Annotated in this window: 102 protein-coding genes, 1 tRNA gene and 2 pseudogenes (2 of these 105 only partly in view); 57 read left to right on the forward strand and 48 right to left on the reverse strand. The window is 63.0% G+C overall.

The window, feature by feature from the left end; all coding sequences use genetic code 11:
* Both AC1D2G_RS02700 and AC1D2G_RS02705 read left to right on the forward strand, forming a co-directional pair.
* On the forward strand, positions 1–388 hold the 3' portion of the coding sequence (locus AC1D2G_RS02700; protein WP_477305600.1) for an ABC transporter ATP-binding protein. Its footprint begins 533 nt before the window's first position; the window shows 388 of its 921 coding nt (coding positions 534–921); its start codon lies off the left edge, out of view; the stop codon is at positions 386–388.
* Positions 385–1521, forward strand: a complete 1137-nt coding sequence (locus AC1D2G_RS02705; RefSeq protein WP_477305602.1) for an ABC transporter permease — start codon at positions 385–387, stop codon at positions 1519–1521. The genes AC1D2G_RS02700 and AC1D2G_RS02705 overlap by 4 nt, the downstream gene beginning before the upstream one ends.
* Before the next feature lie 248 nt (positions 1522–1769).
* On the opposite strand, the gene AC1D2G_RS02710 is transcribed toward AC1D2G_RS02705, so the two are convergent.
* Positions 1770–2747, reverse strand: a complete 978-nt coding sequence (locus tag AC1D2G_RS02710; RefSeq protein ID WP_477411828.1) for a threonine/serine dehydratase — start codon at positions 2745–2747, stop codon at positions 1770–1772.
* Between the two features lie 128 nt (positions 2748–2875).
* Complete coding sequence (locus tag AC1D2G_RS02715; RefSeq protein ID WP_477411830.1) at positions 2876–3199, reverse strand: hypothetical protein; 324 nt, start codon at positions 3197–3199, stop codon at positions 2876–2878.
* 174 nt (positions 3200–3373) lie between these two features.
* Between AC1D2G_RS02715 and mbfA the strand changes: the two genes are divergently transcribed.
* Entirely contained in the window at positions 3374–4357 is a 984-nt protein-coding gene (gene mbfA, locus AC1D2G_RS02720) for an iron exporter MbfA (protein WP_477411832.1), read from the forward strand.
* A gap of 166 nt (positions 4358–4523) precedes the next feature.
* Here the strand turns inward: mbfA and AC1D2G_RS02725 are convergent, their stop codons facing one another.
* The 3 genes from AC1D2G_RS02725 to AC1D2G_RS02735 all read right to left on the reverse strand — a co-directional run bounded on the left by AC1D2G_RS02725 (position 4524) and on the right by AC1D2G_RS02735 (position 5504).
* Positions 4524–4868 (reverse strand): antibiotic biosynthesis monooxygenase family protein, encoded by a 345-nt coding sequence (locus AC1D2G_RS02725; protein ID WP_477411834.1) that lies wholly within the window; start codon positions 4866–4868, stop codon positions 4524–4526.
* Positions 4865–5197 (reverse strand): NIPSNAP family protein, encoded by a 333-nt coding sequence (locus AC1D2G_RS02730; RefSeq protein WP_095083814.1) that lies wholly within the window; start codon positions 5195–5197, stop codon positions 4865–4867. The genes AC1D2G_RS02725 and AC1D2G_RS02730 overlap by 4 nt, the downstream gene beginning before the upstream one ends.
* A 97-nt stretch (positions 5198–5294) precedes the next feature.
* Positions 5295–5504 carry a DUF1127 domain-containing protein gene (locus tag AC1D2G_RS02735; protein WP_477305610.1) on the reverse strand — a complete coding sequence of 70 codons (210 nt, stop codon included), beginning with the start codon at positions 5502–5504 and terminating at the stop codon, positions 5295–5297.
* Positions 5505–5572: 68 nt separating this feature from the next.
* On the opposite strand from AC1D2G_RS02735, the gene AC1D2G_RS02740 reads away from it, so the two are divergent.
* Positions 5573–6247 (forward strand): ArsR/SmtB family transcription factor, encoded by a 675-nt coding sequence (locus tag AC1D2G_RS02740; RefSeq protein WP_477411836.1) that lies wholly within the window; start codon positions 5573–5575, stop codon positions 6245–6247.
* 246 nt (positions 6248–6493) lie between these two features.
* On the opposite strand, the gene ligD is transcribed toward AC1D2G_RS02740, so the two are convergent.
* Both ligD and ku read right to left on the reverse strand, forming a co-directional pair.
* Complete coding sequence (ligD, locus tag AC1D2G_RS02745; RefSeq protein ID WP_477411838.1) at positions 6494–9043, reverse strand: DNA ligase D; 2550 nt, start codon at positions 9041–9043, stop codon at positions 6494–6496.
* Between the two features lie 13 nt (positions 9044–9056).
* Positions 9057–9929: a non-homologous end joining protein Ku gene (ku, locus tag AC1D2G_RS02750; protein WP_477411840.1), complete on the reverse strand. Its 873-nt coding sequence runs from the start codon at positions 9927–9929 to the stop codon at positions 9057–9059.
* A gap of 378 nt (positions 9930–10307) precedes the next feature.
* Between ku and AC1D2G_RS02755 the strand changes: the two genes are divergently transcribed.
* From AC1D2G_RS02755 to AC1D2G_RS02770, 4 genes are all read left to right on the forward strand, one after another.
* Positions 10308–10448, forward strand: coding sequence for a hypothetical protein (locus AC1D2G_RS02755; protein WP_095083793.1), 141 nt, complete (start codon positions 10308–10310; stop codon positions 10446–10448).
* A 179-nt stretch (positions 10449–10627) separates the two neighbouring features.
* Entirely contained in the window at positions 10628–11101 is a 474-nt protein-coding gene (locus AC1D2G_RS02760) for a thiol-disulfide oxidoreductase DCC family protein (protein WP_477411842.1), read from the forward strand.
* A gap of 207 nt (positions 11102–11308) precedes the next feature.
* Positions 11309–11683, forward strand: coding sequence for a YciI family protein (locus tag AC1D2G_RS02765; RefSeq protein WP_477224856.1), 375 nt, complete (start codon positions 11309–11311; stop codon positions 11681–11683).
* The gene (locus tag AC1D2G_RS02770; RefSeq protein WP_477411844.1) at positions 11680–12927 is read left to right on the forward strand and encodes an RNA polymerase sigma factor; all 1248 of its coding nucleotides are present in this window, start codon (positions 11680–11682) and stop codon (positions 12925–12927) included. The genes AC1D2G_RS02765 and AC1D2G_RS02770 overlap by 4 nt, the downstream gene beginning before the upstream one ends.
* A gap of 20 nt (positions 12928–12947) precedes the next feature.
* Here AC1D2G_RS02770 and AC1D2G_RS02775 read toward each other — a convergent pair whose 3' ends face one another.
* From AC1D2G_RS02775 to hrcA, 6 genes are all read right to left on the reverse strand, one after another.
* On the reverse strand, positions 12948–13574 hold the full coding sequence (locus AC1D2G_RS02775) for a glutathione S-transferase family protein (RefSeq protein WP_477411846.1): 627 nt from the start codon (positions 13572–13574) through the stop codon (positions 12948–12950).
* 420 nt (positions 13575–13994) lie between these two features.
* Positions 13995–14975 carry a cysteine synthase A gene (gene cysK, locus AC1D2G_RS02780; RefSeq protein WP_477411848.1) on the reverse strand — a complete coding sequence of 327 codons (981 nt, stop codon included), beginning with the start codon at positions 14973–14975 and terminating at the stop codon, positions 13995–13997.
* 196 nt (positions 14976–15171) lie between these two features.
* Positions 15172–15726: a LysE family translocator gene (locus AC1D2G_RS02785; RefSeq protein ID WP_477411850.1), complete on the reverse strand. Its 555-nt coding sequence runs from the start codon at positions 15724–15726 to the stop codon at positions 15172–15174.
* A gap of 173 nt (positions 15727–15899) precedes the next feature.
* Positions 15900–17270 (reverse strand): PQQ-dependent sugar dehydrogenase, encoded by a 1371-nt coding sequence (locus AC1D2G_RS02790; protein WP_477411852.1) that lies wholly within the window; start codon positions 17268–17270, stop codon positions 15900–15902.
* Positions 17271–17362: 92 nt separating this feature from the next.
* On the reverse strand, positions 17363–17560 hold the full coding sequence (locus AC1D2G_RS02795) for a hypothetical protein (protein WP_095084361.1): 198 nt from the start codon (positions 17558–17560) through the stop codon (positions 17363–17365).
* Between the two features lie 23 nt (positions 17561–17583).
* Positions 17584–18669 (reverse strand): heat-inducible transcriptional repressor HrcA, encoded by a 1086-nt coding sequence (gene hrcA / locus AC1D2G_RS02800; RefSeq protein WP_095083770.1) that lies wholly within the window; start codon positions 18667–18669, stop codon positions 17584–17586.
* 178 nt (positions 18670–18847) lie between these two features.
* On the opposite strand from hrcA, the gene rph reads away from it, so the two are divergent.
* From rph to AC1D2G_RS02830, 6 genes and pseudogenes are all read left to right on the forward strand, one after another.
* Positions 18848–19564 (forward strand): ribonuclease PH, encoded by a 717-nt coding sequence (gene rph, locus AC1D2G_RS02805; protein ID WP_095083768.1) that lies wholly within the window; start codon positions 18848–18850, stop codon positions 19562–19564.
* A 197-nt stretch (positions 19565–19761) separates the two neighbouring features.
* Positions 19762–20172, forward strand: a complete 411-nt coding sequence (locus tag AC1D2G_RS02810; RefSeq protein WP_477411854.1) for a VOC family protein — start codon at positions 19762–19764, stop codon at positions 20170–20172.
* Positions 20173–20186: 14 nt separating this feature from the next.
* Entirely contained in the window at positions 20187–20834 is a 648-nt protein-coding gene (rdgB, locus tag AC1D2G_RS02815; RefSeq protein ID WP_477412425.1) for an RdgB/HAM1 family non-canonical purine NTP pyrophosphatase, read from the forward strand.
* Entirely contained in the window at positions 20831–21994 is a 1164-nt protein-coding gene (gene hemW, locus AC1D2G_RS02820; RefSeq protein WP_477411856.1) for a radical SAM family heme chaperone HemW, read from the forward strand. The genes rdgB and hemW overlap by 4 nt, the downstream gene beginning before the upstream one ends.
* A 3-nt stretch (positions 21995–21997) precedes the next feature.
* A complete protein-coding gene (locus AC1D2G_RS02825) occupies positions 21998–22321 on the forward strand; it encodes a low molecular weight protein tyrosine phosphatase family protein (RefSeq protein WP_477411858.1) in 324 nt (107 codons plus the stop codon).
* Positions 22322–22443: 122 nt separating this feature from the next.
* Positions 22444–22566: pseudogene (locus AC1D2G_RS02830) on the forward strand (EamA family transporter); the annotation flags it as partial.
* Between the two features lie 73 nt (positions 22567–22639).
* On the opposite strand, the gene AC1D2G_RS02835 reads toward AC1D2G_RS02830, so the two are convergent.
* On the reverse strand, positions 22640–22825 hold the full coding sequence (locus AC1D2G_RS02835) for a hypothetical protein (RefSeq protein WP_477411860.1): 186 nt from the start codon (positions 22823–22825) through the stop codon (positions 22640–22642).
* A gap of 148 nt (positions 22826–22973) precedes the next feature.
* On the opposite strand from AC1D2G_RS02835, the gene rsmI reads away from it, so the two are divergent.
* A complete protein-coding gene (gene rsmI / locus AC1D2G_RS02840; RefSeq protein ID WP_477411862.1) occupies positions 22974–23885 on the forward strand; it encodes a 16S rRNA (cytidine(1402)-2'-O)-methyltransferase in 912 nt (303 codons plus the stop codon).
* Positions 23878–24255 (forward strand): YraN family protein, encoded by a 378-nt coding sequence (locus AC1D2G_RS02845; protein ID WP_477411864.1) that lies wholly within the window; start codon positions 23878–23880, stop codon positions 24253–24255. The genes rsmI and AC1D2G_RS02845 overlap by 8 nt, the downstream gene beginning before the upstream one ends.
* Before the next feature lie 90 nt (positions 24256–24345).
* Here AC1D2G_RS02845 and AC1D2G_RS02850 read toward each other — a convergent pair whose 3' ends face one another.
* Positions 24346–25152 (reverse strand): undecaprenyl-diphosphate phosphatase, encoded by an 807-nt coding sequence (locus tag AC1D2G_RS02850; RefSeq protein ID WP_477305639.1) that lies wholly within the window; start codon positions 25150–25152, stop codon positions 24346–24348.
* 160 nt (positions 25153–25312) lie between these two features.
* Here AC1D2G_RS02850 and AC1D2G_RS02855 point away from each other — a divergent pair, with 160 nt between their 5' ends.
* The 11 genes from AC1D2G_RS02855 to AC1D2G_RS02905 all read left to right on the forward strand — a co-directional run bounded on the left by AC1D2G_RS02855 (position 25313) and on the right by AC1D2G_RS02905 (position 36169).
* Complete coding sequence (locus AC1D2G_RS02855) at positions 25313–26005, forward strand: glutathione S-transferase family protein (protein WP_477411866.1); 693 nt, start codon at positions 25313–25315, stop codon at positions 26003–26005.
* Entirely contained in the window at positions 25986–27140 is a 1155-nt protein-coding gene (queG, locus tag AC1D2G_RS02860) for a tRNA epoxyqueuosine(34) reductase QueG (RefSeq protein WP_477411868.1), read from the forward strand. Before AC1D2G_RS02855 ends, queG begins: the two co-directional genes overlap by 20 nt.
* A complete protein-coding gene (locus tag AC1D2G_RS02865; RefSeq protein WP_477411870.1) occupies positions 27137–28039 on the forward strand; it encodes an SDR family oxidoreductase in 903 nt (300 codons plus the stop codon). Before queG ends, AC1D2G_RS02865 begins: the two co-directional genes overlap by 4 nt.
* A 64-nt stretch (positions 28040–28103) precedes the next feature.
* A complete protein-coding gene (gene mepA, locus AC1D2G_RS02870; protein ID WP_477411872.1) occupies positions 28104–29195 on the forward strand; it encodes a penicillin-insensitive murein endopeptidase in 1092 nt (363 codons plus the stop codon).
* Positions 29196–29383: 188 nt separating this feature from the next.
* A complete protein-coding gene (locus tag AC1D2G_RS02875; protein WP_477411874.1) occupies positions 29384–30430 on the forward strand; it encodes a glucokinase in 1047 nt (348 codons plus the stop codon).
* A gap of 81 nt (positions 30431–30511) precedes the next feature.
* The gene (locus AC1D2G_RS02880; RefSeq protein WP_477392748.1) at positions 30512–32371 is read left to right on the forward strand and encodes an ABC transporter ATP-binding protein; all 1860 of its coding nucleotides are present in this window, start codon (positions 30512–30514) and stop codon (positions 32369–32371) included.
* Entirely contained in the window at positions 32368–33180 is an 813-nt protein-coding gene (gene dapB, locus AC1D2G_RS02885) for a 4-hydroxy-tetrahydrodipicolinate reductase (RefSeq protein WP_477411876.1), read from the forward strand. The genes AC1D2G_RS02880 and dapB overlap by 4 nt, the downstream gene beginning before the upstream one ends.
* Positions 33181–33227: 47 nt before the next feature.
* On the forward strand, positions 33228–33848 hold the full coding sequence (locus AC1D2G_RS02890; protein WP_477411878.1) for a 2,3-bisphosphoglycerate-dependent phosphoglycerate mutase: 621 nt from the start codon (positions 33228–33230) through the stop codon (positions 33846–33848).
* 84 nt (positions 33849–33932) lie between these two features.
* Positions 33933–34017: transfer RNA gene (locus AC1D2G_RS02895), tRNA-Leu, on the forward strand.
* A gap of 149 nt (positions 34018–34166) precedes the next feature.
* The gene (locus AC1D2G_RS02900) at positions 34167–35861 is read left to right on the forward strand and encodes an FAD-dependent oxidoreductase (RefSeq protein ID WP_477411880.1); all 1695 of its coding nucleotides are present in this window, start codon (positions 34167–34169) and stop codon (positions 35859–35861) included.
* Positions 35861–36169, forward strand: a complete 309-nt coding sequence (locus AC1D2G_RS02905) for a UBP-type zinc finger domain-containing protein (protein ID WP_457150279.1) — start codon at positions 35861–35863, stop codon at positions 36167–36169. The genes AC1D2G_RS02900 and AC1D2G_RS02905 overlap by 1 nt, the downstream gene beginning before the upstream one ends.
* 93 nt (positions 36170–36262) lie before the next feature.
* Here the strand turns inward: AC1D2G_RS02905 and AC1D2G_RS02910 are convergent, their stop codons facing one another.
* The 3 genes from AC1D2G_RS02910 to AC1D2G_RS02920 form a co-directional block, all read right to left on the reverse strand.
* Positions 36263–36436, reverse strand: coding sequence for a hypothetical protein (locus AC1D2G_RS02910; RefSeq protein ID WP_477411882.1), 174 nt, complete (start codon positions 36434–36436; stop codon positions 36263–36265).
* A gap of 97 nt (positions 36437–36533) precedes the next feature.
* Entirely contained in the window at positions 36534–36713 is a 180-nt protein-coding gene (locus AC1D2G_RS02915; RefSeq protein WP_164548818.1) for a hypothetical protein, read from the reverse strand.
* 117 nt (positions 36714–36830) lie between these two features.
* Positions 36831–38855: a transcriptional regulator gene (locus AC1D2G_RS02920; RefSeq protein ID WP_477411884.1), complete on the reverse strand. Its 2025-nt coding sequence runs from the start codon at positions 38853–38855 to the stop codon at positions 36831–36833.
* A gap of 215 nt (positions 38856–39070) precedes the next feature.
* On the opposite strand from AC1D2G_RS02920, the gene AC1D2G_RS02925 reads away from it, so the two are divergent.
* The 7 genes from AC1D2G_RS02925 (at position 39071) to AC1D2G_RS02955 (ending at position 48054) form a co-directional block, all read left to right on the forward strand.
* On the forward strand, positions 39071–40159 hold the full coding sequence (locus AC1D2G_RS02925; RefSeq protein WP_477411886.1) for a PLP-dependent cysteine synthase family protein: 1089 nt from the start codon (positions 39071–39073) through the stop codon (positions 40157–40159).
* 12 nt (positions 40160–40171) lie between these two features.
* Positions 40172–41656, forward strand: coding sequence for a pyridoxal phosphate-dependent decarboxylase family protein (locus AC1D2G_RS02930; RefSeq protein ID WP_477411888.1), 1485 nt, complete (start codon positions 40172–40174; stop codon positions 41654–41656).
* 28 nt (positions 41657–41684) lie between these two features.
* Positions 41685–42062, forward strand: a complete 378-nt coding sequence (locus tag AC1D2G_RS02935) for a hypothetical protein (protein ID WP_457150284.1) — start codon at positions 41685–41687, stop codon at positions 42060–42062.
* 115 nt (positions 42063–42177) lie between these two features.
* Positions 42178–42549: a hypothetical protein gene (locus AC1D2G_RS02940; protein ID WP_095083724.1), complete on the forward strand. Its 372-nt coding sequence runs from the start codon at positions 42178–42180 to the stop codon at positions 42547–42549.
* A 169-nt stretch (positions 42550–42718) separates the two neighbouring features.
* Positions 42719–43345: a CDGSH iron-sulfur domain-containing protein gene (locus tag AC1D2G_RS02945; RefSeq protein ID WP_477411890.1), complete on the forward strand. Its 627-nt coding sequence runs from the start codon at positions 42719–42721 to the stop codon at positions 43343–43345.
* 264 nt (positions 43346–43609) lie between these two features.
* On the forward strand, positions 43610–45652 hold the full coding sequence (locus AC1D2G_RS02950) for a hydantoinase/oxoprolinase N-terminal domain-containing protein (RefSeq protein ID WP_477411892.1): 2043 nt from the start codon (positions 43610–43612) through the stop codon (positions 45650–45652).
* 230 nt (positions 45653–45882) lie between these two features.
* On the forward strand, positions 45883–48054 hold the full coding sequence (locus tag AC1D2G_RS02955; protein ID WP_477411894.1) for a malate synthase G: 2172 nt from the start codon (positions 45883–45885) through the stop codon (positions 48052–48054).
* Positions 48055–48119: 65 nt separating this feature from the next.
* Here the strand turns inward: AC1D2G_RS02955 and AC1D2G_RS02960 are convergent, their stop codons facing one another.
* Entirely contained in the window at positions 48120–49070 is a 951-nt protein-coding gene (locus tag AC1D2G_RS02960) for a YifB family Mg chelatase-like AAA ATPase (protein ID WP_477411896.1), read from the reverse strand.
* Here AC1D2G_RS02960 and AC1D2G_RS02965 point away from each other — a divergent pair.
* Positions 49064–50815, forward strand: coding sequence for a recombinase family protein (locus AC1D2G_RS02965; RefSeq protein ID WP_477411898.1), 1752 nt, complete (start codon positions 49064–49066; stop codon positions 50813–50815). The genes AC1D2G_RS02960 and AC1D2G_RS02965 overlap by 7 nt on opposite strands.
* Here the strand turns inward: AC1D2G_RS02965 and AC1D2G_RS02970 are convergent.
* Both AC1D2G_RS02970 and AC1D2G_RS02975 read right to left on the reverse strand, forming a co-directional pair.
* Positions 50812–51129, reverse strand: a complete 318-nt coding sequence (locus AC1D2G_RS02970) for a hypothetical protein (protein WP_477411900.1) — start codon at positions 51127–51129, stop codon at positions 50812–50814. The genes AC1D2G_RS02965 and AC1D2G_RS02970 overlap by 4 nt on opposite strands.
* A gap of 255 nt (positions 51130–51384) precedes the next feature.
* Positions 51385–51693 (reverse strand): hypothetical protein, encoded by a 309-nt coding sequence (locus AC1D2G_RS02975; RefSeq protein ID WP_477411902.1) that lies wholly within the window; start codon positions 51691–51693, stop codon positions 51385–51387.
* 405 nt (positions 51694–52098) lie between these two features.
* Here AC1D2G_RS02975 and AC1D2G_RS02980 point away from each other — a divergent pair, with 405 nt between their 5' ends.
* A complete protein-coding gene (locus AC1D2G_RS02980) occupies positions 52099–52794 on the forward strand; it encodes a hypothetical protein (protein WP_477411904.1) in 696 nt (231 codons plus the stop codon).
* Positions 52795–52903: 109 nt separating this feature from the next.
* The gene (locus AC1D2G_RS02985) at positions 52904–53719 is read left to right on the forward strand and encodes a hypothetical protein (protein ID WP_477411906.1); all 816 of its coding nucleotides are present in this window, start codon (positions 52904–52906) and stop codon (positions 53717–53719) included.
* Here AC1D2G_RS02985 and AC1D2G_RS02990 read toward each other — a convergent pair.
* A complete protein-coding gene (locus AC1D2G_RS02990) occupies positions 53708–54274 on the reverse strand; it encodes a recombinase family protein (RefSeq protein ID WP_477411908.1) in 567 nt (188 codons plus the stop codon). The two genes, AC1D2G_RS02985 and AC1D2G_RS02990, sit on opposite strands and share 12 nt — an antisense overlap.
* A gap of 397 nt (positions 54275–54671) precedes the next feature.
* On the opposite strand from AC1D2G_RS02990, the gene AC1D2G_RS02995 reads away from it, so the two are divergent.
* Positions 54672–55922: a restriction endonuclease gene (locus AC1D2G_RS02995; RefSeq protein WP_477412427.1), complete on the forward strand. Its 1251-nt coding sequence runs from the start codon at positions 54672–54674 to the stop codon at positions 55920–55922.
* Here AC1D2G_RS02995 and AC1D2G_RS03000 read toward each other — a convergent pair.
* From AC1D2G_RS03000 to AC1D2G_RS03035, 8 genes are all read right to left on the reverse strand, one after another.
* A complete protein-coding gene (locus tag AC1D2G_RS03000) occupies positions 55919–58000 on the reverse strand; it encodes an AIPR family protein (RefSeq protein ID WP_477411910.1) in 2082 nt (693 codons plus the stop codon). The two genes, AC1D2G_RS02995 and AC1D2G_RS03000, sit on opposite strands and share 4 nt — an antisense overlap.
* Positions 57997–58974 carry a PD-(D/E)XK motif protein gene (locus AC1D2G_RS03005; protein WP_477411912.1) on the reverse strand — a complete coding sequence of 326 codons (978 nt, stop codon included), beginning with the start codon at positions 58972–58974 and terminating at the stop codon, positions 57997–57999. Before AC1D2G_RS03005 ends, AC1D2G_RS03000 begins: the two co-directional genes overlap by 4 nt.
* Positions 58971–61745, reverse strand: coding sequence for a Z1 domain-containing protein (locus tag AC1D2G_RS03010; protein ID WP_477411914.1), 2775 nt, complete (start codon positions 61743–61745; stop codon positions 58971–58973). The genes AC1D2G_RS03005 and AC1D2G_RS03010 overlap by 4 nt, the downstream gene beginning before the upstream one ends.
* Positions 61738–63237 carry an ATP-binding protein gene (locus tag AC1D2G_RS03015; protein WP_477411916.1) on the reverse strand — a complete coding sequence of 500 codons (1500 nt, stop codon included), beginning with the start codon at positions 63235–63237 and terminating at the stop codon, positions 61738–61740. The genes AC1D2G_RS03010 and AC1D2G_RS03015 overlap by 8 nt, the downstream gene beginning before the upstream one ends.
* Position 63238: 1 nt before the next feature.
* Complete coding sequence (locus tag AC1D2G_RS03020) at positions 63239–64732, reverse strand: DNA cytosine methyltransferase (protein WP_477411918.1); 1494 nt, start codon at positions 64730–64732, stop codon at positions 63239–63241.
* Positions 64729–65103, reverse strand: a complete 375-nt coding sequence (locus tag AC1D2G_RS03025; protein ID WP_477411920.1) for a very short patch repair endonuclease — start codon at positions 65101–65103, stop codon at positions 64729–64731. Before AC1D2G_RS03025 ends, AC1D2G_RS03020 begins: the two co-directional genes overlap by 4 nt.
* A 124-nt stretch (positions 65104–65227) precedes the next feature.
* A complete protein-coding gene (locus AC1D2G_RS03030; RefSeq protein ID WP_477411922.1) occupies positions 65228–66625 on the reverse strand; it encodes a hypothetical protein in 1398 nt (465 codons plus the stop codon).
* 148 nt (positions 66626–66773) lie between these two features.
* Complete coding sequence (locus AC1D2G_RS03035; RefSeq protein ID WP_477411924.1) at positions 66774–67223, reverse strand: hypothetical protein; 450 nt, start codon at positions 67221–67223, stop codon at positions 66774–66776.
* Between the two features lie 229 nt (positions 67224–67452).
* Here AC1D2G_RS03035 and AC1D2G_RS03040 point away from each other — a divergent pair, with 229 nt between their 5' ends.
* On the forward strand, positions 67453–69558 hold the full coding sequence (locus tag AC1D2G_RS03040; protein WP_477411926.1) for a helix-turn-helix domain-containing protein: 2106 nt from the start codon (positions 67453–67455) through the stop codon (positions 69556–69558).
* Positions 69559–69980: 422 nt separating this feature from the next.
* On the opposite strand, the gene AC1D2G_RS03045 is transcribed toward AC1D2G_RS03040, so the two are convergent.
* Positions 69981–73241: a phosphoribosyltransferase-like protein gene (locus tag AC1D2G_RS03045; RefSeq protein ID WP_477411928.1), complete on the reverse strand. Its 3261-nt coding sequence runs from the start codon at positions 73239–73241 to the stop codon at positions 69981–69983.
* Between the two features lie 557 nt (positions 73242–73798).
* On the opposite strand from AC1D2G_RS03045, the gene AC1D2G_RS03050 reads away from it, so the two are divergent.
* Entirely contained in the window at positions 73799–74041 is a 243-nt protein-coding gene (locus AC1D2G_RS03050; RefSeq protein WP_477411930.1) for a hypothetical protein, read from the forward strand.
* 272 nt (positions 74042–74313) lie between these two features.
* Here the strand turns inward: AC1D2G_RS03050 and AC1D2G_RS03055 are convergent, their stop codons facing one another.
* Complete coding sequence (locus AC1D2G_RS03055; RefSeq protein ID WP_477411932.1) at positions 74314–74898, reverse strand: hypothetical protein; 585 nt, start codon at positions 74896–74898, stop codon at positions 74314–74316.
* 228 nt (positions 74899–75126) lie between these two features.
* Here AC1D2G_RS03055 and AC1D2G_RS03060 point away from each other — a divergent pair, with 228 nt between their 5' ends.
* Both AC1D2G_RS03060 and AC1D2G_RS03065 read left to right on the forward strand, forming a co-directional pair.
* Complete coding sequence (locus AC1D2G_RS03060; protein WP_477411934.1) at positions 75127–76386, forward strand: S8 family peptidase; 1260 nt, start codon at positions 75127–75129, stop codon at positions 76384–76386.
* Positions 76387–76544: 158 nt separating this feature from the next.
* Positions 76545–77480, forward strand: coding sequence for a DUF1501 domain-containing protein (locus AC1D2G_RS03065; RefSeq protein WP_477411936.1), 936 nt, complete (start codon positions 76545–76547; stop codon positions 77478–77480).
* Between the two features lie 404 nt (positions 77481–77884).
* On the opposite strand, the gene AC1D2G_RS03070 is transcribed toward AC1D2G_RS03065, so the two are convergent.
* A complete protein-coding gene (locus AC1D2G_RS03070) occupies positions 77885–79618 on the reverse strand; it encodes an adenylate/guanylate cyclase domain-containing protein (RefSeq protein WP_477411938.1) in 1734 nt (577 codons plus the stop codon).
* Positions 79619–79770: 152 nt separating this feature from the next.
* Here AC1D2G_RS03070 and AC1D2G_RS03075 point away from each other — a divergent pair, with 152 nt between their 5' ends.
* A complete protein-coding gene (locus tag AC1D2G_RS03075; RefSeq protein WP_477411940.1) occupies positions 79771–81006 on the forward strand; it encodes a YcaO-like family protein in 1236 nt (411 codons plus the stop codon).
* 174 nt (positions 81007–81180) lie between these two features.
* Here the strand turns inward: AC1D2G_RS03075 and AC1D2G_RS03080 are convergent.
* Positions 81181–81822 (reverse strand): annotated as a pseudogene (locus AC1D2G_RS03080) (magnesium chelatase domain-containing protein); the annotation flags it as partial.
* A 182-nt stretch (positions 81823–82004) separates the two neighbouring features.
* Positions 82005–82946 carry a glutathione synthase gene (gene gshB / locus AC1D2G_RS03085; RefSeq protein WP_457150892.1) on the reverse strand — a complete coding sequence of 314 codons (942 nt, stop codon included), beginning with the start codon at positions 82944–82946 and terminating at the stop codon, positions 82005–82007.
* Positions 82947–83182: 236 nt separating this feature from the next.
* On the opposite strand from gshB, the gene AC1D2G_RS03090 reads away from it, so the two are divergent.
* The 9 genes from AC1D2G_RS03090 to AC1D2G_RS03130 all read left to right on the forward strand — a co-directional run bounded on the left by AC1D2G_RS03090 (position 83183) and on the right by AC1D2G_RS03130 (position 92943).
* The gene (locus AC1D2G_RS03090) at positions 83183–84469 is read left to right on the forward strand and encodes a glycosyltransferase family 2 protein (protein ID WP_477411942.1); all 1287 of its coding nucleotides are present in this window, start codon (positions 83183–83185) and stop codon (positions 84467–84469) included.
* A complete protein-coding gene (locus AC1D2G_RS03095) occupies positions 84466–84864 on the forward strand; it encodes a GtrA family protein (protein ID WP_477411944.1) in 399 nt (132 codons plus the stop codon). The genes AC1D2G_RS03090 and AC1D2G_RS03095 overlap by 4 nt, the downstream gene beginning before the upstream one ends.
* A gap of 100 nt (positions 84865–84964) precedes the next feature.
* On the forward strand, positions 84965–86791 hold the full coding sequence (locus tag AC1D2G_RS03100) for a GtrA family protein (protein ID WP_477302883.1): 1827 nt from the start codon (positions 84965–84967) through the stop codon (positions 86789–86791).
* Positions 86792–86944: 153 nt separating this feature from the next.
* Positions 86945–88294 carry a putative bifunctional diguanylate cyclase/phosphodiesterase gene (locus tag AC1D2G_RS03105; RefSeq protein WP_477302881.1) on the forward strand — a complete coding sequence of 450 codons (1350 nt, stop codon included), beginning with the start codon at positions 86945–86947 and terminating at the stop codon, positions 88292–88294.
* Between the two features lie 216 nt (positions 88295–88510).
* A complete protein-coding gene (locus tag AC1D2G_RS03110) occupies positions 88511–89278 on the forward strand; it encodes an SDR family NAD(P)-dependent oxidoreductase (RefSeq protein WP_477302879.1) in 768 nt (255 codons plus the stop codon).
* The gene (locus AC1D2G_RS03115; RefSeq protein ID WP_477302877.1) at positions 89275–90234 is read left to right on the forward strand and encodes a 2-dehydro-3-deoxygalactonokinase; all 960 of its coding nucleotides are present in this window, start codon (positions 89275–89277) and stop codon (positions 90232–90234) included. The genes AC1D2G_RS03110 and AC1D2G_RS03115 overlap by 4 nt, the downstream gene beginning before the upstream one ends.
* Positions 90231–90869: a 2-dehydro-3-deoxy-6-phosphogalactonate aldolase gene (locus tag AC1D2G_RS03120; RefSeq protein ID WP_477302875.1), complete on the forward strand. Its 639-nt coding sequence runs from the start codon at positions 90231–90233 to the stop codon at positions 90867–90869. The genes AC1D2G_RS03115 and AC1D2G_RS03120 overlap by 4 nt, the downstream gene beginning before the upstream one ends.
* A complete protein-coding gene (locus AC1D2G_RS03125) occupies positions 90869–91750 on the forward strand; it encodes an SMP-30/gluconolactonase/LRE family protein (RefSeq protein WP_477411946.1) in 882 nt (293 codons plus the stop codon). The genes AC1D2G_RS03120 and AC1D2G_RS03125 overlap by 1 nt, the downstream gene beginning before the upstream one ends.
* 119 nt (positions 91751–91869) lie before the next feature.
* Complete coding sequence (locus AC1D2G_RS03130) at positions 91870–92943, forward strand: D-alanine--D-alanine ligase family protein (protein WP_477411948.1); 1074 nt, start codon at positions 91870–91872, stop codon at positions 92941–92943.
* Between the two features lie 100 nt (positions 92944–93043).
* On the opposite strand, the gene AC1D2G_RS03135 is transcribed toward AC1D2G_RS03130, so the two are convergent.
* The 9 genes from AC1D2G_RS03135 to dnaK all read right to left on the reverse strand — a co-directional run bounded on the left by AC1D2G_RS03135 (position 93044) and on the right by dnaK (position 100316).
* Positions 93044–93457 (reverse strand): GFA family protein, encoded by a 414-nt coding sequence (locus AC1D2G_RS03135; protein ID WP_095083692.1) that lies wholly within the window; start codon positions 93455–93457, stop codon positions 93044–93046.
* Positions 93458–93499: 42 nt separating this feature from the next.
* Complete coding sequence (locus AC1D2G_RS03140; protein WP_477411950.1) at positions 93500–93964, reverse strand: SRPBCC family protein; 465 nt, start codon at positions 93962–93964, stop codon at positions 93500–93502.
* Positions 93961–94281, reverse strand: a complete 321-nt coding sequence (locus AC1D2G_RS03145) for an ArsR/SmtB family transcription factor (protein ID WP_477411952.1) — start codon at positions 94279–94281, stop codon at positions 93961–93963. Before AC1D2G_RS03145 ends, AC1D2G_RS03140 begins: the two co-directional genes overlap by 4 nt.
* Before the next feature lie 298 nt (positions 94282–94579).
* Positions 94580–94867, reverse strand: coding sequence for a DUF1330 domain-containing protein (locus AC1D2G_RS03150; protein ID WP_457150881.1), 288 nt, complete (start codon positions 94865–94867; stop codon positions 94580–94582).
* Positions 94868–94885: 18 nt separating this feature from the next.
* Complete coding sequence (pyrF, locus tag AC1D2G_RS03155) at positions 94886–95599, reverse strand: orotidine-5'-phosphate decarboxylase (RefSeq protein WP_477412429.1); 714 nt, start codon at positions 95597–95599, stop codon at positions 94886–94888.
* 26 nt (positions 95600–95625) lie between these two features.
* Positions 95626–96222 carry an NADPH-dependent FMN reductase gene (locus AC1D2G_RS03160; RefSeq protein WP_477411954.1) on the reverse strand — a complete coding sequence of 199 codons (597 nt, stop codon included), beginning with the start codon at positions 96220–96222 and terminating at the stop codon, positions 95626–95628.
* A gap of 88 nt (positions 96223–96310) precedes the next feature.
* Positions 96311–96913: a phospholipid N-methyltransferase PmtA gene (gene pmtA / locus AC1D2G_RS03165; protein WP_477392807.1), complete on the reverse strand. Its 603-nt coding sequence runs from the start codon at positions 96911–96913 to the stop codon at positions 96311–96313.
* Between the two features lie 153 nt (positions 96914–97066).
* Complete coding sequence (gene dnaJ / locus AC1D2G_RS03170) at positions 97067–98197, reverse strand: molecular chaperone DnaJ (protein ID WP_477411956.1); 1131 nt, start codon at positions 98195–98197, stop codon at positions 97067–97069.
* A 202-nt stretch (positions 98198–98399) separates the two neighbouring features.
* The gene (gene dnaK, locus AC1D2G_RS03175) at positions 98400–100316 is read right to left on the reverse strand and encodes a molecular chaperone DnaK (RefSeq protein ID WP_095083681.1); all 1917 of its coding nucleotides are present in this window, start codon (positions 100314–100316) and stop codon (positions 98400–98402) included.
* Between the two features lie 489 nt (positions 100317–100805).
* On the opposite strand from dnaK, the gene AC1D2G_RS03180 reads away from it, so the two are divergent.
* The 5 genes from AC1D2G_RS03180 (at position 100806) to AC1D2G_RS03200 (ending at position 110304) form a co-directional block, all read left to right on the forward strand.
* Complete coding sequence (locus tag AC1D2G_RS03180) at positions 100806–102764, forward strand: hypothetical protein (RefSeq protein ID WP_477411958.1); 1959 nt, start codon at positions 100806–100808, stop codon at positions 102762–102764.
* Positions 102765–102774: 10 nt separating this feature from the next.
* Positions 102775–106626: a DUF7929 domain-containing protein gene (locus AC1D2G_RS03185; protein ID WP_477411960.1), complete on the forward strand. Its 3852-nt coding sequence runs from the start codon at positions 102775–102777 to the stop codon at positions 106624–106626.
* A 194-nt stretch (positions 106627–106820) separates the two neighbouring features.
* Entirely contained in the window at positions 106821–107498 is a 678-nt protein-coding gene (rpe, locus tag AC1D2G_RS03190) for a ribulose-phosphate 3-epimerase (protein ID WP_477302855.1), read from the forward strand.
* Positions 107499–107890: 392 nt separating this feature from the next.
* Positions 107891–108637 (forward strand): GntR family transcriptional regulator, encoded by a 747-nt coding sequence (locus AC1D2G_RS03195; RefSeq protein ID WP_477411962.1) that lies wholly within the window; start codon positions 107891–107893, stop codon positions 108635–108637.
* A 152-nt stretch (positions 108638–108789) separates the two neighbouring features.
* On the forward strand, positions 108790–110304 hold the full coding sequence (locus AC1D2G_RS03200; RefSeq protein WP_477411964.1) for a malonate--CoA ligase: 1515 nt from the start codon (positions 108790–108792) through the stop codon (positions 110302–110304).
* A 24-nt stretch (positions 110305–110328) separates the two neighbouring features.
* Here AC1D2G_RS03200 and AC1D2G_RS03205 read toward each other — a convergent pair whose 3' ends face one another.
* The 4 genes in view from AC1D2G_RS03205 to AC1D2G_RS03220 are tightly spaced (at most 9 nt apart) and all read right to left on the reverse strand, a layout consistent with a single transcriptional unit that may run on beyond the window.
* The gene (locus AC1D2G_RS03205; protein WP_477411966.1) at positions 110329–111441 is read right to left on the reverse strand and encodes an NAD(P)/FAD-dependent oxidoreductase; all 1113 of its coding nucleotides are present in this window, start codon (positions 111439–111441) and stop codon (positions 110329–110331) included.
* Between the two features lie 9 nt (positions 111442–111450).
* Positions 111451–112626, reverse strand: coding sequence for an N-acetylglucosamine-6-phosphate deacetylase (gene nagA, locus AC1D2G_RS03210; RefSeq protein ID WP_477411968.1), 1176 nt, complete (start codon positions 112624–112626; stop codon positions 111451–111453).
* The gene (locus tag AC1D2G_RS03215; RefSeq protein ID WP_477411970.1) at positions 112623–113684 is read right to left on the reverse strand and encodes an SIS domain-containing protein; all 1062 of its coding nucleotides are present in this window, start codon (positions 113682–113684) and stop codon (positions 112623–112625) included. The genes nagA and AC1D2G_RS03215 overlap by 4 nt, the downstream gene beginning before the upstream one ends.
* Positions 113681–113743, reverse strand: partial view of a GntR family transcriptional regulator gene (locus AC1D2G_RS03220; RefSeq protein ID WP_477411972.1) — the 3' end only. The gene runs 720 nt beyond the window's last position; only the last 63 of its 783 coding nucleotides appear in the window; its start codon lies off the right edge, out of view — the gene reads right to left on this strand; the stop codon is at positions 113681–113683. Before AC1D2G_RS03220 ends, AC1D2G_RS03215 begins: the two co-directional genes overlap by 4 nt.

Below are 113743 nucleotides of genomic sequence, written 5' to 3' on the forward strand. Positions count from 1 at the left end.
CGCCAGCGGCGGGCTCACTGTGCTGGTCTCCACCCACTATATGGACGAGGCCGAGCGCTGCCACCGCATCAGCTACATTTCCTACGGGAAGATGCTGGCCACCGGCACCGTCGCCGAGGTGGTGAAAAATGCCGGGCTGACCACTTTCGTCCTGCAGGGCCCGCGGCTCGACCAGGTGGCGGAAGCGCTTCAGGGCCGGCCCGGCGTCGACCAGGTGGCGCCGTTCGGTGCCACGCTGCATGTCGTCGGTTCCGACAGGAAGAAGCTGGAAGCCGCGCTCGCAGATGTAGAGAAGGAGCATAAGGGCGTGAAGGTGGCGCCGGGCGAAACCAGCCTCGAGGACGTCTTTATCCAGTTCATGTCCGGCTCGAGGGACAACATGGCATGAACAGTGTCTTTTCCTTCGCCCGCCTTGGCGCGCTGCTGATCAAGGAGTTCATCCAGATGCGGCGCGACCGCATCACCTTCGCCATGATGCTCGGCGTGCCACTGATGCAGCTCGTGTTGTTCGGCTATGCCATAAACAACGACCCGAAGAGCCTGCCGGCCGCGCTGGTTGCGACCAGCAGCGACCCCTACACCCGCGCCATGGTCTCGGCGCTTCAGACCACCGGCTACTATCGTTTCGACCATGTCTCGCAAAGTGCGGCCGACGCGGAATTCCTGATGTCGCGCGGCGATGTCGCCTTCGTCGTCACCATCCCCGCCGATTTTGCCCGGCGGGTCGAGCGCGGCGACAGCCCGCAGATCCTGATCGAGGCCGACGCCACCGATCCGGCCGTCGCCAGCGGCGCCATCTCGACGCTCGGCACGGTGGCCAGCCAGGCCCTGCTCAGGGCGCGCGGCATGCAGGAGGCGGCCGCCGAGGCAGCCCTTGGCCAGCTCGAAGTGGTGGTGCACCGGCGCTACAACCCGGAAGGCATTTCGCAATACAACATCGTGCCCGGCCTGCTCGGCGTCATCCTGCAGATGACGATGGTGATGATGACCTCGATCGCGCTGACCCGCGAGACCGAGCGCGGCACCATGGAGAACCTGCTGGCGATGCCGTCCAGCCCGCTCGAGATCATGATGGGCAAGGTGCTGCCCTATCTGGCGGTCGGCGGCGTGCAGGTGGTGGTGGTGCTGGCGGCGGCCAAGCTGTTGTTCGGCATCCCCTTCACCGGGTCGATGTCGCTGCTCCTGACTGCCGTGCTGATCTTCGTGCTGGCGCTAGTGCTGCTCGGCTACACGATCTCGACCATCGCGCGCACGCAGATGCAGGCGCTGCAGCTCACCTTCTTCTTCTTCCTGCCGTCGATCATGCTGTCCGGCTTCATGTTCCCCTATCGCGGCATGCCGACCTGGGCGCAGGCGTTCGGCGAGATCCTGCCGCTGACGCACTTCCTGCGCATCATCCGTGCGGTGATGCTGAAGGGTGCAGAACTGCCGGCGGTGGCGACGGAGATCGGCTGGCTGGTGGTGTTCGTGGCGTTGTTTGCCGGCGTCGCGCTGGTCCGGTTCAGGCGGACGCTGGATTAGGGTCAGGCCGCTACTGCCCGGAGACTTTTGAGGTCGGCGGGACAGCACCCCCCTCTGGCCTGCCGGCCATCTCCCCCGCAAGGGGGGACATTGGCAGTTTCAGCGCTGCGCTTGCTCCTGCGATGGCGGCGATTGGCGAAAGCAGAGATAACGCCCAATCTCCCCCCTTGTGGGGGAGATGCCCGGTAGGGCAGAGGGGGGTGGGAAGGATCGCTGCGGCTGTCACCCTGCGCGGCCGCGTTCTTCGCCTACGCCGCCGCCATGATCTCGGCATAAGTCCCGAAATCGACGTTGCCGCCGGACAGCACCACGGCGACGCATTTGCCGGAGAGCTCGATCTCGCCCGATGACAGTGCCGCCAGCGCGACGCAGCCGCCGGGTTCCACCACCAGCTTGAGGTAGGCCATGGCGTCGCGCATCGCCTGTGCCGTCGCCTTGTCGGAGACGGCGATGGCCCCGGCTAGGTTTCTGCGGTTGATCTCGAAGGTGATCACGCCGGGCTCGGCGGTCAGGATCGCATCGCAGATCGAATTGTGGCCCGGCTCGTTCGAAACCCTGGTGCCGGCGGCCAGCGAACGGCGGGTGTCGTCGAAATGCTCGGGCTCCACCGCCCAGACCGAAGTGCTGGGCGAGGCGTCCTTGACGGCGACGGAAATGCCGCTCGACAGGCCACCGCCGCCGCAAGGGATGACCACGGCGTCGAGGCTGACGCCAAGCGCTTTCGCCTGGCGCATCAATTCGAGGCCGATCGTGCCCTGGCCGGCGATGATGGCCGGGTCGTCGAAGGGCGGCACCAGCACCATGCCTTTCTCGACGTAAGGGCCCACCACGGTCATGCGGTCGTCGCGAAAGCGGTCGAACGGCACCACCTCCGCCCCCATCTTGCGGACATTGCCGACCTTCATCGCTGGCGCGTCGGCCGGCATGGCGACGACCGCCTTGACGCCGAACATCGCCGCCGATGCCGCGACGCCCTGCGCGTGGTTGCCCGACGAGAAGGCGACCACGCCACGGCTGCGCTCCTCTTCACTGAGTGAAGAGAGCTTGTTGTAGGCGCCGCGGAACTTGAACGAGCCGGTGCGCTGCAGCGTCTCCGGCTTGAACAGGATGCGGGCGCCGAAGCGCCGGTTCAGCTCCTGCGATTCGATCAACGGCGTTTCTACGATCAGGCCGGCAAGCCGGGCTGCGGCGCGGTGGATGTCTTCTATGCCGGGAGGGGTGGTCATGGCGGATCCTGCGAAAAGATGGTCCGACCATGGTGCACGGAAACGGCCGCGCGACACCAACGAAAAAATGTGACGGTTACAAGGTTGGGGAGTCTTGCCGGCGTTTGTGCCTTGCGACCAACCGCCACTTATCCTAACAACGCCCGTTGCCGCCTGGTGCCCCCCAGCTTGCGCCAGCTGTTGAAGCGGTGGGTGGCGGCGGCGAAGGAGATTTTCATCTGCTGGGCGACCGAATAGCGCGACTTGCCTTCGTCGAACATGCGGTAGCAGCACTCGACGCCCTCTTCGGTCAACTTGCCGTCCGGGGCCTTGTTGTGCGGGTTGGCGGGGTCGAATTTCTCGACCTGCTGCTCGACCAGGCCTTTCAGGCGCTGCAGATCGGCCTCGATGCTGGCGATGAGATCGAGAACGGGCCTGGGGTCATAGTGTTGCGGGGGCTGCTTTGCCGTCATCTGCGGAATCCTTTTCCTTGGCTTAGTGCCAAATATAGGTGGACATTCGCTGATAATGAAGGGGTGCGGCTCGCGTGCGGGCTTCAACAATTGTTGACCGCGACCCAGGCGCGCATTGACCTGGGACATATCAAACCATAGTTTAGAACCATTCTAAACTAGGGTGAATTCCTCATGCTTTCCCGTGTTTTCGGTTTCGGCCGCCGTCCCTTCGAATCGCTCTCCGAACAGGAGATCCTGGCACTGGCCATTTCGTCCGAAGAAGATGACGGGCGCATCTACCGGGCCTACGCCGACGGGCTGGCCGACAGCTTCCCGCAATCGGCAAAGGTGTTCGAGGAAATGGCCGAGGAAGAGGATGGCCATCGCGACTCGCTGATCGAGCTTTTCCGCAAGCGTTTCGGCGATCGCATTCCGCTGATCCGGCGCGAACATGTAAAAGGCTACTTCGAACGCAAGCCTGACTGGCTGGTGAGACCGCTCGGCATCGAGCATGTGCGCAGCCAGGCCGAGGCGATGGAGCGGCGCGCCTATCTGTTCTACGTCGAGGCGGCCAAGCGCACCACCGATGCTTCCACCCGGAAACTGCTCGACGATTTGGCGGTGGCCGAGCAGGGCCACGAAACGCTGGCGCAGCGTCTGGAACAGAAGCACGTGCCGGGCGAAGTCAAGGTCGAAGAGGCCGTTGCCGAACAGCGCCAGTTCATCCTCACCTATGTGCAGCCGGGGCTGGCCGGGCTGATGGACGGGTCGGTGTCGACGCTGGCGCCGATCTTCGCCGCGGCTTTCGCCACGCATGATACCTGGCAGACGCTCCTTGTCGGCCTCGCCGCCTCGATCGGCGCCGGCATTTCGATGGGCTTCACCGAGGTCGCATCTGACGATGGCAAGCTGTCGGGCCGCGGCTCGCCGATCAAGCGCGGCCTCACTGTCGGCATCATGACGACGCTCGGCGGGCTCGGCCACGCGCTGCCCTATCTCATCCCGCAATTCTGGACGGCGACGGCGGTCGCCGCGGTGGTGGTGTTCTTCGAATTGTGGGCGATCGCCTTCGTCCAGAACCGCTACATGCAGACGCCCTTCCTGCGTGCCGCCTTCCAGGTGGTGCTAGGCGGCGCGCTGGTGTTCGCGGCCGGCGTGCTGATCGGGAATGCTTAGTTTCTTCCCTTCCCCCCTTTGTGGGGAAGGTGGATCGGCGCGTAGCGCCGAGACGGATGAGGGGTGCTGGACGGAATGAGGCGTTGGTGTTCCCTGGAACACCCCTCATCCGTCATCTGCGGCGACACCTTCTCCCACAAGGGGAGAAGGAAGGACCGCTAAACCCTCATCCATTCACTGCGCGGCTATCCGCCGGCGCCTCTGCCCTTTCCGTCAGCCCGTAGTCACGCACGACATGAGCGATGCGCAGACGGTAGCCGGCAAAGATACCCCCACGGCCGGCCCTCTGTGCCTGCCGGTGCTCCTCGGTGTTGCGCCAGGCCTTGACCGCCTCCTCGTCGCGCCAGAACGATAAGGACAGGATTCGGTTCGGGTCGGAGAGACTCTGGAAGCGCTCGATCGAGACAAACCCGTCGATGCCGTCGAGCAGAGGGCGCAGGTCGGCAGCGATGCGGAGATAGGCATCGCGCCTGCCCGCCGCTGGTTCGACCTCGAAGATGACGGCGATCACGGCAGCACCAGTTTCGCGTGTGGGCCGGAAGCCAGTTTCAGGAACATGCGATCCTCCCTCTGGATGAACTTTTCACGGCGGGCGAACTCGTAGTTTGCCTTGCCGGCAGGGTCGGCGGCAAGCCGGGCGCGGTAGGCCTCGTAGGCCGCCAGGCTGTCGATGTTGTAGGCCGCGTAGGCCGTCGTCGCCGAGCCCTCATGTGGCGCGAAATAGCCGATCAGGTCGGCGCCGCAGCGCGGAATGACCTGGCCCCAGTTGCGGGCATATTCCTCGAAGGCCGCCTTGCCGAACGGGTCGATTTCATAGCGGATGAAGCAGGTGATGGTCATGGTGGTCTCCTTGGCGGGTTGATGTCTTCTTGCGGCGACATTTCGAGCGGGGTCGAAGCATCCCCTGGGTCGATGTGCTAGGCAATTCCCTTGCGGGTCATGCCTGCCAGAAGGATTTCGCGCATTCACGGCGCACGTCTTCCGGCGTCAGGCCGAGGTCGCGCAGCAAATGATCGTCGATCTCGGCGAGGTCGAGGCGCTGCACATGGCGGTCATGCCACCGGGCCAGCAGCCGCAAACGGAACCAGGTGACGAACGAGAACGATCGGCGGCTGGGGAGCGGTGCGGAAGTGGAAGCGGTTGTCATCGTCGTCTCCTTGATCTGGCCGGAGAATAATGCTTATCTGACAAGAATGCTTCGATGAGGAACGAACTATGCGTGAAGGACCTGACATCGCCCGCATCGCCAGCCTGGTCGGCGATCCGGCGCGGGCAAACATGCTCAACGCGCTGATGGGCGGCACGGCCTTGACGGCGAGCGAACTGGCGCTCGAGGCAGGCGTGTCGCTGCCGACGGCGAGCTCGCATCTGTCCAAGCTGATGGAGGGCGGGCTGCTGACGTTGGCGAGCCAGGGAAGGCACCGCTATTACGGCCTAGCCGGACCGCAGGTGGCGGGCATGATCGAGGCCATCACCGGTGTCGCCGAAGCCGTTGGCCCAAAGCGCGTGCGGCCGGGCCCGCGTGACGGCGCCATGCGCGTGGCACGCGTCTGTTACGACCACCTCGCCGGCGAGCAGGCGGTGGCGATGCTCGATCGTTTTGTCGAGAAGGAAATCCTGCTGCGCGACGACAAGGAGATCAGGCTCGGGCCGTCGGCGGCACCGCATTTCGCAGCCATCGGCATCGATGTTGATGCCAAGCCGCGCCGGCCGGTCTGCCGCGCCTGCCTCGACTGGAGCGTGCGCCGTTCGCACCTCGCCGGCACGTTGGGTGCCGCTATCCTCGACAAGATCCTCGTCGAAAAATGGGCGCGCCGCGAGAATGACAGCCGCGCGGTCATTTTCTCACCGCCGGGCAAGCAGGCTTTCGAGAGGGTGTTTTTGGGCTGAGATGCCGGGGCTGGTTTCCGGCCTCGATTCGCTGGCGCGAAGCACCCCCCTCTGTCCTGCCGGACATCTCCCCCGCAAGGAGGGAGATCAGCAGTTCCACGGCTATCGCCTTTCCTCGACGTTGGCGATTGGTGCTGGCGATTGGCGAAAACCGGCGTGACATCCAATCTCCCCCCTTGCGGGGAGATGTCCGGCAGGACAGAGGGGGGTGGGAAGGATCGCTACGCTTGCGCGTATCGGAAGAGACTACTCTCGCCTCAGCACCTTCCCCTGCCCGAAGAAATCCGCCCACGGATCGGCTTCGGCCAGCTGCTTCAGCGTCGTCTTGTCGCCGATCGGGAAAGCGTTCGGCGCCAGTCCCGCCTCGATCTCTGCCCAGGCCACCGGCATCGACACGGTGGCGCCCTTCTTGGCGCGTGACGAATAGGGCGCAACCGTCGTCGAGCCCCGGCCATTGCGCAGATAGTCGACGAAGATCTTTCCCGTGCGCGCCTTTTTCGACAGAGTCGCGGTGTAACGGTCGGGCGAGGCCTCTTCCAGCGCCTTGGCAAAATCATGGGCAAAGGTTTTCACCGCTTCCCAATCCGCAGATGGTTTCAGCGGCATCACGACATGGTAGCCCTTGCCGCCTGACGTCTTGACGAAATTCGGCAGCGACAGCTCTTCAAGCTTGCCTCTGATATCGAGTGCGGCCTCGCGCACGGCATTCACGTCGACGCCCTCATCGGGGTCAAGGTCGAAGATGATCTGGTCCGGCTGTTCCAGCGCATCGACGGTGCAGCCCCAGATGTGGATCTCGACCACGCCGTACTGGACGAGCGCTGCGACGCCGTCGAAATCGCGGATGAACAGGATCTCCTCGCCGTCGGTCGGGTCCTTCATCCGGGCGATCTTGTCGCTCATGCCGGCCGAGGCATGTTTCTGGAAGAAGCGCGGGCCGCCGACGCCGTCCGGCGCCCTGACCAGGCTGAGCGGTCGGTTGACGATGAACTGTTCCATGCGCGGCCACACCAACGCGTAGTGGTCGAGCAGGCCCTGCTTGGAAATCTTTTCCTCGGGCCACAGCAGCTTGTCGGGGTGGGAAAGCTTCACGCTGGTCGTCGTCGCTCCGGCAGGTTTACCAGCGCTGCCTGATACCAGCTTCGCCTTGGCCGGGCTCTTGCCTGCCTTCCCTGTCGAAACCTCCCCTGATGAAGACTTCCCTGCCGCAAACTTGGGCTTTTCCTGCACGACTTCCTCCGCCGGCTTGTCCTCGCGCAATCCCTGGAACGAGGCATGGCGTATTATACGGTCGGATGTCCAGCTGCGGAACTCCACTTCGCCGACCAGTTCGGGCTTCACCCAGACCAGGCCCTTGCCTTTCGGCACGGCCTTGTCGAAGGGCGAATGCTCCGCCTTCAGCGCATCGAGTCTTGTCTTGAGTTCGCTGGCCGTCTTGGCTGAGAAGCCGGTGCCGACGCGGCCGGCATAGTGCAGTCCGCCACCCTCGTGATAGCCGACCAGCAACGAGCGCAGCCCGCGTCCGGTCTTGTCCGACGGCAAATAGCCGCCGATGACGAATTCCTGCCGCGCCGTGCACTTCGACTTCACCCAGGAAGGTCCGCGCCCGCTTCGATAGGGCGCATCGGCGCGCTTGGAAACGACGCCTTCCAACCCCATGCGGCAGGCATGTTCCAGCATGATTTTGCCGGACTCGGCGAAATGGTCGCTGAAACGGACGGCCGAGTTCTCCGGCTGCTTGCCAAGCAGGTCCTGCAGGGCCTGCTTGCGCTCGACCAGCGGCTCGCCGCGCAAATCCTTGCCATCGAGCCGCATCAGGTCGAACACATAGTAGATGAAGCGATCTGTCCGTTTCGCGGACAGATCGGCCTGCAGCAGCGCGAAGGACGACACGCCGCTGTCGGCCAACACGACGATCTCGCCATCGATGATGGCGTCGTTGCATTTCAGTCCGGCGAGTTCCGCGGCAATCGCGCCGCCGAACTTTTCCGTCCAGTCGAGCCCGGTGCGGGTGAGCAGCCGCACCTCCGTACCGGCAATCTGCGCCTGCATGCGATAGCCGTCGAACTTGACCTCGTGCAGCCAGTCCTTGCCCGGCGGTGCGTCCCGCTCCAGCGTCGCGAGCTGCGGTTCGACGAAGTCCAGGCGCCTGCCGGTCTTTGCCTTTCCGGCGGCCGGCTTGTTGGAATGCAAGACATCAGGCTTCTCGCCCCTGGCGGCCTTGCCTTCGCCGATCTCCTCGATCGTCAGGCCCGACTTCACCGATTCCGGCGCCTCCTTCAGAATGTCCTCGCCAGGGCGCGCAGCGGCATCGTCTGATTTGATCAGCAGCCAGTTCTCGCGCTTTTCGCCCGCGCGCGGCTTCAGCCGCACCAGGTGCCACAGACCATGCAGCTTGTGGCCTTTCAGTTCGAAGCCGATATGGCCCTTCTTCATCGCCTTGGCCGGGTCGATTTCGGGAACCCAGGTGCCCTCGTCCCAGACGATGACCGAGCCGCCGCCATACTCGCCCTTGGGAATGGTGCCCTCGAACGGTGCATAGTCGATCGGATGGTCCTCGACATGCACGGCCAGCCGCTTCTCATGCGGGTCGAGGCTCGGGCCGCGCGTCACCGCCCAGCTCCACAGCACGCCGTCATGCTCCAGGCGAAGGTCGTAATGCAGCCGTGTCGCCGCATGCTTATGGATGACGAAAATGCCGCCCGCCTTGGCGTGCTCGCCGCGCGCGACCTTGCCGGCCGGCTCGGACGTCTTCTTGAAATCGCGCTTGGAATGATACTGTTCGAGGCTGGCCATCTGTCTCTGATCCTCAGGCCGATTTGCGCTTGGACGCGCCGGCTTTCGGCTTGGTGCGTTTGGCCGCCGGTTTTGCTTTTGCCGGCGTGGAAGCCTCCGATGCGCCGGCATCCGAAGACAGGCTCTTCTTCAGCGCGTCGAACAGATTGACAACGTTTGACGGCTTGGGCTCTGCCTTGGCCTTTGGCGCCTTCCTGCCGGCCTTCCTGGCGCGGATCAGCTCCAGCAGCGCGTTCTCATATTTGTCCTCGAACTGAGAGGGATCGAACTTCGACTTCTTCTTGTCGATGATCCGTTCGGCCAGATCGGTCATCTCCGGGTCGGTCTTCACATCCTTGATGTCGCCGAAGACGGAGTACGGTTCGCGCACCGTGTCGTCGTAGCGCAGCGTCGTCAGCACCATGCCCATGCCGCGCGGCTCGATCACCACCGGGCGTTCGCGGTTGTAGAGCACGATGCGCGCCAGCCCTGCCATCTTCTTGTCCGCCATCGCATCGCGGATGACGGCAAACGCCTCTTCCGACACCTTGTCGGCCGGCGTCACATAGTAGGGGGTGTCGAGATAGATCTGCTGGATCGAGGATTTGTCGACGAAACCGTCGAGCGCCATCGTGTGCGAGGACTCGATCTGAACCGCCTCGATCTCGTCTTCCTCGATGCGGACGAAGTCGCCGTCATCGACTTCATAGCCCTTGATCTCATCCCCCTCGCGCAACGGCTTGCCATTTTCTGCGTCGACATAGATGCGCTTCACGGTGTTGCCGGTCTTGCGGTTCAGCACCCGGAACGAGACCTTCTCGGCGTGGGTTACGACGTTGGTCAATTCGACAGCACAGGTGACGAGCGACAGCTTCAGATAACCCTTCCAGGCCGGACGCGGCGCCATGACAATTCCCTTCGCAACAGGTCTCGAAATCCAGAACGACTGGAGCCTGTTCCAGTTCCGTCACCGATCCCTGTCGGGATGCGAGGCCGGGATTTCCGGCACTGCGTCGCCCAGCATGAAAATTTCGCCAGCACGGCAAGATTTGAAACATAACCGCGCGCAGGCGACATTCAAACGAAACATATGTGATGCAAAAGTCACATTGGCCGAAATGTCGACGGACCACACGGAAAGACCCCGAATCAGCCGCATTCCGGCCACGAACCAAGGCCTTTTCGACCAGATATTAACATCGTGTTCACCGACTATTCACGCCTCGACGCTAAGATGCCCGCAATTCGGAAGGGACATCCGAAAATCGGGACAGGGACAGGTAAAATGAACTTCCTCACGCACCTCATCGGCTATGCCGCCGCCATCCGCGAATTCGTTGCGCCGACCTATCGGCCGGAGCGCTACTACATGCGCGGCCCCGGCCCGGCCAGCGCCCGTCGCGGCAATTCGTTGAGCGCGCGCTGACCATGACCTTCGAGAGCCGCCACGACAGCCGGATCTGCCGGCCGGCCGCCGAATCCCGCGCCACCACCTATCGCGCCGAGCGTCCCGCTCTCGCCGACAGGCGGCGTGCGACATCGCCTCGGCTTTGACACCGCCTCCGGCTGGCTTAGTGTCCTAGGGCACAAGCAGCCGAGGCCCACGTGACCGACCCTTCCTATCCAAGTCGGCCCCATTCAAGTCGACCCAAGTCCACCCGTCCCTCCGACCCCCTCGATCGCAGCCATCCGCTGATCGTCTTCGACGGCGTCTGCGTGCTGTGCTCCGGCTTCGTGCGCATGGTGGTCAGGCTCGACCGTCAAGCTCGCTTCCGCTTCGCCACCGCGCAGTCACCGTTCGGCGAAGCGCTGTTCAGGCAACACGGGCTGCGCACGGATTCCTACGAGACCAATCTCGTCCTGATCGACGGCATCGCCTTCACGCAGCTAGACAGCTTCGTTGCCGTCATGGCGGAGCTCGGCTGGCCGTGGCGGGCGGCAAAGGCCCTGTTGCTGCTGCCGCGCCCGCTGCGCAACTGGCTTTACGACCGCATCGCCAAAAACCGCTACGCCCTGTTCGGCAGGAAGGACATTTGCGGCATTCCTCCTGCCGAACTGCGCGAGCGGTTCCTGGGCTGAAAGCGCGGCTCTGGAAGCAGCGAATGAGGCGTCTCATTGTCGGTTACGGCACCTCCATGGGTGCGGGCGATCACAAAACAGTTGGCGGCTTGCGCAAAAAGCCGCCGCAGCCGAAAGTTTTTTCCGCCGCCTGTCGAAATCGGGCGATGCCGCGCGACATACGTCCGGCTCGCAATGACGCGGCCTTCGAAACCACGGGAGAAGACCATGCAGTATCTGCTTCTTATCTATTCCAGCGAAGCCGGAATGGCGGCCGCGCCCAAGGAGGCGATCACCCAGATGAGCGCCGCCTATGGCGCCTATACCGAAGCGATGAAGAAGGCCGGTGTGTTCGTGGCCGGTGAGCGATTGAAACCAACCAAGATAGCAACCACCGTACGGGTGGCCAACGGCAAGACCAACGTGATTGACGGCCCCTATGCCGATACCAAGGAGCAACTCGGCGGCTACTATTTGATCGAGGTGCCCGACATGGACGCGGCTATTTCGTGGGCGGCACGCTGTCCCGGTGCCAGCGCCGGCACAATGGAAGTGCGGCCGATCTGGCCGATGGCCGAATACATGACAACATACGCTGCATGAAGGCTGTCGGGTCAGACGCCGCCCGGGCGGCCGCCGAGGCCGCCGCCCGGCAGAGCTACGGCAAGCTGGTCGCCTGGCTCGCGGCGCGCTCGCGCGACGTGGCTGCGGCCGAGGATGCGCTGGCCGATGCCTTTGCCGCAGCGCTCGAACACTGGCCGCGAACCGGCGTGCCTGAAAAGCCGGAAGCCTGGCTGCTGGCCGTGGCAAGGCGCCGGCGTGTCGATGCAGTGCGGCGCCGGCTGACCAGCGAGGCCGGCCGCGATCATCTCAAGCTGATTGCCGAGGAGGCGGAAGCGCGCATGACCGACGAAGAGCTGCCCGACGAACGGCTGCGGCTGATGTTTGCTTGCGCGCATCCGGCGATCGAATCGGGTGTGCGGGCGCCGCTGATCCTGCAGACGGTCCTGGGGTTGGACGCCGCCACCATCGCCTCTGCCTTCCTGGTCTCGCCTGCAACCATGGGCCAGCGGCTCGTGCGCGCCAAGACCCGCATCCGGGAAACCGGCATTCCGTTCCGAGTGCCTGAACGGGCCGAACTCGGCGAGCGGCTGGACGCGGTCCTGGAAGCCATCTACGCCGCCTTCGCCGAAGGCTGGTCCGATCCGGCAGGCACCGAAACGCAACGTCGCAACCTGGCGACAGAAGGCATCTGGCTCGGCCGGTTGGTGGCTTCGCTGATGCCGGATGAGCCGGAGGCGCTCGGCCTGCTTTCGCTGATGCTGTTTGCCGAGGCACGCCGCCCGGCGCGGCGCGATGCGGCCGGAGAGTATGTGCCGCTCGCCGAGCAGAAGTGCGCGGAATGGGACGCCGCCTTGATCGAGGAAGCGGAATCCCTGCTCCGCCGCGCCGCCACCATGGGCGTCATAGGCCGTTACCAGCTCGAAGCGGCCGTACAATCCGTCCATGCGGCGCGACGGCTGACCGGCCTGACCGACTGGGCCGCGATCCGCAATTTCTACGATGCGCTGTCAGTCATTGCAGGATCGCCGGTGGTGGCGATCAACCGCGCGGTGGCGATCGCGGAAGCTGAGGGCGCTGTGGCGGGGCTGGCGGCTCTTTATGTGCTGGGCGACGACAAACGGCTCAACGACTATCAGCCTTATTGGGCGGCGCGTGCCGGTCTCCTGTCCAGGCTCGGTCAGGTGCCGCAGGCGATCGAGGCCTATGACCGGGCGATCGGCCTTGAGCGCGACCCGGCGGTGCGCCGGTTCCTGCAGGGAAAACGGGCAGCCCTCAGACATTAAGCCTCGCCGTCGGCAGTCGTTCAGGCCGGCCACATCTCATGTGCCGTGTTGAGCGTCTTCATCACCGGATGTTCGCGCAGTCCGGCCCACAGGCGTTCGACATTCGGCCACGCCGCGCGAGCCCTGTCGGGGTCGGGATGCCAGGCCACTAGCATGACGAGGTAGATGTCGGCCACGGACATGCGGTCGCCCACCAGCCAGTCGCGGCCCTTGAGCGCCGCATCGAGGACGGCGAAGCCGCGATCCATTTCGGCGATGGCCGCTTGCTTGACGGCCTTCGTGCCTTCGGCATCGGTCGTATAGCGATGGGCGTAGTAGAGCCGCAGGATTGCCGGATAGAGCACGGACGACATGAAGGCCATCCAGCGCAGGAAGTCAGCGCGGGCCGGCGCGTTGACCGCCGGCGCCAGGCCGGCATCGGGGTGACGCTCGGCAAGGAGGATGCAGATCGCCGCCGACTCGGTCATCGAGCGGCCGTCCGGCAAGGTCAGCACCGGAACCTGGTTCAGGGGACTGATGTCGACAAATGCCGGATCGGGCCGGTCCGTCTTTGGCATGTCGATCTGCTCGAACCGCGCGTTCGCCAGCGCCAGTGCCGCCTCGACGACGAAGCCGCCGCTGCCCGGACGGGTATAAAGCTTGTACATGAAATTTCTCCCCGGCCTGCGCGCAAAGCAGGCCGGTGACGATTTGCACGGGAAGCAGGTTCTGCTCAAGCCGGTGGTGGCCGCCACCAGAGGTTTTTTCGGGGGGCCAGCGGGCTGCGATCGCTAGTTGAAGCGTCGTCAACCAATGTCCAAGTGGCATTGCAGATCTGCGAGATTGGTGACGAGCCCTCGCTTCGTCATCCACGGGCGGAGCAAGGAGCGAAGCGACGCAGCGCAGACCCGAGGATCCATGCCGTGACATTTCAGCGTCGCGACGGTGCGGATGGCCCTCATCTTGCACCGCGGCATTCCCCGGCCGCCGTCGCGGCATGGATCCCAGGGTCTGCGCGCCGCTTCGCGTCGCTCCGCCCTAGGATGACGAGGGGAGGAATGCCGCGGTCGACCTCCGCCGTCGAGACCCTACGCCCCCAACCCCTCGAATAGGATCGTCGACAGATACCGTTCGGCGAAGGACGGGATGACCACGATGAGGTTCTTGCCCTTGTTCTCCGGCCGCGAGCCGACGACGATCGCCGCCTGCAGGGCGGCGCCCGACGAGATGCCGACCGGGACGCCTTCGAGGCGGGCGACGAGGCGGGCATTGGCGACCGAATCCTCGTTCGAGACCTTGACGATCTCGTCATAGATCGTGGTGTCGAGGATTTTTGGCGCAAATCCGGCGCCGATGCCCTGGATCTTGTGCGGGCCGGGCTGGCCACCCGACAGCACCGGTGAGGATTCCGGCTCGACGGCAACGACATGCACCGAGGGCTTGCGCTTCTTCAGCACCTGGCCCACGCCGGTGATGGTGCCGCCGGTACCGATGCCGGCGACGAAGATATCGACCTCGCCATGCGTATCGTTCCAGATTTCCTCGGCCGTCGTCGTGCGATGGATTTCCGGGTTGGCGGGGTTTTCGAACTGCTGCGGGATGATGGCATTGGGGATCGTCGCCGCCAGCTCGTCGGCCTTGGCGATGGCGCCCTTCATGCCTTTCGGTCCCTCGGTCAGCACCAGCTCGGCGCCGAGCAGCGCCAGCATTTTCCTGCGCTCGATCGACATCGTCTCCGGCATCGTCAGGATCAGCTTGTAGCCCTTGGCGGCCGCGGCGAAGGCAAGTGCGATGCCGGTGTTGCCCGACGTCGGCTCGATCAGCGTGGTCTTGCCGGGAGAAATCTTGCCGGCTGCCTCCAGCGCCTCGATCATCGCCACGCCGATGCGATCCTTGACCGAGGCGATGGGATTGAAGAATTCGAGCTTGGCGATGAGATTGGCGACGATGCCCTTTTCCTTGGCGAATTTGTTGAGCCGCACCAGCGGCGTGTCGCCGATCGTGTCGGTGATGGAATCGTAGACGCGGCCGCGACCGGGCACGCGGGCAGGGGTGACGGGCTTGTTCATTGGTTTCGCTCCCAGAACTTCAGGCAAGTGAGAATTTCAGGCAAGTGGCACTGCAACCGCCAAGATAGGACCTTCGGTCGCGCAAGATAGACTGTCGGCCGAAAATATCGAGTGGGACCCATGTCTAAAACATAGGGCTCCCGGAAAAGCGTTTCCCGGAGAAGCCTGTCCCTGGAATGATTTGGCCGAAAGGAGCCTACTGACGGGCGGCAATCGCCGCCGCGGCGCCGACCATGAAGCCGGCGGCGGTGCGGTTGAGCGCCTTGAGCGCGCGCGGCGATTTCAGGAACCAGCGCGCCTTGGCCGCCAGCGCCAGGTAGGGCACCAGCACCACCAAAAGCACGACGATCGTCAGCGCGACGAGAATGCCGTAGTCGGCCAGCGTGATGGTCTTCAAGTCGACGATGGTCGGCGTGATGGCGAGGTAGAAGATCATCGTCTTCGGGTTGCCGAGCGTGACGGTGAGGCCGGCGAGGAAGCTCGAAACCAGCCCGCCCAAGGCGAGGTAGGCGACGCCAAGCCATTTGATGGCGAGAAACACCATGCCGAAGGTCTGCGCGACGAAGGCGAGGCCCAGCACCACGGCGGTCAGATAGGTGAGATCGCCAAGCATCAGGCCAAAGGACATGGCCAGCGACGAACGGAAGCCTGAGCCGAGCGCCCGCGCGACGAGCGCGGTGACGCCGGGGCCGGGAATGGCGGCGGCGATGCCGAGGGCGGCACTATAGGCGAGGAAGCCGGTAAGGGTCATGGTTACGGCCTTGCACGTCCAAAGTCTTGGTTTTTATGCATGTCGTTGTCCCAAAACCGCTGCGCACCTTTGGGCGACATGCATTGCAACGGCGCCTTATGACACAAGGTCAGCCATGCGGGAATTCCCTGAAGCCGGATTCGATTGCACCACGCCGGCGTGCGACCATGCTGTCAGGAACGGCCGCCACTATAGGTGACGCGCCAGATGGTGCCGTTGCCGTCCTCGGTCACGATCAGCGCGCCGTCGCGGGCCACCGCCACGCCGACCGGTCGTCCCCACACCTCGCCGTTGGAGACGACGAAGCCGGTGATGAAGTCCTCGTACTCGCCGGTCGGCTTGCCGTCCTTAAACAGCAATCTCACCACCTTGTATCCAGTTCGGTTGCCGCGATTCCATGAACCGTGCAGGGCCACAAAAGCATCGCCTCTGTACTCGGCCGGAAAACCGGACTCGGCGGGCAATTCCTTTCCATCGTAGAAGGCAATGTTGAGCGGCGCCGAGTGCGCCTGCATCAGCACATCGGGAATGGTCGCCTTGCCGGCAAGATCGGGGCGCTCGCCTTTGTGGCGTGGATCGGCGTTGTTGCCGATGTAGTACCAGGGCCAGCCATAAAAGGCGCCGTCCTTGACCGCAGTCGCATATTCGGACGGCACATTATCGCCAAGCGCATCGCGCTCGTTGACGACGCACCACAGCGCCCCGGTCGCAGGCTGGACCGTCATGCCCGAACAGTTGCGCAAGCCGGTGGCGACGATGCGGCCATTCTTGCCGTCGGGGTCGAAGGCCAGCACGGCGGCACGGCCGTCCTCGGACCCCCAAGCAGCACCCAGCGGCTGCGACCTCGTCCAGGCGTCGAGGCCGCCATCCGGCTCCCTTGCCATGCCCTCGGCGACGTTCGATCCCGAGCCGACCGACAGATAGAGCGTCTTGCCGTCCGGCGAGAAGACGATGTCGCGGGTCCAGTGATGATTGGCAGGGATGTTGTCGACGATGGTTTCCCGATCACTGGCCGCCTTCAGGTCACCATTGCGGTAGGCAAAGCGCACGATGCTGTCGCTGTTGGCGACATAGACCCATTGCGGGTCGTTGCCTGGCGGGTAGAAGGCGATGCCGTAGGGCTGGTTGAGATCGCCGGCAAATATGCCGTCCTTCGCCGGCTTCGCGCTGCCCTCGGCAAGGCGATAGACGCGGATTTGGTTGGCTTCGCTGTCGGCGACGAACAGGTCGCCATTCGGCGCGGTGCGCACGACCCGTGGATTGTCGATGCCCGAAGCGATCAGCTCGGCCGAAAAGCCCGGCGGCAGTTTCGGCTCGGCGTCTGCCGGCCTGTCGGCGAGGCCGGCGCCGTTCGAGGCGGATTTGGTGACGTAAGGCCTGGGCAGATCTTGCGGCTTGATCAGGCGGCGCACCCCAGGCCTGTCGGCACGCCAGTCGCCGAAGGCGGCGGCACCCCTCAGTACCGGCTGCTCCGCCTGCTGTGCGAATGCAGCCGTCGTGAGAAACAGTGCGGCAGGAAACGCCAGCCCGGCCAGTCGGATCATTTTGCCCTCCACCTAGTCGCGAAGGAATCAACGGCCTGTTTGTTCCTCGGTTCCGCCTCACACGATGAGTTGAGGTGAAACGGTCTCCAGCCTCAGGTGCCGGCGGCGTAGAAATCGTCGTCGAGGCGCTTTTCCAGTGCGACGAGATCGGCCGGCAGCGGCAGGCCCATGGCGCGCATTTCCTGCAGTTTCTCGCGCAACTGCTCCTGGATTTCGTGCTGGTCCTCCGGCTGGTTGACCATTTCCTCGAGCAACAGACTGATCCGGGCCTTGAATTCTTCGAGCGCCATCGTCGTCTCCTCGGTTACCCAGTTCAACGCAGCATGCGGGAAATCAGCTGCGCCGTATAGTCGACCATTGGCACGATGCGGGCATAGTTGAGCCGGGTCGGGCCGATGACGCCGAGTGCGCCGACGACGCGGGCGTCCTTGTCGCGATAGGGTGCGACGACGAGCGACGAGCCCGACAGCGAAAACAGCTTGTTTTCCGAACCGATGAAGATGCGCACGCCCGATCCCTGTTCGGCCAGGTCAAGCAGCTGGATCAGCCCGTCCTGCGTCTCCATGTCCTCGAACAGGTGGCGCAACAGTTCGATGTCGGCCTGGGCGGTGACGTTTTCGAGCAGGTTGGCGCGGCCGCGCACGATGAGCCGTGCCGGCAGGCCGCTCTCTGCACCGGCCCACACCGCCAGCCCCTTCTCGACCAGGTCTTGCGACAGCGTGTCGAGTGCGGCCCTGGTCTCTTCCTTGATGCGGGCAATCTCGATCCGCGCCTCGGCCAGCGTGCGGCCGCGAATATGGGCGTTGAGGAAGTTCGAGGCTTCGTGCAACTGCGAGACGGTGATGCCGGCCGGCAACTCGACGACGCGGTTTTCGACGTCGCCGTTTTGCGACACCAGCACCGCCAGCGCCTTGGTCGGCTCGAGCTGGATGAATTCGATGTGCTTCAGTGCCACCTCGTTCTTGGCGGCCAGCACCAGGCCGGCGCCTCGCGACATGCCCGACAGCATCTGGCTGGCCTCGGTCAGCATATGTTCCAGCGTCGCACCCGAGCCGGACGCGCGCACCTGCGCCTCGATGGTGCGGCGCTCCTCGTCGGAGAGGTCGCCGAGTTCCATGAAGGCATCTACGAAGAAGCGCAGGCCGGCCTGCGTCGGCAACCGGCCGGCGGAAATGTGGGGGGCATAGATCAGGCCGAGATGCTCGAGGTCGCTCATCACGTTGCGGATGGTGGCGGGCGACAGTGAGGACGGCAGGATGCGCGACAGGCTGCGTGATCCCACGGGTTCGCCGTCCTTCAGGTAGGAATCGACGATGCGCCGGAAGATGTCGCGCGAACGCATGTCGAGCGACTGCAGCGCAGGTGACAGCAGACTGGGTTCGGCAACTGCCTTGGTCATTAGGCCAAAAACCTCCGGCCCAAGGATATAGACTTCACCATGGTCCGCGCAACCCGGTGTCTGTATCAGATCACCCAGGTGTCTGAAGTCAGATCACCGGCCATTTTCCTTTGCGCCACGCGCCCCATGCGGTTACAAGCCGGCCAAGAATCCGAAAAATGACGGGAAAGAAGCCTGAATGCGCCCCTCCAAACGCCAATTCGACGAAATGCGCGCCATCTCCTTTGAGCGCGGCGTCTCCAAGCATGCAGAAGGTTCATGCCTGGTGAAGTTCGGCGACACACATGTCCTGTGCACCGCCAGCCTCGAGGAGAAAGTACCGGGCTGGATGCGCAATTCCGGCAAGGGCTGGGTCACGGCGGAATACGGCATGCTGCCGCGCTCGACGGGCGAGCGCATGCGCCGCGAGGCTTCCGCCGGCAAGCAGGGCGGCCGCACGCTGGAAATACAGCGGCTGATCGGCCGCTCCTTGCGTGCCGTCGTCGACCTGCAGGCGCTGGGCGAGCAGCAGATCACCGTCGACTGCGACGTCATCCAGGCCGATGGCGGCACCCGCACGGCCTCGATCACCGGCGGCTGGGTGGCGCTGTATGATTGTCTGCGCTGGATGGAAGCCCGCCAGATGGCCAGCGTCGCCAAGGTGCTGAAGGACCATGTCGCGGCGATTTCCTGCGGCATCCATGACGGCCAGCCGGTCATCGACCTCGATTATCTCGAAGATTCCTCGGCCGGCACCGATGCCAATTTCGTCATGACCGGCAAGGGCGGCATTGTTGAGATCCAGGGCACCGCCGAGGGCGAGCCCTTTTCCGAGGACCAGTTCGCCGACCTGATGGGCCTGGCCAAGAAAGGCATCCAGCGCCTGGTCAGCCTGCAGCAGATGGCGGTGGTTTAGGCCTGGTTTGTATTGATGAGGTTGGCGATCCTTCCCACCCCCCTCCGACCTGCCGGCCATCTCCCCCGCAAGGGGGGAGATCGGCTGTGGTCCTGGGTTTCGCCAACCACCAACGTTGCAAGCTGCGAGCCGGCGTTGACGCTTCCAATCTCCCCCCTTGCGGGGGAGATGCCCGGTAGGGCAGAGGGGGGTGCCTCGTGATTCCTTCCGCCATCCTTGAATCAGCCCTCTACGTCACCGACCTCGGCGCTGCTGAGCAGTTCTACACTGATATCCTCGGCCTCGACCTGCTCGGCAAGGTCGACGGCAGGCACCTCTTCTTCCGCTGCGGCTCCGGCGTATTGCTCATCTTCAACGCCGAGGCGACGAAAGTGCCGCCCGCGCCCGATGCGAGACTGAAAGTGCCGCCGCACGGTGCGGTCGGCGAGGGTCATCTCTGTTTTGCGGCCAGCGCCGACGAGATCGAGCGCTGGAAAGCGCATCTCGAGGCGAAGAAGATCGCCATCGAAAGCGAATTTGAATGGCCGCAAGGCGGGCGTTCGATCTATATACGCGACCCCTCGGGCAATTCGATCGAATTCGCCGAGCCACGGATCTGGGGCATATAATGCATTCGCCAACCATTCATTCGCTTGATGGAAAAAAGATCGTCGTCGCCAGCCACAATTCCGGCAAGCTGCGCGAATTCGCCGATTTGATGGGGCCGTTCGGCTTCGAAGCGAAATCGGCCAAGGACTATGGCCTGCCGGAGCCGGACGAGACAGGCACCACCTTCGAGGAGAACGCCTACATCAAGGCATTTGCCGCCGCCCAGGCCACCGGCCTACCGGCGCTGTCGGATGATTCCGGCCTTTGTGTCGACGCACTCGACGGCGCGCCCGGCGTCTACACCGCCAACTGGGCCGAAACCCCTGATGGTTCGCGCGATTTCGCCATGGCCATGCAGCGCACCGAAGTGGCGCTGCAGGAAGTCGGCGCCGCCTTGCCGGAACAGCGCAAGGGGCGCTTTGTCGCCGTCATCTGCCTGGCCTTTCCCGACGGTGACGCCGAATACTATCGCGGCGAGGCCGAAGGCACGCTGGTCTGGCCGCCGCGCGGCGACCTCGGCTTCGGCTACGACCCGGTGTTCCTGCCCAACGGCTTTGAAAAGACCTTCGGCGAGATGAGCGCCGAGGAAAAACATGGCTGGAAGCCCGGCCAGCGGACGGCGCTGTCGCACCGCGCCCGCGCTTTCCAGAAATTCGCCAAAGCGAGATTGGGTTCGACATGAGCATGCTGCTCGACCGGGCGCCCGGTTTTGGCGTCTACATCCATTGGCCGTTCTGCGCGGCCAAATGCCCTTACTGCGACTTCAACAGCCATGTCCGCCACCAGCCGGTCGACCAGGAGCGCTTTGCCAGCGCTTTCGAGGCGGAGCTCGAGACCATGCGCCGGCGCACTGGGCCGCGCGAGGTGACCAGCATTTTCCTCGGCGGCGGCACGCCGTCGCTGATGAAGCCGGAAACCGTGGCCAGGGTTCTGGACGCCGTGGCGAAGAACTGGACGGTGCCCGATGGCATCGAGGTGACGCTGGAGGCCAATCCGTCCTCGGTCGAGGCCGAACGGTTTCGCGGCTATCGCGCTGCCGGCGTCAACCGCGTCTCGCTCGGCGTGCAGGCGCTGAACGACAAGGATTTGCGCTTCCTCGGCCGGCTGCACAATGTCGAGGAAGCGCTTCATGCCATCGGCCTGGCGCGCGAGATATTTCCGCGGCTCTCCTTCGACCTGATCTATGCCCGGCCCGGGCAAACACCGGACGCCTGGCAGGCCGAGCTCGAACAGGCGATCGGCCATGCCGCCGATCATCTGTCGCTCTACCAGCTGACCATCGAGGAAGGCACGCCTTTCCACGCGCTGCATGCGGCCAAGAAATTTATCATCCCCGACAATGACCAGGCCGCCGACCTCTATGCGCTGACGCAGGAGATCACCACGACGCACGGCCTGCCGGCCTACGAGATTTCGAACCACGCCAGGCCTGGCGCCGAAAGCCGGCACAATCTGACCTATTGGCGCTATGGCGAATATGTCGGTGTCGGACCCGGCGCGCATGGCCGCTTTGTTGAAAACGGCCGCCGCACAGTGACGATCGCCGAGCGGATGCCGGAAACCTGGGCCAATCTGGTCGAAGCCAAGGGCCATGGCGTCACCGGCGGCGAGATCCTGACGCGCTCCGAGGAGGCCGACGAGTTCCTGCTGATGGGCCTGCGGCTGGCCGAAGGCATCGATCTCTCCCGCTACGAGGCGTTCTCCGGGCGCGGCCTGTCGAGCGCACGGTTGGCGGTGCTGCAGGGCGAGGGGCTGGTGGCGCCGATCGGCAACGCCCGGCTCCGCGCCACGCCGGCCGGCATGATCGTGCTCGACGCGGTGGTGGCGGATCTGGCGCGCTAACCCTTGAAGAACGTGCTCTTCGTCTGCAGCCAGAACCGCTTGCGCAGCCCGACCGCCGAGCAGGTGTTTTCCAAGCGCAGGGATATCGAGGTTGAGTCGGCCGGAACAAACCACGATGCGGAAACGCCGCTGACGCATGAGCTCGTCGCCTGGGCCGATATCATCTTTGTCATGGAAAAGGCGCACCGCGCCAAATTGCAGAAGAAATTCAAGGCCAGCCTGAAGAAGGCCCGTGTCATCTGCCTCGACATCCCCGACGACTATGGATTCATGGATCCGGTGTTGATACGCCTCCTGGAGGCGCGCGTTTCACGATATCTGGGGTGAAGGACCTGGCAGAGTGTTCGCAACCATGCGTTCGTCATCCTCGGGCTTGACCCTAGAATTCATGCCGCGACACCTACCGAGGTATGCGACGGTAGAATTCTGAACCCGTCACAACCTCTGCGCTAAGCGTCGTGCTTGTGGCGGTGTTTGGCTCGATCCTTCTCGGCGTGCGACTCTCCGGAGCGGACCGGCTTGGCGTCGTCCTTGTCGCGGCGGGCGCGATGCTGGTCGCCTACTTGGGATAGCGGCACGCCGTTACGGGCGTTTTTCGTTTCAAGACGGGTGATGAAGATATCGAAGCGATTGGGCATCGTTCGGTCAGTGCTCCGTCGTGCTGTCTGGTTTGTTGTCGGAAAGCCTGACATTCGTCGGCAAGGCGCTCGTGGTCCGCTTGGTCAGGCTGGTGTCGGTTTTGGCAGGCAGGCGCTTGTCCCTGGCTGTGGCAACGCGTTTGCGGCCGGCATAATAGGGTTCGAAAGCGTCCTGCATTTTTAGGCTGTCCATCCTGTCCTCCTCCTCCGGAATCAGGGGATAAATCTGCTGAACCCGGTTTCGTTCCCTACTGTGGCAAAGGAATGGCAGGCGGACCCAGCGTGAGCTTTTGCAACCCGGCGTCAGCCGTGCCAAACAGGGTTCGAATGGAGATGCATCGGTGACCGGCGAAACGGGCAAGCGCAGCTATGTGGTCGGGCAGACCGAGATCGCGGCCCGGCCGCTCGAGGCGGCGCTCTATCTGGTGGCGACGCCGATCGGCAATCTCGCCGACATCACGCTGCGCGCGCTGGAAACGCTGGCCGCCGCCGACATCGTCGCCTGCGAAGACACGCGGGTGTCGCGCGTGCTGCTCGACCGCTACGGCATCCGCCGCCGCACCACGGCCTATCATGAGCACAATGCCGGCGAGGCCGGACCAAAACTGATCGCGGCACTTCAGGCCGGACTGAGTGTGGCGCTGATTTCCGATGCCGGCACGCCGCTGGTCTCCGATCCCGGCTACCGGCTGGTCGGCGAGGCGCTCGACTATGGCATTCGCGTCGTGCCGATCCCCGGCCCGTCGGCGCCGCTTGCCGCGCTGACCGCATCCGGCCTGCCGTCGGACGCCTTCCTGTTCGCCGGCTTCCTGCCGGTGAAGACCGGGCAGCGGCTGACGCGGCTCGAAGCCCTGAAAGCCGTGCCGGCGACGCTGATCTTCTTCGAATCGCCGCGCCGGCTGGCCGAATCCCTCGGCGCCATGGTCGAGGCCCTCGGCGGCGACCGAAAGGCCGCGATTGGCCGCGAGTTGACCAAGACCTTCGAGGAGATGCGCACCGGCACGCTGCAAGTGCTGGCCGACCATTATGCGGCGGCCGATACGCCGAAGGGCGAGATCGTCGTCTGCGTCGGTCCCGCCGAGGCCAGGGCCAACGAGCCTGAAGACATCGACCGCCTGCTGTTGTCTCTCGCTGCCGAAATGCCGGCCTCCAAGGCGGCGGCTGAAGCCGCGAAAATGACCGGCGGCCAGAAACAGGCGCTCTATCGGCGATTGCTGGAGCTTAGGGATGCTGCCGGAGAGAGTGGTGGCTGAGCGCCCGAGCGCAAGCCGCCAAAAAGCCTATCGGCGCGGCCATCGCGGCGAATGGCTGGCGGCGGCAGCGCTGATGTTCAAGGGCTACCGGATCCTGGCACGTCGCCACCGCACCCGCTTCGGCGAGATCGACCTGATCGCGCGGCGCGGCGATCTGGTCCTGTTCGTCGAGGTCAAGGCACGCCGCACGCTGATCGAAGCCATGGAGGCGATCGGCCATGAATCGGAGCGCCGCATCGAGGCGGCGGCCGACATCTGGCTGTCGCGCCAGTCCGACTATGGCAGGCTGTCGATGCGTTTCGACATGGTCGCGGTGCTGCCCTGGCGCTGGCCGGTGCATGTGGAGAATGCGTTCTATGGAAGGAGCTGAGGGGAGCGGTGCTCGCCCTTCGCAGGCTCAGGGCGTTCGTCGTTCGGAAAGCCAAGCGATTGGCTTTCCGTCCGCTTCGCGGACCACGCCTCACCCCCAGATCATCAACGCCACCAACCCGACAATGCCAACCACCAGCCGCCACCAGCCGAACAGCGAGTAGCCGTTGCGCGAAACGTAATCGAGCAGGAAGCGCACGACGATGAGCGCCGTGACGAAGGCGGCGACGAAGCCGATGGCGATGATCGGCAGGTCGGCGCTGCTCAGCACGTTGCGGTTCTTGAACAGGTCGAAGGCAAAGGCGCCGACCATCGTCGGGATGGCGAGGAAGAAGGAGAACTCCGCCGCCGCCCGCTTGTCGACGCCCAAGAGCAGCGCCCCGACGATCGTCGACCCCGAGCGCGACGTGCCGGGGATCAGCGACAGGCACTGGAAAAGCCCGATCTGCAGGTAAAGCCGGGTTGGGAAGCGCTCGACGTCGCGGTAGACTGGCTTGAGGTTCATGCGGTCCACCACCAGCAGCACGACGCCGCCGATGATCAGCATGATGCAGATTAGCCTTGGCGATTCGAACAGCACCGTCTTGATGAAATCATGCGCCAGCGCGCCGATGATGGCCGCCGGCAGGAAGGCGATCAGGATGCCGATGACGAAATGTCGTGTCAGCCGGTCATGCGGCAGGTCGAGCAGCATTTGCCACAGTCGGCGGAAATAGACGCTCAGGATCGCCAGGATGGCGCCGAGCTGGATCAGGATCTCGAAGGCCTTGCCGGTCGAATGGAAGCCGAGGAAATGGCCGGCGAGCAGGATATGGCCGGTCGACGAGACCGGGATGAACTCGGTCAGCCCCTCCAGCAGGCCGAGCAGCAGGGCTTCGACGATGGTCTGGCTTTCCATGGCTACCTCGGCATTGGCGTGACGGCTAACAGAACGGCTTGCTTGTCATGGCCTGCAAGTCCCCCTATAGGTCGCAACACCCTGACGGCCCGCTAGGCGGGCGGCCAAGACTTACCGGTGCGACCGGCGATTCGCCAGTGCGCTTTATCATCGCGGAACCATGCTGACGCTTTTCCACCACCCCATGTTCGCCACCTGTCGCTTCGTCCGCCTCGCTTTCGGCGAGTATGGCGAGGAGCTGGCCTTGATCGAGGAAAAGCCGTGGACGCGGCGCAAGGAGTTTTTGGCGCTGAACCCGGCCGGCACGCTGCCGATCCTTTTGGCCGAAGGCGACGTGCCGATCGTCGGCGCAACCGTCATATCGGAATATCTCGATGAGACGCGCGGCGTCTTGAAGCGCGACAAGCGGCTGTTCGCCGAGGACCCGATGCAGCGCGCCGAAATCCGCCGGCTGATCGACTGGTACCTCAATAAGGCCGAAAGCGACGTCACGCGCCATCTGGTGCGCGAACGCGTGCTGAAGCCGGTGATGCCGGAAACGGCGGGCGGCGGCTCGCCCGATTCGGGCGCGATCCGAGCCGCCCGCGCCAATATCCGCCAGCACATGAAATACACCAACTGGCTCGCCGGCACCCGCCATTGGCTGGCCGGCAGCAGGGTTACCTATGCCGATCTCGCGGCCGCCGCGACGCTGTCGGTGCTCGATTATCTAGGCGAGATCGACTGGCGCGAGCACGCCGCGGCGCGCGAATGGTACACGCGGGTGAAGTCGCGGCCCTCCTTCCGGCCGCTTTTGACCGACCGGGTGCGCGGCCTGTCGCCGGTGTCGCATTATGCGGACCTCGACTTCTGACGCCGCAAGACTGCGCGCGCTGATCGACGCAGAGGCGCATCGCGCCGGCTTCGATGCCGTCGCCGTCACCACACCCGATGCGATCCCGCTGGCGCCGGCCCGCCTGGCCGAATTCGTCGCCGACGGCTTTCACGGTTCGATGGGCTGGATCGCCGAGACGCTTGAGCGCCGCAGCGAACCGACGGCACTGTGGCCGCAGGTGCGCTCGATCATCGTGCTGGCGATGAATTACGGTCCCGACCATGATCCGCGCGGGGTGCTGGCCAAGCACGATCGTGGCGCCATCTCGGTCTATGCGCAGAACCGTGACTATCACGAAGTGATGAAGGGCCGGCTGAAGGAAATCGCCGGCAAGCTCGTGGCGCGCGCCGGCGGCGACGTGAAGGTGTTCGTCGACACCGCGCCGGTGATGGAAAAGCCGCTGGCCGAGGCCGCAGGGCTTGGCTGGCAAGGCAAGCACACCAACCTGGTCAGCCGCGAGCACGGCTCCTGGCTGTTCCTAGGCACCATCTTCACCACAGCCGAACTCATGCCCGACCGGGCGGAGATCGACCATTGCGGTTCCTGCCGCGCCTGCCTCGACGCCTGCCCGACCGACGCCTTCCCGGCGCCCTACCGGCTCGATGCGCGGCGCTGCATCTCCTATCTCACCATCGAGAACAAGGGGCCGATCCCGCATGAATTCCGCGAGAAGATCGGCAACCGCATCTATGGCTGCGACGACTGCCTCGCCGCTTGCCCGTGGAACAAGTTCGCCCGGGCGGCTTCAGAGGCAAAGCTCGCCGCGCGCGACGATTTGCGCGAACCGCCGCTTGGCCAGCTGCTGCAACTCAACGACACAACCTTCCGCGCCTTCTTCTCCGGGTCGCCGATAAAACGCGTCGGCCGCGATCGTTTTGTCCGCAACGTGCTGATCGCCGCCGGCAATTCCGGCGATGCCGAGCTCGCCGGTGCAGTGCGTGCACTGCTGGCGGATGGCTCGCCGCTGGTGCGGGGCGCGGCAATATGGGCGCTGGCGCGGCTGGTGCCCGATGCCGAATATTCCGAACGGGCAGCTTTCGGCCTGAAAACCGAGGACGACAAGGCCGTGTGCGACGAATGGCGTCTGGCGCGGCCAACCAGGGTGCATTCATGAGCGAAAAGCAGATATTCATCTTCGGCGCCGGCTATTCCGGCCAGGCTTTTGCGCGCGCCAACAAGGGTGCCGGCAGGATCTTCGGGACGACGCGTTCGCCGGATAAACTCGAGACGCTGCGGCAGGGCGGCATCGTACCGCTGCTGTTCGACAGCGCGATGACCGGCGAAATCGGCGATGCGCTGGGAAAGACAACACATCTGTTGATCTCGGTCGGCCCGGAAGAGGCGGGTGATCCCGTGTTGAATGCCGCCCGCGCGGCGATCGTGGCCGGGATGCCGGCGCTCGCATGGATCGGCTATCTCTCGACCGTCGGTGTGTACGGCAATTATGACGGCGCCTGGGTCGATGAAACGGCCGAGTGCCGGCCGGTGTCGAAGCGCTCGGTGATGCGGGTGGCTGCCGAACAGGACTGGCTGGAATTGGGCCGCGACATCGGGCGGCCGGTGGCGATCCTGCGCCTGTCGGGCATCTACGGGCCGGGCCGCAACGCGCTGGTCAATCTGGAAAACGGCACCGCAAGGCGGCTGGTCAAGCCTGACCAGGTGTTCAACCGCATCCACTGCGATGACATTGCCGGCGCGCTCTGGCATTTGGCGGAACGCGATCTCGGCGGCATCTTCAATGTCACCGACGACTTGCCGGCGCCGCCACAGGATGTCGTCGCCTATGCCGCGGCGCTGATGGGCATCACACCGCCGCCCGAAACTCCCTTCGACGCCGCCCAACTTTCGCCCATGGCGCGCTCCTTCTATGGCGAGAACAAGCGTGTCGCCAACGCGGCGATCAAGGCGGCGGGCTATTCCCTGCGCTTTCCGGATTACCGCGCCGCCTTCGACCATATGTGGGCCAGCGGCGATTGGCGCGATGGCGAGCCGCGCAGCCCGATGAAGCGCTAATCATCGAAGCGGCGCGCGTAGCGTGCTATGATTCGGCCTTGGATTGCGGTGGGGATCCGGTTTCATGAAAACAGCGACGCGGCGATCTCTCGGCAGGAAATCACTGCTGGCCACAGCGCTCGGCCTGTTCGCGCTGGCCGGGCTCGCCGCGCAGCCGGCAGTGGCCGAGGAACGGGCGAAGGATCTGTTCGGCGCCAAGAAGCTGCCGGCGGCGACCGCAGCGCAATCCATTGGCTTCTATTCCAAGGGCTGTTTTGCCGGCGGCGTCGCCATTCCCATGGATGGCCCGACCTGGGAGGTGATGCGGCCGTCGCGCAACCGTCGCTGGGGCCATCCGGCGATGATCGCGGTGATCGAGAAACTGTCGCGAGACGCCGCGGCCGATGGTTGGCCGGGTCTGCTGATCGGCGACATTTCGCAGCCGCGCGGCGGGCCGATGATGACTGGCCACGCCTCGCACCAGATCGGCCTCGATGCCGACATCTGGTTGACGCCGATGCCCAGCTCTCCCCTGTCGATGGCGCAACGCGAGAGCATCAGCGCCACCTTGATGGTCGACGAGAAGACCCATCTGGTGAAGGACGCGTTATGGACGCCGGCGCATACGAGGCTTTTGAAGCGGGCGGCGAGCTATCCCGAGGTCGAACGCATCCTGGTCAATCCCGGCATCAAGAAAAAGCTTTGCGACACGGTCAAGGGCGACCGCGACTGGCTGCGCAAGATCAGGCCGTTCTGGGGCCACGACTACCATTTCCACATGCGCATCGGCTGCCAGCCGGGCTCGCCCAACTGCAAGGCGCAGGAAGCGACGCCAGCCGATGACGGCTGCGGCAAGCCGCTCGCCTGGTGGTTCACGCAGGAGCCCTGGCGGCCCAACAAGAACCCGGATGCGCCGAAGGCTCGTGACCTGATGACGATGGCGAACTTGCCGAAGGAATGCCGCGCCGTGCTCGACGCGCCGGGGCCGGCGTCTGCCGAGGCGGCAACCTATTATGGCGGCGCTGTGCCGGTCGCGGCCGCGGCGCCCGAGCTCGAAGCGCCTTCGCTGCCCGCCGCCACTACCAGTGGTGCGGCCAGCTTGCCGGCCTCGGTGAATGCTTTCACCGAGACCCCCGAGATCGGCATCCCGCTGCCGCGGCCACGGCCGGGAAACTGACCGCTGCAGCTTTTATCCAGGGTTGAACCGGTTTAGCCGGGCCGTTTTTGCGAAATAGTGGCCGTTTGGCCGCAGAACCTGTCTCACCGTGACAGCGGCCTCGAAAACCGTTTCCCTTTTCAAACTCATGCGCTAGTCAACGGGTGAACGGCGTTGCGCCGTCGCGGGCGCCGGGGACGGACGAGAGCATGCCAAGCACGGGCGATGACGATACTTTGTTGCGGTTTCCGATCCTGATCGGCGACATTGGCGGCACCAATGCGCGCTTCTCGATCGTGCTCGACGCCAATTCCGAGGCCGGCGAGCCGACCATTGTGCAGACCGCCAATTACAACACCATCGACGAGGCGATCCAGGCTGCCGTGCTCGACCGCTCGTCGGTCCGCCCCAATTCGGCGGTGCTGGCGGTGGCCGGCCCGGTCGACGGCGACGAGATCGAGCTCACCAACTGCCCGTGGATCGTCAAGCCCAGGCAGATGTTCGCCAGCCTCGGCTTGAGCGACATCGTCGTGCTCAATGATTTCGAGGCGCAGGCGCTGGCCGTCGTCGCGCTCGGCGAGGAGCACATGGAAAAGATCGGCGGCGGCACGCCGGAGCCAAATGCCGGGCGCGTCGTGCTCGGCCCCGGAACCGGGCTCGGCGTTGCCGGGCTGGTCTATGCGCTTCGCCACTGGATACCGGTGCCTGGCGAAGGCGGCCATATGGACATCGGCCCGCGCACGCCGCGCGATTTCGAGGTTTTCCCGCATATCGAGAAGCTCGAGGGCCGCATTTCGGGCGAGCAGATCCTGTGCGGACGCGGCCTCGTCAACGTCTACCGGGCGGTGGCCAAGGCGGACGGCAAGCCTGCCCCCTTCACCACGCCGGCGGAAGTCACCGCCGCGGCACTGGCCAAGACCGATCCGGTTGCCGAAGAGGCGGTGGAGACCTTCGTCACCTGCCTCGGGCGCACCGCCGGCGACCTTGCGCTGGTGTTCATGAGCCGCGGCGGCGTGTTCCTCACCGGCGGCATCGCGCAGAAGATCGTGCCGGCGCTGAAAGCCGGCAATTTCCGCGCCGCCTTCGAAGACAAGGCCCCGCACAGCGCGCTGATGCGCACCATGCCGGTCTATGTGATCACCCACCCGCTGGCAGCGCTTTTGGGCCTTGCCGCCTATGCCAGAAACCCCTCGCTGTTCGGGGTCCAGACAGCGGGCCGCCGTTGGCGCGACGAAGTTAGTCACCCCAAGGCATAGGCAAGCCGGCCCCTTGGCGCTAAGAGAAGTGCCGAATTGCAACCCGGCCACGGGAAGCAGGAACCTGTGAAGCGCTCAGATTTGACATTTCAGATACCAAACAAGCCCAAAGTCACCCCCCGTGCGGTCACGGCGGTGCTCCGCCGCATTATCGCTGAAAACGGCCGTGATTACCGCTGGTCCTATGCTTTTGCCGCTGCCTGCCTGATCGCGGTGTCTGCGACAACCGCCTTCACCGCCTGGGTCATGAGCCCCGTCGTCAACTCGATATTCTATGAACGACGCGGCGATCTGATCGTGTGGATTTGTGCCGCCATCATGGCGGCCTTCCTCGTGCGCGGTTTCGCCGGTTACGGCCAGGCGGTGACGCTGGCCAAGGTCGGCAACAATCTGGTGGCGCGCTACCAGAAACGCCTCTTCGACCATCTGATGAAGCTCGGTGTCGGCTTTTTCAGCGACACGCGTTCGGGCCGGCTGGCTGCCCAGATGAACGAGAACGTCAACGGCATCCGCGACCTCCTGTCGATGACGCTCACGTCGATCGCGCGCGATGGCGTGACGTTGCTCGGCCTTCTTGGGGTCATGATCTACCAGGATCCCGTTCTCTCCCTGAGCTCCCTGCTGATCGGACCGCCGCTGATCTGGACTGTCACCTATCTGATGCGCCGAGTGCGCCGCATCACCCGCGAATCGGTGCAGATCAATTCGCGGCTGATCGGCGCCGTGCAGGAGGCCACGCAAGGCATTGCCATCGTCAAGGCCTTCACCATGGAAGAGGAGCTGTCGCGCCGCATCGGCGCGCTCGCCGACAGCGCCGAGCAGCGGGGAAACAAGATCGCCCGCGTCTCGGAACGGCTGGCGCCGATCTCCGACATGCTGGCCGGTCTTGCCGTCACCGGTGTCATCGCCTATTCCGGCTACCGGGCGATCGTTCTTGGACAGCCGCCGGGTGCGGTCTTTTCCTTCATCACCGCGCTGTTGCTCGCCTATGATCCGGCACGGCGGCTGGCGCGCATGCAAGTCGGCATGGAACGCGCGCTGGTCAATGCGCGCATGATCTACGAACTTCTCGATCTCGAGCCGCAGCAAGGCGACAGGCCGGGAGCCGCCGAGGCCAGGTTCACCACCGGCGAAGTGCGCTTCAACAACGTGTCCTTCCGCTACGTCGAGGAGGCGCCGGTGCTGCAGGACCTCAGCTTCGTCGCCGCAGCCGGCAAGATGACCGCCATCGTCGGCGCCTCCGGCGCCGGCAAGACGACGCTGGTGGCGCTGCTGCAGCGCTTCTACGACGTCGAGGCGGGAACGATCGAGATCGACGGCCAGGACATTTCCAAGGTCACCAAGCACTCGCTGCGCAGCTCCATCGCCTATGTCTCGCAGCAGCCCTATCTGTTCGAAGGCACCATCCGCGACAACATCCGCTATGGCCGGTTGAATGCCACCAACGCCGAAATCGAACAGGCCGCGCTGCAGGCCGAGGCCGACGGCTTCATCCGCCAGCAGCCGCAGGGCTACGACACGCCCGTCGGCGAAAACGGCGTGACCTTGTCGGGCGGCCAGCGCCAGCGCGTGTCGATCGCCCGCGCCATCGTGCGGCAGGCGCCGATCCTTCTGCTCGACGAGGCGACTTCGGCGCTCGACAACGAGGCCGAGGCGCGGGTCCAGGAAGCGCTGATCCAGGTCATGGAAGGGCGCACCACCATCGTCATCGCACACCGGCTGTCGACGGTGGTCAATGCCGACCACATCATCGTGCTTGAACAGGGCCATCTGGTCGAACAGGGAACGCATGCCTCGCTGATGGCCGATCCGCACAGCGTCTATGCCCGCTTCCACCGGGTACAGGGCAAAAAGGGGCTGGGGCTTGTCGACGACGCCAAGCCAATCCAAACTCCGTCGCCGCGCAGCCGCGCGAAAAAGGCGGTCGGGAGACCTTCATGAGCGATATGGGCCTGGTCGTGGTGGGTGCTGCCGGCCGCATGGGGCAGACGCTGATCCGCGCCATCCACACCATTCCCGGCGTCCGCGTGATCGGCGCCGTCGAGCGTGCCGGCTCACCCTATCTGGGCAAGGATGCCGGCGAACTTGCCGGCGTCGGCCGCATCGACGTGCCGATCGGCGACGATCCGCTGCCGGTCTTCGCCAAGGCCGACGGTGTGCTCGATTTCACCACGCCGGCCTCGAGCGTCGAATTCGCCGGCTACGCGGCGCAGGCGCGCATCGCCCATGTCATCGGCACCACGGGCTGCTCGGCCGACGATGACGCCAAGATCGCGGCGGCGGCGCGCCACGCGACGATCGTCAAGTCGGGCAATATGAGCCTCGGCGTCAATCTTCTGGCGGTGCTGGTCGAACAGGCGGCACGAGCGCTCGACGCCGACGATTTCGACATCGAGATCCTCGAAATGCACCACAAGCACAAGGTCGACGCACCGTCGGGCACGGCGCTGCTTCTCGGCGAGGCCGCCGCCGCCGGGCGCGGCATCGCGCTCGCCGGCAACGATGTGCGCGTCCGCGACGGGCACACCGGCGTACGCAAGACCGGCTCGATCGGCTTTGCTTCGCTGCGCGGCGGCTCGGTGGTCGGAGACCACAGCGTGATGTTGGCCGGTACCGGCGAGCGCATCACCCTGTCCCATCACGCCGAGGACCGCGCCATCTTCGCCCGCGGCGCCGTCAAGGCGGCGCTGTGGGCGCGCGGCCGCAAGCCCGGACTTTATTCGATGCGGGACGTGCTCGGCCTCAGCTGAGCGGCCAGTCTGCCAACCTGCCTATCTGGCAATTTGAAGGAGCAAACATGTCGAGAACCCTCGTGCTCGTGCGCCACGGCCAGAGCGAATGGAACCTGAAGAACCTGTTCACCGGCTGGCGCGATGTCGACCTGACCGAGCAGGGCCACGCCGAGGCCAAGGCCGCAGGCCAAAAACTCAAGGCGCGCGGCCTGAAGTTCGACATCGCCTTCACCTCGGCGCTGATCCGGGCGCAAAAAACCTGCCAGCACGTTCTCGACGCCGTCGGCCAGAGCGATCTGACGACCATCCGCGACCAGGCGCTGAACGAGCGTGACTATGGCGACCTGTCCGGCCTCAACAAGGACGATGCCCGCAAGAAATGGGGCGAGGAGCAGGTGCATGTCTGGCGCCGCTCCTACGACGTGCCGCCGCCCGCCGGCGAAAGCCTGAAGGACACTGGCGCGCGCGTCTGGCCCTACTACCTGCACGATTTGCAGCCCCATGTGCTGCGCGGCGGCACCGTGCTGGTCGCCGCGCACGGCAACTCGCTGCGGGCGCTGATCATGGCGCTGGACGGCAAGTCCGGCGAGGAGATCGTAAAGCTGGAACTCGGCACCGGCGTGCCGGTCATCTACACGCTTAACGCGGATTCGACGGTGGCTTCCAAGGAAGTGCTGGAGAACTGAGGGCTCCTTAAGCCGGCAAGCGAGCAATGGCTTAAAAAACCGCGTTGACACACATCGCTTGCCCGCTTACATGAGCCCGCACCAGCCCAGATGGCGGAATTGGTAGACGCGCACGGTTCAGGTCCGTGTTCCGCAAGGAGTGGAGGTTCGAGTCCTCTTCTGGGCACCAAATTCCCGTTTCGAACCATTCGACGGTTCAGAAACCCAAAGAAAAAGCCCGGTTCGTCCGGGCTTTTTCTTTGCCGCCAACCTCTCCTCCCGGCTAAGCGCTGAACAAACCGCTTCAAACTGTGCCGCCGGTTCGGTACGGTCGAAACCATGTCTCAATCGACCACCAACCCGATCTTCGGCGCCCGTCGCGATCAGGCGTTCCCAACGCTGGCTGACACCGACATCGACCGCATGCGCCGTTTCGGCGAGGCCAGCGACTATGCCGCCGGCGAGCGCATCGTCACGGCCGGCGATGTAGCGCCCGGCCTGATCGTCGTCCTGTCGGGCAAGGTCGACATCATCCAGGATAGCGGGCTCGGCCGTCGCGAAACGATCGTGACGCATGGTCCGGGCAGCTTCGTCGGCGAACTGGCCCAGCTTTCGGCCCGCCCCTCGCTGGTGGATGCGCGGGCCGCCGAGCCGGTGAAGGCGTTCGTCATAGCCTCCCAGAGGCTGCGCGACCTGATGGTGCAGGAGGCCAATCTCGGCGAGCGCATCATGCGGGCGCTGATCCTGCGCCGTGTCGGGCTGCTGGAAAGCGCAACCAGCGGGCCGATCATCATCGGACCCGTCGGCAATGCCGACGTCTTACGGTTGCAGGGTTTCCTGGCCCGCAGCGGCCAGCCGCACCGCGTGCTCGATTCGGACAGCGACCCCTGCGCCAAAACCCTGGTCGAGCGCTTCGATGTCGACCTCCACCATCTGCCGATCGTGCTGTGTCCGAGCGGCCGGCTGCTGCTCAATCCCGGCGAGAAGGACCTCGCCCGCTGCATCGGCCTGCTGCGGCCGATCGATGCCGACAAATTATACGACGTCGCCATCGTCGGCGCCGGACCGGCGGGGCTGGCAGCGGCCGTCTATGCGGCGTCCGAAGGTCTGTCGACCATCGTCCTCGATTGCCGGGCCTTCGGTGGGCAGGCCGGCGCCTCCTCGCGCATCGAGAACTATCTCGGTTTCCCCACCGGCATTTCGGGCATGGCGCTGATGGCGCGCGCCTACAACCAGGCGCAGAAATTCGGCGTTGAAATGGTGATACCCGACGAGGCGAAGCTGTTGAGCGCTGGGACCGACGGTGCCCGTTACACGCTTGATGTCGGCGATGGCGAGACCGTGCGGACACGCACCGTGGTGATCGCCAGCGGTGCGCGCTACCGCCGCCTCGATGTCGCCAATCTGGCGCAGTTCGAGGGGACGTGCGTGCATTATTGGGCCTCGCCGATCGAGGCGCGGCTTTGCCAGGGCCAGGAGGTGGCGCTGGTCGGTGCCGGCAATTCGGCCGGACAGGCGGCTGTCTACCTGGCCAGCCACGTGCACAAGGTGGCGCTGCTGGCGCGCGGCGGTAGTCTCGATGCCAGCATGTCGCGCTATCTGGTCGAGCGCATCAAGGCGCAGCCAAACATCGAGGTTCTGACCGGGACCGAGGTCCAAGCGCTGGAAGGCGGCGAAGGCAATCTTGCCACCGTGCGGTGGCGCAACCGCGCCAGCGGCGTGGAAACGACGCGCCCGATCCGCCATCTCTTCCTGTTCATCGGCGCCGACCCGAATACGGACTGGCTGGCGCACTGCAACGTGGCGCTGGATGCCAACGGTTTCGTGCGCACCGGATCAGACCTGGGATCGGCGCATGGGGTGATGGAGACGAGCCGCAGCGGTGTGTTTGCCATCGGCGACGTCCGTGCCGGCTCGGTCAAGCGCGTCGCGGCGGCCGTCGGCGAGGGTGCCCAGGTGGTGGCGGCGTTGCACGCCTATCTAGCGCAAGACGGCAGCCACGCCGTCGCGCCTCAATTGATCGGGAGAGTGTGATGGCGGATGAATGCAGACATGCGGCTGATATCAAGGACGTGACGCCGAGCGCGCTCGGCTGCGAGGAATGCCTGAAGAGCGGTTCGCAATGGGTGCATCTGCGGCTATGCCGCACCTGCGGCCATGTCGGCTGCTGCGACGACTCGCCCAACCGTCACGCCACCAAGCATTTTCACGCCACCCGCCATCCGATCATCGAGGGCTATGATCCGCCGGAAGGCTGGGGCTGGTGCTACATCGACGAGGCCTTTCTCGACCTCGGCGACCGCACGACGCCCCAGAACGGTCCGATCCCGCGATTCTATTGAGCCAGCGCCGGGCGCAGAGGGGCTGGAGCCCCAAGGAAAAAAGCCCGGTTTTCCCGGGCTCTTGCCTGATCGTCAGAGGACCGGATTTCGCGCTCAACCTCGCTTTGGCGATGCAGAGGCGGGCTCCTGGTTGTCCACGCTGTTCTCGTTCACCTGGAAGGCTATTCCTTCAACCTTCTTTTTCTTCAGGTCGTCATCGGTCTGCGGCTGCGGCGGGCGCTTGGGATTTTGCGCGGTGTTCTCATTCACGTCGAGGGCTCTCGTCATCATGTCCTCCATCGCTGGAAACACAATGTCCGACGCAGCATAGCGTTCCCAGCCAAAGACGCCGCTCTCGCCGAGAGGGAAACAGCCAGCGGCCGCCTTATCGCACGGAGCCTGTGACGGTCGGGTCGATCGTGCTGGGAACGGATTTGCGTTCGTTGCCGGCAAGGGCGGCTATGATCAGCAGGCTGGCCACAACCGGCACGAACAGGATGGCAACGCGGGCTTGCACGTAAAAGATGGCGCGCCATTCGTTGCGCTTGTCGGGGCTGTTGCTCATCATACTCACTTTGTCAGACCCCCCGGGCGTGACATAGCCGGGAACGGTTAAGCAACTCCTTCCGACTTTGTTAACCCGGCGGAATTGAGGCGAAGTTCCGGGCCATGATCCCCGGCTTCAGCCCAGCCCGAGGCGTCTAGCGCCTTGCCGGAACAGTGCCGCGGCATCCGGATCGAAGCGGAAGGTGCCGATGAAATCGTCGCTTGAATAGTTCGGCAAGGTCTTGCGGATGGCAGCGGCAAAGCCCTGCGCCTCGTCAAGCCGGCCCGCCAGCGCCAGGCAGTGTGCGGCGATCGCCAGGATGATGGCGTGAGCGTTGGGTCGTGCCGCTGCCTTCAGCGCCCATTCGGCCGCCTCCTCGAACTGGCCGAGCCGGACATGCGCCATCGCCCGCGCCCCCAGCATGCCGAACAGCAGCGGGTCGAACGGGCTGAGATGGCGCGAATGGTCGGACGAGCCGATCGCCGCCTGCGGGTCGCCCGACTGCGAGTGGACGAAGGACAGCGCGTAATGGCCAAGCGCGAAGTTGGGGCTGAGGTCCACCGCCCGTTCCAGTTCGAGAAGCGAACCGTCCTGTTCGCCACGCAGCCACAGCGCCCTGCCCATCGCCCAGTGCGCGGCCGGATTGTGGTCGTCGACAAGCAGGCTGTGGCCGGCGCTCTCGAAGGCCAGCGCGCTTTCCCGGTCGCGGTCGCCCCAACGCTGGAAGGCGTTCTGCCAATGCGTGAAGGACAGGCCGGCATAGGCGCGGGCAAAGGTCGGATCAAGCCGCAAGGCCATGTCGAAGAAATGCCGCGCTTGCTCGTTTTCGACCTGGGTGAAGCGGTACATGTGCCAGAGGCCGCGGTGATAGGCCTCCCAGGCGTTGAGCGAATTGGGCGCCTTGAGCATGGCGCGATTGCGCTCGACCGTTTCGATCTCGGCCGATATCGACGAGACGATGCTGTTGCCGATATCGTCGAGCAAGCCGAAGATGTCGTCGGACCGGCGTTCGAACGTCTCGGCCCAGACGATCCTGGCCGTGCGCACCTCGATGAGTTCGACGCTGACAATGAGGCGGCCCAGCGGGCTGCGCACCGTGCCGGTGGCGACATAGTCGACATTCAGCCGCCGGCCGGCATCCTCGGGTGCGATGTTCTTCTCAGCCAGCGCAAACACCGATCCGCGCGCGATGACGAAGAAATCCCTGAGCTTCGCCAGGCGCGTGATGATGTCGTGGGTAAAACCGTCGGCAAGCCCGCCGCGCACCCCGCCGGTTTCCTCGACAAACGGCATGACGGCGAGCGAGGCATGGCTCGGCTCGACCCGGCCGGTATCGCCGGGTGCGGCGACCAATTGCGATACCGCGGACAGGCCGGCCGGCGGCGCCCACTGCGAGACGGCTGGCCGTTGCTCACGCATCGCCCGCCAGGCGGCATTGACCGGTCCGAAATCGATCGCCTCCGACTGAAATAACTGTTCTGCCGCTGCCAGATGCTGCTCGGCCGCGCCGATCTCACCGCGTTCCGCCAGATTGGCCAGCAACGCCAGATGCGCGCGCGTGTCGAACGGCGCCAGCTCGACCCATTTGTCGAGATGCGCGGACACATCCGGAGTGTCAGCCTGATGGTTTGCGACAAGATGCTCCAGCACGGCGACTTGGCATGAGTGAAAACGGCGGCGTTGGGCGACCAGCCAACTGTTGAAATGCGGGCTGCGTTCGAGCTCCAGCCCGTCGAGGAAATCGCCGGCGAACAGTTTGGCCAGCGTCCCTAGCCGCTCCGCATCGAGGGTGCCGATCCCTTGCGCCGCAGCGTCGCTGACCTCCAGCGCATCGACCAGGCAATCGCCGAGGTCAAGCGCGACCGTGTCGCCTTGCGTGGAGACACGGCGGCGATCCGGCTCGTCGAGCGCGCCGCGCAGTTTGCTGAGGCACCAGCGCAGCTCGCCGCGTGGATCGTTGGGCACGTCCCACAACAGCTCGCACAGGCGACTGCGGCCGACGGCGTGCGGCGCCAGCGCCAGATAGGCAAACAGCGCGCGCAGCTTACGTGAGGCCGGCAGCGCCACCGCAACGCCGTTGCGGGAGATCGTCAGCGTTCCAAGCAGGCGCACAGACAGGCCGGTCGCTTGGCCGTCCAGTCTCGTTCGAGTGGATTCCACGTGCGTTTCCACGCCTGCTCCCACGCTGGCCTGTCGGCCCTTGCTGTATCACCGAAACCGACAAAGCGCATCCGGCGGCGTATTCCCGTGCCGGATGCCGCCATTGCCGCAATGCCGGCATGTCTGTCCTAGCGCGGCCAGGTCTCGAAACCTCGCCGCCCAACCCGCCGGTTTGTAACCGGCTTGTGATGGCAAACGATCGAGGAGATAAAAAGATGTTGCAGAAGCAGAAAATCAGGACCACCGCCGGCCGCGGCCGCCTGTTCGACAGCATTCTCGACACCGTCGGCGACACGCCGGTGGTGCGTATCAACAATCTCGGACCGGCCCATGCGAAGATCTATGTGAAGGCTGAGTTCTTCAACCCGGGCGCCTCGGTGAAGGACCGCCTGGCGCTCAACATCATCGAGGCGGGCGAGCGCAGCGGCGCGCTGAAGCCGGGCCAGACGGTGGTCGAGGCGACCAGCGGTAACACCGGCATCGGGCTGGCCATGGTCTGCGCGCAGAAGGGCTATCCGCTGGTCGTCACCATGGCCGACAGTTTTTCCGTCGAGCGCCGCAAACTGATGCGCATGCTGGGCGCCAAGGTGGTGCTGACGCCGCGCGCCGAGAAGGGTTTTGGCATGTACAAGAAGGCGGTGGAACTGGCTGAGGCCAATGGCTGGTTCCTCGCCCGCCAGTTCGAGACGGCGGCCAATGCCGCCATCCACGAGGCGACCACGGCGCGCGAGATCATCAATGATTTTGCCGGCTCGCGGCTCGACAGTTTTGTCACCGGCTATGGCACCGGCGGTACTGTCGTCGGCGTGGCGCGCGTGCTGCGGCGGGAACGGCCGGAGACACGCATCGTGCTCTCCGAGCCGGCCAACGCGCAGCTCATCGGCAGCGGCAAGGCGCAGCAGCGCGGTGCCGACGGCGCTCCCGCCGCCACCCACCCGGCCTTCGAGCCGCACCCGATCCAGGGCTGGACGCCGGATTTCATCCCCAACGTGCTGCAGGAAGCGATCGACGCCAGCCTTTATGACGAGGTGATGCCGGTTGCCGGGCCCGAGGGCATCAAATGGGCCAAGGCGCTGGCACGCCAGGAAGGCATCTTCACCGGCATTTCCGGCGGCGCAACCTTCGCGGTGGCGCGGCAGGTCGCCGAACGGGCGCCCGCCGGCGCGGTCATCCTGTGCATGTTGCCCGACACTGGCGAACGCTACATGTCGACGCCGCTGTTCGACGGAATCGAGGCCGAGATGGATGCCGACGAGATCGCCCTGTCGCGCTCGACGCCCGGCTGCCAGTTTCCGGCGGCTTGACGGAGACCCATCATGGACATGGTGCAAGAAACCCTTGGCATGACCGAGGAAACGCTTGATCCTCAGGACTGGGCCGATGTGCAGGCCCTGTCGCACCGGGTCATCGACGATGCGGTCGATTACCTACGCGACGTGCGCGACCGCCCGGTATGGCGGGAGATGCCGGCGGATGTGAGAGATGTCTTCGCGGCACCCCTGCCGCGATCGCCGGCGCCACTCGCCGCTGTCTATGACGAGGTCTCCCGGACTGTGATGTCCTATCCGATGGGCAACATCCATCCGCGCTTCTGGTCCTGGTACATGGGGTCGAGCAATTTTGCTGGCGCGCTCGGCGATTTTTTGGCGGCAATCCAGGGTTCCAATCTCGGCGGCGGCAACCACGCCGCCGGGCTGATGGACAACCAGGTGGTCAACTGGTGCAAGCAGATGCTGGGTTTTCCGGCTTCCGCCGGCGGCACGCTGGTCAGCGGCGGCTCGATGGCCAACATCATCGGGCTGACCGTGGCGCGCAACGTCAAGGCCGGCATCGACGTGCGCGAGCATGGCGTTGCCGCCATCGAGAAGCCGTTACGCTTCTATGGCTCGGACCAGATCCACTCCTGCCACCGCAAGGCGATGGAAGCGCTCGGCCTCGGCAACCGGGCGCTGCGCCGCATCCCGACCGATGCCGGCCTGCGCATGGATATCGCTGCCTTGCGCGCAGCAATCGCCGAGGACCGCGCGGCCGGATTCAAGCCGGCCTGCGTCATCGGCACGGCCGGCACGGTCAACACCGGGGCGATCGATGATCTGCGGGCGCTAGCCAAACTGGCGCATGAGGAAGACCTCTGGTTCCATGTCGACGGCTGCATAGGCGCGCTGATCGCCATTGCACCCGAAAATGCCCATCGCGTCGCCGGCATCGAATGGGCCGATTCGGTCGCGCTCGATCCGCACAAATGGCTGCACGCGCCATTCGAGGTGGGGTGCGCCCTGGTCAGGGACGCCGTCGCACATCGCAAGACCTTCGCGGTGACGCCGGAATACCTGGAATCGACCCCGCGCGGTCTCGCCTCCGGCGAATGGCTGCACGACTACGGCCTGCAGACGTCGCGCGGCTTTCGCGCGCTCAAGGTGTGGATGGCGCTGAAGGAGCATGGCGCCGACAAGTTCGGACGTCTAATCGACCAGAATATTGCGCAGGCGGGTTACCTCGCCGGGCTGATCGAGGCCGAGCCGGAACTGGAGCTGGCAGCATTGCCGACCATCAACATCGTCTGCTTCCGCTATCAGCCGGGCCTCGCCGGCGAGGCGCCGAAGGCGCTCAACACCGAAATCATGCTGCGGCTGCAGGAAGAGGGCATTGCAGCACTCTCCGACACTACCGTACATGGCCAGCATTGGCTGCGGGTGGCGATCACCAACCACCGCACCCGGCGCGAGGATCTCGACCTTCTGGTGCGTCAAGTGACGAGGCTGGGACGGCAGATCGCGGCGGAGCACCCTGCGTCTTTCTAGTTCCTGGCAGGCATGCGATTCTGGCGCCATGATTCGGGAGATCGAGACCGTGACGCTGTTTCGCATGGCTGCATTTGCTGCCTTGGTCTTCACCACGTCGTCCGAGGCCGCCGAGATGGCCTTCTTCGTCAAGAACCTGCGCAAGGAAGCGGTTGCGGTCGAGCTGTTCAGCCGCGACCGCGAAACGGTCTGGCCGGGCAGCGATCAGGTATTCCTGATCGACCCCGCCTCGCAGAAATCGGTGCCGCTCTCCTGCAATCAGGGCGAACACATCTGCTACGGCGCCTGGGTTAACGGCAACGACAGCATCTCCGCCGGCGTCGGTCCGGACAACGACCAGCCCTGCGACACCTGCTGCTTCATCTGCGTGGAACACACGACCGAGACGATCGATCTGGTACCTTAGTTCCGATATCCCCAAAATCAGTCCGGAATTGTTGCAATCGTCCCTTTAGCGGCCACGCACGGCGTGCCATGGTCGCCCCGCGGCCGGGTAGGCCGTGTCTTTCCAGGGGGTTACCATGTTTCATGCCTACGCGCGCCGCACGCTGGCCGCGCTGTCTCTCGTCATGCTGGTCGTGCCGTCGGCACATGCCGGCGACGTTACCTTTGCCATCAAGAACAGCCATCCCAATGCCATGCGCCTCGAGCTCTACAGCCAGGACCGCGACTATGTCTGGCCGGGCAACAACCAGGATTTCTACCTCAATGACGGCGAGACCAAGTCCTTGCCGATATCCTGCAACGAAGGGGAATCGATCTGTTACGGCGCCTGGGTCGACGGCGACGAGGAGACCTATTGGGGCGTCGGCCCCGGCAACAAGGAAAAATGCGAGGACTGCTGCTATACCTGCAGCGGCGGCGAGACCGAGGAAATCGATCTGGTCCCCTGACCGGTTTGCCAGCTTGACGGTTTTCCTGCTGGAGCCGTACAGCAATTCCAGGAAAAGTGTGAAGCGGTTCCGACGGGAATTGCGTTAAAACATTGCCTGCACAAATATCCAAAGCGCGCCGCGTCTGTCCGTCTGGATGCGACGCGCTTCAGGCAACAGGAGCGTAGCCATGGCCGGTATGGTCGAAAGCGACAAGATCGACGTCGGGTTCTCCGGCAAGCGCTGCATTCATTCGCGCAACTGCGTGCTCGGCGATCCGCATGTTTTCGTGCCCAACGCGCCGGGGCAGTGGATCCATCCCGAGGCGGCCAGCGTCGAGAAGATCGTCGCCATCGCCGAAAGCTGCCCCTCTGGCGCCATCACCTACATCAGGAAGGACGGCGGCCCGCAGGAACAGCCGCCGGTGGTCAACACCGTGCGCCTGCGGGAAAACGGTCCGCTGGCCGTGCATGCCGAGATCGTGCTCGACGGCGAGACGTTCTATCGAGCCACGCTCTGCCGCTGCGGCGCTTCGGAGAACAAGCCGTTCTGCGACGGCAGCCACATCAAATCAGGTTTCACCGCCACCGGCGAGCCGCCGCTGAAGGACACGCCGGCGCTGGAAAAGCGCGACGGTCCGCTCAAGGTCACTCCGACGAAGAACGGCCCGCTCAAGCTCGAGGGCAATCTGGAGATCGTCACCGGCACCGGCCATACCGTCGACCGCACGACAGTCGCGTTCCTGTGCCGCTGCGGCCACTCGGCCAACAAGCCGTTTTGCGATGGCACACATAAGAAGGTGGGGTTTGTCGGCTAAGGTGTCGATATTCAGGTGAGGCCGGCCTGCAAACGACGGTTTCCTGCGGTGCTCACGTACGAAAAGTACGCTCCGCTCCGGTTCTCGGAAGCTACCATTTTCGGCTCGGCCTGACCTGAATCTCGAAACCTTGGCGGAACTGCCAATCCCCCTTGTCGGGGGAGATCGAACTCCACCGTGGCCCAGCGCTCGCGTCTTTATCGGCCGCTCCGTATCGGCTAAGGGCAGGGAAACAAAATTTACCCAGCCGGACCACCATAAGAAATGACCGCCAAGACCAAGCCAAAGCCGCTGTTCCTCGGGATCGACACCGGCGGCACCTACACCGACGCCGTGCTGTGGTCTGAAACGGAAGGTAAGCAAGAGGGGCCGAACAAGGGCAAGGTGCTGGCCAAGGCCAAGGCGCTGACCACGCGGCATGACCTGGCAGTCGGCATTTCCGGCGCGGTCGATGCGGTGCTGCAGAAGGCCGGCACCGATCCGACCGCGATCAAGCTGGTCTCGATGTCGACGACCCTTGCCACCAACGCGCTGGTCGAGGGCCAGGGCGGCCGCGTGGCGTTGGTGATGATCGGCTTTTCGGAGGCCGACCTCGCCCGTGACGGGCTGAAGGCTGCACTCGGCACGGACCCGGTGGTGTTCTGCCCCGGCGGCCATGACGTACACGGCAATGCGGCCAAGCTCGACCTGTCGGGGCTCGAGGCAGCGCTGCCGGAACTCGGCGTGTCGGTCTCCGGCTTTGCCGTTTGCGCTTATTTCGCAACCCGCAATCCGGCGCACGAGATAGCCACCCGCGAGCTGATCCGCGAAAAGACCGGCCTGCCGGTCACATCAAGCCACGAGCTGTCGGCCAAGCTCGGCGGCCCGCGCCGGGCGCTGACGACGCTGCTAAACGCCCGGCTGATCTCGATGATCGACCGGCTGGTGGCGGCAACCGAAGGCTTTCTCGAGCAGCGCAACATCGCCGCACCCCTGATGGTGGTGCGCGGCGACGGTGCGCTGGTGTCGGCGGCGTTTGCCCGCCAGCGACCGATCGAGACCATCCTGTCCGGCCCCGCCGCCAGCCTGGTCGGCGCCCGCCACATGACCGGGCTCGACAATGCCATGGTCTCCGACATCGGCGGCACCACCACCGACGTCGCCGTGCTCGACAAGGGCCGGCCGCGGCTCGACCCGGAAGGCGCCACCGTCGGCGGCTTCCGCACCATGGTCGAGGCCGTCGCCATGCGCACCTTCGGCCTCGGCGGCGATTCCGAAGTGGCGCTGGAGGATGGTGCGCTCAACCCGAAAATCCTGCTCGGGCCCCGCCGCCTGGTGCCCTTGGCGCTGGCGGGGATGGCCCATGGCGCCGCCGTCACCGCGGAACTCGAACGGCAATTGCGTGCGCCCAATCCCGGCCGCATGGACGGCCGCTTTGCAGTGCGCACCGGCGTGCCGGACCGGCTTGCCGCCGGATTGACCGGCGCCGAAGCCCGCCTCTACGAGGCGATTGGCGCGGTGCCGCTCGCCGTCGACCGGCTTTTGACCTCCAACGCGCAGAACGCGACCTTGAACCGGCTGGTGTCGCGCGGGCTGGTGCATGTCGCCGGCTTCACGCCGTCGGACGCCGCCCATGTGCTGGGCAAGCAGGCGAACTGGGATCCGGTCGCCGCTCGCCTCGGCGCCGAACTGTTCGCGCGCAAGCGTGACGGCCGCGGCCAGCCCATCGCCGCGTCGCCGGAGGTGATCTCGGAGCGCGTGCTGGTTACGCTGACACGCTGGTCGGCGGAATACATCCTCGAAACCGCCTTTGCCGAGGACGGTCTCGATGGCGCGTCGACGGTGGCGCATGCGCTGGTGCAGCGCGCCGTCGATTCTCACCCCGGCATTGCCCGGCTGAGCGTCGCTCTCGACCGCCCTGTCATCGGCCTCGGCGCTTCAGCGCCGCTGCACTATGCCGGCCTGCCGCCGCTGATCGGCAATGAGTGCGTGGTGCCGGAGGACACCGACGTCGCCAACGCGCTCGGCGCCGTCGTCGGCCAGGTCAGGGTTTCGGCCGAGGCCCGGGTCAGCCAGCCCAAGGAAGGGCTGTTTCGACTTGCCTCGGGTGAAACCGTGCGCGATTTCCTCGATGAAGCTGCGGCGATCGCGGCAGCCGAAGCCGATGTCCGGGCCATCGTCGCCCAGCGCGCCAGGGATGCCGGCACCGACAGTGCCGAGATCGAGGTCGCGACTGAATTCCGCGTCTCCACTGTCGAAGCCCAGCGCATGTTCATCGAGGCGCATGTCGTGGCGGTCGCCTCGGGAAGGCCAAGGATTGCGGTGTAGATTCAGGTCAGGCCGGCCTGCAAATGGCGGCTTCCTGCACTTCCGGTGCTCACGTACCCAAAAGCACGCACCGCTCCGGTTCTGGGAAACCACCATTTTCGGCTCGGCCTGACCTGAATTGCGCACGCCGTATGAAGCGATGTAAATGCTCGCCCTTCACCCTAAGCTGAATTGACCCGGCAAACCTGACATGCCAAAGGCCCGCAAAGCCTTTCATCTGGAGAAGCCTGATGACCGATCGCATCGAGATCGCCGGATTGCGGATTGCCCGCGAGCTGCATGATTTTGTGGCTGGCGAGGTGCTGCCCGGCACCGGCATCGAAGCGGCCGACTTCTGGAACGGCTTCTCGGTCATTGTCCATGACCTAGCGCCGAAGAACCGGGCGCTGCTGGCAAAACGCGACGCCATACAGGAGAAGCTCGACGGCTGGTATCGCGACCATGGCGCGCCCATCGACATGGAGGGCTACAAGACCTTCCTGAAGGAGATCGGCTATCTCGTCCCGGAGGGGCCGGCCTTCAGCGTCTCCACTGAAAATGTCGATCCGGAAATCGCAGTCGTTGCCGGCCCGCAGCTGGTCGTGCCGGTGATGAATGCCCGCTACGCGCTCAACGCCGCCAATGCGCGCTGGGGTTCGCTCTATGATGCGCTCTATGGCACCGACGCCATTCCCGAAACCGACGGCGCCGGGAAAGGCAAGAGCTTCAATCCGGCGCGCGGCGCCAAGGTCGTTGCCTGGGCTAAGGATTTCCTCGACCAGTCGGTGCCGCTCACCTCGGGCAAGTGGGCGGGCGTCAACGGGCTTTCGTTTATCAACGGCATGCTGCGGCTGGGCGAGGGTGCCGGTGTCACGACACTCGCCAATACCAAGCAATTCGCCGGCTATCGCGGCGACGCCGCCAACCCTGAAGCCGTGCTCCTGGTCAAGAACGGCCTGCACATCGAGATCGTGATCGACCGCAACAACCAGATCGGCAGGACCGATCCGGCGGGGATCGCCGATGTCATCCTGGAATCGGCATTGACCACCATCCAGGACTGCGAGGATTCGGTCGCGGCGGTGGATGCTGAGGACAAGGTCGTCGTCTACCGCAACTGGCTCGGCCTGATGAAGGGCGATTTGGCGGAAGAGATCACCAAGGGCGGCAAGAGTTTTATTCGCAAGCTCAACCCCGACCGCGCCTACACCGCGCCCGCCGGCGGCACGCTGACCGTGCCCGGCCGCTCGCTGATTCTGGTCAGGAACGTCGGCCACCTGATGACCAATCCGGCGATCCTGGATCGCGACGGCAACGAGGTACCGGAAGGCATCATGGACGCGGCGCTGACGGCGTTGATCGCGTTGCACGATGTCGCGCCGAAGGGTCGCCGCGCCAACTCCCGCGCCGGCTCGATGTATGTCGTGAAGCCCAAGATGCACGGGCCGGAGGAAGTCGCCTTCGCCGTCGAGATATTCGACCGCGTCGAAGCCCTGCTCGGCATGACGAAGAACACCATCAAGATGGGCATCATGGACGAGGAGCGGCGCACCACCGTCAACCTCAAGGAGGCCATCCGCGCCGCCAGGGAACGTGTGGTGTTCATCAACACCGGCTTCCTCGACCGCACCGGCGACGAGATCCACACCTCGATGGAAGCCGGCCCGATGATCCGCAAGGGGGACATGAAGCAGGCCGCCTGGATTTCCGCCTACGAGGCCTGGAATGTCGACACCGGGCTCGAATGCGGGCTGGCCGGCCACGCACAGATCGGCAAAGGCATGTGGGCGATGCCGGATTTGATGGCGGCGATGCTGGAACAGAAGATCGCCCACCCCAAGGCCGGCGCCAACACCGCCTGGGTGCCGTCGCCGACGGCGGCGACACTGCATGCAACACACTACCACAAGGTCGATGTCCGCGCCGTGCAGGCGGCGCTGAAGAATCGGCCCAAGGCCAAGCTCGACGATATCCTGTCCGTGCCAGTCGCGGTGCGGCCGAACTGGACTCCCGACGAGATCCAGCGTGAGCTCGACAACAACGCGCAAGGCATCCTGGGCTATGTCGTGCGCTGGATCGACCAGGGCGTCGGCTGTTCGAAAGTGCCAGATATCAACGATGTCGGCCTGATGGAGGACCGCGCCACGCTGCGCATCTCCTCGCAGCACATCGCCAACTGGCTGCACCACGACGTCTGCTCGCGCATCCAGGTGATGGATTCCCTGCGGCGCATGGCGGCCATCGTCGACCTGCAGAATGTCGGCGACCCGCTCTATCAGCCTATGGCGGCCGACTTCGACAATTCCATCGCCTTCCAGGCGGCCTGCGACCTGGTGTTCAAGGGCCGCATCCAGCCCAACGGCTACACCGAGCCGGTGCTGCACGCCCGGCGGCTGGAACTGAAGGCGCGCCCCTCGGCCTGAGCCGAAGTTTCATGAGAGCCAAGGGCAGGTGCCGCCGCTTGCGTTTCCAGCCCTTGGAGGGGGCGTCACGCCGCCTGCGCCACGCGCTCCGAACTCATGCGGTAGGAAATCGCCTCGGCCAGGTGGATGCGGCCGACCGTTTCGCTGGCGTCGAGATCGGCCAGTGTGCGCGCCACTTTCAGCACGCGATGATAGGCCCGCGCTGAAAAGGCGAGCTTTTCGCTGGCGTCCTTGAGCAGCGACAGGCCGGCGGCATCAGGCATGGCGATCTCCTCGATGACCGCCGGCGCGCAATGCGCGTTGGTGGTGGCGCTGACGCCGAGCCGTTCGAAACGCTCGCGCTGGATGGTGCGAGCCCGCGCCACGCGCAGCACCACGGAAGCACTCTTCTCCGCCCGGTCGGGCCGGATCAGATCGCTGGCCGAGACCGCCGGTACCTCGATCCTGAGATCGATGCGGTCGAGCAGCGGGCCCGAGATGCGCGCCTGATAATCGGTGCGGCAGCGCTCGCCGCGCAGGCAGCGATAGCCCGGCTCACCCGCCATGCCGCAGCGGCACGGATTCATCGCTGCGACCAGCTGGATGCGCGCCGGATAGGTGACCCGATGGTTGGCGCGCGCGATCATGCAGTCGCCGGTCTCCAGCGGCTGGCGCAGCGCGTCGAGCGTCTGCGGCGTGAATTCGGGAAACTCGTCGAGGAACAGCACGCCGTGATGGGCGAGCGACACTTCGCCCGGCCGGGCGCGTATGCCGCCGCCGACCATCGCCGCCATCGAGGCCGAATGGTGCGGCGCGCGGAACGGCCGCCGGTCGGTCAGCTTGCCTTCGCCGAGTTCTCCCGCCACCGAGGCGATCATCGAGACTTCCAGCAACTCCTTCGGCGCCAGCGGCGGCAGGATCGACGGCAGCCGCTGCGCCAGCATCGACTTGCCCGATCCAGGCGGCCCGATCATCAGCATATTGTGGGCAATTAATTGACAACGGTGAAGTGTCGACCCAGATAGCGCCGATGACAAAGCGCAAAACCCAACCGCCCAGGGCGTACTCCTATATCCGGATGTCGACTGAGACCCAGCTGACCGGCGACAGCCGGCGTCGCCAGCTAGAACTGTCGGAACGGTACGCCCAGACACATGGGCTCGAACTGGTCGAGGAGTTTCGGCTAGAGGACATCGGCGTCTCGGCGTTCAGGGGGGCCAACTTGGCAGTCGAGTCGAGCCTCGGCCGTTTCTTGATTTCCGTTAAAAAAGGCGAAGTTCCGCCTGGTTCTTACCTACTGCTTGAATCCCTCGACCGCCTCAGCCGTCAAGACGTTTTCACTTCGCTCTCGCTTTTCACGGATCTGATCAAGGCTGGGATCAAGATCGTCACACTGGCCGATGACCAAGTCTACACCTCGGAAAACACAGATTTCAGCCAACTCGTCGTTTCCCTTGCGATCATGAGCCGAGCCCACGAAGAGTCTCAGACCAAGAGCCGGCGCCTAGCTGAGGCTTGGACCAATAAGCGTCGAGGAATTCGAGAGCAGAAGCTAACTTCGCTGGCTCCATCGTGGCTCGACCTTTCGTCGGACGGGACAACGTTCCGGATCAATGAAGACCGGGCGTCGGTGGTGAGGTCCATGTTCGAGGACGCAGTTGCCGGCCTGGGAACGTTCTCGATTGCCCGGCGTCTCAATCGGTCTGCCGTGCCGCCCTTTGGAAGGTCGAGGGGCTGGCAGACGTCCTACGTTTCTAAAATTCTGACGAACCGGGCCGCGATCGGCGAGTATCAGCCTCACAAGATGGTGGGCGGACGGCGCGTGCCGGAAGGAGAACTGATCAGGGACTATTTCCCCGCCGTCGTCGACGAGCAACTTTTCCTACGCGTCCAGGGGGCGCGGGCCAGTCGTCGGATGGGAGGCGCCGGCCGGAAGGGCGAGTTTGTCAGCAATCTGTTTTCAGGACTGGCGAAGTGCGCGTATTGCCGCTCGCCCATGCACTATATCAACAAGGGACCAGGGCCGAAGGGCGGAACCTACCTAGTCTGCGACAAATTCCACCGTGGCATCGGCTGCTCAAATAATTCGTGGCGGTACGATCACTTCGAGGCCTCGTTCTTGACGTTCGTGGGGGAGGTCGACCTTCGACCCCTCATGCGGGGCGACGAGGAAACCTCCAATCGCATCAGGTTCGATCAGGCCATTCATGCGCTAGACGATCGGCTGGCCAAGCTGGAACAGGAACGCAGCCGAACCTTTCAGCTCCTCCTTGACGCCGAACTGGCATCGGACTTTGTCAGGAAGGAATTTGCGCGCTACCAACGGGAAATCGAAGCTGCCTCTGCCGAAAGAGGAGCGCTGGTGGCCGAACGGCGCTTGTTCGAATCGGACGTCGCCCGGTTCCAGGAAAGCAGCCACGAGATCCGAGACCTAGTTGGGCAACTCCGGAAGCCGGATGGGGGTGGCGACATGTTTCGGTTGAGGTCCCGGGTAGCGGCCCGGTTGAAAGCGCTGGTTGATCGAGTCGAGGTGGCCGCACAAGGCATCGACCTAGGGAATGCCTCGGTCTTGCCGGCCATCGGTGAACATAGCAGGCAGTTCTCCTCGAAGGGTGGGTCACTTCCGCGTCAGTTTGCCGTGATCTTTAGAGACGGCGGTCTGCAACGCGTTGTCCAGCCAATGAAGTCTGACCCTGCCACCGGGGAAACCCAGCTTTTCCGTTCAATTGAATCACGAGATCGATGGACGGCTCGCCCGTCTGGAGAAAGCAGCCCCGGCTAGGTCGTGACGCGCCTCTGATACTCGGCATGAAGATACCAGAATTCGCCGTAGAGGCGGCGAAGCCGATGGTCGGCCACGCTGCCTTTGAAGTTCGTGTAGTCGATCGTATCCACCCTGTCAGCGAGCAACTTGACCAGCTGATTCGGTGAGGTGAAATATCGACAGGCATAATCCCGGCCTGGCGACATCACGATTTCCTGACCGGGGAATAGGCGTTCGAGGTGGGTTGGAGTCCTAGCCCTGACCACCAGGGATTCGATTCTTTCTCGATCCTGAACAATCGAGACGAAGCTATCGTTGAAGCAAATCCACATTCCGACCTCCATAAGCCGGCTAATTACATCGCCTCAATGATCCCAGACAGGGGCCCGGGCACGATTGTCTAAAGCCGTGCTGGCTGGACCTAAGATGGCGCAATGGAACGGCGTTGCCGACTCGTTGCGCCATGGGTTTAGATGCTTTTTGGCAATATTCTACCATTCTCCGGCCCAGCATTGACGGAGATCTCGATGTCGAAACACGACGCGTCGCGAAGTGTTCCCGCCATGCCGAAAGTCTGCAACTCCTATTTAGTGCCCGGATAGGTCTCGCAAAAATTTCCAGCCGGCGATCGCTTCCGGACGATACTCCATCTCTTTCGTAGCGTAACCGGCTACCCGTGCGCGGTCTCCGGGTGCGTTGCCGATTCGCTTCACCAGCATTTTGCCGCGATTGGTCACGGGCGCCGGGTAGAACCAACGCAATTCTCGTGCCGCTTCAGGTCGGAACAACAGTGCCGCGTGCATGAGAAAATGAAAGGGTGCGGCGCCGATCGGCGGCCGCACAATAAGATGGGCATGTGGTCCAGGCCGGGATTCAAAAAATGCCAGCCCGTCCATCCTGCGCTCAGGGCGCTGCTGCCATCGTCGACCAAGGTAGAATCGGTCGACCCTAGCGGCCCATTCTCTCAAAGCCGCTTCCAGCCGGGGCCGAGGAGCATCCGGCGGGAGCATCGCCACGGCGTGGAACAGCGGAGCCCCTAACGCCGCCGCCAACTCGACGAAGCTCTCCTTATAGATTCGGCTATTGCGCACGGTGACCCCCAGGGGACGACGCCGTCATTGGCGACGTCTCGCTGTCTACTTAAGCAAGGGAGCCGGCGCGCGCCATCGACCGCCGGTCATGCCGAAGAATTTAAAGTATGGCTAGGTGGGTATTCGTAGACATTTTTCAAAGTTAGCGGTTGCGCCCCATTAAAAACTGATCGACAAGGAACCGTCACCACGCCACAAAGGAGAAAACGCATGGCGGAAGAATATAGCGGCGAGATTGCTGTCGAACTGGAGAACAATACTCGCCAGCTCAATGTTGAGGAAACCCGGATGCTTCTTTTGTACTACAACATCCGACGGACAGCGACGCAGTTGATTTCGCCTGACGATGCCGAGGACGGACCGCCGATCGCTGATTTGAGAGACGGTCGAGTGCTTTTCGACGAGAAGGTGGTTGTCGACTGGGCCAAAGGCCAGGATACCGGCTTCGAATTTTACGAAAACCACCTTGACGAGATCGCGTTTAAGAAGCCGCTTTGGGCGCTAGTCTGCCAGTACGGCCCGGAAGCGAACTACTTGGGCGAGCAACTGAAGGAGTTCGGTTGTGACGTCATCCGACTGAACCCGGCCACCGCGTTGGAGTATGCCGAATCCTGCTTTGATGCGGCGCTGTTCGTTCTGGAGCCCGACCAGCTTGCGCTGATGATTCCTGCCGTGGCGATCTTCACCGACCGCAATGTGCCATGCGTCGTTGTTAAGAACGACGTGGGTTCATTTCCGGAATTTCCTGAAGCGCAGGTCTTGGCGATAGACACGATCGAACCCTTCTACGACAGGATTCAGGAACGCTCGGACGTCCTGGGCGAACGGATGCGGTTGAACCGCCGGCGACCACTCCCCTTGATCCCTGAGGTTGCGTATCTCGTTTTCCCGCGCGGCAGGTCTTAGTCCGAGGTTTCCTGTCGCTATCGCTCAATCGTCCCGGGGCAGCCAATACGCCCCGGTACAGATAGGTCGATCACTTACTTCAGCAAGTTAAAAATGAAAGGCAAGAACGATGGCACAGCGCCCACTCGTCAGGTCGAGAAGAGATAGCAAGACACGGCCCTGGAACGTTGTAGATGTCGATCGCGTTCGTGAAGCACGGCAGGCAAGGTTCTATGGTCTTCGAGTCGATGAGGAGGATCTTTCTCTCGAAGATGCGGCTAGGCGACTCAAGAAGCGTTGGGGAATATCAGCCAATGCAGATGGTCTCGAAGCGTTGCTGACTTACGGACTAGGACCCAAGTCAGGAATAAGGTGGTACCCAAATGAGCGACCAGTCGTTGCCGCTTGCGATCTCGACCGATGGGCCGAGTATCAGCTATATCGCGGCTCTAATGCCCATCCTTACTTCGATTTTGCGCCAGGCGATATCAACCCGGCTTTGCCGCAGATGCTTCAGATTGATATGAGCGGCCCGGAGCCCGATCACTTGGCCGACGAAATGAGGGCCAACGGATGGCAGGTTCATAGGGCGGCGGATTGTCTCGATTCTCTCTCAATTCTGGATATGGCGTCGTTTGATGTCGTGGCGAGCTTCATCGAAAGGGAAGAGGTCGAGCCGGCCATGCTGATGCTTCATATGCTGAACGGAACTGGCACGCCATTGATTGCGTTGCTCCCGTGGGATCGGCCCTGGCTTCGGTCGCATTTCGAAAGCCGGTGCTATTTGTTCGACAGCCTTTCGGCCTTCGAGGCGGCTGTCAATCTGACCATCGCAGGGCAGAAGACGCCTGTCAGGCTGGCGGAGCGGGCATCCATCCACGATGATTTTGAAGAGGGGGCCGGCGGCGATATGCAATGGCTGAAAGACCTTGCGTCAAAGGACTGAACCGTGTCTTGAATCCCGCAGGAGTCGAAAAACCGAGCCCTTCCCGATGCCTAGCCGGTTGGCAATAGCATCCATGCTTAAGCCCTGCGCGCGAAGTTCCAAGACTTCGCCGCCTCGCGCTTTGGAGGTCGGCTTCCGTCCTTTGTAGCGGCCTTCTGTCTTTGCCTTTGCGATGCCCTCGCGCTGCCGTTCGAGCATCATTTCCCGCTCGAACTCAGCGATGCCGCCCAGAATGTTCAGCATCAGCTTGCCGGTTGGAGTGTTGGTGTCGATGCCTAGATTTTCGATCCTGACGGCCACCTCCTTTGTTCGCAGCCGGTCAAGTATCGCCCACATGTGCCTCACAGAACGCGCCAGGCGATCCAGCTTCATCACTACAAGGGTATCGCCTTCTCGGGCAAAATCTAGCGCGGCTTCAAGCATTTCCCGCTCGGCGATTGCCGACGCATGCTCCTCGAAGATTCTTTCGCAGCCAATTCCCTTCAGATCTCTAACCTGCGCAGCCAACCCGGCCGCCTGTTCGTAAGTCGACGTGCGCGCGTAGCCAATCAGCATCGGTTCTCCGGTCCAATAGGGCTGCTGTCTTACCCTGATCCGGTCCAAAATTACATGCCGACCTTTTGAGCCAAGCCTTGAGGAATTTCCGACCGGTCCACTGCACCAAGGCCCAACGGACCATTTGGCTTACGTGGCGTTACCTGTACCTGTTGCTGATTGAGAAACCGCCGCTTGCCGAGGCGGGCAAGCATTTGCTTTAAGGGCGGCGGATCACTGATATCGCGTCTGGTTTCATCGTGGCGCTGCGGCCATACAATCCTCCGTCGTCATGACGACGCTTTCAGGCAAGGGTTCCAGGTCTGAGCCGCCAGCATGCCAGGGATGCGCGGTGCATGGCGGGGACGAAGGACTCCGTTCACGAGGGCCGGGTCCGAAGGAAACGCCATTGTTGGTTATGAAAAAAAACAACAAGGCCTTCGTCTCGACTTCAGCAGCAAATGCCCCCAAAATCGTTCCGGGGGCAGTCGTGAAAGTCGTTCCAGTTAATCAGCTATCCAGTTCCGATCTGCATGTAGACGCGATCTACCAGGGCGGCCGCAAAGGCAATGCGGGCGATGATCCGCTCCCTGCCCTCATGCGCGTCGACAGTCAGGGCGGCTTTCGCTACCGCGGCAAGGTGAAGGGCAAGCTGGAGATGCTCGTGCTGATGACGAGCATGAATGATGCGGACTGGCCTGACGATCTTGATAGTGAGACGGGCATCTTTACCTACTATGGCGATAATAAGAAGCCGGGGCGCGAGCTGCACGACACCGGGCGCGACGGCAACCTGATCCTGAAGACGATCTTCGAAGATTCTCGCGCGGGCGCAGAAGGACGAGGCGTTGTCCCGCCGATCTTCCTTTTTTCAAGCGCGGGCGTATCGCGTGATGTCAGATTTCTCGGATTGGCGGTGCCCGGCGTCAGCGATCTTGATGCCTCTGAGGAACTGGTCGCGATCTGGCGCAACGTCAAGGGCAGCAGATTCCAGAACTATCGGGCGCGCTTCACTGTTCTCGATGCGGCACAGATGTCGCGCGCATGGATCGACGGCATCGTTGCGGGACAGCCGAATCACGGGCTTGCTCCCGATGCCTGGAAGACATGGCGCGAGACAGGCAAGCGCAAGGCACTAATCGCAGGTCGTACCCTTGAGTACCGTTCGCGGGCGGAGCAGCTGCCTGATGATAAGGACGGCCAAGCGTTGATCGGCGCTGTCCGCGAGCATTTCAAGGGCCGCCCCCACGCCTTTGAGCATTGTGCCGCTGCACTTGCGCGAATGATGATTCCAGACATCGCGGGCCTGGACGTAACGCGACCATCCCGTGACGGAGGTCGAGATGCTGTAGGCCAGCTGCGTGTCGGTACCGGTCCGAGTGGGATCCTTGTCGACTTCGCCCTTGAGGCGAAGTGCTACTCGCCGCCGACCGCTGTCGGCGTAAAGGACATGTCCCGTCTGATTTCCCGTCTGAGGCACCGGCAGTTCGGTGTTCTGGTCACCACGTCATGCGTTGACCTCCAAGCGTACAAGGAGATCAAGGAAGATCAGCACCCGATCCTGATCCTATCTGCCAAGGACATCGTTGAACTGCTGCGAAGAAATGGCCGAGGCAGTGTGCCCGCCGTCAAGACATGGCTCGAAGAGGAATTTCCGAAAGAAGCCTAACTGGCTTCAGCGGCCGGCTCGGTAAGGCCGGTAGCTACAATCCCCGCGCGGTCGACAGCGAGCGCAGCTTCAAGTGCCGGCTTTGCCTGCTTCGGTGAAGGCTTCTGCCCCCAGCCGCCAGCCGCATAGCTGGCGAGTGTTCGGCAGATCGCGGCCACACGATAGTGTACCACACCGGCCTTCTGACCTTTCTCCGCCACATCGAGCCAGATCGCACCGTTGAGCTTCATGCACAGAGCTATGCGGTCGTAGTCCGCAACGGAATGCGTCGTGCCCACCGGCGCGACCATAGGACCATCTTCGGCGCTCACCGAGGCATAGGATAGCTCTGGAGGAAGCGGGTCGCTGAGAGGCGGAAGCTGGTTCTGAATTTCCTGCCAGCATTCGTCCTTCTTGTACCACTCGCTGGGGTTCTTCTGACCGGCGGACGTGCGCATGGCGATATCCATCTGCGGGGCCCAGGTTTCAATGAGCTGTTCCAGCTCCGGGCTGATGGCTTGGTGAGACCAAAGGCGGTTGAAGTCGATCCTGCCTCCCGTTCTGTGGGAGAGACCGGCCACGACATACGCTGTGATCTGCGCTCCGTAGGCCGGAAACTTCATGCTTCGGACCTTCTTCTCGGTCGCGCGGTAGAGAACCGCCAGTGCAACCAGCTTTTTGAACCATGCGTCGCCGATGGCCCCCTGAGGCTCATCCTTGAGTCGCTGCATGAAGTGCTGGAAGTTCTTCTGGCCGCCAAGGCAGACCCGGTATGGAAGTCCACCCCAGGCGGCGAGATAGCGGGCAACGTCCAGCTTGCTAAGACGCCTGTTCTTGGGCGTCTGCGTGCGGAAGGCCTGCTGTTCTGTCTTGCGGTACGCCGCCTTCTGCTCGGCTGCGATGTAGGAGCCGCGAGCCCGCTCATAGAACCAGCGGCCTTTGCCGTCGTCGAGCCACGTATTGTTAGCGATCGTCTCGATGTTCTGGTGGAAAGGATCGTTTGCCGAGAAATCGGCGAGTTGTACGGTGTTCTGGCGGTTGGCGGCCCGGGAAATGGAGGAGACCATTTCGCCGAGGTCGGCACCGCCCACTTTGATGATCTTTATGGGAACCGAGACGTTATCGAGGCTGAGACTTTCCTTGCGGCGCGCGCGGTGAAGGGAAGCCGTCGTCTGGCCGCCATTCACGATCTGAAGTCCTTTCAAGGATGTGATTTCTGTTCCGCCAGCGCCGTTGTCGGCGAGTTCGAGATCATCGACTGTTGCCACGATCCCGTTATTGAAGGCGAGGAACATGGACGGCTGTTCGACGATCGTGCGGCGCAGCTCGGCGTTGACGCTCTTCCTGCCCTGAAGGCCGAGAAATGCCCGGACGTTGAGTTCGAGCAGGCGGACACCGTAGCGCTCATAGATTTTTGAAAGGGCCTCACCGGGTAGAACTGCAAGGTACGCGTCATAGCCGCCGTCATGGCTGGGCACATGGAGACAGGAAACGCCGTCGCCGGTAAGTGCCACAAGGTCCACCACGATATCGGCCCGCGTTTCGCCTTCACCGAGGACGCGCTGAAGCCTGACGATGTCATATGCCTCGAACAGGACTTCGCGATCCCGCCACCGCGCTGAGCTGGCCAGACTGCCGACGATGCCATCGGTAAGCAGGACCACGCGAATGACGGCCAGGTCCTTAGCCTGCGTTTCGATCAGGCGGGCCAGATCGCTTGCGTCCGTGTTTGACGGCTCCAGGTCCTTTGCCAAGCCGTTAACGCACGCACTGACGAAACGAAGCACGCGCTCAATGGCCTTTGTCACATCGGCAGTCGGCAGCTTTGCTGCCGGAAGCTCGCCGCTGTAGATGGTCGTGAACAGGTCGAGGCGCGAGCGCTCTTCGTCAAAGGCGTAGCCATCGATCCGATAGAGCGCGTTTCTAACGCGGCCTTCCTGGTAGAGCGGAAACGTCGATTCAAGGTGCCCGGCATCTTCCAGTCGTTCAAGGACGAGACGAGTGAACACCTCCTGGGAGAAGGGTGCGTCCGTCGTGAGGCCTTCGTCGACCTCGGCGACGATTTCTTGTGAGAATGCCGCTACTACATCATCTGTCATGACGGGTCTCCTTGAACGAACGCTTCAAGGACGAACGCCGTATCGGTGGCAAAGCCTGCGATGGCTCGCACTTCGAGCGAGTAGGTGGCGTCGGTAATGGCGACGGGAAGATTTGCACGGATCAGCCGCGGGAAGTTCTCCTGGACCTGGTAGCTTTCGATGGTGCGAAGCTGAACCCTGGGCACAGCGCGCGCAACATCGTCATCGGGCATCAGGCCACGACTTAGAAGCGCATTCTCGAAGGCACGGCGCCGTGTATCATTCGGCAGACGGGCTGAGATATCAGAGATGAAATCCCGCAGGGGCTTTCCTTCTGGGGTCTCGATCAGCCTGACATGTATGAGATCGAGGCGGCTGAGGCCTGAAGCATCAAGCTGGTCCAGAGCAGAAATTGTAATCGTCGAAGAGGGTCCAAGCCCCGTCTTGATTTCCAGAGCATGGCCTCCGTCTACGAAGTCATGCAATCCGTCATTGGGCGCTTGCCAGGTCGAGAGGCCGTTAGCGTGGGATGAGAGTATCTGGTCGAGAATGATGAGTTCACCGATCAGGCCGACGGTTTCGGGTCTTGAGAGACCGTCGCGTCGATCGCGAAGGAACTGTCGCCAAGCGTCCAGGCGCGCCAGAAACTGATCCAGTGCATCATTGGGGTTTGCCAGTGCTGCGGCAGTAACCACGTCGGCACAGATTGTTGCGAAGAGATCGCGTCTGGAACTGTCTTCGAGCGAAAGCACCAGGAATATGCCCGTCGCGTCGGGTACGAGGCTGAGGCGCATGCCGCCGAGTTCGAAGAGAGCATCCGGACGCAGTTCCGTCTGCAGCATCAGGCAAGGTGAATTGTCGGTGGCTCGCATTGCGGCCAGGACATCGAGAGGAACCTCAGTCGAAATCAATTTGGAACGATACTGACGCGAAACTGGCGCGCTTGTTGCAAGCGTATCCCAGGCTTTGTTCAGTGCCACAAGCCAGCCGGTCATGAAACCTCGCGCTGACGGACGCTGTTGATTAGATACACGCGTTTGTCGGCTGCATCGCTATCCGGGAAGCTGACAACGACGCTGATTACGGGGCGTTCAGTCTTCTCGACCTCTGCCTTTACGGGATCGATGGGATAGATGATCAGCAAGCCGTTCTGCGGCCGCGCACCGCGGGCTTTGCGGATGAATTCACCGGAGGGGACATCCGTCGGCGGCTTGGTGCGTGTCAGCCGTTCGTTGTTGGTCATGATAAGCGCAGAATCGAATTCCTCATCGGTAAGATCGATGGCCTGATCAAGCGGGCTGAGGGCGGAGCCGATGATGAAACGGTCGCCCGGCATAGGCTTACCGTTTCTGGATTCCCGGGGCGAACGCAGGATGCACTTGATGCGGCGGTTACCGAGATCAACGGGCTCTTCATCGCCAGTGGCAAGGTAGACAGTCCAGTCTGTAAGCTCCGGGGGCGTCATCGCCAGCTGATCGCTGATGTAGGTCGCCAGCTTCTTGCCATCGACCTGCTGGCTTTCCGGGGGGAAGGTCAGGTTTTTCAGGTAGGCAGCAATGTCCTGGCCCGAAATGCCGGTCCACAGTGTGCCCGAGGCCCATTTGTTACCCGGTCCCGGACGGCGTGGATTGTCCGTTCCAGCACCGAGTGCGACGAGGAAGTCATCGGTCACCGAGGCGTTGCGTTCAATAGTCGTTGCGTCCTGGAACATGACCGTCTGGACCTTGCCCTCACCGGCGTAGCTACTCTGGTGAAGTTCGGCGTGACGCTGCTTGTTCTTCGCGGTGACTTCGAGAATGTCATGCACCGCGACCTTGAGGCCGAACTGCTTCGGCGTCGCGTTCGTGATGGACATCTCATAGAACTGGCCCCGCAGTTCCTTCTGCGCGGTCGCTACGTACCGGAACCAGTCTTCCATGTCTGAAGTCGTGAAGAGCCGGCACAGATCGGCGAACCCGCGGCGATAACCGAACCAGCGCCCCATCTGCAGAAGGCTGTCATACTGTCGCGAAATGCGCAGGAAATAGCTGACTGAGAGCCCTTCGAGCGTAAGTCCCCGAGAAAGCTTGTCACCGCCCACGGCAATGACGGAGTAACCAGTTTTCTTGTAGGCGTCGTAGTCAATGTCGGCCTTCGTCTTGCCATTGGCCGTGATGACCTGGATCTTGTCTGAGCTTTCCGGAAGCTTGGTCAGAACCTGTTCCCAGGTCACGGGCAATGTATTACGCCCATAGACCGTTGTTCTGACTTTTTCGGTCGTCGGCAGGTAGTCGAGTTCCCACACCGACTTGAGGCGCTGGAGTGTTCCGCGGTCGGCGTTGGAAATCATAGCGCGCGTTTCGAACAGGTACTTTTCTACCTGCCGGTGAACCTCGGAATGAACGTCGACGTATCGCGACACATGCACAAGCATCGAGTTGTGTTCGGTTTCCTGCCCTCTGGCGGCGCGTGCCGCGCAGGTGAGCAGGAAGGCGTCGATTGCCCGTTCCAGGCTTCTCGGAATGACATCCTGGCCGTTGAACAGGGGCTTGAGCGTCTTGTCATGCTTTTCCGGTATCCAGTTTTCTTCGGTTTGCTCAAGCGGCCGGACCAAAGGGAGGCCAGAGTTGTCCGCATCATCGTTCGTACCGAAGACCGCGGCTGGGCCGAAATAGTCATCGGGCGGCGTGAGCGAAACGATGAAGGTCGAGGGGAAGAGGTCAGGGCCGAAATTATTCGCCGATCGTTCGTCATGGATGAAAATGTTTGCAAACGGCGTTGCCGTGTAACCCACGTAAACGCGGCGCTCGAAGGACATCAGCAGGCGACGGATTTCACCGTTGACCCGTTTGGGCTCGTATTCTTCCTTGAACGTCCCGTCTTCGAGGAGCGGCTGGTCGCCCGTATCGACTGACGCCTGGTCGGATTCATCGTCGATGACGAGGACTGGGGCGGCCTTCGCAGGCCCCGGCAGCCGCGAAATCCAGCCGTTGAGGTTTTCCAGCACCTTCGCGTTCTTCTTGACGACGAAAACGCAAGGCTGGTTGACGGGAGAGAAGCTGAGCTGGTCGGCGATGCGTTGATTGAAGTCTCCGTTCGGGTCAGCCATCGTCAGGCTGTCGACTGTCAGCTGCGCGTTGAAATTACCGACGCCGATTATGCGCATCGGCTGGTTGGGCTGTCGGGTCTTCGGATTGGTGTCGTAACCCAGGAAGTCATTGTCGAAGCGCTTCTGCGTCTGCAGGCGCAGAATCTTGTGCATGCCGGCGAGGACGATGATGATCCGGTAGCCGGCGTCTGCAGCGCGGTTTACAACGCCAGCATAGCTGGCGGTCTTTCCTGATTGCACGTCGCCCACGACAAGACCGCGCCAGTCCCAGCTTCCGGGACGCTTGGGATCGTCCATTACTTCGAGGATTCTCGCAGTGCTGTCCTGCAGCTGCAGAACGGATTCTTCTGGCCATCCGTCTTCCTCAAGCTTGTTGAGGTAGCGCCGCATGAAATCTCCCGGCTGGCGTCGCTCGCCGACATACCAGGCGGCAGGTCGTAATGTGTCGATCAGCGAGAGCGCTGGCCCTTGTTCCGTGACAAAGATAGTCCACAGCAAGCGCGTTGCCGCCTCAAGCTGTTCGGGGGATATGATCTGCTTGGTGGTCAGGCTGAAGATGGGCGCATCCAGGCCGATGATCTTCGCGATGCTTTCGCGCGTGATCTCCTCGCCAGCGTCCTTTTGAATCTGCAGAATTTTCCGCGCTCTCAGAGCGAGAGCCTCGACAACATCAGCCATGAGTACCCCCCAGTCTTCTTGTTAGTTCCGTTCGCAGCTGTGTCAGGTCTCCCGGAAGATTGAGTAGAAGAGCATCGATGCGCTGGTCTGTCGTCATGCTGGCAGGCAGAGCCTTGCCTAGTTCGACGAGTTGTTCCGTCAGCTGTGCAATATCGTCGGCGTCAAGGGCGGGGACTTCGGCGCCTTCAGATTCCGACAAGTCGAGCCAGATGCGTTCCACGGGAACACTGCGCTCGATGATCGACAGTACGGCGTTAAGCGGGCGCAATCCGCCGGTCGCGGCCGCACGACATGCGACAACAACGGGATGATCCCGATTGATGCGGTACTGAATACCTTTGGCGCTCGGCACGGCCAGCCAGACTGCGGGTACATTGTGGCGCGCGCCGTGATGGTGGGGACCCCGGCCGCGGAAAGCGAACACTTCTCGAGCTTCTTCGCGGGAGCGTCCTGCGATGGCAGTCAATCGGGCACGTAGTGCGCCGGGCGGCCGCGCATGGGACTTGCGCACATCAATTCGCCAGTCGCGATCAAGCCCGGTGGGCAGGTCGACTATGATGCGAGCGAGGCGGCTCGCTTCGTCGCGCGTCCAGGTTCGAACGCCGCCGAGACCGAGCCAGCTGCCCGCGACAAGCAGGCGCTTGCCGCGATAAACGTAAAAGCCCTGCCGTGCGCCCCAGCCACCAGGGCCGCCTGCGAGTTCATAGTCCCGATCGTTTTCGAAACGGTCGCGGTGCGGAAGCACATAGGGTTTGACCGTGAACGACGCCCCCGCGTGGCGAATGCGTTCGGAGGGCATCTCCTGCGTTGAGGGATGTGTTGTTTGGAAGGGGTCCCACGCCTTGATTGCGCGTCCGTTGAGCGTGATTGAAAGGCGCGACGCATCACCGCTGATGAAGCGGTGAAAGACCATGCCGAGATGCGCGCGGATTTCTTCGATGCGCAGATAGAAGGCTTCTTTCTGGAGGCCCGCGAGACCGCTCAGTTCGTCGACCCGGTCCCAGATGATGAGGGTGCCGGACGGGCGCTGCGCGAGTTCCGCCACGAACGCAAGTGTCGGAAGCGGATCGGGCACGATCGCGATCCAGCCACGTGTGGTGATTGTGTCGACATCAAGTGTGATTGCACTAAGGGTCGCGTCGGCCTTGGTGATGACGGTCATTCGCCGACACTGCGAGAGGGAGGCGGTCTTGAGCCCCATGCCGAACCGGCCGAGGTCGGATGCCTCACGGGGACTGTCTGGTCCCTGTCCGCCGAGTTTCAATGCCTGGGCGAGGCGCGTTTCATCTATGCCTTTGCCGTCGTCGAGAATTGCGACGACGGGCGTCCCGTCATTCCATTGGAGGTCAATCTCGACGGAGCGAGCCTGCGCTGTGATGCTGTTGTCGATCAGATCGGCGAGCGCCGTTTCAGGCGAGTAACCCAGGCCTCTCAGCGACGTGATGAGGGCCGGTGCTTCCGGGGTAATCTCGATGATACGTTCAGGCGACATGTCACGCCGCCTGCCGGTCAGAAGCCTCTTTATTCTTGCCGGTTCGACTGGTCAGTTGCTCTTTGAGGACGCGGGCAACCGCGAGGCCGAGTAGCGGCGGGACGGCATTGCCGATCTGACGGAAGGCAGCATTCATCGCGCCGGCAAAGACGAAACCGTCTGGAAACGACTGGAGCCGTGCTGCTTCGCGCACTGAGACAGTCCGCTTCTGCGTGCTGTCGTAGTGAATATGCGAGTAGGTGTCCTTCCCCATGTGCGCGGTCAACGTGCGAGAGGGCTTCGACGGATCAAGCTTCCACCACTTGTTCGGAAACTTCTGCGGATCGTACGGCGGAACCACCTGCGCACGCAGATCCCTGTAGGCGTTCGACTCCTTGCTGATGTGCGTCAGCCCCTGGGCGATCAGTGCGGCCTGGAACATCTGTTCAGCAAGCGCGCGTGCCTGCGGATAGTCGGCACCGTGCTTCATGCCCGCGAAGATCGGGAAGTCACGCGGGGTTAGGCGAATGAGGTGGCCGTCGGCGCCATCGGCGGTTTCGAAGCCGGGCCAGTTCCGCATTTTCAGTGCATACGCCGACGGGCCGGTAGCCAACTCCCGATAGGGCAGAACTTCCGAGAGCTTACGGCGTCTTATGACGGCAGGATTGCTGGCGTGCTCCTTGATCCTCGGCAGGTCATCGAGCGCGGCTTTCGCGCCGACGGCGTCGGCTAGGTCCGCCGAGGGGATATGGATTTCGTGGAAGCGGTGGCTTCCGGGGTCAACATGCTTAAGGGCTACACGACGAGAGCCTTCGTACCCGCGCGGCAGATCGAGGAAGTGCAGCGGTTCCGGAAATTTCGGTGCTTTGCCCAGGACATCGGCGAGTGCGACGATGAAGAGACGCTCCCGGACCTGGGGTACCCCGTAGTACGCCGCGTTTAGGATTGTGTAACCGGTGCGATATCCCGACAACTCGAGGGTCTCGCAGATTTCCTCGGGCACGTTGTGACCACCAAAATTCAGAATGTCCGGCACATTTTCGATGAGAATGATCAGCGGCTGCGTGTCTTCGACGAATTTGAGGAAGCGGCGGTAGAGCGAAGCGCGCGGGTCTTTCTGAAACGCGTCTTCGTGGCCGGCAATCGAGCGTAGCTTGGAGCGCCCAATTCGCGCGAACGCTTGGCAAGGCAGGCCGGCGGCAAGAACGTCGAAGGACTCTGAAGCTGATGTTTCGAACCCCAGATCCTTGACCAGCTTCGCGGCCGTTACATCTTCCATATCGCGCGGCTTCGACCAAGCGTCATCAGGCTCGCGGTCGCCGCCGAAATTAAACGCATAGGTGCGCGCGGCTTCAGCATCGAGTTCGATGTGCGCTGAAAGTTCGAAGCCGGCGGTCTTCAGTCCGAGTGAGAGCCCCCCGCAACCCGAGCAGATTTCGAGTGCACGCGGGGTTGCCCCGGTCTGCAGGCGAACGAGCTTGTTTCGGCGAATCTGCTGGTGGTCGGATGCGATCATGATTCCAAATATGCCTGGAGCTTCGATTTCAAGCCAGGCAGATCATCGACCTCGCATTCCCATACGACTGCTACCTTCCACCCCAAGTCCTGAAGCTCCCCTAGCACGCGTTCGTCGCGGGCGACGTTATGATTAAACTTTCCCTGCCAGAATTCAACGTTCGACTTGGGGGAATAGCAGCACTTGCAGCCTTCGTGGCGGTGCCAGAAGCAACCGTGGACGAAGATGACTGTATTTCGCGACGGAAAGACGAGGTCGGGCTTTCCCGGCAAATCGCGGCGGTGGAGCCGGAAGCGATAGCCCATCGCATGGGCCAGCTTGCGAACGGCCATCTCGGGTTTCGTGTCCTTGCCTTTGATACGGCCCATCATGGCCGACCGTGCTGCGGGTGTGACTATGTCCATGACATGAATGATAAGCGAGATGCCGTGCTTCCTCGATCAAAAAATCGGCGCGCCGCACTCAGCTCGCTTATGTTAGCAGCCTTCCGGCCGATCAGGGGATGAAACGCACCAGCGCCTTTCCGTTAACCTCGGCGATAAGTCGCTTGATCTGGTTCTCACGGTCGACGCCAATCTGCTGCGGATCGAAAAACATGTCGAACAGGTCCCGGAGGTCGGCGAGGTCTTTCGCCTTTCGCCATGGGAAGTTCGAGCCGCCGGGCAGGAATGAGGGATACGAGACCTCTACGACCATGCCATCCAGTGGTTTGCCATCGTCACCAACGGTGTCCTCGAAGACTGGATTATTGCCGATCTTGGCGAGATGTTCCTTCGAAACCACAATCCCGGCAGGGGCGAAGTTGAGGGACACCGGGCACTGCGGCCACTGAGGTAGGGCTCTCACGTACCTACCAACGTCCATATATCCCTCGGGATCTTCAAGGATTCGAGCGACCACACGATCCCTCTCGTCAAGCAGACCTTCAAAAACGTCGACCAGTGGCTTGAACTGACGGCCAATGCCCCCGGCCGAAACAATCTTGGCTGCGCTCCTTTGGAGCAGGTCGCGCAAAGACGTGCTGTTTCGGTTCGCGGCGGCGCTCGCCGTCTCGACTTCGAAGTACTTGTCGAGATGGCGGAACAGATCCCCGAAGCCTAGCCTTGGCGGGAACGTGGCCTTGCGATCCGTGACGACAGCCTCAATCAGTCGCGCCATGCGATCGACCGGTCTCAACAGCTCAGGATTGGACGCGGACCCGCAAAAGCACCAGGTCACCGCCACGCCGAGGGCTCGCCAGTCCACATTCTCAGTCTCGACGATTGCGACGCTTCCGCGCCCTCTTGGGAGTCCGCGTCCGCTGAAGACGAGCACCATGCCGCTGAAAAAGCGGGCATAGAGCGAGCCGTCGGCCGCGAGGCGGTTCATGAAGAGATCCATTTCTTCGAAGCCGTACGTCTGCTGAACGGATGCGCACTGAACGAGGAGGGACGAATGCTCCGCAACAAAGCGAGGGGTAAAGCGGAACGGAAACTGGGGGTTGTCGATGCCGCCGCGAAGGCTTTCGATCCGCGAAAGCTGGTCCCGTATGACAAACAGCGAATGCCTGTATGTCTCATCGGTCAACGGCAGAGCCCCTTTGGGGAACGAGCTCTGGGGCTTTGCTCCCTCAAGCACCGGAGGCGCCCATGCGCGCTCGTAGGCATTCGGACGCCCCAGCGCTTCGGCAAGGTAGTGACGGCGTTTTTCCAAATCGGTCCGCGCCCATTCGATGGCGGGGAAGACAAGAGTGTCGATGTCGGGATCGTGCAGCATATGCCCCAGAATCGGTTCGGCATTCATGGCTGCCTGCGCGCGCTGCCAATAGCTGTGTAGCGAGCCGTAGCTGAGAAGGAAGTCGTGGTAGTGGCGCAACTCGTGCTCAAGCGTTGTCCCGATAGAGATCATCTCCATCCGCTGGTCGGGCGGATGCCTCTCTAGGTTCGGTCGGCCACGCTGGCCCCAAGCCTCCACGAAGTGCTCAAACTGCGCTGGTGACGCAAACCTGAGGTCGATGGAGCAAGTCCTGGTGGAGAAACCTCCGAAGTCGTGCGTCCTCATCTCAACGCGTGAACGGGAGCGCAGCCTTGATTAGTTCGGCGACCTCGTAGTCCGTCTTGCCATCGAGATCGACAGAGACCCGACCGGTCGGTGATGCGATCTCTAGCTTAGGCTTGCTAGAGTGTCGGGCCGCTGCGAGTAGGTGCCGCGCGATTACGATCAACTCGATGCCTGCGGCGATGTAACCGATCATGGTTTCTACGCTGCCGAGCTCGAAACCAAGTCGTTCGCTCTCGGTCACGGTTCCGCGGACGCGCTCGCGTTGCGTAAGGGGCAGTTCGTGGTCATCCGCCAATGCGCCTACAAACTCTGAATCGGCGATTATCGATACTTTTGGCACTTGGTTCTCCGGATTGGAATGTCGACCACTGGCATCCGCATAGATGCCGACTGTATTTGGGCAGGCCGATTGTTGAAAGCCTAATCTTAGGGTCGCGCCCAAAGTAGCCATCGATGCGCTTTCCGTTTCGACAGCTAGTGGGCCGAGGCCTAGGCAGAGCCGGAAGCTGATACGGCCAGCAATTGGCGGCGTCGCTCAACGGTCGTGCGAGAAAGCGTGCGGAATGAAAAACGAACGCTGATGAATGCATTCAAACCTATCTCAACTATTTTGCGGTTGCATTCTACTAGGCTTCGCCATAGAAGGGAACGCAACCTCTCATGCGAAAAGGATCGCTCTCGTGGATGATCAAATTCCGACTTCTCTGTTGCGCATGGCGCGCGACGATTCCAAAATCCGTCAAGCCGACTTGGCGGCATCGCTTGGCATCAGCCCCAGCGTCCTGTCGCGACTAGAGACGTCTGAATCCGCTGACGCGAAGATGGCGAAGCGGTACCTTGATGCGTTGGGGACGCCGCTCGGCAAGGAGATCGTCGAATTTTTCGCACGCAAATGGCTTCATCTCGACCGACCGGATTTCCGGCACCCCGAGCGCGAAGCCATTTGGGCTGCGGAACAGGCACTCCAGACTCTTGAGGCCTTTGAGAAGAGCGACGATTTCGATCAAATCCTGCAGAACCCGCTGACTAACCTCCGCAAGCGTTTGTCCAACGACGTCGATTTCATCCGCCATACGGAACACGGGATCGCGTTCATGGGCGAGATCGGTGTCGGCAAGACGACGGCGCTATCGTTCGTCACGAACCTTCTGGTGCCCGATGGCGAGAAGAAGACGAGCGTCTTCCCGACTGGCAGTGGCCGCACGACTGTCTGCGAGGTCGCCATCAAGATTGCACCCGCCTTCGGGATCGCCGTCGATAGCTTGGACGAGGACGAGATTCGGATGCTGGTCTCCGACTTGGTCAATGGCGTGGCGTCGGGCATGGGCGGGCTCCCGAGCGAACTGGACCGGGTCATTCGCAACATGGCCGACGTTCGCCGGGTGACGGTGCGCTCACGCAAGCCAGGGGAGAAACCCACCACCATCGACCACCTGAAGGAGCTCATCGACCGCCTTGGCGACGTCGATATCGCTATCGCCGAGGTAGTGGCACGGATGAAGCTGGAGAGCCGGACCGGTACCCAGATTATCCTGTCAAAGGAGGTCGAGGACAGCATGGATTGGCTGTCGAAAAACATTAGCCGCATCAATTATGGCCAGCATCCCGATTTTTCGGTGCCGGAGCGTATCACCGTGCTGCTGCCGCTCGAGGCGTTGCGCGAGACTCCCTACGCGTTGAGCGTAATCGACACCAAAGGCGTGGAGGGAACGACCCAGCGCGCGGACCTGATGAAGCGTATCGAGGACGAGCGCACAGTCACGGTGCTGTGTTGCTCCTTCTCCGACGCGCCAGGCAACGTACCGCTGTCGATCATGCGCAACACGGTCGATGCGGGCATTGGTGCGATCGACGACGAACGTATCTGCCTCCTCGCGCTGCCGCGCAACGATGAGGCGCTGAAAATAATCGACGACATGGGCAATCGCCCTGGTTCGGCCGAGGAGGGCTACGCAATACGCGAGGCTCAGATCGATCAGCAGTTTGCAACGGAGGGCCTTACTGCGGTCCCCGTGAATTTCTTCCACGTCGAAGCAGACTCTCCGGAACTGATATGGACTTGGCTGATTGAGCGCGTCAGCGCGATCCGCGCCGCAAAGGTAGCCCGCATCCAGCGCCACGTCGAGGCAGCGGAGACGCTCGTCACCAACGCTGATGTCGCGAAAACCCGGGAAGCCCGTACGGCTATCGCGGATACCATGCGCAAGGCCGCCAACCGTTTCCGCGAGTTGCCGCCGGTTATGCGTCCGGCCGCGTCGAATCTTGTCGCTGAGGTCAAGAATACGCACCAGAGTTCGGTCGCAGCTTCGGTTAGCCGGCACGGCGACTGGCCGCAGTTCAACGCCGCGCATATCCTCGGTCAGGGTGTACGGCGCGACGTCAACCTTCGGACGAAAGAAATCTTCGTTCGGATCGATGAAGCGATCGAAGGACTGAATGACGAATTCGGGCATCTCGCCGACGTCGGGCAGTTCCTTGAGAACCTGCGCGAAGAGTTGCAGGAGTGGCATAAGGAGGTCTTGTCGCGCGTCGCGCTTGCAGGCCGCATGCTGTATGCGCCTCATCTGCAGAGTCAGGCCGGCGCACTGTGGCAGACCTGTTACAACCGCTACGGCGCGGGCGGCGGCTACCGGGTCGATGTCTCCCAGGAATTCCAAGATCATTTCGACACGGACACCGATGCCCGTGCGACAGCCGCGAAGGTTGAGAACCAGGTCAAGGCGCTGTGGCTCCAGATCGTGGTCGAGGCCCTGATCGAGGCATCTTCGTTCTCCGAGGAAGAATGATACTTTTCTGCTCGGCTCGGCATCTGGGGCCGGGCCGAAGCTGTTTCGACGCGCTTGGAAGTCGGATGGCTGCTTCTACGCGAGCTGGACAATTGAGGCGCGACGCGTAAAAGGCAACTCTGGTCGAGAGCAGGAGGTCCGCTTTCCGGCACGTTGGTCGGTACCGGGGTCACAGCCGAGTGGAAAGGGCTTTCCGCTTAATTAGCCACACCACCAGCAGGGGTAGGCCGCCGGGTCACGCAGCCTCCGATACCTGAGAATCCGTGCCCCAGCGCCGCCTGGGCAAGAAGCGGCCATAGTGTTTGGCCACCATCTCGTGCATGTCCGGCAGCATTTTCACGAAGCACATGTCGGACCGCGCGCGCTCACCCCGAGCGAGCCGACGACCTTCGGGTGCAAGTATGGCTAGAAAGTCGACATCGCTAGTGGGTCACCCGCGGGAATAGGGGATGCCAGGGTCGGTTCGCGTCTGTGCGCGACGGCGACTGCAGGATCGGTAGCGTGTTGTTGGGACAATTCACCGGGAAGGTGACAAGTAGGCCTTGATCGCCGAAGCCTAACGGGTTCTGCGGGTAGATTAACGCGCCGAGATCACGGCAAAGCGTTTTGGCCCGCTCCTTCTCATCCTGGCTTGCCCAAATACCCAGGCCTTCGGCGAAGGCTTTCTCTCGCGGCCCCACGATATCGACGTAACGCAAGTCGAACTGCAGCCAGTCAAAGACGCCCATGGCTTCACGGACCATCTCGTCGCCGTCGGGCGTCACCGCTAGCGCCATTGCAGTCACAGGGATGCTCAGCTCTCGCAGCAAAGCCTCGTTCGCGCTTACGAAACGGCTCAAGTTCTTAGCAAGCGAGCGACCGGTTGCAACCAAATCGTCTAGGAAAAGCAAGGCCGCTGGCCGTAGTCCGGCTTCCATCTTCTCTCGCACCTGTTCGGAGAAATGGAAAGGAGCGACGATGCTCTTCGCAGCGAGCCCGTTCGTCTCTGCATAACGTGAGGTATAGAACTGGCCGCTCTTGCCTTCACCGTCAGCATAGGTGAGCAGCACGTCCGACCGGCGATCGGTGCGCTTGCGGATCACAAATGTCGGAAGCGATGGCCGAATAAAATTGTGTAGAGTTCTTAGCGCTTCTCGGATTTCTACGTCACTGTAGAAGCGCAGGCTCTGCAGTAGCTTGAATAATAGCCGCTGCTGGCGATGTCCTTCGACCTGTTCGAACCAGGCGCGCACTTCATCGCTCGTGATTTCGCGTCCTTGATAGGTAGGCCAACCTCTAACCAACGCTGCGATCTCGTTGGACTGGACAAAAGCCTCGTCCTCGGCGACCTGGACGTGGCGCGCCAATTCTTCGCCTAGGGCGTCCGCAATTAGCCGACTGCCACCGACTTCCACTAGCCAGGCGCGGAAGATTGGCAGCACGAAAGTGTATTGTCCCTGATTTTCGCGTAGCACCGCTCGGCCAACGAAATTGTGCAGCACAGGCACGATCTCGGTGTCCGGGAGCATCAGTCCATGCTTTTGCGCCAGCAGATTTTCGATGGTGATCGGCAGGTTGCGTCGTGCCGTACGGGCCACAAGCACCAGGGTTCGGCAGCGGCGCAGGATGTCCGGCTCGCGTTCGCTGACCGGCTTATGGATGCCATCCTGCCAGAGATGTGCAAACGCATTGGTGTCGAAAGTTGGCACCTGGGCCGCGATGGCAGAACGGACCTCCTGCCCTGTAACGTCCGAGTCGCGCCCGCGAACGCAATCCTCAAACACCGCGGCACACGCGATCTTGGCGAAGAAAGGATTTCCTTTGGTAACGTTGAACACTTCGGCAATCGCGTCTTCATGCCATTCAAGCACGTTGGCGCTGGGCGTCTGAACCAAAAGCCGAAAGTCTTCCCACTCGGAATCACGCGAGAAATAATCCAGTGGAACGCGGACAAACTTGTTCAGCTTCTGGCCTTGCCGATCCATTACGAACGGCATGTTCTCGCCGCCGACGAGTATCAGGCAGACGTTCTCGCAGGTCGTTAGGGCGCGGATGTTGGCGAAAAACGTCTCTGCAAGATTGCCGTGCTGGTATAGCTCAGGGTGGATCTCGTCGAACTCGTCAATGACGATCACATATTTCAGTCCGGGACGAACCTTTGCAGCGATATCGGCGAGCCGAGTGAGCGCGGCGATGCTACCGTCGAAACTGAGTGCGGGCACCTGCACTCCATCCGGGAAACTATCAATCATGAACTCGGCGATGTGCGTGCCCAGTTCGCGCAGCGAGGCCACCGGGTCGGCGTTGGCGATGGCACCCCAAAGTAGATACTTCGATTCGATCCCTGGCGCGGCCGAGTGCTCCTTCGCGAACGCAACCGCCGCCAGGGCAAGTGATGTTTTCCCAACCCGCTTCTGGCCGGTGACATAAAAAGATTCCATGGGAGCCCGGAGCATCTTGTTGCCGAGCGCCTGCACCTTGTCGACGCGCCCCACAAAGGTGTCGCCCTTTGCGACGTCGGTGCTATATGGCCGCCGGTACGTCTGAGCCTGCCAGTCGATATCACCGCGCTGAGCGTTTGCCGTCGCCATAAACTCGAGTTCCTGGCGCTCTTGACCCCCGGTCTCGTCCCATTTGACTGATACCAGGAATACGACGCCATCGGTTCCCGTCATCACCTCGCCGTTGAACACGGCCGAGAAGTCCCCGGAGGCGACGCTCCCAAGTAACAGCTCCTCGTTTGCGAACAGGAAATGTTCGGGATCAGCCTCGATCCGAACCGAAACGTTCGAAGCTATCCCGGGCCCGTGATTTCTCAAGGGGATTGAAAGCTTGATCTGGCGGCCCGCCTCACGGAAGGGGTAGCGCTTTTGCAATACGCCGCCCTCGCTCAGACGAGGGACGATCTGAGCCTTGAAGCGTCCGCGAACGGAGCTGAGGAACTTCTCCAGCGCCACGTCGGCGATCCCGAGGTAGGGTGCGAAATACCGTTTGGTCAAAAAATTGGAATGGGCTTCGCAATACGCGAGCTGATCCCCGATCGCTTGCTTGCAGTCCATCATGTTTGCCGGCAGGCTGGCCGTGTCTTTGAGCAGGCGTGCTATCTTGTTGTTGACGACCTCAAACCCGGCCCGGATCTGAGAAAGGTGCGACGGCGCGCAATAGGCCTTTACCATCGGACTGTTCAGCGTCCGCGCCAGCAGTTGGCGAGCGCCTAGAACCGCGTCGAGATCGGCCGGCAGATTGACGAACGGCGCCAGAGCTTCCTCAACGCGTCCGTGAACGGCCTTGAGTACCTCGTATTTCTCATAGGTTTGTCGCTTCTGAATAGCGCCGCTAAGACTCGCGATTTCGGGAAGGGTACGCTCAATGATTGTCACCGCAGGGCGGTCAATGGATGCCTCGCGCGTACTGCTAACCATGGCGTCGCGAGCCATGCAGCGCAATAGAGTCGCGGCCTCAAGAGATTGCATGGTGTCGCCCTGCGCCGACAGGGCATCGATCGCGTCAGCGATGCTGCCGCCTTCGGGCGGGTTTGGCAGCCGCGCGACTAGGATCTGACGCAGAATTCCGCGAGCGTCCTTCTCTCCGCCCTCGCTATCCAGAGCATCCTCGAGCTGTGCGACCAGCCGTTCAACTTTTTCGAGCTCTGAACTTTCAGTCACCAGGCGCTCCCAATGCCTCTCGATATTGATGTTAAACACGAAGAGCGAAGCCTCCTAATTAAGTCAATCCCGATACAGCCAAGTTTCGGTGCGCCAATGGTCCCGAACCGTCAAATACCGCATGAAGGGCAGTATCCCACACGACTTGCCGGGACCTGTTGGTCAATAAGCGGCCCACTCCGGTGAACGGAGACAGCGTGGTTTAATTAGCCACAACACCAACATGAATCGTCCGCCGGCAAGGGTCGCCTTTGACACGGAATACCGTTCCAGTTTCACTCGGAAGGAGCGGCGGCTTTGCACCGCCTCATTTCGGACATTGGCGAGCTGCGGAGTCGTGGTCGCGCCATGAGCCGACGCTGAGCACAAGGCTATGGTAACGTCTGATGTTGGCCGGAAGCGGAAGACCGAAAATGTCAACAATGTCTGCCAATGCGCCTACCGTCCGGTGCCAAGCTATGACCGCTGTTGTTCTCGGCGCCGCTTGTCTGCCCGCTTCAACTGATCGCGGACATACTCGGCCGATCGGCGACCGTTGGCGGTCGTGATCTTGTCATTGGCCAAAGACCCCCGTTGGCCGATTGCTGGGAGTAGCCATGTTTCAAGGCACTGTCGGCTGCGTCGATAACTTGGTCCAAGTTGTCGAGCGCCTCAAAAGTTCGTTCATGCCGCCGGGCGGCCCGCCGGATGCTGACGAACAGTCCGCCGGCCAAGCTAAGCACAAGCGGTATTGTTCCGCCGCGCATGCCGACGCCGCCGTGGTGCGAGCAAGCACCGCGCTTGCCGAGCTGGAATGCGCGCCGTCGCTGCAGGTTGTTTCCCCGCGAACAGCACCATGAACGTTGCAGAGCCAACAGCCCAGGGGCTGTTGATGAAGCGGCGATAAATTCTTCTGAGATGGCGAAGCATACGGGCAGTGCAAAATTGTTCGAATTCCGATGGCCAAGCCAAATAGCGCTACCGCCCGCGGCTAGGATGGCGCAGCCCCTCAACACGTTGCAAAGCGCCCCTAGATTTTCTGTACTACGCTTCGCGACCAAGGAGCCCTACTAGCTGGAGCCGGACCGCAATAAGGTGCTCCATGGGATGTGCCTTGCCGGGTTAAGTCCGGCTACCTACAGCCAAACAGCACCGCCGCGCCAAGCTCGTCATGATAATGTCGCCCCTGTCCAAATCTATGGTATTTTTCCAAGTAGTCGAGCAGGTCGGCCCTGATAAGGATGTCTTCCGGTATCTGCGGTACCACGACGTAGATTTTTCCCGCCTCGTCGAATTCAGGTTCCACCGTCACCCCATCGACGATTTGGTTCAAAACGGCCGTAAGTTCGGCTTTCAAATGAGAACTGGGGCTGCCGACATTAGAAAAGGCCAACCCGTTCGTGAAATCGCCCGCCGTTGGAAAAGCAGTGGCTCCGTCGGCAAGGAATATCAGCAGTTGCTGCTTAAAGTCCGCCACCGCGCTTGGGGTTCCGACCTTGAGGTTAGTCGTAGTACTACCACCGCTGTCGCGAAGGTTGATACTTTGGCCGGCAGCTGTGAATATTTGGCGATTTATTGTAATCTTCAGTTGGTTTCCAACCGTACTATCGACCGACAAGATGGTGGCCGGCGTAGGCAGGAGTTTGAGCCACGTCTCGACAATGGCCGCGCCGATTTCCCGCGCTTGTCGACCCTTCCTGAGATTCGCTCTGGGCATCGCATGCTTCTCGACACAGGACCATCTGTGAGCGTATGCGCGTTTCGCAGCTACCGCAAGATAGCTCTCGATGTGGAACAACGCCCAATTCATGTTCTTATAGACAGCGCACTGCCTTTGGGGGCATGCTGTTTCCGTAGACGTAGGAGGCTTGCTGTGGTCGTTCTACAGTTCCGTGCTGTTCTTATCGTGAGCGTCTTGGCATTGGCTGCCACTCAGAGATCGTCATTGGCAGACGAGATGCCTGCAAATGAGATCGCCGCGACATTTATTGCGCCTTACGGCGACATGCCTATGAACTCGAACAACTCGGCGGATTTTAAAGCAGAAATTCAGAAAACTGACAAAAAGGAAGTGATTTCGGTAGATTTTCCCGAAATAGGTAAAAGCTTTTTAACGCTAAAAATTACGGAAACAAGAGTTAAAGAGCTTGAATCTCAAGGCTTTGAACTTGCAGATCCATTTTCTGTTACCCTCTTTGACGCAGCTAGATGCAAAAATAATCCGAGGATAATCAAAAAGGATACCACCACCACTATCCAGGACGTTCCCGCAAACGTCTGCCGTGTGGTCGGGTCACCGGCGGAAAGTACATACGGCCCCGAGGTGTGGGTGCTAGACAGCGGAGTTGACCCGGTTGCGGTCAGTTCAAATCTTCTGAATGTGGCGACAAAGGTCGACTGTACGCAAAGCAGTTGCGTGATGGGGGCCGTGGATGATGAGCTGGGACACGGAACCATGGTCGCAGGTATCATTGGAGGAAGGACTTTTAAAGACGGATCGTCGCACTACACAGGACTGGCAGGGGTTAGCCCCAAGGTATCTCTGAATATCATTAAAATATTTGGTGATGATGTAACTGTAAGCGTCTGGGACCAACCTGTCAAAGCAATAAGATACGTCTTGGATCACGCCAAAGCTGGTGACGTTGTAAACATAAGCTGGGGAGCTAACTCTCTTGAGAGTGCAAGGACTGGCGGATACAGCAATGATATAACTTTGTTAGATATGCTATTTCATTTGATGGCGGATCGGAAACTACAAATTGTTGTGGCGGCAGGAAATGCGGAGCGAGCAAATGGCGGATGGTCGTGGGCCCAAGGGTTCACGCCGGCAAATTCTGCACCGTATACTTCGCCGGTCAGTCCTGGGGCAATATATAGTGTTTCTGCGGCTGACAGTAAATATGATCCAATGACTATGAAGTGGTCCGACAAGCTGTGGCAAGGCAGTGCATTCGGCGCTTCGTTTGCAGAACCTGGCGTCGAGGTGCGGTCCTTGTGGCTGTCGGATGATTCAAATAATCCGCAACAGAATGTGTGTTGGGGAACTTCATTCGCTGCACCAATTCTGGCTGGTTTGCTGGTTCGCGGGTCAGTGTCGCCAGGCGACCCTACGGATAGTACCTATCCTGACGCGGACACAGTTGCGTTCGTGACTGCGGGCAAGTCGGACGCTACCACACCAAAGCACCCAAAATGCAACTGACCCGAAGGGCAGCCCTGCAAGGGATTCTACTATCCTCCATGCTTCGTCCAATCGCGGCAAGGGCTAGACCGGCGGCATGCGAGCCAAAACTCCTGTTGGTATTTCTCCGGGGTGGACTCGATTGCGTTGCTGCGATCCCTCCGTTTGGGGATCCTGAATTGCTAACCCTGCGCGAAGCTCAGGCGCTTGTGAATGAGGAGGGGGCGACCGAAACACTCAAGCTGGACGGATTTTTTGCGCTTCATCCAGCACTGGCGCCGCTTCTGCCCTATTTTAATGCCGGGGAGTTGCTGATCGTCCCAGGGACGGCCATTGCGGGAGTGGAAAGATCTCATGCAGCCTCGGAATTTGCTTTGTTCGGGAGCGACTTTGACGGCCTCACCGGCTGGCCCAGACTGGCCTCGCTCGCCTTAGGGACGGAACCATGGCGGATCGGTCCGGCCGACCGATCCATCGATCTCATATCGGATTTGGCGTGGGGCAATCCGCTGCTGGACTTGGCCCTGCTTTCCCCTGAGCAAGCACAGGTGGGCGGATCGAAATGTGTGGAAGATCCGCTCGCGCAGCGAAGCTTATGCCAAGCGGCCAGGTTCACTTGCGCGGCGACCCGTGCGGCACAGGTGCTGGCAACGGAGGGCGGTCCTCGGATCGCAACGCTCGAATTGCCTGGGTTCGATACGCACATCAGCCAGGGCGTGCGTCTGGCGCGAGCATTGAAGGCCCTGGCAGACGGGCTCGTTTCGTTCGCCGAAGCGTCTGGAACGGCCTGGAACAGAACAGTTGTCTTGGTCGTGACTGAGTTCGGCCGTGCAGTGCCATTCAACGCAGACGGCGGAACCGATCACGGGACGGCCAGCGTCACGTTCCTGATGGGCGGTGCCGTTGCCGGCGGCCGAGTCGGCAATCAGTGGCCTGGGCTGGCACCCAGCCAACTTCGCGGCGGAACCGATCTTGCCGCTACGACCGATCTGCGAGCAATAATCAAGGCCGCGTTAATTGAGCATCTTCGCCTTCCCGACCGGACTGTTGCTAAGGTATTTCCGAGCGCTGCTGAACTGCCAGCGTCAATTGGTTTGTTTCGGGATGCAGGTTGATTGCCGTTAATCGGGCACGGTTGAACTATTCCTTCCATGACCGGCAGATCTCGCCGGATATCCTGCGATTGAGGGATCGTTGCGGCCGTCTTGCGGCGAGTAGCTATGCTCTGCACAAATTGTGGGACCTTGGGACATCGTCCGCTACATCTACTACGCACCGAGCGAGCCCAAGTTGTTGATCCCATTGCGGTTTCGGTCAGCCCCGCGATTATCCGAACCGCTCCATCATGTGACCCAAATTTTGGGCTTGGTGACATTATGGCTCTGTCCACAGGGTAGGTGGTGCGCGAGAGGACCTGCTGGATTACCTGGGGAAGTACCACAACAACGCACAGGGTCGGCACTATCATGAAGAGCTTGCGTCCGCGGTCCTTTTCGGCTGCCGATAGCAAACGTCAATTTCAGTCCGGCAGCCCTGCGGCGAGCAGCCCCTTGAACAGCGTGGCCCGATCCTCCTCCAGCCGATAAGGCTCCTTGGACACGAATCGACGGCAAGAAAAGCTGGGCGTACCCGCCAACACGCGAGCCGCATACGACTTTGCGTCGCTGTCCCGGCCAAGCGCCGAGCTCGAAGCGGCCATGTAGGCGGTAACCCATGCCGGCATCGTCGACGAACGGCTCAAAGCGACCAATGCCGACTCGGGCCGGCCCGCAATGAAGTGGACGATGCCGCGAAACGGCCAATACCAGGATGGTTCGTAGAGTGGATCGAGCACCTGCGCCCGCTCGAACCATTGCATGGCGCGATCCGGCTCGCCGCCAAATGTGTAGAGGGTACCGAGATAGGATACCTGTTCGGGATCGTTCGGATTGAGGTAGAGGGCCCGTGCGTAGAGTTGCGCGGCGACGTCGAAGTCTCGCAAGTGCAGCAGCACCCAGCCGAGAATGTTGAGGCAGACCGGATCGTTGGCGGAGAGCGCCACTGCCTTCTTGGCTATTGCATGCGCCTCTTCGAGCAGGGCATCGGAAGATCCCATGTCGCGAAACCATTCCAGCTGCTTGTAGTGAGCCAGCTTGGCGTAGGCACGCCCATAGGTCGGATCGAGGTCGATGGCGCGCTGATACCATTGCCTGGCTTCCGCTTCGCACGCTAGGTCGCCCAGCGGCAGGGCATTGCCGCGCAGCACGCACTCATAGGCCGCCAGGTTGGCCGGCGGCTTGCGCCGCGCCTTCTCCGCACCCGCTGCCTTGAGGCGCCCGATAACCGTGCCCACGATCTTGCGGACCAGTTCGTCCTGCACTTCGAATATGTCCTGATCGTCGCTGTCATAATGCTCGGCCCAAACGTCACCGCCGGACGTCGCGTCAACCAGTTCGCACGACAGGCGGATACGCTTCCCCATCCTGCGGATTCGCCCCGCAAGCTCGAAATCGAGCCCGATATCCGAGACCAGCTTCGGCAGTTCCACATCCTTGAGCCGCAACGAGGTATGATATGACGCGACGGACAGCTGCGTGAACCGCGTCAGCTCGGTGATGACGTCTTCCGTGAACCCTTCGCTGAAATAGGGTTCCACGCCGCCGGTGCTGACAAATGGGCGGACCAGGATCGATGGCGTGTTCGAGCCCGACGTCTCGGCGCCGATCCTCGGAGAGGGGCCGTCGGGTCTGTGAATAAGCGAGTAGACTGCCACGGGTCGGGGGATGTTCTTGAGCTGAAACTCGCCGCAATATTCGAAGGGCAATTGCAGCCCCGCGCGGACCTCCTCATGCACTTTTGCCGAAAGGCAAATGCCTCCGGGGGCCGCGATCTGTTCAAGGCGTGCAGCCACGTTTACACCGTCGCCGAACACGTCTCCGTCGCCGTCGACGATAATATCGCCGAAATTTATGCCCATTCGAAGCAACAGACCGGGCGACGATCGCTCGGGGCTTGCGAGATAGGCCTGGATAGCCACGCCACACCGGACCGCTTCGACCGCGCTGAGGAACTCCGCCACGACACCGTCGCCGGTGTTCTTGACAACGCGGCCGTCATGCCGATGAACGTAGCCTGGGACCTCGTCGTGCATCAGCGCCCGGACGCGGGTGAACGTGCCTTCCTCGTCTTCCGCCATTTGTTGCGAATAGCCGACCACATCGGCGACCACGATCGCAGTCAGGCGTCGCTTCAGGGTGCCGTTGTTTGCGGTCAATCCAGGCTTTGGGGTCAATCCATACCTCGGGTCGGACGTCCGAACGTACTTTAGCACATTTGCATGATGCTATCGCGCATGGCAGCATGTAAACTGCTGCACGAAGAGCTTCGGACGTACGACAGAGCGAAATCCGTTCAGAAGCGCTCGCAATGCGAAAGATCCGCACATTCGAGGTCTGCGTGGGGTCAAGTCTTCTTTATGGCCCGGTGGTGATCTCGGACCCATTGCTCGGCTGTCCTCTCACTGTTGCGGCCGGCCGCGTTCGCGCCGCCAGGGATGGCGATGAGAGCGCTTACTTCGTGTCTGGTTGGGGCACGACAGTCGAGCAGGCCCTGCAAGACTGCCTTTATGAGGCGGACGAGACCTACTTCGCCCAGATCATTCCCCAGGGGCGAATTCTCCGGTCGTGTGCCAATGCGATTGATGGGCGGGTCGTCGAGCCGCCCGGCGTCCTTCTTTTCAGCGAAGAGCAATATGACCGGCGGGAGGCAGGGAACCGACTGCCCCGCAACATGGTTCCGGCCCGCTGGGATAGATCCGCGCCTGAAGACTGGATCCTGAGCGACGACAAGCTCGGTACGGAGCAAGCCTGGGTGCCCGCGGGGCTGTGTTTCCTCGGATATGATCCCGGTGGCGAGGAATCATCTTTGCCGGCTGCCGACTCGAACGGACTTGCGCTGGGCATCAACCCTGAGGACGCTGCGATGAGCGCACTTTTCGAACTGATAGAGCGGGATGCGACCTCCATCTGGTGGTACAATCGACTTGTCCTGCCTCGGATCGATCCGAAGTCGATGGCAAGCGACACTGTATCTTCTTACGAGGATTGGCTTCGGCACCGAGGTCGCGAATTGCGGCTTCTGCGACTTACGTTGGATTTGGGGGTGCCAGTCGTTGCGGCAATCTCCAGCGACAGTTCCGGCCGGTATCCGGCGATGGGGTTTGCGGCAGGCGCATCGTGGTCAGCGGCTGCCACAAGGGCGATTGGCGAGCTTGCCCAATGCGAAGCGAACCTTGCTCTGCTCTCCCAACAGGCGCAGCAACAGGGAACGACCCGCTTTACGTCCGGGGCGCGGCAACTTTATCGCTGGCATCAAGAGACGGATCTTGGGCTGTGTCCATATTTGCAGGGTGGGAATAGCGGCCCTGCCTGCGCGGATGAATCACTTGACTACGCCTCATGCGTCAAACTCTGCCAAGAACGAAACCTGGGGGTATTCGCCGTCATCCTGATGCAGGACGAGCAGCGGTCTCTTGTCCGCATTTTCGCTCCGGGGTTGCGTTCGACCAAACCAAGGTTTGGCCCGGGCAGGCTCTATTCTGTTCCAGGCATTCTTGGCCTCACGCCTGCGGGCTCAATATGCCGAGACCCTTTCCCATTTTAGCGCGAAACCAAAAGCTGCTGCAAAGTCCAATTTGGGACCAACACCGGGGGGCAAGCTCTACGCTTCCGCTCCCTCAAAGCTGCCATTCCGGTGTCGGCCGCATTGCGGTCATTCCGGGGCCGCTTGGCGTTTAACGAGTGGTCTGGTCGAACGCAGTTTAATTAGCCACAATGTTAAAAGGTTGTGCCCGCCGGCGGCCGCCACTTCCAGCGCCCGCTTGGCGGTTTCCTGGCCCTTGATGTCGGCAAGGTCGGGCAGGTCGCGCGCCGAGGCGTGGATGCCGGCCTCCGGTCGAGACAGCACCTGCGTGCCGCGGAAATGATTGGCGATCGCAATCAGGCTGCGCGGCGCCAGAATGTCGAAATCCTTGCCGGCCCAGGCCGCTTCCGGCCCGCAGGCGAACGGGCAGATCAGGCCCTTGCCCTCGACGTTGGCGCCGATTGCCGCTGGCAAGGCGCCGGCCACCGCGGCAATCGTGCCGTCGAGCGACAGTTCGCCAAGCACGACGTAGCCGGCCAGCATGTCGCCCGGAATGGCGCCGAGCGCCGCCATCAGGCCAAGTGCGATCGGCAGGTCGTAATGGCTGCCCTCCTTGGGCAGGTCGGCCGGGGCAAGATTGACGGTGACCTTCTTCGACGGCATCGACAGGCCCGACGCATGCAGTGCCGCTTGCACCCGCTCGCGGCTTTCGGCCACCGCCTTGTCGGCCAGGCCGACGATATGCATGTTGACCTTGCCGGGCGCGATCATCACCTGCACGTCGACCGGCACGGCCTCGATGCCCTGGAAAGCGACCGTGCGAACCCGCGCCACCATTCGTGCAAACCCCGATATGGGCTAGCCCCAGCCCGTACGAGGCCACGAACGGCCCCGTGAGGAGACAATCACAGTTTCCCGGTCAAATCAAGAACATTACAAGAACATTCGGCCCCGCCGGTCGCGGCCGGGTTGTGCCCGGTTGAAAAAGCGGAACATGGTTAAGACAAAATGAAAACTGCTTACTTCCGCTTGTCCTCGACCGCGTCCCAGAACAGGCTGGCGATGTCGGCGCCGCCAAAGCGCCTGACTTCGCGCACGCCGGTTGGCGACGTTACGTTGATCTCAGTCATGTAGTCGCCGATGACGTCGATGCCGACGAGGATGAAGCCGCGCGATTTCAGCGCCGGCCCGATGCGGGCGCAGATTTCGCGCTCGCGCGTCGTCAGCTCGGTCTTTTCGGCACGGCCGCCGACATGCATGTTGGAGCGGGAATCGTGCTCGGCCGGCACCCGGTTGATGGCGCCGACCGGCTCGCCGTCGATCAGGATGATGCGCTTGTCGCCCTTGCGCACATCCTTCAAATAGCGCTGCACAATATAGGGCTCGCGGAACATCTGGCCGAACATTTCGAGCAGCGAGGCGAGGTTGCGGTCGGCCTCCAGCATGTGGAAGATGCCGGCGCCGCCATTGCCGTAGAGCGGCTTGATGATGATGTCGCCGAACTCCTTGCGGAAGGCGGCGACTTCGAGCGGATCCTTGGTGATCAGCGTGTCCGGCATCAGGTCGGGAAACTCGGTGACGAAGATCTTTTCCGGGCTGTTGCGCACCCAGGCCGGGTCGTTGACCACCAGCGTCTTTGGGTGGATGCGTTCGAGGATATGCGTGGTGGTGATGTAGTTCATGTCGAAAGGCGGATCCTGGCGCAGCAGCACGACATCCATTTCCTCCAGATCGGTGCGCACCTTCTCGCCCAGCGAATAATGGTTGCCCTTCTCGTCGCGCACCTGCATCTCCTCGATGCGGGCAAACACCTTGCCCTCGCGCAGCGATAGCCGGTCGGGCGTGTAGTGGAACAGCTGATGGCCCCGCCGCTGCGCCTCCAGCGATAGCGCGAAGGACGTGTCGCCGGCGATCGACACGGTGGAGATGTGGTCCATCTGGACGGCGATTTTCAGCTTCATGGCAGGTCTCCGGCGGCTCGGATGGCGACTGTCTTGCCTGTACAGGCTCACTGACCGTCTGCCAATCGCGACATTTTGAAGATTGGCATCAGACTACCGCAAGCCGCCGTGCCGATCGATTGGAGACAAGGCGAGGCTGCGCGTCATCGCTTTCTTAAGCCTTGCCGTGCAACGGTAAGCCCGAATGCGCCCGGCCGAATTGACGCAGCGCCGGGCACTCGATGGAACAACGACCAATGAACGCCGTCACCGCCATCCGCGCCTCCGCAACCAAACAGCTCGAACTCACCATTCTCATGCCGTGCCTCAACGAGGCCGAGACACTCGCGGTCTGCATCGGCAAGGCGAAGGCCTTCCTCGACAAAGCGGGCATCTCCGGCGAGGTGCTGATCGCGGACAATGGCAGCACCGACGGATCGCAGGCGATTGCCGCGCAGGGAGGCGCCCGTGTCGTCCCGGTGGCCCAGAAAGGCTACGGCGCGGCCCTTCTGGGCGGCATTGCCGCCGCCAAGGGCCGCTTCGTCATCATGGGCGATGCCGACGACAGTTATGATTTCGGCGCGCTGGATGCCTTCGTCGCGCGGCTGCGCGACGGCGCCGACCTGGTCATGGGCAATCGCTTCCAGGGCGGCATCGAGGCCGGCGCCATGCCGCCGCTGCACCGCTACCTCGGCAATCCGGTGCTCAGCTTTGTCGGCCGCCTGTTCTTCCGCATCAAGACCGGTGATTTCCACTGCGGCCTGCGCGGCTTCAATGCCGACAGCATCAGGAAGCTCGACCTGCAGACGACCGGCATGGAATTCGCCAGCGAAATGGTGGTGCGCGGCGCCCTTGCCGGCCTGCGCATCGAGGAAGTGCCGACCACGCTCAAGCCCGACGGCCGCAGCCGGCCGCCGCATCTCAGGACCTGGCGCGACGGCTGGCGACACCTGAAGTTCCTGCTTGTCTACAACCCGCGCTGGATGTTCTTCATCCCGGGCACGGTGCTCGCCGGCCTTGGCCTGTTGTTCGCGGCGCTGCTGGTGTTCGGGCCGCTGCGCGTGATCGACAATCTGTCACTCGACCTCAACACATTCGTCGCCGCCTGCTTCATGGTCGTCACCGGCGTGCAGCTCATCACCTTCGGCGCCATTTCGCGATACTATGCCGAGATAACCGGCATCCTGCCGCCAAGCAGCCGTTCCGACTGGCTGACCAGGACCATAAGCACCGATCGGCTCGCCGCCAATGCCGGCATCTGCTTTGCCGGCGGCGTCTTGTTCTTCGGCTATGCCGTGGCGCGCTGGGCGCATCTCGGCTTCGGCCCGCTGGACGATTCCGAGATCCCACGCATCGTCGTGCTGGGCCTGAGCCTGATCGTCATTTCATTGCAGGTCTTCTTCTCGGCCTTCCTGCTCGGAGTCCTGGAAATACCGGTCAAGCGGCTGAAGTCCGGCCGGGCCGGGCAATCCCGGGACCTCCCAGCCAATGAGTTGCCGACCTGTGAATCGCCGGCTAACCAACGGCCGGCGCGCGACGCATGAGCGAGGCCTCGCCGGTCTTTGTGCGGACGCGCCTGTTCCGGTTCCTGACGGTCGGCGTCGGCGCCGCATTGCTGCTGTTCGTCCTGTCGTGGCTCCTGGTGTCGCTGGGCCTTTCGCCCTTCATTGGCAGCGTCGTCGCCTATGCGATCACCTTCGTTGTCGCCTATAGCGCACAGCGTGGCTGGACATTCGGCGGCCAGCACGATCATGCCAGCGCCATGCCGCGCTATCTCGCGCTGCAGGTCGGATGCGCCTTGTTTTCGGGCCTGGTGTCGCATCTGGCGGTCACCCGTTTCGGCATGTCGGCGCTCGCCATGTCGGCGCTGATGACGGTTGCCGCAAGCACGGTGAGCTACATTCTGTCGTCGCTGTGGGTGTTTCCGGCGCGCGATTGATGCCTGGCGCCCAAAAGTGGCGCAAAATCGTCTCGCTTTACGCTTTGTGAAGCGGCCGGCGCTAGCGTGCGCCGATAGACACAGGCTGAAAGCCCCCTCCATGACCACCGCTCATACCGCGATGCTTTCCAAAGACGGGGAACGCGCCTCCTGGCGAGCGGACCTCATGCTGGCGCTGCTTGCCACGCTCGGCTTCCTTGTCGTCAACGCCTGGGCTGGATTCCCGGCGCTGAACAATGCCGGCGGCGACAATGACGATCTGCTGCGGCTGGTCGAAGTGCGCGATCTCTTGGCCGGCCAGGGCTGGTTCGACCTGCATCAATACCGGATGGGCCTGGAAGGCGGCTTCGTCATGCATTGGTCGCGGCTGGTCGATGCGCCTATCGCCGCCATTGTGCTCGCAGTATCGAGCCTGACCGGCAACACCTTGCTGGCCGAGAACGTTGCGCAGGTGGCCTGGCCGGCTCTGCTTTTCGGCCTGACCATGGTCTTCATCATTCGCGCCGCGCGCAGCTTTGCCGGCGATGGCGCGGTGCTGCCCGCCGTCATCGTCGGCGCGGCGGCGCTGTATTTCATCGGCATCTTCGAGCCGGCCGCCCTCGATCATCACAATGTCCAGCTGATGCTGACCGTCGCCAGCCTGAGTTTCCTGATCGAAGCGCCCATGCGCAGGCCGGCGGCGTTGCTTGCCGGCCTGTGCGCCGCGCTGACCCTGGCCGTCGGCATGGAAACCGCTCCCTATGTCGCCGCCATCGGCGTCTGCGTGGCGACGCTGTTTGCCTTTGACGCATCGGGCGAAAGACTGATCGCCAGGGATTTCGGCCTTGGCTTTGCCGCCGTCGCGGCACTCGTCTTCGTCGCCACCGTCCCGCTTTCGGCCTGGGGCCAGACGCAATGCGATGCCTTCTCGACGATGCAGTTCGTCGTCGCGGCTCTTGCCGGAACCGGCCTTGCGGCGATTGCCTCGCTCGAAGCGGCCGGGCGCGGGCAGCGTCGGCTGTCGCTTGCCGTGCTCGGCGTTGCGCTCGGCGCGGTCCTCCTTTTGCTGTTTCCGCAATGTCTGGCCTCGCCCTATGCCGGGCTCGATCCGCGCCTGAAGACGTTGTGGCTCGATCATGTCGACGAGGCGCAGTCGCTGTTCCAGCTTGCCGCCCACAATCCCGCCGAGCTGGCGGCGCGCTATGCCACGCCGCTGGTGGCGCTCGTGCTGATGGCGTTGCGCCCACGTCGTGGCGGCTGGCGGCGCCAGGACAGCCTCGTCGCCACGCTGCTGGTCGTGGCGTTCTTGGTCAGTGTCTGGCAAGTGCGCGGCTCGACATTCTCGATTGTCTTCGCGGTGATCCCGCTGTCGGCCTGGATCGCCAAATGGCGGCAGCGGGCCGAAACCAGCCCGTCGCGCGGCTCGGTGCTGCGGATGGCCGCAGCCTGGCTCCTCTCGGTGAACTCGCTCTGGTCTGGCGCCGCCCAGGTGGCGTCGGCGGCGCTCGCAACCGGTGTAAAAATCACCAGCGACGCCAGTGTCGGCGCGAGCGTCGACCCGTCTTGCCAGGCCAAGGCTTCGTTCGCCACACTCGGTAGGTTGCCCGATACCACCGTGCTTGCCGTCTCCAATATCGGATCGCCGATCCTGGTGTACTCGGGGCATCGCGTGTTCGCCGGGCCCTACCACCGCAACGTCGCGGGAGACCTGCTTGCGCTCGACGCGTTCCTCGGTTCCGATGCGCAAGCCAGGTCGATCATCGGCGATCATCACGTCGGCCTTGTCGCGCTGTGCCGCGGCAACTCGGAAAGCCAGCTTCTGGCCTCCACCGCGCCGGACGGTTTTCTTGCCGGGCTGATGCGCGGCAACGTGCCGGAATGGCTGGAGCCGATCGCCGACACCAAGGGCGCCTCGCTAGAACTCTACCATGTCCGGCCCAGGGGCTGAAAATTGGCCTGAAGCAAGAGCTGTACGCACCTTGCGTCGATCCCTCCGAACATGACGCGCTTTACCCGCGAATAATCGATTTGGGGATACGTTTCCTAAAGGGTTTGCTGCCAATCTGAAGCTAAATTCCGAAGTCACAAAACAGGGATACCGATGCAAACTTCGTTTGGCACCGGTCAGGCAAACAGGGAGAGCACGGATCTGGCGTTCACCGATCCGTTGACCGGGCTTGGCAACCATCGCCGCTTCTTCGACAAGGTCGATCGCCTGATAAGCGACCGTGCCGACGACCCGGCGCCGTTTACCGTCGGCATTCTCGACCTCGACGGCTTCAAGCCGATCAACGATTTGTTCGGCCACAAGGCCGGGGACGATATCCTGATCCAGGTCGCGATGCGGCTGCGCGCCTCGATGGACGGCCATTCCACCGTCTGCCGCATCGGCGCCGACGAATTCGCCTATCTCTACCCGATGGTGTTCAGCGAGGAGGCGGCGGCTGAGAAATCCCGCATGCTGATCGAGATTCTTTCGGCACCCTATGATGTCGGCGAACGCACCGCCAGGCTTTCGGCCTCGGTCGGCTGCTCGCTGTTCTATTCGGGCGATGAGACCACCGAGATCCTCATCAACAAGGCAGAGACTGCGCTCTACCACGCCAAGCGTTCCGGCCGTGGCCGCGTCGTCGTCTACACCCGCGAGATGGAAGAGGCGGCCAAGCGCGTCACCCGCATCGAACAGGCGCTGCGCCGCGCTGTCTCGGCCGGCGAGGTGGAGCCGCATTTCCAGCCCATCGTCGACCTCAACACGCGCCGCACCATCGGTTTCGAGACGTTGGCGCGCTGGACCGATCGCGATCTCGGCTCGGTGCCGCCAACGGTCTTCATTCCCATCGCCGAGGAGCGCGGCATCATCGGCCCGCTGTCGCAGCTGGTGCTGCGCAAGGCGACCGAGGCGGCCAGGAGCTGGCCGAAGGACCTGTTCCTGTCCTTCAACCTGTCGCCCTCGCAGCTCGTCGACCAGAACACCGGCCTGCACATTCTGGCGATACTTGAGCGCACCGGCTTCGATCCGCGCCGGCTGGAGATAGAGATCACCGAGACCGGCCTGATGAACGATCCGGCCTCGGCCGAGAAGATCGTCGAGGATCTGCGCCGCGTCGGCATCCGCGTTTCGCTCGACGATTTCGGCACCGGCCAGTCTTCGCTCGGCCGCCTGCGCGAATTTCATTTCGACAAGCTCAAGATCGACCGCGCCTTCGTCTCTTCCATTCTCGACGACCGCCCGTCCGAACACATCATCCGTGCCATTCTCGCCATGTGCGAGGGGCTCGGCATGGACGTGGTCGCCGAAGGCATCGAGCAGGAGGCGCAGGCCGACCGCCTCGTCCAGTTCGGCTGCGCCGGCGGGCAGGGCTATCTGTTCGGCAAACCGGTCGATGCCGATGCCACGCTTGGCTACCTCCGCGATTCCTTCCGCGGCGCCTTGCGCGCCAACGCGATCTGACCGGCTGGCTCGAAGCGGCCCCGCAATCCCTGTGGGGCAGCTGTGCGTCCGCTGCGGCGCATTGTCGTTTTGTCTGACATAAGCCCGCAATCCGTCGTTTCGCCCTTGCCCGCACGACGTGTCTGGCTAGGATGCGCGCCGGCCTGACAACAGCGCCGCGCGTCCTTCAGGACGCGCAAAGGATACTGTCGGGGTCATGCGCAGGGAGAAAAAAATATGATGCCATCGGCGCATTTTGCCGACCTCGAGGGGGCCTCGGTGCTGATCACCGGCGGCGGCTCCGGAATTGGCGCGGCACTGACCGAGGGTTTTGTGCGCCAGGGCGCCAATGTCGCCTTCATCGACATCGCCGACGGCCCCAGCACTGTCCTTGCCGACCGCATCGAGAAATCTTTCGGCCGCCGGCCGCTGTATCTCAAGACCGACCTGCGCGACGTCGAGGCCTTGCGGACCTCCGCAGCCAGGGCGGCCGACGCGCATGGCGATGTCACCGTGCTGGTCAACAATGCGGCGCTTGACGAGCGCCACGCCGTCGAAGACGTGACGGTGGAATTCTGGGACAACAACCAGGCGATCAATCTCAGGCCGCATTTCTTCACCGCGCAAGCGGTGGCGCCGGGCATGAAGCGGGCCGGCGGCGGCTCGATCATCAACTTCACTTCGACGTCCTACCTGATCAACCACCCCGACATGCCGGCCTACACCGCCGCCAAGGCCGGCATCCTCGGTCTGACCAAGGGGCTGGCCGGCAAGCTTGGCGTCGACGGCATCCGCGTCAACGCCATTGCGCCCGGCTGGGTGATCACCGAGCGGCAGAAGGAGCTTTGGGTGACCGAACAGGCGCTTGCCGCCCATGTCGCCAAGCAGTGCATCAAGCAGGTGATGCAGCCCGACGACATCGTCGGCACGGTGCTGTTCCTCGCCTCGGATGCCTCGCGCATGCTGACCGCGCAGATGCTGATCGTCGATGGAGGTTTCCTGTGAGCCCAGGGTTTGCCGGCAACGCGCCGGCGGTAGCCGTCGTCGACTGGGGCACGACCCGCATGCGGGTCTGGCTGATCGACAAGGGTGGCAAGGTCCTCGCCGAACGCCGTGGCGATGACGGCCTGATCACCGCCCAGCAAAGGGGGTTTTCGACCATTCTCGAAGGGCATCTGGCGGCCATGGCCGCGCCGCAGACGCTCCCTGTCATCATCTGCGGCATGGCCGGCTCTCGCCAGGGCTGGCTCGAGGCGCCCTATGTCACCGTTCCGGCGCCCCTCAGCGCCATCCTGGCGGGTGCGGCACGGGTACCCGGCCAGCACCGCGATGTCCGCATCGTGCCGGGCCTCGCCCAGCGCCAGATCGATGCGCCCGACGTGATGCGTGGCGAGGAAACACAGCTTGCCGGCGCCGGCCTGCCGGCCAAGGGGCGCCACCTGGTCTGCATGCCCGGCACCCATTCGAAATGGGTGCTGGTCGAGGATGGCGCGGTTGCCGGTTTCGGGACTTGGCCGACCGGCGAGCTGTTTTCGGTGCTTGCCACGCACTCGATCCTGCGCCATTCGCTCGGCGAACATCCCAAGCCGGTCACCCCTAGCAATCCATTCTTCCGCAGTTGGTGCGAAACCGCACTGGCCGAGGCCGGCGATGTCACCTCGAGGTTGTTTTCCATCCGTGCCGCGGGCCTGCTGCAGGATCTAAAAGCCGATGATGCCGCCGCTTGCCTGTCCGGCCTTTTGATCGGTGGCGAGATAGCCTCGGCCAGCCGCCGCCATGGCGCCGGCGCCGAACCTGTCGTGCTGGTGGCGTCCGGTGCGCTTTCAGCGCTTTACCAGACCGCACTCGGCCTTGCCGGACTTGAGGTCCGCACCGTCGATGCCGACGAGGCTGTGCGTGCCGGGCTCATCGAAGCGGCACGCGAGAACGGCATGATCGCCAGAACCGGAGCAGCCCGATGAGCCAGACCGCACCTTTCCCAAAGCTCAAGCGCGGCCTGGTCGCCATCCTGCGCGGACTCAAGCCGGTCGAAGCGATCGCGATCGGCCAGGCGCTGTTCGATGCGGGCATCGAGGCGATCGAAGTGCCGCTCAACTCGCCGGAGCCGTTTTCGTCGATCGCCCGGATTGTCGAAGTGCTGCCGAAAACGGCACTGGTCGGCGCCGGCACGGTGCTGACGCCAGCCGATGTCGATGGCTTGCACAAGGCCGGCGGGCGGCTACTGGTCAGCCCCAACATCGATGCCGAAGTGATGGCGCGTGCGATGCATCACGGCATGGTCACCATGCCCGGCGTGTTCACGCCCACCGAAGCCTTCCAGGCGATCCGGCTCGGCGCTTCGGCATTGAAATTCTTCCCGGCGAGCGTGCTCGGCGCCAGCGGCATTTCCGCGATCCGGGCGGTGCTGCCGGCGCAGACATTGGTCGGCGCGGTTGGCGGCGTTTCGGAGAAGGACTTTGCCGGCTACAAGGCGGTGGGGGTGACGGTGTTTGGTCTCGGCTCCAGCCTGTTCAAGCCTGGCATGAGCGTCGACGAGGTGGCTGCGCGCGCGCATGCCGCCGTCGAGGCCTGGGATGCGGTGTTCGGAGAAGCATGATGAGCGAAGCGATCGTTTCGGTTTTTTCCGACCACATCTGCCAGCTCGGCGAAGGGCCAAGCTACGATCCAGTCACCGATGGGCTGTTCTGGTTCGACATCGTCAACGGCCAGCTTCTGGAAAAGCCCGTGGCCGGCGGCGCGCTCAAAATCCACGAGCTTGGCCAGATGGCAAGTGCCATCGCCATCATCGACGACCAGCGCCAGCTGATCGCCACCGAGACCGGGCTTCATGTCCGCGATGTCGCGACCGGCACAATGAGCCTGCACACGCCGATCGAGGCCGACAATCCCGCCACCCGCTCCAACGATTCCCGCGTCCATCCCTGTGGCGCCCTATGGACCGGAACGATGGGCAAGATGGAGCAAAAGGGCGCCGGCTCCATCTACTGGTTTTTCAAGGGCGAACTGCGCCGCCTGTTTTCGGACATCACGGTCTCCAACTCGATATGCTTTTCGCAAGATGGCGGGCTCGCCTATTACACCGACACCTCGACCGGATTGTTGATGCGCGTGGACTGCGACCCGGCGACCGGCCTGCCCACCGGCGAGCCGAAAGTGTTCGTCGATCACCGCTCGTCCAACGGTTATGTCGACGGCTCGGTGGTCGATCGTGACGGCGTGCTGTGGAACGCCGTCTGGGGCGGCAAAGTGGTCAAGGCTTATGCTCCTGACGGCACGCTGCTGCGGTCCGTCGCGATGCCGGTGACACAGCCATCCTGTCCGGCCTTTGTCGGCAAGAACGCCGACCGGTTGGCGGTGACATCCGCCTGGAAGGGCAAGGACGAGAAGCAGCGCAAGCTCGATCCGCAGGCGGGCATGACCTTTCTGCTCGACATCAAGGTCAACGGCCGTTTCGAGCCGCGCGTGCTGATCGCCTGATTGAACACGGTCGGCGGTTGGTTGTCACGCAACCGTCCGACCCGGTCGGTTTCGCGGCAGCCGATTGCGCTTTTCATGCGATGGTAGGCGACGCCATCGCTGGAAAACCATGCAAATCCATGACGAGCCAAACGCCAAGACTGATCCTCGTCCACGAGCCGGAAAAAGCCTGCCACGACCGTCTCGTCGCCGACGGCCATGCACCGGAGCGTGCCACCGAAATCGCCTCCTATCTGGCGCAGTCGACCGATCTCGCCCATGAATTCGATGCGCTTGCCGCTGCTTGCCAGGCGCGCGGCCTTTCGTTCACGCCGGTGGCGCTGGACGATGCCGCGGGCGTGCTCGCCGGCGAGCATCCCGGCACGACGCTGGTCTGGACGCTGACCGACGGCATTGCCTATTTCCGGGGCAGCGCCGCACCCGCCTTGGCGAGGCTCGGCGGGCTCAAGACGATCGGCGCCGACGATGCGCTGTTTGCGCTCTGCCAGGACAAGTTCCGTTCCGGCGCGGTGCTCGGCGCGCTCGGCCTGCCGGTGCCGCAGGCCGGTCTTGCTCGCGACGGCAAATGGCTGGTCGAGCCGCCTGCATCTGCCGCCGGCTGGTTCGTCAAGCCCAACCGGCTAGGCGCCAAGATCGGCATCTGGGCGGATTCGCGCATAAACGATCTCGGCCACGCACTGGAGCTTAGCCGGCGTGTGTTTGCGGCCTATCGCGACGATGTCGTTGTCCAGCCCTATGTCGCCGGCCGCAACGTGCGCGCCAGTTTCCTCGGCCTTGTGCCGGGCGCGGGGGTCGAAGCGCTTGGCGTAGCCTTTGTCGATTCGGGCGCCGATTTCCAGACCATGGCGGACAGCCTGGCGCTCTACGGCGACACCGGCGAGGCGGCGAAGGCGGCCGGACACTATGCCGAACCGGAGCTCGTTGCGGTCGCCGACAGCCAGCCGATCGCCGACGCCAGGGTTCGCGCGATCGCCGAGCGGCTTATGAACGGGCTTGGCCTGCGCGACGTGTTTTCCATCGACCTTCGCGTCGACGCCGATGACATGGTCCACCTCATCGAGTTCGAGGTCTGCCCCGGCCTGCCTTGCTTCGATTTCCGCGCCTACTGCCGCCAGCAATGGGATCTCGAGCTTGCCGACGCCATGGCCGAAACCGCGGCCAGCCGGCTGCTCGGCCAAAACCACCATATTTGAACGGCGCGGCAGCACATCCGGAAATGCTCGGGCGCCGCCACCAAGGCGCAAGCGCCCGCGACGAGCGCCCGACATGACATGACAGCCCGAGGCGAACCCGCTATCCCGGCATTCGCTCGAATTTCTGCAACGTGGGATCGATCGTGTCCCATGCATGGCCGCGGATGGCGTATGTGACCACCTGCGGGTCGAATTGGCCGGGGTCGTCAAGGCTGGTCGCGTTGACCGCAATCAGGTCCGGCATGGCGACGAATGTCAGGTAGACCGGCGTTCCACAGGTCGGGCAGAAGGCGTGGACCTTTTCGTTGCCGCTGTCGCCTCTCACACGCCAGGTGGTCGCCTCGCCTGCAATTTTCATGTCGGCGCGCCGGCCGAAGGTCAGATAGGATCCGTGGCCGGTGCCTGCACGCTTCTGGCAGTCGAGACACTGGCAGTGGTTCTGGAAGATGGGCTCGCCGCTGGTTTCATAGCGGATCGCGCCGCATGCACAGCCACCGATATAGCGCTTGGTCATTGTCGTTCTCCACTGGCCTGGTTCTGCATGATATCGCAGGCATCAGGCCGATTTCGGCTTGGCGAAAAGGTCGATGCCGCTGCCGGTTTCGAGGAAGGATTTCATGCTGGACAGCACCGCCGGCCACCCTTGGCTGACGCCTTTCGCCATGCCGCTGCCGACTTCGAGTTCGTCATGGGTGACGGTCAGCCGCACCATGGTGTCGTATTCCTCGATGCCGAACGTCACCCGGCTGTATTGCGTGGGATCGTTGGCCTGCGAAGCGTTGGCCCAGGTGATGACGAGACGGGTCGGCGGCGAGATCTCGACGACCTTGCCGACGAGTTCGACGGTCCGCTCGTCATTGGCGCGGATATGCTCCCATGTCGATCCCTGCTTCCAGTCGGAGACGTTCTCGTGGCCCCAGTAGCGTTTCGCAATGTCAGGCCTGGTTATGGCCTCGAAAACTTTTTGCGGCGTCGATTTGATGTAGGTCACGTAGACAAAGCTGGTTGTCTCTCGGGTCATTGGTCATCTCCTTCGAGTTCTTGCTTCAGATCGTGCAACAGGCTGAGCCGCTGCCGTTCGAATTTCCGCACCCACCGCTCGTAGACTTCGTGCAGCGGCACGGGGTTGATAAAATGCAGTTTTTCCCGGCCGCGCTTGACCGTGCTCACCAGGTTCGCCGCTTCCAGCAGGTCGATGTGCTGGGTGGCGGATTGCCTCGCCATGTCCAGGTTTTCGCAAAGCTGACTGAGCGTCTGCCCGTTCTTCTCGCAAAGAAGGTCAAGCAGCCTTCTGCGTGTCGGGTCGCCCAGTGCCTTGAAAACCTTGTCAGCGTCCATCCGCCTCACTCGTTGCTTTCGAGGTGTAATATGCAGGTAAATACCTGCATGTCAACTAGCAACCAGCCCGGTCGCTTCACCTCGACTCTGGCTCGGCGGTCAATTGTTGGATGGGCCGTGCGCCGGCCATGTGGCGGTCGTTGTCGAACGGCTCCGCCCGGTTGTCGGCCAGGGCATAGTGAAACTGCCCTGGCCTTCAAGCACCAGCTGATCGGAGTGCTCGGCTTAGCGGGACGGACCTAAGGGAAGGGGACCGTCAGGACTTCGCTGACGCGCCGCCAGACTCTGATCGATCGCTTCAGATACCTTCGACGAGCACAATCTCGCCGTCGGCGACCTTCTGGCGGATGGCGACCGCGCGCTGGTATTCCGGCGAGTGGTAGCAATCGTGCGCCATGGCGAGCGATTCGAACTCGATGATGACGTTGCGTGCGCGTCCGACACCCTCGGCCAGCTCATGCGCACCGCCGCGCGCCAGAAATTTCGCGCCGAAGCGGTCGAAGGCCAGTTTCGAGGCGGCGACATACTCCTTGTAGCCTTCGGCATCGCGCACATCGACGCGGGCGATCCAGTATCCCTTGGGCATTCTTCTTCTCCCTGTTGCTTACGCTGAGCGCATTTCGGCGATGATCGCTTCGGCCGCTTCTCGTCTGTTGGCCGACGCAACAATCGGCCGGCCAACGACGAGATGGCTGGCGCCGTTGCGGATCGCCTGTGCCGGCGTCACCACGCGCTTCTGGTCGCCATGGTCGCTACCCGCCGGCCGGATGCCGGGCGTCACCACGGCCATGTCGGGCCCGACGATGCGGCGCACCGCTTCCGCTTCTGCGGCCGAGCAGACGATGCCGCCCATGCCGGCATGCAGCGCCTGTTCCGAACGCCGCAGCACCAGCGTGTGCGGGTCGTATTCATAGCCGACGTCGATCATGTCCTGCTCGTCCATCGAGGTCAGCACGCTGACCGCCAGCAGGCAAAGGCCGCTACCCCTGGCCGCCTCCACCGCCGCCGCCATCGCCTTTGGATAGGCGTGGATGGTCAGCATGGTCACGCCCATCTTGACGATGTTCTCGACGCCCTTGGCCACCGTGTGGTCGATGTCGAGCAGTTTCATGTCGAGGAAGATCTTTGTTCCGCCGCTGGCCAGTTCCCTGGCAAAGTCGAGCCCGCCGGCAAAGGCCAGTTGATAGCCGATCTTGTAGAAGGAGACGACGCCGTCGAGTTCGCGAACCGCCTGTTCGGCCTCCTGCACGGTCGGTACGTCGAGGCCGACGATCAGTCTTTCCTGCATGGATTTGGCCTTTATCGATGGGGCCTGGATGGATTCTGACCGCATGGTGTCGACGATCACGCCTCGATCCGGGTCGACAGCATGCGCGAGGTTTCGATCAGCGTGCGGCATAGGTGCTCCATCGATTTGTACAGTCTTTCGTCGCGGAAATTGCCGCCCTCGTCGAAGGCGCTGCCGCCTTCCGGCACCGAGCATTCCGGCGTCACCACCTCCATCTGGCAACGCACCAGCACGGCGCGCAGATGGTTGATGCAGCGGATCCCGGCAAAATGCCCGTTGGAGGACGAGCAGAGGCCAGCCACCTTGCCGGCCAGCGGCCTGACCGTCCTGCTGCCATCCCTGCGCACCCGGCTCACCCAGTCGATCGTGTTCTTGAGCAGCGGCGGGATCGAGCCGTTATATTCGGGCGTGGCGATCAGCAGCCCGTCATGGGCGATGACCAGACGGCCAAGTTTCAGGGCATTTGCGGGAACGCCCTTTTCCTTTTCCAGATCCTCGTCGAGGATCGGCAGGGGATAGTCGGCGAGCGAGATGCGGGTCACCTCGGCGCCTTGCATGGCGAGCTCCTTTTGCGCCACGTCGGCGGTCTTGCCGCTGTAGGCGCCGCTGCGCACCGAGCCGGCGAAGACGAGGATTTTCGGGATCACTGCCATTGGCCAACCTTGTTCCCGGACAGGTACAGCCAGAGGCTGCTCAAATCAACGCACCTGCCCAAAAATCAAAGTCGAAATTCAGGTCGCCCTAATGCGCCTCGCGCCGGTAGATCCACAGCTGCGTCGGCGGGATGTTGCGGAAGATGAAATCGAAATGCTTGACCGTGTAGTCGCCACGGCCGGCCGGGATCGGCGACATCGGTCCGTAGGTCAGCTGCACGATCGGCCGTCCTGCCGGGATGCGGTCGAGCAGGCTCTCGATATAGGCGATGCGCTGGGCCACCGGAAAATTGAGCAGCGGCACGCCGGAAACCACGGAATCGAAGATCATCCCGCTCTTTTCGCCAAGCGTGGCGTTGAGGTTGAAGGCATCGCCCTCGATGACGTTGACGCCGGGATAGAGTTGCCGCAGGTGGCGGACGAAGTCGGTGGAATATTCGACAGCGTAGAGATTTTCGGGCCGCACCCCGAGGGCCAGAATGGCGCGGGTGATGACGCCGGTGCCGGGACCGACCTCGAGCACCGGCAGGCCGGATTTCGGATTGACGATCGAGGCCATCTTGCGGGCGGTGATCGAGCTGGTCGGCACGATCGAGCCGACCGTCTTCGGCTTGTCGATCCAGCCCTTGAAGAATTTGAGCTCGTCGTCGAACTTTTCGGCAAGCGCCTTGCGCAGTCCGGGACGTGTCATGCAAGCTCTCCTCAGCACTCCCCCCAAATTACTTAACATCTGAGCGGCGCAAGGCAAGGCGCGGTCAGACGCATGTCGTGGATAAGATAAGTTTCGTCGCGTCTCAAGGTGCGACGCATTCCACGAAATCACGCGGCTTGCCTAGAATTCCCATCAGCGCTCGCCGAAGGATTCGAAGAAATCCTTCATGCGGGTGAAAAAGCCACTCGATTGGGGCGAATTGTCCTGCGAGGAGAGCTGTTCGAACTCCTCCAGCAGCTCGCGCTGGCGGCGAGTGAGGTTCTGCGGCGTCTCGACCGCGGTCTGGATGTAGAGATCGCCGACATTGGGCTGGCGCAGCACCGGCATGCCCTTGCCCTTGAGGCGGAACTGGCGGCCGTTCTGGGTGCCTTCCGGCACCTTCACCTTGGTCTGCGTGCCATCCAGCGTCGTCACCTCGAAGGAGCCGCCAAGGGCGGCCGTCGTCATCGAGATCGGCACCTTGCAGTAGAGATCGGCGCCGTCGCGCTGGAAGAATTCGTGCGGCTTGACCGCGAGGAATATATAGAGATCGCCAGACGGCCCACCGCGCAGGCCGGCCTCGCCCTCATTGGCAAGGCGGATGCGGGTGCCGTCCTCGATGCCGGCAGGGATGTTGACCGACAGCGAACGCTCTTCGGTGACGCGGCCCTGACCAGCGCATTTCGGGCACGGGTCCTTGATGGTCTGGCCGCGGCCCTGGCATTGCGGGCAGGTCCGCTCGATAGAGAAGAAGCCTTGCGTGGCGCGCACCTTGCCGTGGCCGTTGCACATCGAGCAGGTGACAGGCTGGGTGCCCGGCTTGGCGCCGCTGCCCAAGCATTCCGAGCAGGAGATCGATGCTGGCACGCGGATCTGCGCGATCTTTCCCGCGTAGGCTTCCTCCAGCGAGATTTCCATATTGTAGCGCAGGTCGGCGCCGCGCTCGCGGCCGCCCGACGAACGGCGCTGGCGCCCGCCCATCATGTCGCCGAAAATATCCTCGAAGATGTCGGCGAAGCCGCCGGCACCAAAGCCTTGCGCGCCGCCATTCATCCCACCCTGCTCGAAGGCCGCGTGGCCGAAACGGTCATAGGCCGCGCGCTTCTGCGGGTCCTTCAGCGTTTCGTAGGCTTCGTTGATTTCCTTGAACTTGTGCTCGCAGGAATGATCGCCGGGATTGCGGTCGGGATGGAACTGCATGGCGAGCTTGCGGAAAGCGCTCTTGAGCTCCTTCTCGTCGGCGCCTTTCTGGACGCCCAGCGTTTCGTAGAAATCAGCTTTCATTTTTTCCCGCAGTCCGGATGTTCAACGTCTTGATGCACATGTTGCGTCGTTTGCCGGCACGTTGTCTCGATTTAGGAGCGGTGCTGCCCGGATGCTAGGGCCGGCGCGGTTCTGTCCGTGTTTTTCAGCGATTTTTTCCGCCAGGGTTGCAAAAAAGCCCGGCCTGCGCCGGGCTTTTCGCTTTATCTTGCCGTCAAACGGTTCAGGCCGACTTCTTCTTGTCGTCGTCCTCGTCGATTTCCTCGAAATCGGCATCGACCACGTCACTGTCCTTGGCGGCATCCGCCTTGGCGTCGGCTTCCGCCGCTTCCTTCTGCGAAGCCTCGTACATGGCCTGGCCAAGCTTCATCGAAGCCTCGGCAAGCGCCTGCGACTTGGCCTCGATGTCGGCCGCGTCATCGCCTTCGGCCGCGGCCTTCAGCGCCGTGATCGCATCTGCGATCGCCGTGCGTTCGGCTTCCGAGACCTTGTCGCCATATTCCTTCAGCGACTTCTCGGACGAATGCACCAGCGCCTCGGCCTGGTTGCGGGCCTCGACCACGGCACGCCGCTTCTTGTCGCTCTCGGCATTGGCCTCGGCGTCCTTGACCATCTTCTCGATGTCGGCGTCCGAAAGGCCACCCGATGCCTGGATGCGGATCTGGTGCTCCTTGCCGGTGCCCTTGTCCTTCGCCGAAACGTTGACGATGCCGTTGGCGTCGATGTCGAAGGTGACCTCGATCTGCGGCACGCCGCGCGGCGCCGGCGGGATGCCGACCAGGTCGAACTGGCCAAGCGCCTTGTTGTCGGCGGCCATTTCACGCTCGCCCTGGAAGACGCGGATGGTCACCGCGGACTGGCTGTCCTCGGCCGTCGAGAACACCTGGCTCTTCTTGGTCGGGATCGTCGTGTTGCGCTCGATCAGCCGCGTGAACACGCCACCCAGCGTCTCGATGCCGAGCGACAGCGGCGTCACGTCGAGCAACAGCACGTCCTTGACGTCGCCCTGCAGCACGCCGGCCTGGATGGCGGCGCCGAGAGCGACGACCTCATCCGGATTGACGCCCTTGTGCGGCTCCTTGCCGAAGAACTGCTTAACGATCTCCTGGATCTTGGGCATGCGGGTCATGCCGCCGACCAGGACGACTTCGTCGATTTCGCCAGCCTTCAGGCCGGCATCCTTGAGCGCCGCCTTGCAAGGGTCGATGGTGCGCTGGACGAGGTCGTCGACCAGCTGCTCGAACTTGGCGCGCGTCAGCTTCAGCGTCAGGTGCTTCGGCCCGGTCGCATCGGCGGTGATGAAGGGCAGGTTGATCTCGGTCTGCGTCGTCGACGAGAGCTCGATCTTGGCCTTTTCAGCCGCCTCCTTGAGGCGCTGCAGTGCCAGCTTGTCGTTCTTCAGGTCGATGCCCTGTTCCTTCTTGAACTCGGCCGCCAGATACTCGACCAGGCGCATGTCGAAGTCCTCGCCGCCGAGGAAGGTGTCGCCATTGGTCGACTTCACCTCGAACACGCCGTCACCGATCTCGAGCACCGAAATGTCGAACGTGCCGCCGCCAAGGTCATAGACGGCAATGGTCTTGCCATCCTTCTTGTCGAGGCCGTAGGCGAGCGCGGCCGCGGTCGGCTCGTTGATGATGCGCAGCACTTCCAGCCCGGCGATCTTGCCGGCGTCCTTGGTTGCCTGACGCTGGGCGTCGTTGAAATAGGCCGGAACGGTGATGACCGCCTTCTCGACCTTCTCGCCGAGATAGGCTTCCGCCGTTTCCTTCATCTTCTGCAGGATCATGGCCGAGATCTGGCTGGGCGACTGCTTCTTGTCGCCGGCCTCGACCCAGGCATCGCCATTGTCGCCCTTGACGATCTTGTAGGGGACAAGCTTCTTGTCCTTCTCCGTCACCGGATCGTCATAGCGGCGGCCGATCAGGCGCTTGACCGCGAAGATGGTGTTTTCAGGATTGGTGACCGCCTGGCGCTTGGCCGGCTGGCCGACGAGACGTTCGCCGTCGCCGCTGAAGGCGACGATGGAAGGCGTCGTGCGCGCGCCTTCCGCATTCTCGATCACCTTCGGCTCTTTGCCATCCATGATGGCGATACAGGAGTTGGTGGTGCCGAGATCGATACCGATTACTTTTGCCATTTTTCTAGTCTCTCCGCTAAGCAGGCTCTCAGGACCCGTACAGGCGTTCCGACGAAAGCCCCTGTTCACAAGAAATTCCGTTCCGGCAACCGGCATTCCGGCGCCGAACGGCTTGGCGCGTATATAAGAACAGGCAGCATCGCGCGCAAGCATTCTGCGCAAGGCTTCCATGAACCTTTCCACCTCAGCCCGCGACTGATGTCCAGGTGCCGCATTGTGCGGCCCGGAAAGGAAGCCCCCATGACCATTAACCCAGAGGCTCTGAGGTCTCCGGGAACAACAGGAACTCGGCGCGACCACCGCCTTCGAGACGAGGTCGACGCCCTGGGCTTCCTGTTGATTCCGTTGACCCTGCGTAAGAGCAGGCGTATCGTCAAGATGAGGAAAGCAGACAATTCGATCAGGGAAGAACGTGCCGGACCACCGCGCCTTGCCCTGGTTTGCGCGGTAACGCCGGATGTTTCTCCCGTGGCTAACGGGGGTAGCTTCATGTCTCGCGTCCGCGGCACGTTCGTGTCTTCTCTCAACTGCGGCCTGCGCCGCGCCATGCATCCGGGAGGATTGCTGGCGCTGGCACTCACTGCCGGCCTTTGGCTGGGTGACGCAGCACGGGCGCAGGACACCCAGATCATCTATCCCGGCTCGATGGCGGTAACCGGATTTTCCGGCACCATCATTCCCAATTTCGACGAGGGCCTGCCGCCCGGTGTCGATCCGGTCGACGAAACCTTCATCGACACCACGCGCGCCACCTTGCGCGTGTTCGACGTCTCGCATCTCGGCGGGCCGGCCGCCGGCCAGCTCGTCTCCACGCCGCCGCCCTTCGAGGTGACGGCCGAACAGATCGGCCAGGTGTTCGGCCTCACCTATGATGACGGCGTGCGCGACGGTGTTCCGTCGGGCGTTCCCAATCTCTATGCCGGCGCCACCTCGCTGCACGGCATCCGTATCGTCACCCCGGATGCCGATAGCGATGGAAGGCCGGAGCGGCAGCGCCGCGGTGCGGCCGGCGCCACCTTCATGGATGGCCAGTTCGGCACTGAGAACGGCGGCGGGCCAGGCGCCATCTGGAAGATCGACGGCATCACCGGCCAGGTCTCCAAGTTTGCCGACATCGACACCAACAGCGGTCCCGGCATCGGCAACCTCACCTTCGATCCCATCCACCGCCAGTTCTTCGCTTCCGACCTCGACACCGGCCTGATCCATCGCATCGACGCCGAAGGCAGGCTGATCGACAGCTTCGACCATGGCGTTGCCGGGCGTCCGGCGCACGGACTGGCTCCGATCGCCGACGATGGTTCGGTGATGGACATACAGGGCGCCGCCTTTGATAGCGAAGACCCCGACAGCTGGGGCTACACGCAGGACGAGCGCCGCGTCTGGGGCGTCTCCTATCACGGCGGCCGGCTCTATTACTCGGTCGGCGAAAAGTCGGAAATCTGGTCGGTGGGCATTGCCCGCGACGGCACCTTCGCCGGCGACCCGCGCTGGGAACTGACGGTCAAGGCCGACAAGGACTACGCCGTCACCGACATCGCCTTCGACAACAGCGGCTTCATGTACCTGGCCCAGCGCGGCCCGGTCGAAAACCGCTACGATTACAGCCAGTTCGCCGATTCCGGCAAGGGTGAGGTCATCCGCTACTGGCGCGAGAATCCGGACGATCCGGCGACGGAATCAGTCTGGGTCGAAGTGCCGCAGGAATATGCCGTCGGCTTCCCGCAAGGCAACCGGCAGTCGGCCGGCGGTCTCGATCTGCAATATGGCTATGATGCCGACGGCAATCTCGACACCTCGGTCTGCACGCAGACGCTGGTCAACACCGGCGACAAGCTGCGCGACAATCCGGCGCTCGCCGAGCAGCTCGCCGCCGGCGGGCCGGTGGCCGTGCACGGCGTGCAGATCACGCCCAAGGAGCTGGTCAAGCCGGCCAACGTGCCGCCCTTCGGCTCCTGGTTCGTCGATTTCGACGGCTACTTCGAAGATCCCGAAGTGGAAGGCCATGTCGGCGACGTCGCGGTCTGGCATCCCTGTGAAGGTCGCGCCGGCTATTATGAAGAAATCCCGGGCGGCTATCTGCCCCCCTTCTACCCGCCGGACTTCCCACCGCCCGGCAATCTGCCTCCTTGCATCGATGTCGAGGACGTCCAGTACTACTGCACGCCTTCCGGCCTCGAGGCCGATCTCTATCTCCATGACCATGCCGGCTTCGGCGGCGATTCGATCAAGGCTCAGTCCAGGACGCCAGGCGTCGGGGTGACTTCCCCCATGTCGCATGCGCCCGGCACGCCATACACGATTGGCATCACCGGCCACTATCCGGGCGACACAGTCGATGTTGGGCTCTGCTTCTACAGGAAGTCCGACAAGGACAAGGGTGGCTACTACCCTTGCTGCAAGATGACTTTGCCGCTCAGAACCCCAGCCGTCAGCTGCGAACGTTGAGGAGGGGAAGATGAAAAATCTCGCACTTTCCCCGCTCGCAACGAGCAACCAGTCAAAGCAGCCAACCGTCTTGGAGACGATCATGAAACCCCTGTCACTCGCCAGGCGCGGCGCGCGCTGGCTGATGGCGGCCGGTATCGCGTTCGCCACCCTGACCCCGGTGCAAGGCTTCGCCGAAGAGGTCTACACCGTCATTACGGAGCCCAGACTCGACCTCGACAATCCGCGCGTCATCAATCCGGAACCGGGCCGGGTCGTGCCTTTCTTCACCAAGAAGGGGACCCAGAGAGGCTGCGACTATGTCGTCTATTCCCTGAGCTTCGGCCTGCGCGGCGACCCGCAGGGTTTTGCCGATCCTGGCTTCGCGGCCAGACTGAAAAAGGCCCGGCTCGACTTCAAGGACCAGCTTCCGCACGGCCTTGAGATCGTCAACGTCAATGTGTCCGGCGACGGCACGGATGCGGCCGGCGGTCCACTGCCGGGTGCAACGATCAGCACATCGGCAAATCCCAACGACACGGCGACGGTTTCCGATTTCCGGATTTCCGCCTCCGATCTCGACGGCGTCGGCGCTCCCAACGAGCGCGTCATCACCTTCCAGATCACGGCCAAGATCGACCATGCGGCGTTTCCTTCGCCGACCATCGTCGACAACCAGGGCATGATCAAGGTGACGCCGGAAGCCGGCACGGGGATCATCATCCCGTCGCAGGATCCGAGCAAGCCCGACGACGGCGACTTCAAGACCGGCGAAAAGACCTCGATCAAGATCGATGTCACCAAGTGCAATCCGCGACCGCCGCCTCCCGGCAAGGAATGCTTCAAGGTGGAGCGCGGCACGGTTGATTGCGAGCCCGGTGGCGGCGCCTTCATCTACCACATGCCGGTCGGCCCGGAGATGGGCGGCAAATGGGTGCAGGTGTCGACGACGACACCCGGCATCACCATCATCCCCGACACCCAGTTGGTGCCAGCGGGCGGCGGCGTGCTCAACTGGAAGATCGTTGGCGCGTCACCCGGCGATGTCATCCACCTCATCGTCACCGGCATCGAAACCTATGCCGGCCCGGAGGAAGGCTGGGGCCTGTGCTGCACGCAGACCATCGACATCGTCATCCCGCGCGACCAGAGATGCCCGCCCAAGGACAAGGAACCGGACCTCAAGGTTGAAAAGCGCGCCGAAGTCCAGCGTTGCACGATGGGCGGCGGCTGCGACTTCACCATCAGGGTCACCAATGTCGGCACCGGTGCCTATCACGGCAAGATCGTGCTCGACGAGGTGACGCTGCCGGCCGGCTCGACGCTCGATTCAGGGCCCAATCCGCCCTGGGTCTGCGTACCCGGCACCACCCCGATGACGTGCACCTATCCGGTGACCACGCTCAATCCGGGAGCCTTCGTCGACCTCAAGCTCGGCTTCAAGCCGGCTGGCGGCTGGCAAGGCAGCGTGCTGCGCAACTGCGCCACCTACAATTATGCGGCCAGCGGCAAGCCGCTGTTCGGCAGCCAGTCGAACGATCGCGGCTGTGCCTCGATCCCGATCTGCCGGCGTGGCGATCGAGATCGCGACTGCCAGCCACCGGTCGAAAAGAAGGTCGATCTGATCCTCAAGAAGCGTGCCCGCACCGAGGTCTGCACGGCCGACGGCATCTGCACCTTCGTGATCGATATCATCAACAACGGCACCTTCACCTACAATGGGCCGCTGACGGTGATCGACAGCTATCCGGGCGGCGCGCCTGCCTCCTCGACCTTCGGCCCGACCCCGCCATGGACATGCGGCCCGACCGGCCCCGGCCAGTTCCGCTGCGACAATGCGGGCATCTCGCTCGCACCGGGCGCCTCGACACCGATCTTCGTCAAGGCGGTCATGCCGGCCGGCTATCAGTCCGATACGGTGGAGAACTGCGCCGAGGTGAAGGCCATCCCTGGTGAAACCGACCTCACCAACAACAAGGCCTGCGCCAAGGAACGCATTCGTCACCCCAATGGCGGCAAGCCCGCCTTGCGAATCACCAAGGTGTGCAATGGCTCGCTGGCCGGTGCCGCGGTCGTCTCTTGCCGCATCACCGTCGTCAATGCCGGCACCGCCGCCCCCACCGGACCGGTGCGGGTCAACGACGCCGCCACGCTGGTGGCGGGCGGCGCGCCCGTCCAGATCCAGACCGTCACCCCCGACGGCGCGGAATGGGCGTGCGGACCGGTTCCAGCCAATACGCTGTCGTGCCAGATTCCCGGTGCCGTCATGACACCTGGAACCAGCCGCCACTTCGACGTGACGGTTTCGGCGAACGGCGAGTTCGAGAACTGCGCGCGGGGTTCGTATGGTCCGGCCCCCGGCGACGACATCGTCTATCCGATCGGCCAGGCCTGCGCCGAGGGCGGCGGCTCTTCGATCATCCGCGTCGAAAAGACCGGCGACCGCGAATGCAAGCTCGGCCAGCCCTGCTCGTTCGAGATCACCATCACGAATGACGGGACGAGCCCCTTCTCCGGTCCGGTTCGCATCGGTGATGCGATCGGCGTCGAAGGTCTCGGCAGGTTGGACGGCGTTGCGATCACCTCGATCGATCCGCCTTTCGGCTGCTCGCCGGAACCGGCGACCTTGCCACTGTCCTGCATTGCCAACCTGACGCTCGGCGCCGGGGAGAGCCAGGTGCACCAAGTCACCGTGGTCATTCCCGACGACGGCCGCCTGGCCAATCTGCAGGGCAATGTCAGCGGCCAGAACTGCGTCGGCGTCCTGTCTCCCGACACACGGGTGCAAGGCGGCGACATGCTTCCCGGCGACCAGGCCAATGTCCAGGGCGACCGCGGCAAGGCCTATGCGTGCCATCCCTTCACCATCACGCATGAGGTGAAGAACGAGTGCTCGCCAGGTTTCGTCATGAACGACGCCGGCAGATGTGTCTGCCCGCAAGGCACCACCTTCCGCAACGGCCAGTGCTCGCCCGACGGTGGTGTCATCGTTGAGCCAAAGCCGCGGCCCTGCGTGCTGCTCGAAGGCCAGATCCGCACCCAGGACGGACGTTGCGTCTGCCCACGCGGAACCGGGCTTCAAAACGGGAAGTGCGTCAAGACCGACAAGCCTGAGCAGTGCACGATCCGCGGTCAGGTCCACAATTCGGACGGCGATTGCGTCTGCCCGAAGGGTACGGAAGTCAGGGGCAATGCCTGCCGTCCGATCCGGCCGAAGCCTGAGCAGTGCACCATCCGTGGCGAGGTCCACAATGCCGATGGCGATTGTGTCTGCCCGAAGGGTACGGAAGTCAGGGGCAATGCCTGCCGTCCGATCCGGCCGCAGCCCGAGCAGTGCACCATCCGTGGCCAGGTCCACAATGCCGATGGTGATTGTGTCTGCCCGAAAGGTACGGAAGTCCGGGCCAATGCCTGCCGACCGATCCGGCCGCAGCCCGAGCAATGCACCATCCGTGGCCAGGTCCACGACGCCAACGGCAATTGTGTCTGCCCTAGGGGTACCGAGGTGCAAGGCAATGCCTGCCGGCGCAAACAGCCGCCGGTGGAGCAGTGCGACATACGCGGCCAGGTCCACAACAAGCGCGGCGAGTGTGTCTGTCCGCGCGGGACCGAGGTGATCGACGGCGCATGCCGCAGGCCACAGGTGGAGGAGTGCGCACCGGGCTCGCAGATGATCAATGGTCAGTGCCAGCCGATCATCAGGCGGCACTGCCCGGAAGGCACGATCGGGCGCTATCCAAACTGCAGGCCGATCCGTGGCCAATTGGAACCAGGCCTGCTGAACCCGAACGTCCTGCAGCAGCTGCTTCCGCGGCGCAGGACGCAAACTGACCAGCAACAGCAGGGCGATCCGGCTGGAAACATCCAGAACTTGAAGCCGTAACCGTCTGCGCGACACAACCAGAAACCCGCCGGATCAATCCGGCGGGTTTTGTTTGGACCGGGGGCACCGGCAGCCGACATGGGCGGCACGTAGCCTGTGCAGCCAGCCGCCTGTGCACTCGACAAGTCACCTGCGGCGCATTAGGCAGTCGATTGAGTGACCGGATGAAAAGGGCGCTCGGAAAGGCCTTGCCCATGAGCAAAAAAACCTTGATTGCACCCTCGGTGCTGGCATCGGATTTTTCCAGGCTCGGCGATGAAGTCGAAGCGGTGGTGGCTGCCGGCGCCGACTGGATCCATCTTGATGTGATGGACGGACATTTCGTCCCAAACATCACCTTTGGCCCGCCGGTGATCAAGGCGATCCGCAACCGCACCAAGGCCTTCTTCGATTGCCATCTGATGATCGCGCCGGCCGACCCCTATCTGGCCGCCTTCGCCGACGCTGGCTGCGACGGCATGACGGTGCATGCCGAGGCCGGGCCGCATCTCGACCGCTCGCTGCAGACCATCAGGAACCTTGGCAAGAAGGCCGGCGTGTCGCTCAATCCGGCAACACCGGAAAGTGCGGTCGAATATGTGCTCGACCGGCTCGATCTGATCCTGATCATGACCGTTAATCCGGGCTTCGGCGGTCAGGCCTTCATTCCGGCGATCGTCGACAAGGTGAAGCGGGTCAAGGCGCTGATCGGCAGCCGGCCGATCCGCATCGAGATCGACGGCGGCGTGTCAGCCGAAACCGCGCCGCTGGTCACTGCCGCAGGCGCCGACGTGCTGGTGGCAGGCGCCGCGATCTTCAAGGGCGGCAGTGTCGACGCTTACCGGCAAAACATCCAGGCGATCAGGACGGCCGCCGACAAGGCAGCTGGCTAGTCCACGGCGTTCATCCTGTCTTCAATTCCAATTGGCCGCCAACGGCTCTCATGCCCGGCAGGGTCCGTCAGAGTCTGATTCGCGAAGCATCGGGCCTGGACGAGAGGCTTGATTCGGTCCGTCTTTTGCGCGCGGCAGAAAAGACGATCGCGCGTGCACACAAGAAACAGATGAAGCTGCGTGCATACAAAACATGTTAAGTTTCCGAAGGTTGTAGAAATACGCGAATTTGCATCGCTGAACGGCAAAATGCCGTATATTTCTTCGTGCTTAAGTACAATAGCGTGATCTTCTGCTTGAGCCTCCGAGGCCAGACGCGATATGGTACGTGTACGAAGGGGGATGCTTCGGACTCGAATTGCCCAAACATAATTTGGGGACAAGGAGTCGCTTTGACATACGGAGCTGCCAATCTGAACGACGACGGCGCAGGGCCCAAGAGCACGCTTGCCAGCACGGTCTATCACCAATTGCGGGATGACCTTCTCGGTGGAGTTCTTGAAGCCGAGAGCAAGCTGCGGGTCGAATGGGTGGTCTCCAAATATGGAGCCGGCGCTTCCCCTGTCCGCGAGGCGCTCAATCGCCTTGCCTCGGAAGGGCTTCTTGGCCGGCACGACCAGCGCGGCTTCTTCATCATGCCGGTCAGCGCGGCGGAGCTCGAAGAGCTGACGCGCACCCGTTGCTGGCTCGAGGAGCGGGCGCTTCGCGAATCCATCGCCCACCGCACCGCCGAATGGGAAGAACAACTCGTGCTGGCGCTGCATCGCCTAGGGCGTGCATCACGTCTTTCGCCACAGAATCTCTCGTCGCTCAATCCGGATTGGGAGAAGTTGCACCGCATCTTCCATCGGGTCCTGATTTCGGCCTGCCGGTCGCAATGGCTGGTGGGGTTCTGCGAGCAGCTTTCCGATCACGCCTACCGCTACCGGCAAATGGCGAGTGACAGCGAAAGCGCCCAGCGCGACGATTTCGGCGAGCATCGTCGGATCGCCGAATGTGCGCTGGACGGCAATGCCGACGGCGCCGTCGAAGCGCTGATCAAACACTACCAGCTGACCGCTGCCATGTGCATGGAACGCATCAGGCAAAGTGAGAGTCTGAAGTCGGTCGCCGGCAAGACGGCACGCGCCCGGCGATAGCATCGGCTGCGGCAACCCATAGGCGCCATGGGCAAGCACCTGTCCGCGGGTCTTGACGGCGCGGCCAAGAACCGCGAACTCTTCGCCGCCCATGCATGCCGCTCGAAAAGCATGCCCGGCGCCGCCGTCTCTACTATCCCCGGGAAGACTTCATGAGCAACCATCTGTTCGACGCGTTCCGTTCCCGGATGCCGGCGCCCGATCGCCTGCTGATGGAAACCGATGATGGCCGCTCGCTGACCTATGGCGATATGCTGGCGCGGTCGGCGCAGCTCGCTCATGCGCTCTTGCAACTGGATGTCGAGCCCGGCGATCGCGTCGCCGTGCAGGTCGAGAAGAGTCCCGAAGCTGTCCTGCTCTATCTCGCCTGCCTGCGTGCCGGCGCCGTCTTCCTGCCGCTCAACACCGCCTACACACTGGCCGAGCTGGAGTACTTCTTCGGCGACGCAGCACCACGCCTAGTCGTCTGCGATCCGGCCAGGGCGGCCGACATCGGCGCACTGGCGGAAAAATCGGGCGCCGTCACCATCACGCTCGGCCGCAATGGCGAGGGATCGCTGACGGATCAGGCCTCGCGATTGCCGGCGGACTTCCACGACGTGGTGCGGGCCAAGGACGATCTCGCGGCGATCCTCTACACCTCGGGAACGACGGGCCGCTCGAAGGGCGCCATGCTCAGCCACGAGAACCTTGCTTTGAACGCGCGGGTGCTGGTCGACCACTGGCACTTCACGGCCGACGACGTGTTGATCCACGCGCTGCCGATCTTCCACACCCATGGTCTGTTCGTTGCCACCAACGTCGTCCTGATGGCCGGCGCCTCGATGCTGTTCGAGCAGAAATTCGACCCGGCCCGCATCGTCTCGCTGCTGCCGCGAGCCACTGCTCTGATGGGCGTACCGACCTTCTACGTGCGCCTGCTGCAGCAGGACGGGCTGGACCGTCAGGCGGCGAAAAGTATCCGCCTGTTCATTTCCGGGTCGGCGCCGCTGCTGGCCGAGACGCACAAGGCCTGGCGTGAGCGAACCGGCCACGCGATCCTCGAACGCTACGGCATGACCGAGACCAACATGAACACCTCGAACCCCTATGACGGCGAGCGGCGCGCCGGCACGGTCGGTTTTCCCTTGCCGGGTGTGGCGCTTCGCATCGCCGATCCCGACACTGGCAGGCCGCTCGCTCAGGGCGAGGTCGGCATGATCGAGGTCAAGGGCCCGAACGTCTTCGGCGGCTATTGGCGCATGCCGGAAAAGACCAAGGCGGAATTCCGCGCCGACGGCTTCTTCATCACCGGCGATCTCGGCATCGTCGACGCCGACGGCTACGTCCACATCGTCGGCCGCGGCAAGGATCTGATCATTTCCGGCGGCTACAACATCTATCCGAAAGAGCTCGAAGGCGAGATCGACGCGCTTGACGGCGTGAGCGAAAGCGCTGTCATCGGCGTTGCCCATCCCGATTTCGGCGAAGGCGTCACCGCTGTCGTCGTGCGGTCGCCGGCTTCGAACATCACCGGAGCCGAAATTCTCGGCGCCATCGCTGAACGCGTCGCAAAATACAAGCACCCGAAGCAGGTGATCTTCGTCGACGAATTGCCTCGCAACACCATGGGCAAGGTGCAGAAGAACCTGCTGCGCGATACCTACAGGGGTCTCTACACATCTTAAGGCTGGACGTGCGCAGGCAGCTCGTCAGCCGGGGTACAAAAGCTCGCAAATATGCTCGGCGATCGCCAGGCTTGCCGTCAGGCCGGGACTCTCGATGCCGAACAGATTGACGATCGGCCCGGCGCCATGGTCGGCTGGACCCTGAATCGTGAAGTCGGCCGCCGGCTGACCCGGGCCGGACAGTTTTGGCCGGACGCCGGCATAGGCCGGCTGCAAGGCGCCGTCGGCAAGATCGGGCCAATAGCGCCTGATCTCGCCGTAGAAGGCCTCACCACGGGTAGGATCGACCGTGTAGTCCACGCTGTCGATCCATTCGACATCCGGGCCGAAACGCGCGCTGCCGCCCAGATCGAGGGTGAGATGGACGCCGAGGCCACCATTGACCGGCACCGGATAGATCAGCCGCGAGAAGGGTGACCGGCCCGAGAGTGAAAAATAATTGCCGCGCGCCAGCCATCGCTGCGGAACAAGGTGTTGCGGAAAACCTTCGATACGGCCAGCGAGAGCCTGCGCATCGAGGCCCGCGGCGTTGACGAAGGCGCCGGCCTTCAGGGCGAAGCCCCCCCCATCGGCATCGCGCGTGTCGACCCGGATTCCATCGGCTTCGATCGCCGCTCCGGTAACGGACGTGAGCAATGCCAAGGATGCACCGGCGGCCTCGGCATCGCCGCGCAGCGACAGCATCAGTGCCTGGCTGTCGATGATGCCGGTCGATGGCGACAGCAACGCGCCGGCACATTCCAGCGCGGGTTCGAGGCTCTCGGCTTGTGCCTGCGTCAAGATTTCGAGATCGCCAACGCCGCAACTCTGCGCGTTGGCCCTGATCGCGTCCAGCCTGTCCAACTGGCCCGGTTCGACGGCGACGATTAGCTTGCCGGTGCGCGCATGGGCAACATTGCGCTCGCGGCAATAGGCATAGAGCCGCTCACGCCCTTCGACGCAGAGCTGGGCTTTCAGGCTGCCCGGCGTGTAGTAGAGCCCTGCATGGATGACTTCGGAATTGCGCGAACTTGTGCCGGTGCCGATCGCGCCGGCCTGCTCGACCACCAGCGCCTCGCGGCCCGACAGGGCGAGCGCCCTGGCGATGGCGAGCCCGACGACACCTGCTCCTGCAATGACGCAATCGATGTCATGCATGGCCTGATATCACCCAGCGCTGTTGGAGCCTGCAAAAACCTTGTCGCCGCCGATCCAGACGCCTTTGATGTCGAGATCGTCTGACAGCGCAACGATATCGGCTGCCGTGCCGTTGGCGAAGCGCCCGAGCCGGTGCGACTGGCCGATCGCTTGCGCGGGATAGAGCGAGGCCATGCGCAAGGCCTCGGAAAGCTCGACCCCGACGACGCGGTGGATGAACCGAACGGCCGAGATCATGTCGAGATCGGCACCGGCAAGCGTCCCGTCGGCAAGCCGCAGGCTGCCATCCCTGCGGTAGATGGTGCGGCCGTTGAGCGTGAACGAGGTCATGTCGGTGCCGATCGGCGCCATGGCGTCGGTGACCAGCACGATTTTGGCCGGTCCCTGCTTGGCGCGCAGCGCGATCTTGATGGTGGCGGGATCGACATGGATGCCGTCGGCGATGAGGCCGGCCGACAGCGAGCCGATATCGATGGCGGCGCCAGCCAGCCCGGGCTCGCGGTTGCCGATCTGGCTCATCGCGTTGAACAAATGCGTGACCATCGAGGCGCCGGCCGCGGCAAAGGTGCTGGCCGTGGCGTAGCCGGTGTCGGAATGGCCGAGGCTGACGATGACGCCGGCCCTGGTCAGCGCCGAGACCCGTGCCGGTTCGACGGATTCCGGTGCGATGGTGGTCAAAAGAACCGGCAGTTTTTGCCGCGCCGCGATCAGCTTCACCTGGTCGGCGTCCAGCATCGGCCGGATCAGCGCCGGATCATGCGCGCCCTTGCGGGCGATCGACAGATGCGGGCCTTCGAGATGCAGGCCGAGGAAACCCGGCAGCTTGCGCAGCGTCGCGGCTTCGCCGGCGGCGACGGCGGCGGCGGTGATGTCGGGCGTATCGGTGATCAGCGTCACCAAGAGCGCGGTCGTGCCGAAGGGCGCATGCGCCCGGCAGATGGTTTCGAGCGAGGCGACATCAGGGTGGTCGTTGAGCATGACGCCGCCGCCGCCATTGACCTGCAGGTCGACGAAGCCGGGAGCCAGCATGCCGCCGCCGGTCTCGACGACGCGGAGGTCGGAGGCAATGGCGCCGGCGGGCAGGATGGCCTCGACGAGGCCGTCGCGCACGACGAGTGCTGCGCCGGCGTGCCAGTCGTCGCCGTCGAAAATGCGGGCGCCAGTCAGGGCAAAACGGTCGCTCATACGGTCTCCGTCACCTTGCGAAGATTGCGCGGCGTGTCCGGATCGAGGCCGCGATGGCGGGCAAACGCCTCGACGAACATGTAGAAGGAGACGATCAGCGCCAGCGGATCGGTCAGCGGATGGCCGGTGGCGACATGCGGCAGGCGCACGGCACGCTGGGCAAGTGCGGAGGTGACGAACACCGGCGCGCCCTTGGCCGCCAAGCTGTCGGCGGCTTCGGCGACGGAGGGCTCCGATGCGTCACGCGCGGCCAGCGCCAGCACCGGAAAGTCCGGGCCGATCAGCGCCAGCGGGCCATGCATGACTTCGGCCGCACTATAGGCCTCGGCATGCATGCCGCAGGTCTCCTTGAATTTCAGCGCCGCCTCGTTGGCCATCGCCGCCGACGGGCCGCGGCCGAGGATGAACAGCGACTTCTGCTTTTCGATCGTTTCGGACAGCACCGTCATCCAGTCGCAGGCGATCGCCTTGCAGAAATGCTCGGGCAATTCGAAGAGCGCTGCCAGCAGCGCCTCGTCTCCAGTGGCATGCGCCATCAGGCCAAGACCGGCGACGGCGGAATTGATGAAGGTCTTGGTCGCCGCGACGCTGCGCTCCGGTCCGGCCAGGATATCGATCGCATAGTCCGAGGCACGCGCCAGCGGCGAATCGGCGGTGTTGGTGATGGCGATGGTCAGCGCGCCGCCGGCTCGCGCCGTTTCGGCCATGGCGACGATGTCGGGGCTCTTGCCCGACTGCGAGATCGCCAGGCAGGCCGAGCCGCCGAGCCTGAGCTCGGCTCCATAGATCGAGGCGATCGACGGACCGACCGATGCGACGGCAAGGCCCGCGGTCAGCTCGACGGCATATTTCATGAAGGTGGCGGCATGGTCGGACGAACCGCGCGCCACGGTGACGACAAATTGCGGGTCGCGTTCGCGGATGCCGCGCCCGGCCTCGGTCAGGACGGCGCCGGAGCCGTCGAGCAGGCGGGCGACGGCCAGCGGGATCTCCTCGATCTCGCGCCGCATATGGGTCATTTCAGTCGACTTGGTCGGCTCAGTCGGCTCTGTGGTCATGGTCGGCCCTCTTCGCTCGGCCCTGTCAGCCGCAGTTCGGCGACGAAATCATAGGCGTC

The sequence above is a fragment of the Mesorhizobium sp. P2_C7 genome (assembly GCF_056404515.1).

Bases quoted from the DNA above. Each gene is read 5' to 3' on its own strand.
- AC1D2G_RS02705 (WP_477305602.1), top strand. From the start codon at position 385: ATGAACAGTGTCTTTTCCTTCGCCCGCCTTGGCGCGCTGCTGATCAAG.
- AC1D2G_RS02710 (WP_477411828.1), bottom strand. From the start codon at position 2,747: ATGACCACCCCTCCCGGCATAGAAGACATCCACCGCGCCGCAGCCCGG.
- AC1D2G_RS02715 (WP_477411830.1), bottom strand. From the start codon at position 3,199: ATGACGGCAAAGCAGCCCCCGCAACACTATGACCCCAGGCCCGTTCTC.
- mbfA (WP_477411832.1), top strand. From the start codon at position 3,374: ATGCTTTCCCGTGTTTTCGGTTTCGGCCGCCGTCCCTTCGAATCGCTC.
- AC1D2G_RS02730 (WP_095083814.1), bottom strand. From the start codon at position 5,197: ATGACCATCACCTGCTTCATCCGCTATGAAATCGACCCGTTCGGCAAG.
- AC1D2G_RS02735 (WP_477305610.1), bottom strand. From the start codon at position 5,504: ATGACAACCGCTTCCACTTCCGCACCGCTCCCCAGCCGCCGATCGTTC.
- AC1D2G_RS02740 (WP_477411836.1), top strand. From the start codon at position 5,573: ATGCGTGAAGGACCTGACATCGCCCGCATCGCCAGCCTGGTCGGCGAT.
- ligD (WP_477411838.1), bottom strand. From the start codon at position 9,043: ATGGCCAGCCTCGAACAGTATCATTCCAAGCGCGATTTCAAGAAGACG.
- ku (WP_477411840.1), bottom strand. From the start codon at position 9,929: ATGGCGCCGCGTCCGGCCTGGAAGGGTTATCTGAAGCTGTCGCTCGTC.
- AC1D2G_RS02755 (WP_095083793.1), top strand. From the start codon at position 10,308: ATGAACTTCCTCACGCACCTCATCGGCTATGCCGCCGCCATCCGCGAA.
- AC1D2G_RS02765 (WP_477224856.1), top strand. From the start codon at position 11,309: ATGCAGTATCTGCTTCTTATCTATTCCAGCGAAGCCGGAATGGCGGCC.
- AC1D2G_RS02770 (WP_477411844.1), top strand. From the start codon at position 11,680: ATGAAGGCTGTCGGGTCAGACGCCGCCCGGGCGGCCGCCGAGGCCGCC.
- AC1D2G_RS02775 (WP_477411846.1), bottom strand. From the start codon at position 13,574: ATGTACAAGCTTTATACCCGTCCGGGCAGCGGCGGCTTCGTCGTCGAG.
- cysK (WP_477411848.1), bottom strand. From the start codon at position 14,975: ATGAACAAGCCCGTCACCCCTGCCCGCGTGCCCGGTCGCGGCCGCGTC.
- AC1D2G_RS02785 (WP_477411850.1), bottom strand. From the start codon at position 15,726: ATGACCCTTACCGGCTTCCTCGCCTATAGTGCCGCCCTCGGCATCGCC.
- AC1D2G_RS02790 (WP_477411852.1), bottom strand. From the start codon at position 17,270: ATGATCCGACTGGCCGGGCTGGCGTTTCCTGCCGCACTGTTTCTCACG.
- AC1D2G_RS02795 (WP_095084361.1), bottom strand. From the start codon at position 17,560: ATGGCGCTCGAAGAATTCAAGGCCCGGATCAGTCTGTTGCTCGAGGAA.
- hrcA (WP_095083770.1), bottom strand. From the start codon at position 18,669: ATGACCAAGGCAGTTGCCGAACCCAGTCTGCTGTCACCTGCGCTGCAG.
- rph (WP_095083768.1), top strand. From the start codon at position 18,848: ATGCGCCCCTCCAAACGCCAATTCGACGAAATGCGCGCCATCTCCTTT.
- hemW (WP_477411856.1), top strand. From the start codon at position 20,831: ATGAGCATGCTGCTCGACCGGGCGCCCGGTTTTGGCGTCTACATCCAT.
- AC1D2G_RS02835 (WP_477411860.1), bottom strand. From the start codon at position 22,825: ATGGACAGCCTAAAAATGCAGGACGCTTTCGAACCCTATTATGCCGGC.
- AC1D2G_RS02850 (WP_477305639.1), bottom strand. From the start codon at position 25,152: ATGGAAAGCCAGACCATCGTCGAAGCCCTGCTGCTCGGCCTGCTGGAG.
- AC1D2G_RS02855 (WP_477411866.1), top strand. From the start codon at position 25,313: ATGCTGACGCTTTTCCACCACCCCATGTTCGCCACCTGTCGCTTCGTC.
- queG (WP_477411868.1), top strand. From the start codon at position 25,986: ATGCGGACCTCGACTTCTGACGCCGCAAGACTGCGCGCGCTGATCGAC.
- AC1D2G_RS02865 (WP_477411870.1), top strand. From the start codon at position 27,137: ATGAGCGAAAAGCAGATATTCATCTTCGGCGCCGGCTATTCCGGCCAG.
- mepA (WP_477411872.1), top strand. From the start codon at position 28,104: ATGAAAACAGCGACGCGGCGATCTCTCGGCAGGAAATCACTGCTGGCC.
- AC1D2G_RS02875 (WP_477411874.1), top strand. From the start codon at position 29,384: ATGCCAAGCACGGGCGATGACGATACTTTGTTGCGGTTTCCGATCCTG.
- dapB (WP_477411876.1), top strand. From the start codon at position 32,368: ATGAGCGATATGGGCCTGGTCGTGGTGGGTGCTGCCGGCCGCATGGGG.
- AC1D2G_RS02890 (WP_477411878.1), top strand. From the start codon at position 33,228: ATGTCGAGAACCCTCGTGCTCGTGCGCCACGGCCAGAGCGAATGGAAC.
- AC1D2G_RS02900 (WP_477411880.1), top strand. From the start codon at position 34,167: ATGTCTCAATCGACCACCAACCCGATCTTCGGCGCCCGTCGCGATCAG.
- AC1D2G_RS02905 (WP_457150279.1), top strand. From the start codon at position 35,861: ATGGCGGATGAATGCAGACATGCGGCTGATATCAAGGACGTGACGCCG.
- AC1D2G_RS02910 (WP_477411882.1), bottom strand. From the start codon at position 36,436: ATGACGAGAGCCCTCGACGTGAATGAGAACACCGCGCAAAATCCCAAG.
- AC1D2G_RS02915 (WP_164548818.1), bottom strand. From the start codon at position 36,713: ATGAGCAACAGCCCCGACAAGCGCAACGAATGGCGCGCCATCTTTTAC.
- AC1D2G_RS02925 (WP_477411886.1), top strand. From the start codon at position 39,071: ATGTTGCAGAAGCAGAAAATCAGGACCACCGCCGGCCGCGGCCGCCTG.
- AC1D2G_RS02930 (WP_477411888.1), top strand. From the start codon at position 40,172: ATGGACATGGTGCAAGAAACCCTTGGCATGACCGAGGAAACGCTTGAT.
- AC1D2G_RS02935 (WP_457150284.1), top strand. From the start codon at position 41,685: ATGATTCGGGAGATCGAGACCGTGACGCTGTTTCGCATGGCTGCATTT.
- AC1D2G_RS02940 (WP_095083724.1), top strand. From the start codon at position 42,178: ATGTTTCATGCCTACGCGCGCCGCACGCTGGCCGCGCTGTCTCTCGTC.
- AC1D2G_RS02945 (WP_477411890.1), top strand. From the start codon at position 42,719: ATGGCCGGTATGGTCGAAAGCGACAAGATCGACGTCGGGTTCTCCGGC.
- AC1D2G_RS02950 (WP_477411892.1), top strand. From the start codon at position 43,610: ATGACCGCCAAGACCAAGCCAAAGCCGCTGTTCCTCGGGATCGACACC.
- AC1D2G_RS02955 (WP_477411894.1), top strand. From the start codon at position 45,883: ATGACCGATCGCATCGAGATCGCCGGATTGCGGATTGCCCGCGAGCTG.
- AC1D2G_RS02965 (WP_477411898.1), top strand. From the start codon at position 49,064: ATGACAAAGCGCAAAACCCAACCGCCCAGGGCGTACTCCTATATCCGG.
- AC1D2G_RS02970 (WP_477411900.1), bottom strand. From the start codon at position 51,129: ATGTGGATTTGCTTCAACGATAGCTTCGTCTCGATTGTTCAGGATCGA.
- AC1D2G_RS02975 (WP_477411902.1), bottom strand. From the start codon at position 51,693: ATGGACGGGCTGGCATTTTTTGAATCCCGGCCTGGACCACATGCCCAT.
- AC1D2G_RS02980 (WP_477411904.1), top strand. From the start codon at position 52,099: ATGGCGGAAGAATATAGCGGCGAGATTGCTGTCGAACTGGAGAACAAT.
- AC1D2G_RS02985 (WP_477411906.1), top strand. From the start codon at position 52,904: ATGGCACAGCGCCCACTCGTCAGGTCGAGAAGAGATAGCAAGACACGG.
- AC1D2G_RS02990 (WP_477411908.1), bottom strand. From the start codon at position 54,274: ATGCTGATTGGCTACGCGCGCACGTCGACTTACGAACAGGCGGCCGGG.
- AC1D2G_RS02995 (WP_477412427.1), top strand. From the start codon at position 54,672: ATGAAAAAAAACAACAAGGCCTTCGTCTCGACTTCAGCAGCAAATGCC.
- AC1D2G_RS03000 (WP_477411910.1), bottom strand. From the start codon at position 58,000: ATGACAGATGATGTAGTAGCGGCATTCTCACAAGAAATCGTCGCCGAG.
- AC1D2G_RS03005 (WP_477411912.1), bottom strand. From the start codon at position 58,974: ATGACCGGCTGGCTTGTGGCACTGAACAAAGCCTGGGATACGCTTGCA.
- AC1D2G_RS03010 (WP_477411914.1), bottom strand. From the start codon at position 61,745: ATGGCTGATGTTGTCGAGGCTCTCGCTCTGAGAGCGCGGAAAATTCTG.
- AC1D2G_RS03015 (WP_477411916.1), bottom strand. From the start codon at position 63,237: ATGTCGCCTGAACGTATCATCGAGATTACCCCGGAAGCACCGGCCCTC.
- AC1D2G_RS03020 (WP_477411918.1), bottom strand. From the start codon at position 64,732: ATGATCGCATCCGACCACCAGCAGATTCGCCGAAACAAGCTCGTTCGC.
- AC1D2G_RS03025 (WP_477411920.1), bottom strand. From the start codon at position 65,103: ATGATGGGCCGTATCAAAGGCAAGGACACGAAACCCGAGATGGCCGTT.
- AC1D2G_RS03030 (WP_477411922.1), bottom strand. From the start codon at position 66,625: ATGGAGATGATCTCTATCGGGACAACGCTTGAGCACGAGTTGCGCCAC.
- AC1D2G_RS03035 (WP_477411924.1), bottom strand. From the start codon at position 67,223: ATGGCTACTTTGGGCGCGACCCTAAGATTAGGCTTTCAACAATCGGCC.
- AC1D2G_RS03050 (WP_477411930.1), top strand. From the start codon at position 73,799: ATGTTTCAAGGCACTGTCGGCTGCGTCGATAACTTGGTCCAAGTTGTC.
- AC1D2G_RS03055 (WP_477411932.1), bottom strand. From the start codon at position 74,898: ATGCCCAGAGCGAATCTCAGGAAGGGTCGACAAGCGCGGGAAATCGGC.
- AC1D2G_RS03075 (WP_477411940.1), top strand. From the start codon at position 79,771: ATGCGAAAGATCCGCACATTCGAGGTCTGCGTGGGGTCAAGTCTTCTT.
- gshB (WP_457150892.1), bottom strand. From the start codon at position 82,946: ATGAAGCTGAAAATCGCCGTCCAGATGGACCACATCTCCACCGTGTCG.
- AC1D2G_RS03090 (WP_477411942.1), top strand. From the start codon at position 83,183: ATGAACGCCGTCACCGCCATCCGCGCCTCCGCAACCAAACAGCTCGAA.
- AC1D2G_RS03095 (WP_477411944.1), top strand. From the start codon at position 84,466: ATGAGCGAGGCCTCGCCGGTCTTTGTGCGGACGCGCCTGTTCCGGTTC.
- AC1D2G_RS03100 (WP_477302883.1), top strand. From the start codon at position 84,965: ATGACCACCGCTCATACCGCGATGCTTTCCAAAGACGGGGAACGCGCC.
- AC1D2G_RS03105 (WP_477302881.1), top strand. From the start codon at position 86,945: ATGCAAACTTCGTTTGGCACCGGTCAGGCAAACAGGGAGAGCACGGAT.
- AC1D2G_RS03110 (WP_477302879.1), top strand. From the start codon at position 88,511: ATGATGCCATCGGCGCATTTTGCCGACCTCGAGGGGGCCTCGGTGCTG.
- AC1D2G_RS03120 (WP_477302875.1), top strand. From the start codon at position 90,231: ATGAGCCAGACCGCACCTTTCCCAAAGCTCAAGCGCGGCCTGGTCGCC.
- AC1D2G_RS03125 (WP_477411946.1), top strand. From the start codon at position 90,869: ATGAGCGAAGCGATCGTTTCGGTTTTTTCCGACCACATCTGCCAGCTC.
- AC1D2G_RS03130 (WP_477411948.1), top strand. From the start codon at position 91,870: ATGACGAGCCAAACGCCAAGACTGATCCTCGTCCACGAGCCGGAAAAA.
- AC1D2G_RS03135 (WP_095083692.1), bottom strand. From the start codon at position 93,457: ATGACCAAGCGCTATATCGGTGGCTGTGCATGCGGCGCGATCCGCTAT.
- AC1D2G_RS03140 (WP_477411950.1), bottom strand. From the start codon at position 93,964: ATGACCCGAGAGACAACCAGCTTTGTCTACGTGACCTACATCAAATCG.
- AC1D2G_RS03145 (WP_477411952.1), bottom strand. From the start codon at position 94,281: ATGGACGCTGACAAGGTTTTCAAGGCACTGGGCGACCCGACACGCAGA.
- AC1D2G_RS03150 (WP_457150881.1), bottom strand. From the start codon at position 94,867: ATGCCCAAGGGATACTGGATCGCCCGCGTCGATGTGCGCGATGCCGAA.
- AC1D2G_RS03160 (WP_477411954.1), bottom strand. From the start codon at position 96,222: ATGGCAGTGATCCCGAAAATCCTCGTCTTCGCCGGCTCGGTGCGCAGC.
- pmtA (WP_477392807.1), bottom strand. From the start codon at position 96,913: ATGACACGTCCCGGACTGCGCAAGGCGCTTGCCGAAAAGTTCGACGAC.
- dnaJ (WP_477411956.1), bottom strand. From the start codon at position 98,197: ATGAAAGCTGATTTCTACGAAACGCTGGGCGTCCAGAAAGGCGCCGAC.
- dnaK (WP_095083681.1), bottom strand. From the start codon at position 100,316: ATGGCAAAAGTAATCGGTATCGATCTCGGCACCACCAACTCCTGTATC.
- AC1D2G_RS03180 (WP_477411958.1), top strand. From the start codon at position 100,806: ATGTCTCGCGTCCGCGGCACGTTCGTGTCTTCTCTCAACTGCGGCCTG.
- AC1D2G_RS03185 (WP_477411960.1), top strand. From the start codon at position 102,775: ATGAAAAATCTCGCACTTTCCCCGCTCGCAACGAGCAACCAGTCAAAG.
- rpe (WP_477302855.1), top strand. From the start codon at position 106,821: ATGAGCAAAAAAACCTTGATTGCACCCTCGGTGCTGGCATCGGATTTT.
- AC1D2G_RS03200 (WP_477411964.1), top strand. From the start codon at position 108,790: ATGAGCAACCATCTGTTCGACGCGTTCCGTTCCCGGATGCCGGCGCCC.
- AC1D2G_RS03205 (WP_477411966.1), bottom strand. From the start codon at position 111,441: ATGCATGACATCGATTGCGTCATTGCAGGAGCAGGTGTCGTCGGGCTC.
- nagA (WP_477411968.1), bottom strand. From the start codon at position 112,626: ATGAGCGACCGTTTTGCCCTGACTGGCGCCCGCATTTTCGACGGCGAC.
- AC1D2G_RS03215 (WP_477411970.1), bottom strand. From the start codon at position 113,684: ATGACCACAGAGCCGACTGAGCCGACCAAGTCGACTGAAATGACCCAT.